Genomic DNA, 95,434 nt, shown 5'->3' with positions numbered 1-95,434 from the left:
ACGTTCAATTTATAAAGATTTAACACTACGTCCGGAAGATATCTACAAGCCTTTAGGTTTGACTAGGGCAACATTTTACAGATATGCTAAAATTCTTGATCATCATACGGACGAAGAAATTAAAAAAATGGGCATTAAAAAGTAAAAAGTTCGCCAATCCAAAGATAGATTTGACCGTAATATGACTGTATGAAACCAATAATCAATTCATCAAAAATAATATTTTATTAGTAGCTTAAATGGCTTTGCGAATATCATATAGTTTGGATTGACGCAATGCGTAAATTTGGAAGTTAGTGGCAAGATTACCGCAGAGTATAAAAAAAACAAGACTTTAACTAAAATTTTAATATGAAAAAAAATACATTATTATTTGTTTTGGTAACATTTTTTCTTTTTTCCTGTAATCATAAGTCAACACCTGAAAAAAATGTACACACGGAAAAAACAAGTGATAAGAATGTTTACACCAAATATAAATATACAAATCCTGACAGTGGGAATATAATTGTAGAAAATAGTCTACCGAAAGGTGGAATGAAATATACTGATGCAAAAGGAGAAATATATAATTATGTAGTATTTTGGACAAGAGTAATCAACGAAACAGACAAAACTCTCGAACTGAATATTAATTTTCCTTTAAACTCTTATGAAGTTCCTTCATTACCTGGTAAATATTATGAAATATTGATTCCTTCCGACACGATGACAATCGAGAAATCACCATTGTACCTTTATGGTCTCAAGAATTTTGAAACCTTTTTAAATAGTAATATTCACAAAGAATCTAATTTAAAAAGAACTATTAACTCTAAAGAATCAACTGGTTTTTATGTCGTAATGCTTTGCTTAAGTGAAGGAGCACACGGAACTATGAGGACAGAGCTAAACCTAAAAGAGGGAAATATTTTTTATAGAGTAAAAGTTGATGGTTCAAATACCAATAACAAATCAAGCGACAAACAAATACGTTGTGGAAATTTAAATATGAAAAATTTAATAATACAGAAGTAAATAAAAAGCCAGCCACTAACATCAGTTTGGCAAAATGGCGGGTTTTGTGCTAAATCCAATAGTTGTTCTTCGGTTCAACTTTTGTGCAAAGTTGAAATCTTGTGCTTCGATTTCCGCCACTTCGCAAGCTGAAAAACGTTCTAGATGAAATATTATCTCAAAAAACGATAAAAAATATTTACTACAATATTAGAATTTCATTTTCTGAATTCTAACCGCATTTAGTATAGCTAATAAAGCAACTCCTACGTCTGCAAAAACGGCTTCCCACATTGTTGCCAATCCACCAGCACCCAAAATCAGAACAATCGCTTTTACAGCAAAAGCAAGAAAAATGTTTTGCCAAACAATCTTCCGGGTTTGTTTTCCGATATTGATCGCCATCGGTATTTTGCTTGGCTTATCGTCTTGAATGACTACATCTGCGGTCTCAATGGTTGCATCACTTCCCAATCCGCCCATTGCAATACCTACGTCGCTCAAGGCAACAACAGGGGCATCATTGACGCCGTCTCCTACAAAGGCAACTGTTTCATTTTGTGATTTGATCTCTTTTACTTTGCTGACCTTATCTTCCGGCAGCAGGTCACCGAAGGCATTATTGATACCTAATTGATCGGCAACAAATTTAACTACAGTGCTCTTATCTCCGCTTAACATCGTGGTTTTTACACCTAAAGCTTTAAGTTTATCAATGCTCAGCTGTGCATCGGCTTTTATACTGTCTGCAATAGTAATGTAGCCTGCAAATTTTCCGTCATATGCGATTGCAATTATTGTATAAACGATCTGCGTAGGGTCAAGATCATATTTGATATTGAACTTATCCATCAATTTAAAATTTCCCACAAGCAGATCTTTTCCGTTGATACTGGCTTTCAATCCGTGCCCAGCGATTTCTTCTGTATTTTCTAATTGTATAGAATGGTCGATTTCGCCGACATATTGATGGATTGCCGTAGCGACCGGATGGGTACTTTTGCTTTCTAAAGCATTTACCATCTTCAGAATTTCATCTTTATTAAATTCAGATTTTAAAGTAACTTCCTGAACTTTAAAGACGCCCTCGGTCATTGTTCCGGTCTTGTCCATTACCACATTTTTAATATTGGCGATAATGTCTAAAAAATTACTTCCTTTAAACAGTATACCGTTCTTTGAAGCTGCGCCAATTCCGCCGAAATAACCTAGAGGAATGCTAATAACCAAAGCACAAGGACAAGAGATAACTAAGAACACTAATGCTCTGTAAAGCCAGTCACGGAAAACATAATTTTCCACGAACAGATATGGTAGTAGGCATATCAGTACTGCGAGTCCTACGACAATGGGTGTATAAATCCTTGCGAATTTTCGGATAAAAAGTTCGGTAGGTGCCTTCTGAGCCGTCGCATTTTGTACCAATTCCAGAATTTTGCTCAACTTACTGTCTTCATAAGCAGTTGTCACTTTTACCTGAGCAATAGTCTGTAGATTGATCATTCCGGCAAGCACGCTCTCACCTTTGTTTTTGGTATCAGGCTTACTCTCACCAGTTAATGCAGCGGTATTGAATGATGCGGATTCACTTACCAACTCTCCGTCCAGAGCCAGCTTCTCTCCTGATTTTAGCTGTACAATATCCCCAATTTTCGCCTGTTTGGCAGGGATGGTCTTTGGTTGGTTACCTTCAAGAATGGTAACTTCATCAGGACGCTGATCCAATAATGCCTTGATATTCTTCTTCGCCCTCGAAACAGCAAGTGTCTGGAAAACCTCTCCTACGCTGTAGAATAACATAACAGCAACCCCTTCCGGATATTCTCCGATTGCAAATGCGCCTACTGTAGCAATGCCCATTAGAAAAAATTCCGAAAAAATGTCACCTTTGGCAATGCTTTCATACGCTTCTTTTAGAACGGGTAGACCCACAGGCAAATAAGCCACCGCATACCATACGATCCGTACCCAGCCTTGAAACCACTCCTGCGGAAAAAAGTTATCCAGTACGATGCCTATCAACAGAATAACCAGAGAAACAATTGCTGGTAAAAACATTTGAAATGTATTTTTCTCACCAGTGCTATGGTCGTGGTCGTGCCCGTCGTCCTCGCTGTGCGCTTCAGCTTTGTTATTCTTGGTAGAACAGCATTTGTCATCCTCAAGTAATTTTTTGGCGCCAGCATCATTGTAGATTTTGCCTTCCTGTGCTGTGCAGCAAAGCTGATTTCCTTCCTTGTCGTAAATATGTTTGTGTTCCATTGTTGTAGATTTTAAAATTAATGTTCGTGTTCCCCGGAATTACTCAGTTTAGCATTGACAAAAAATGCACCTTTAATAACAACTTCCGCATTTGCAGAAATTTCATTAACGGTTGTAATTGCAGTATATCCCATATCGGAAGAACCTTTTACAACTTCTATTTTTTCAAAATTTGTCATTTTTTCTTCTTTCTCAGGTATCTTCTTCTCATTTAAATGTTCACCTTCTTCTTCGTGATGCTCTTCTGCTTTCTTGTTTGTTTTGATGAAAATATAATATTTGCTGTCGGCTTCTACAATGGCTTCGTTGGGAACTGCGGGAGTTGTGCTTTTATCAAGGCTTACGATACCTGTAATGTTCATCCCGTCAATCAATCCTGATTTATTTCCTGTTACCGAACAGTGTACGGAGATGGTTTTGCTGTCGTTTTCAAAGGATGAACCAATGCTGTAGATTTTTGCATCGTACTCGGTTTCAGGATTATTTGTTAATTTAAAATGGACGATTTGCCCTACTCTCATTTTTGGCAGATCCTTTTCAAAAACCTGCAAATCGAGATGCAGGGAACCATTATCTATGATTTCCGCAACGGGCGATGAGATGTCAACGTAACTTCCAATTTGTGCAGAAATAGTACTAATCGTTCCACTGATTGGTGATGTGATCACTAAACCGGACCTTAAATTTCCATTGCTGATATTCGCAGGATTGATTCCCATAATCTGAAGCTGTCTCTGCAAAGAAGATCGTTGTGTTTTCAGGGTTTTCAGTTCAGCATCTGAACTTTGAAGATTTTTCTTTGCGCCGGCGTCATTATCAAATAATTCCTTCTGTCTCCTGTATTCCTGTTCTGCAAATGCAATCCTGCTTTTAACGGTCAGGTATTGCTCTTGCAACTGAATGTATTCCGGATTTGAAATGGAGGCAATCACCTGTCCTTTTCTTACAAAATCCCCGATCTGCACATTCAAAGTTTTAATAATTCCGCCATACATCGACGTGACAGTCGCTTTATTATTATTGGGAACTCTAAGTGCTCCATTGGCTTTGATGGTAGAAGTCAGCTCTTTCATCTCGATTTTGCCCAGAGTGATGCCCACCGCTTTCATTTGCTCTTCAGTCAAGCTAGCGATAGTCTGTGGGGCTTCTTCGCCGTGCTCTTCGGCTTGTTCGGTTTTCACTTCGCCTTCCACTTCAGTTGAAGCATCCTTTTTTCCACAGCCTCCGAGAAAAATCAAGACAAAGGCGATGAAGATGATATGTTGTTTCATATTATTTATTGATTAAAGAGTTAATGTTGATCACAGACTGATTGACCTGCTGAATTGATTCCAGATATTTAAGCTGAATATTGGTTGCGGTCTGCAATGCAAAAAGGTATTCAACGTAGGAGATTTCCCCTGTTTTATAACCGAGCTGACCAGCTTTCACAATTTTTTCAGCATTTGGCAAAGCCTGACCGACATAGTATTCATATTGCAAAATATCCTGTTTGTATTGGTTCAATACGTTTTCAAGTTGGGCGGTTAATTGTTTTTGCTGAAGTTTCGCATTGGATTCTGCCATTTGCTTCTGATAATCCAAGGACTGAATTCTTGCTTTGGTTGCTCCAAACGTCAGCGGTATTGATATACCAATGTTGGCAACATTAAAACGGTTCCCTGCATTGTAATATTTTTCCTGCCCATTCACGGTATGAAAACCAATGATCGATTGATTCGTATAACCCAAACTGAATTCAGGTAAGCCCTGGGATTTTTCTACATTTTTATTTTTCTCGGCAATTTCCATTTCCTGATAGAATGCTTTGACGGTTGGATGATTGGCAATCGTAGTGCTGTCCAATATATATTCAACTTTCAATGGCTGATAATTTTCACTAAGCGGAATCTCGATTTGATCATCTGTATTTAAAAGCGTTTTCAAATTTTTGTAAGCATTATCAAGGTAGATTTTATTCTGATTTAACAATAGATTGATCTCACCTTTCTGCGTTTCTGCTGTACTGATTTCTATCTTCTTGATGTCACCCGCATTAAATCTGACGGTTGCAATCCTGATAAAATCCTGATACAGACTATCGAGTTTCATTAGTTTTTTCTGATTGTAGTGTAAATATTCAATCTGATAAAAATACGTTCTTACCTGTTTTGCAAGCTCATTAACAGTAAGTTCTCTGCTAATCTGTTTCCCTTTGATTTCCTGAGCAATAAGTTCCTTTCTTGCCTTAAACAAAGTCGGGAAAGGAATACTTTGGGAAATGGAAAACGACTGGTCAAACTTCGGACTGTTGTATTGTCCAAGCTGCGCACTGAAATTCATTTTTGGAAGTTCATTGGCTGTGGGTTTCAAAGCTTCAGAAACTTTGATATCCAGATCTTTCGTTTTTACTGAATAATTATTACTCAAAGCCATTTCTGTCGCCTGCTCCACCGATAATGTTTTTATATTTTGAGCATTTAAAGTTTGCCCTACAAGTAAAAATCCTACAACGACAATCGTTGTCAAAGATTTTATTTTAAAATGATTCTTTCTGAATTTTGTATTGAAAATAATGTACAACATTGGCAAAACAAATAACGTCAAGAAAGTCGCAGTGATCAAGCCACCTATAACCACTGTTGCCAACGGTTTCTGAACTTCCGCTCCGGCTCCTGTTGAAATTGCCATTGGAAGAAATCCTAAAGAAGCTACTGCTGCGGTCATCAGAACTGGTCTTAGTCTGGTTTTTGTACCTTCAAAAACCCGCTTTAGAATATCTGTTTCGCCGTCTTTCTGCAGTTGATTGAATGTTCCTATTAAAACAATCCCATTAAGAACGGCAACGCCAAACAAAGCGATAAAACCAATCCCAGCGCTGATACTAAATGGCATATCTCTTATCAATAATGCGAAAATTCCGCCAATTGCACTCATCGGTATCGCAGTAAAAATTAATGCAGCCTGCTTAAATGAGCGGAATGTGAAGTATAACAAGAAAAATATCAGGAGTAAAGAAACCGGAACCGCAATCATCAGTCTTTTGCTTGCGGCCTGGAGATTTTCAAACTGACCGCCATAAGTAAAGTAATACCCTGAAGGTAATTTCACTTGCTTATCCAACTTAGTTTGAATATCTTCCACTACACTTTCCACATCCCGGTCTTTCACATTGAATCCAATAACAATCCTGCGTTTCCCTTCATCTCGGCTGATCTGTGACGGGCCGAGTTTGTAGCTGATATTCGCTACTTGTGAAAGTGGGATCTGATTCCCGGTACCAGTTGAGATCATCAAATTATTGACGTCATCGATATTGGTTCGGTGAAGACTGTCGAGTCTCACGACCAGATCAAAACGTCTTTCGTTTTCAAAAACCTGACCAGCAGATTTTCCTGCAAAAGCTGTACTTAAAGTGTTATTAACATCCTCAATACTCAATCCATAGTTTGCCATTCTTGTGCGGTCGTATTCTACGTTGATCTGTGGCAGCCCGCTGATGCGTTCAATTTGTGGAGCAGTAACCCCATCAACAGATTGAATGACTTTACCGACCTGATCTGCGTAAATTGCAAGGGAATCCAAATTTTCACCAAAGATTTTCACCGCCACATCCTGACGGATTCCAGTCATCAGTTCATTAAAGCGCATTTGTATAGGCTGGTTCTTCTCGAAAAATACACCGGGAATCAATTCTAATTTTTCTGAAATTTCATCTGCCATCTCATCATAAGACTTTTTACTTTTCCACTCATCCTGTGGCTTTAAAACAATGATCAGATCAGTTGCTTCCGGAGGCATTGGGTCAGTTGGAACTTCGGCAGCCCCTGTTTTTCCCACTACCATTTTCACTTCATCAAATTGTTTGATGATTCGGGATGCCTGCATAGACGTTTCAATACTTTGCGACAGTGAACTTCCCTGGGGCAATATGCAGTGAAATGCAAAATCTCCTTCCTGTAATTGCGGGATGAATTCTCCTCCCATCCTGCTAAAAATAATGAGGCTCAATGCGAATAAAGCGATAGTCACTGAAACAATCACTCCTTTAATTTTTACAGCTTTTTGCAATATTGGCTGGTAGATACCTTGCAGTTTATCCATCAGCTTATCAGAAAAACTTGCTTTTGTTGAAATCTTTTTAGATAAGAACAAAGCGCTCATCATAGGAATATAGGTCAACGATAGTATCAAAGCTCCTAAAATTGCAAAGCCAACTGTTTTTGCCATTGGCGTGAACATCTTACCTTCAACACCCACCAAAGTTAGAATAGGAATATAAACGATCAAGATAATAATTTCCCCAAATGCAGCACTGTTTCTGATTTTAGAAGCGGAAAGGAAAACCTCTTCATCCATCTCTGACTGTGTCAGTTTTTGAGTAGATTTTCTAAGTCCCAAATGATGGAGTGTAGCTTCTACGATGATCACAGCACCATCAACGATCAACCCAAAATCTATCGCGCCTAAACTCATCAAATTGGCACTGACTCCAAAAACATTCATCATCCCTAACGCAAAAAGGAGTGATAATGGAATTGCCGAGGCAACGATCAATCCTGCTCTGAAATTCCCTAAGAATACGACCAGTACAAAAATTACGATGAGTGCACCTTCAATAAGATTTTTCTCAACTGTGTTGATGGCCCTTCCAACAAGATCACTCCTGTCTAAAAACGGTTCAATCAGCACATCGTCTGGCAGTGACTTCTGGATTGTCGGAATTTTATCCTTAATTAAATTGACAACCTCGTTACTGTTCGCGCCTTTCAGCATCATTACAATGCCACCAACAGCATCTACCTGACCATTATAGGTCATTGCTCCATAGCGAACTGCACTTCCCAGGCGGACTTCCGCAACATCTTTTACAAAAATGGGAACACTGCCCGCTTTATTATCAATGGCAATATTTCTAATATCCTCAAGAGAAGTTACAACGCCTATTCCACGAATGAAATAAGCATTTGGTTTTTTATCAATATAAGCCCCTCCCGTATTCTGATTGTTTTTTTCCAATGCAGTGAAAAGGTCTGTGATGCTGATTCCCATTGCCCTAAGACGGTTGGGATCAACAGCCACTTCATACTGTTTCAATTCTCCTCCAAAGCTGTTGACTTCTGCAACACCGGGAGTTCCGTTCAGTTGTCTTCTTACGATCCAGTCTTGCATTGTTCGCAGTTCTTTGGAGGAATACTTTTTCTCGCTACCTTTTTTCGGGCGAAGAATATATTGATAAATATCTCCTAAGCCAGTACTAACCGGAGCAAGTTCAGGCGTTCCAACACCTTTCGGGATTTCTTCGGAAGCTTCCTTCAGTTTTTCGCTGATTAGTTGACGTGCAAAATAGACATCAACATTTTCCTTAAACACAACGGTAATAACCGATAGTCCGAATCTTGAAATACTTCGGGTTTCTTCAATATCGGGAATATTGGCAATGCTCTGTTCAATTGGGAACGTTACCAGCTGCTCTACTTCTTGTCCCGCCAATGTCGGGCAAACGGTAATAATCTGAACCTGATTATTGGTAATATCGGGCACCGCATCTATCGGTAATTTCGTTGCACTCCAGACGCCCCAAACGATCAACAACAAGGTCATTATACCAATGACAATCTTGTTCTTGATGCTAAATTTTATGATTTTATCTAACACAGAATTTGATTTAATTTTTTATTGAAATTGCTGTTGAATAATGAGCAGAATGAATCATCATTCAGAATACAGCAAATGCACTATTGTAGACACTGCATCAACTGCAAAGTCTTTCAAAAAATTGATAAAAAATTAAATCTTAGGAGGTTGCCAAATGTGGTCGTAAACCTGATAGGCAATATTATTCTTGTGAAAAAGAATTTTTTTTGAAAAATAGAAGGAAATCTTTGATGGAATTTCTAATAACGGTTTAATCTTAAATGCGATAACCGTAATCTGGCAACAGCTACAAAAACAGAAAGGAGAACAGGTATCATCCCTTTCGCTAGAATGAGTATCCTCAATTTGCATCGAAGTTTTGGCAGAATGATTTGATAAAGACTGTGGATTGATATCACTACACGGCATTACCAATAATGCGATGAAATAGAATGTCAATATGAGTCTTAAAACTTTCACATTACAAAAGTATTAAATATAATTTTATAAAATTCTCGTAACAATGCATTGTTGTCAAGGGATAAATGAGATAGATAAACATTTTAAAAAACGATGTTTTATAATTTTAAATCTTATACTTAGGATCTTGATTATAACGGCGTTTGTATCTAAAATATAGAGTTTGTAGATGAACTGCCTTTACAGCAACATTAGGATTTGAAATCAAAGCTCCTCCGTTGGTAGTCGCTCCTATTACGATGCCCGCAGAAATCAGCACTACATTTTTGATAATATACTGTCCTAATAGTGTGGGCACAAGAAAAACTCCTGACCAGGTTTCGTTTCGGAAAATTATTAAAGGTGTAAGTGTACCGATCATCTGGAGGTATAATARAAAAAGTGTTATTTTCATGAATCTCCCACTTAAAAGACCAATTCCTATCGCGCATTCCCAAATAGCGAGTACCGGCATCGATATGTTTTTATCTATAAAACCGTCAAAACCGTCGGAAAGTGCGAAGATTGTCTTAGATGCGATTGCCTCGGCGAGACTTAAATTTGGAAAAAATTTTACAAATCCAAACCAAAAAAATACMGCTCCGAGAGACACTCGTAAAATGACTATTCCGTTTCTTGCTTTCCAGTCGATGGCTTTGATAATAAATATCTTAAGATAGATAAGCTGATTCATCATTGTGTTTAGTTTTATCTACGACTTGAGTCACTACATAGTTTTAAAAAATCATATAACTTTTTGGAAATGTTTTGAACTAGTAGTATAGTATTTCAAATAAATGCTTTTTAGACAACTGCCCCATCCTGACGAAATATCAACTAACTAAAAATGCATCTATGGTGTTGAGGCAATTTGTTAAGGCTAAATCCTTAGCAAGATGATAGAAGAAATTTTAATATGATTATGAAATCTTGTTTTTTGATACGTGTTTTTCAAAACTCGACCGGGAGAAACAGAATTAATTTGATATAAAGTATAGTAATGCTTTCACTGTATAGAAATTAATTAGCAGAATTAGCTTTTAAATACTTCAAGAATTTTGAAGCGATATAAAGTAGATATTAAACTTTGATCGTCAGATAAAGCTTAATATTACATTTTAAATAGCAGAACTACGCATCTAGATGTATTTCAAAATTGTAGAAAGCAGTATATAAATATTTATTTCAATCTAAAAAATATCATCCATGAAAGTTCGGATAATAAGTTAAGTATTAATTAATAGGCCTTTAACAGTGCGGTAATATGAAGAATTTAGCTTTGGCGAATTAAAAATCTAATCTATTTAATTCGACTTTATGAAAAATTTTTTACTGGTGCTGTGTTGTTTTGTGACACATCTATGTTTTGGGCAGGCTCTGGTTCCGTACTTACAGAATCCTACTCCCAATTCAATAATCGTAAACTGGAAAACTTCGTCAAATAATGAGACAACAGTATATTACGGCACTTCAGCGGCTAATTTGAGCGTGACAGTTACAGGAACTACCAACATTTTTTCTGATACAGGTTATAACAACAACTACTACTACCATACGGCAAAGATTACCAATCTTCAGCCCAATACAAAGTATTATTATAAGGTCAAAACAGGAACGGTCGAGTCTTCGGTATATAATTTCAGAACACTTCCTCTTCCCGGGCAGGCTGTAACTGCAGACGGAAAGATCAGATTTCTGATTATGGGTGATAATCAGATTAAAAATGAGCCGAGATACGATTCTCTTAATCTGCATGCTTACAGAAAAATCAAGCAGCGATTTGGTTTGACGGCAGACCCTTCAGATAATATCGCTCTAACTTTCATGGTCGGAGATCAGGTAGATGTAGGGACGCTTGATCATTACGAAAATGTTCACTTTAAGAAAAACCAGAAACTCTCGCCATACCTTCCGATTCAGACGACGGTAGGAAATCACGAGACGTACGGAAGTTTAGGCATGAATTCTTACTATGCTCATTTTTTTATTGATGAGCTGAGCTACAAAAATATCAGTTCAGGAAACGAAAACTATTACGCGCAGCAGGCCGGCAACGTACTTTTTGTGAGTTTAAGCTCTGAACATACAGGAGCTGCTCAACAGACGTGGCTGCAGCAGGTTCTGACTGCCGCTGCAACAGATAATACCGTACATTGGATTATTTCTTTAAGCCACAGACCTTATCAGGCTGAGCAATATGTAGGAGATATTTCTACCTGGGTAAGAAATACTGCTGTGCCTATGCTGACGGCATCTGATAAATATTTGATGCATATCGGAGCTCACCATCATCTCTATCACAGAGGGCAGCTCAAAAATTCGCCCAACTATCAGATTATTTCCGGTGGTACGGCGTGGGATCAGTATTGGGGAATGTCGAATGAGCAGGATTTTGACGATGTACAGAAAACGCTGACCGACTGGACGTACCAAATCGTTGAGGTGGATGTACTCAATGGCAAAGTAGATATTGAAAGCTACTCAATCGGAAGTATTTATAACCAGAAAAACAGTGTGCTTGTCGACAGTTTCCACAGATATAAAAACCTGGCAAAACCAGCGAAACCTTCGGTCACAAACGTCTTTACAGCACCTGTCACTTTACCTTTAACATTAAACGGAAGTACTTTTGCGACACCAACTTCAGAACTTTTAAATACAACACAGTTTCTGATCAGTAAAACGGCCGACTTTTCGGTGATTGATAAAGAATTTTACAGAGACTTTGAAAACTGGTTCGGAAAAGACGGCACAGGAAATCCGGATGTTACCAAAAATTTAAACGCCGGAATAGATATTACAAAAGCAACAATCGCTGCCAATTCTGTTACTAATGGAGTTTATTATGTAAAAGTACGGTACAGAGACCGAAATCTTGAATGGAGTGACTGGAGTGATGTAAAACAGTTTGAGGTGACAGGAAGTGTGGTTTCTAATCCTGGATTGGTTTTAAACAAAACAGAATACCTACAGAACGAAGCAATTCTGGCAACATACACAGACGGGCCTGGAAATCAGCAGGATTGGGTAGGAATTTATAAAAAAGGACAAAATCCTTCTGCCGTCACTTCTCAGGGATTCAGATATACAAACGGACAGACTTCCGGCACAGCCAATTTCAATACCGGTTTGGCAACGAAAGGGCAATATTTCGCAGGTTTCTTTGCAAATAACGGTTATACAGAAATCACCGCAAGGAAAAATTTCTATGTAGGACCAAAAGTGGTTTTACAGGCAAGTTCAGATACCTATCCGGTGGGAGGAACCGTGGTGATCAATTACACCAACGGACCCAATCTTACCAACGACTGGATCGGAATTTACAAAATGGGACAGGTGCCGGGAGCAGCAAATCCTTCTGCTGCATGGAGTTATGTAACTGCTGCCGCAGGAGCAAAAAGCTTCACGGGATTAGCGAAAGGATATTATTATGCCACGTATCTTTTAGAAGACGGGTACACTCAGATCGGAGGAAAAGTATTCTTTAAAGTAGGAGATATTGTTACCGATCTTTGGATCAACAAGCCTTTTTATACTTTGGGAGAAAACATCACGGCATCATGGACGGATTCTCCGGGAATTATCAAAGACTGGTTGGGAATTTATCCTCAAAGTGTACAGATTCCGAATGATCAGTTTACATCATACACTTATTTTGACGGAGTTTCACAGGGTACAAAGACCATTACTGGAAACGTGAATGGAGTTCCAACAGCAGCGGGTAATTATTACATGGTGATGTTTACCAATGATTCTTACACAGAAGTTTCAAACAGAGTTTCGTTTCAGGTGGTTGGTGCAACGTTGGGTACAGATGAATCTCATAGTAATACCGAGAAAAATGTGATTTTGTATCCGAATCCTGCAAAAACGGGGCAGCCAACTTTCATAAAAAGTGATTATCCGATTGAGAAAATTCAGCTTTTATCGGCTGCAGGACAAATTTTATATGAAACCAAAAATATAAACAACCAGAAATTCTCCTTGGTTAATGAAAATTTACCCAAAGGCATTTACTTCGTAAAAGTACATACCAGAAAATTATTTACTTTAAAACTCATTGTAGAATAATCATAACAAATAGTAAAAAAAAATCCAATCTGTATCGATACAGATTGGATTTTTTATATTCTTGCATACAGGATAATTATTCAAAATTATTTCGCAACCAATCCCGTCAGCCAATGGTAGTGCTATTTAGAAAGTTTAGGATTTGCACGCACGGCTTTGATTTTAACGAATTTTTTCTCAATATCTAAGTATTCATGTTGATAAATGCCGCTCCCCAACTTTGCTGTTTCTAAAGATTCTTCTGAAGATTAACCAGACAACGCTGCCCGATATGCAGCCTACAAAAGCACCGCCAATAATATCGCCGGGATAATGAACGCCGTTGTAAATTCTGCTGTAAGAAACGAGCAAAGCCCAGAACAACAAAATAATCTTCAGCCAGTTATATTTGGCGGGAAGTAAAAAGAAAAGAAATATGACAAGCCCAAATGCATTGGCGCTGTGAGAAGATACAAAACCGTAGTTACCGCCAGCCCCGGCTTTGCTTAAATGAACAAACGGTGCCAGATCGGGTTCGTGAGAAGGTCTGAGTCGTTTCACGAGATTTTTTAAAAGTCCGGAAGCGGTTTGATCGCATAGGGTGATGGTCGCTGTAATAGCAAGTAGAATGAAAATCGTGAATTTTTTATATATACTGATCAAAAAAAACAGCAAAACAGCGTAAAACGGAAACCAAAATAACTTGTCACTGGCCCAGTACATCACAATATCAAAAAACGCATTATGCTGTCTGTTAATCATGAGAAACAGTTCCGTGTCAAATGCTTTTAAATGGTCAAGCGTTGAATTCATTATATTATACGGTAATGTGCTGATTATTGTTTTTGAATTAATCCTTTTCTATTCAGGGCATTTCAGGTTAAATTTTGATAACATGTTTATACAGCTTAAGCACCTTTTTTACTTTACGTTTCAGCAGCATTTTGCGGGAGGCATCAAAGATTTTATTCAGGCAAAAATCAATTGATTGTCCGGATAAGCGGGCGTATTCTTCACCGATGATCGTCATGATTTCTTTATCAATCGTAAATCTTGCAAAATTTTTCAGTCTTTTATTGATCTCAATATGCTCGAAAAAGTTCATCCTGTTTAAGTCTACAATGTAAAAACGGTAGTGGCCTTCTTCTTTTCGGATTAAAAAATTTCCTGCTGCGTTATCAATAAACTGAATGCCATGTTCATGTAAATTATAGATTAGTTGCGTGTATCCTTTAATAATATCGATTCTTTCGGCAAATTCTCTGTCGTAAAGTATTTCTTCCAAAGTGAAAGAATCTTCAAGTTGCTCGCTTACATAATAGCTCGACGTAAGTCCTATAAAATCATGATTCTCAATGTAAGCAATGGGTTTGGGAGTATAGAAGTTGTTCTCAAGCAGCAGATGTGCATACTCAAACGACCTTCTGGCTTTTGATTTCCTGTAGAATTTATAAACGTGTCGGTTTATAATATTGTGCTGCTTAAATGATTTAAAATTGAACAGTCGATCTTTGACTGCAAAAAACTTTATCACATTTCTGCCGCCGCTGCCAATCATAGTTCCGCCTGATCCGAAATTTTTTAGGATACCTAAAATTTCTTCCTTATACTTTGAAAAATCTTCTGTAAAAATAACATTCATCTCAACGCTCTCAATCAATACTGTATTCTCTTAAAGTTTTAGAGATTAAATTCACAATTTCTTCGTTATCAGTTTGCTCTGTATTCACCGAAAAACTTTTATGGTTATAAGGCTGGTAGACACTTTCCTCACTTACAGAAAATAATCCCAGGGTCGGCGTACCAGATGCACTTGCTAAATGCATCACCCCGCTGTCTGCGGCTATAAAAAGCGCAACGTTGGCAATAAATCCTCCCATTTCCCGGATGTCTTTACTGTAAAAATGTGGAATTTTGAAATTGAGTTTTGAAATATTTTCTACAGGTAACATTTCGATGATATTATAATCGTCAAAGTTTTTTTTGAGCGTATCGTAGAATTTTGTCCACCATTCTTCAGAATAACATTTGGCACCTGTGGCATTGGTAAACAGGCAGATTGTTTTTTTATCATTTTGAATGATGGTATTCAACTGCTCTTTTCCTTTTTCTATTTCATCAGGATCCAGTTTGATATCAAGATCTGGAATTCTGGCAGATAAATGCTCAAAACCAAATTGTGATAAATAATCGCGTAAATTATAAATTGAGTTTTTAGCTGAGTGCCTGTAATCCGAAAATTTCTCCTGTAATTCGCTTTTCTGATCAGAAAACAATTTGTAATGGGAGCGGGCAAACTGTGTAGACAACCGGCCAGAAGAAGATCCTGCCGTTGAATTGATGACTAAGTCATATTTTCTTGTTTTTAAAAGAGCCCAGCCTTTCAGATATTTGAATAAATTACTGAACGGCTTTTTTGGAAGTTGAATAATTCTGTCAACTTGAGTGAAGTTTTTGAAAATGGAAGGTGAAACCCCGCCTTTTACAAAAAGATCTATCTTACTGTCCGGAAATAGCGTGAGAACTTCCTGAACGAGTGGTGTAGCAATTAGTAAGTTTCCTAAACGGTGATTGGGTCTTGTGATTAAAATTCTCTTAATCGCAACATTCTTTTTATTACCGGCCGGCGATTGATCTTTTCCTATACCTTTTGTCAAATTATGCATTACTGATCTTCGAAATGCATTGATTTTCTTTGAAATTTTCATAGATTTAAAAGTATTGCGACCGCTTTGTTATTTAAGTTGTTGTTGGCGAAAGATATTTTTTTGATAATTTAATATAAACATCTTATTGTTCAAAGATAAATACAATTTTATTATTTATTAGTACCAGTTAGATGATATTTAAATGAAAGAATTTTTTCAATATAAAATTATTGTATTAATGGTAGACTGTTCCTTTTATCATTATGGTGATTAATAGCAGTGTAATTTACGACAAAGCGAGAGCGTTTAAAAATATAGTTTACAATTAAGTTTACAATTAATAAAAGTAAATTTTCAGAAAATCAGATTATTAGGATTTATCTATTTGATTAAAGAAATCTTAGTTGTATGCGAGCTTTTTTATCGCATTTCCAGTATGGAACACAGTGATTACCGAATTGAACAGGCCCGTTACAGAATTATAAGCAGGATTGAGAATACTAATCGCAGAATTCATTACGCAGATTATTATTGATGGTAACTAAAATATCAGTACGTTTCAAATGAAAATGGAAAGCCAATATTTAGGATTAGTTTAAAATTGCCGGAAGCAGAATATAAAGAAATATCCAATTATATTAAACATCTGTTTAGTTTAAAACTATGGAATAATTTTGATAGATATCCTTTAAAAATGTACGTCGATGAATGAACAGTCTATAAAATGGCAAAACGCTCTTACTAAGATATTAAATCTTAAATATCCTATTGTACAGGCTCCTATGTTTGGGGTAACGACTCCTGAAATGGTCGCCGCAGCATCAAATGTAGGATCATTGGGCTCCTTATCACTTGGTGATCTGCCTGCTGCAAAATGCGTCGAACTGATTCGTGCTACAAAGAGATTTACTGATAACCCATTTGCGGTCAATCTTTTCCTCAATCCGTTACCGGAACAGAATGAATCACTGAGATTACAATATCTACGAACAAAAGAATTTCTTCAACTTCTATCTGATCAACATCAGTTAAACGTAAAGTATCCTGAATATGAAGAGATTAAACTTACAGATTACCATGACCAAATAGAGGCAATTTTAGCTGAAGATTGTAAAATTGTTAGTTTTACTTTTGGTCTTTTGGATGCAGCCAGTATTGATCTACTCAAAATGAATGGAACAGTGCTGATAGGAACAGCAACTTCCATTGAAGAAGCTATAGTTTTAGAGGAAGCCGGAATTAACATAATCTGTGTACAGGGTATTGAGGCAGGTGGTCACAGGGGAAGTTTTATCGGTGAAAAAATACCTGAGATTGGAGGTCTTTCACTTTTGGCACAGGTACATGACAAAGTGAATGTACCATTAATTTATGCTGGTGGGATATATAATGCCAAGACGCTTTTAGCTGTCAGGCTGTTGGGAGCACAAGGATTTCAAATCGGAAGTCTCTTATTAGGGTCTGTTGAAAGTGCTTTGCTGGAGTTTGAGAAATGCAAATTGAGAAATGCCTCTGAAAAAGATATTGTGTTGACAAAAAGTTTTTCAGGACGCAATGCCAGAGGCTTGAAAAATATTTTTACACATCTATTGGACAATAGTGAGCACATTCTTCCGTATCCTTACCAAAATAAAATTACCGGCCCACTACGTGCAGCTGCAAAACTCCAGCAAAATCCTGAATTCTTAAGTATCTGGACCGGACAATCAAAATCAACTTACAGTTCAGATTCAACGGCAGATATAATCTTGCGATTAATTGAAGAAACAGAGAACTATATGATTATGGAGTAGTACTTCGCCAGATTAGTCCACAGGGGATAAGTTTTGAAGCTTAAATTTTAAGAAGAAAACATTAAAAATAGAAATGAAAAAAAGGAGTTTACATTTTAAATTACCTTACTATCCGAAGGCCATTTTACAGCATCCACTCACGAATATAGAAAAGACGGGAATATATTTATAAAGGAAAAATATCTGGAAGGGCTTAAAGATAAACGCTATAAGTATTACAGCAGCCCGTAAAACCTGAAAAAAGAAAAGTATTTTAACGAACGTTTGGTAATACATATTATTTTTATATATTTGCACGATGAGACCACAGAAAATTTTAGATACGGATATGATAGCCGGGCTTACCAAAGTTTTTAGAGATAAAGGCTATGAAGGAGCAAGTTTAAATGAGTTAGCGGAAGTAACCGGATTAAAAAAAGCAAGTCTGTATCATCGGTTTCCCAATGGAAAACAGGAAATGGCAGAATCAGTACTGAACAATATAGATGAGTGGGTTGATGACAATATTTTCTCTCATCTTTTGAACGAAAAAAAAACAGCGAACCTGAGATTAAAAGATGCTCTGAAAAATATTGAAGTTCTTTATGATAGTGGAAAAGAAACTTGTGTTTTAAGGGCTTTTTCAATGCATAGCGGATTATCGTTATTTGAACAGCAGATAAAATCTGGTATGGATAAATGGATTGCCGCTTTTAATGGGTTGGGTATTTCCTTAAAATTAACTTCCACACAGTCTCAACAAAACGCAATTCAGACCTTAATAGAATTACAAGGCAGCCTGATTGTAACAAAAGGGTTAGCTGATACCAGTATTTTTAAAAATACTTTAAAAAATATTGAAAAGCGATATTCCAAAGAATAAAAAATTTTGAAAACTAAATTTAACAAACGTTCGGTAAATTATGACACAATTACATCCGCTACCACCTTTTAACGAAGAAACAGCGATACAAAAAATTCAAATGGCAGAAGATGCATGGAACAGCAAAGACCCAGTTCGAATTTCAAAAGCATATACTCTAGATACAGAATGGCGCAATCGGGATCAATTCATTAACGGAAGAAAAGAAGTACAGGATTTTCTTTCGGACAAATGGAAAAATGAATTGGATTATAAACTTAAAAAACAGCTTTGGACATTTAATGACAATCGAATCGCTGTAAGATTTGAGTACGAATATCGGGATAAAAACGGTCAGTGGTTTAGAGCCTACGGAAACGAAAACTGGGAATTTGATGAAAATGGATTAATGGCAAAAAGGTTTGCCAGCATCAATGACCTAAAAATTGAAGAAACCGAAAGAAGGTTATAAACAATCAGAATATGAAAAGATTTTTTTTATTACAACTAATTATCCTATTCACATTATTTGGATGTGCAAGCCAAACAAGTAATAATACTGACAATAAATCAAAAAATATGACACATAAACATCCCACATTATACAAAACCATCGAAATTGACGGAATAAGCATTGCTTACAGACAAGCAGGAAACCCAAAAAAACCTACGATAGTCCTGCTGCACGGCTTTCCCTCATCATCACATCAATACCGAAAAGTCTTATCACTGCTATCTGATGATTTTCACTTGATCGCACCAGATTATCCCTCATTTGGAAACAGCGATTTTCCTTTGGCAAGTGAATATGAATACACTTTTGATAATATTGCAAAAACTATAGACACCTTTCTAGAAAAGAAGAAAATTGTCTCATATACATTGATGATCCAGGATTATGGAGCACCAATTGGTTTTAGAATAGCAACAGCTCATCCGGAAAGGGTTACGGCAATAATTAATCAAAACGGGAATGCATATGTAGAAGGTTTGGGTGATGCGTGGGCTGGAATCAGAGCACTTTGGAAAGACCGAAACCCTGAAACCGAAAAAGCAATACTGCCATCCTTTTCACTGGACGGCTTAAAGTGGCAATACACACACGGAACAAGAAATATCGAAACCATCAATCCCGACACCTGGCATTTGGATTATTTAAGACTTTCAAGACCTAATGCACATCAGGTCAATTTGGATTTATTTTACGATTACCAAAACAACTTAACGCTATATCCAAAATGGCAACAGTATTTAAGAGACAATCAGCCACCATTACTAATAGTTTGGGGTAAAAATGACGCGTTTTTTCCTGAAATTGGAGCAGCTGCTTTCAAAAAAGATGTTAAGGAAATCGACTATAATATTTATGATACTGGGCATTTTGCATTAGAAGAAGATGGAGATGACATTATAGAGAAAATTAGAAACTTTATGAAGAGAGTTGGAAAGTTATTTCCGGCTGCTAATACCTCCAAGTCCCGAAACGTCAGCTATTGATCAACTAAATCCTTAAAATGGATATACAAAGAGCGAACAGTTTAAACTATTTGTTCTTCGTAATTATTACAGTTATAATGTTATATAGAAGCAAAAATTTCTTTTAAAAATGCTTTTGCCTGATATTGTTTTCTATCAAAAAGATTTTCCAGATCTGTTGGTTCAGCTGAAAATTTTTAATCAGGTCAACAGAATGATCAGTACAGTTATTGGCGAGAATCAGGATTTCAAAAAAATTGACATCCAGCAGATTGCCGTCGAGATCCACCTGATGAGACAGCGATTGCAGAACCTTTTCAATATAATATTCTTCGTCTTTTACCGGAATCACAACACTTGCCTTAATGCCGGGTTTGATTTTAAAATTTGAAAAAATGAGTTGATGAAGGTCTGTCGGATTTTTCATAAATAGAATTACACGGATTCAGAAAGAGGACTTTTATTATTAAATGAAAGAGGTCACTTATTTTTTTATTGGATAGCGATGATGATCAGGCTTTTGCAATAAAGATACCAGCAGGAATGGTGTTGATAAGCACAGTTTTCTTTATAGGTATTACCTTTTTTCTGGCGATGGTTCGTCTCTGTTTTCTGGGTCATATTTTAAATAGTTCCAGTTGTTTACCTTTATGGTGTAGAAGATAAAATTAAGATTATTTTTCAAACTTTTAGAGATCAGATAGAATATCTGATGATTACACAATATAAATTGCAGTCATGTTAAAATTAAAAATAAAGCGTGAAAAGATAAATGCTGTTTTCATGAAGCATCATCTGATCGGTCTTCCTTTCGATACAGTTATACATCTTTCAGTGCAAAAGAGCGGAACGAACACATTCACGCTCACCCTTTTAGTTTTACAACCCACATTCTAAATGGTAGTTATGTAGATAAGATTTATGAGATTTCTGAAGACGGTTCTTTCAAATCTACTGTGCCTCACCGGAAAAAACGGACTTCTCATTTTGTATCTGCGCATACGGTTCATGAAATCTCATTATTAACACTCATACAGGCAAAACCGGGAAATTGATAGGTTTCATACGGAGCTGATTTCGCACCTGAATGATAAAAAATAGCGGCGCCATAATCATCAGGCTGCTTTGTATAAAAACCTGGCTTGGCAAAATTTTTCATTTGTTTTCGAGTAAATGTAACAGCTTTACTAACTTTTTGAATTCCAATGAGTTAAGATTCATTTGTTAGAGACATTCCGTTGTTTTAATATATTGAGTTAAATTTGAAATTATGGTATACAAAAATTTAGATATTATATTCTAAACTGCGATTCTACTGTTTTAAGTGATTGTTTTGTAGATTATATAATGATATTCGTAAAAAATGATTAATTTGGCTGTGAAATTCTATATACAGTCTTCACGTAGGGGATAAACACTTATTAAAACAGTAATTATGAAAAAAATACTTTTCTTATTTACAGTGATTACATTTCAGCTGTTTTTCTCACGTGGACAGATAAATAGATTTCATTTTTCTTCTGACGGTTTGCACTGTACATCATTAGCAAATAACCTACAAAATACAACTGGCGGTTATACTTCTAACCTGACCAATTGGGTCAGTCCACCGGTATTGTCTGGAGATCCTGCAGGAAATCCTTTTATTTAAATCGTTATAATAATTGCAGGTGTTCAATAGGTGGCATAGGATGCAGTTCTTCCAGTGAATGTGTTCCTGATGTTGGAGACACAATTATGCTGATCGGTATATTATCGGTGGCGTAACAAACTTAAATATTCAGTAAAGATGAAGAATTCTATTTTCTACAGTTTAGTATTTTTTGCAGGATTATATTCTGCACAGGTTTCTCAGTTCTACGAAAGAAGCTGGGGAACTTATTTTGGTGGAGTTTATACCAACGGAACTACGGGACCCACCAGTTATAAAGCAACAGAGGTTAATGATGGTAATATTATCATTGACAGACAATACAATAGTAGCTCAAATACCACTTATTACAACCAGTTTATCACTTCAGGCATGCAGGGATTTACTCCCGGAATAGGCAATCGCTTAGAAGGCAAGATCAGTGATAATGGTTCTTTGCTCTATTCAAAATATGCGGTTCCTGGTGCTACATTAAGCACATCCGAAAGCGAGAGAATAATATATCGTGATGAGGATGGAAGTTATTATGTAAACGAATCAAAAAATATACTGAATGCATCCGCAAGTACAGGAGTTTGGCTTACAGGTTCTATAGTAGAGGATATAGAAAACAACAGAACATCACTTTTAGCAAAGTATGACGCTAACGGTATATTTCTATGGAGAACATTCATTCCTGCAGGTATTTCAGATCTAAGCTTTACAACAGACACTGCAGGAAATATATACTTCGCCGGACGTACCAAAAAACAAGACCTGGCAGATACGGGAAGTTACCAGAGCAGTTTTGTATTAGATTACGTAAATGGAAGCCTCAGACAGAATGCTTATCTCGTAAAACTTAATTCTTTGGGACAGAAAATATGGTCGACCTACTATCCTGCCGAAGAAATATCATCACTTGATGAATATAATGGAGATCTGTACTTAGTTACCAGTTCAGATTTCTTAGGGACAAATACACAACTTGCCACCAATGGCACATTTCAGCAAACCAAAGCGCTCAGTGCTATTTCGAGATTTAGTGCCAATACTGGACAAAGAATCTGGGGTACATATTATGGGCCTTCTGATAATTACGGCAGCATCTCGCAAATAAAAGTAACAGAAAGCGGGATTTATACATTAGGTCTGTCTATTGAAATTTATTCAGCGAATAATACCAACTATTTTGCAACTCCGGGAGCATATCAGGCGCAACCGGCGGGAAATGAGGATATTGTGATAAGTAAATTTGATTTTTCCGGACAGCGGGTTTGGAGCACGTATTTTGGAGGTACAGAATCAGACGAATTTTCCAGTCTGGATGTAAAAGGCAGCAAAATATTGATTTCCGGGGGAACACTCAGTCAGAATATTGCCAGTGCAAACGCTTTTGTAAACGTAAAGCCCAACCTGAGTGTACCTGATATTTTTTTTGCAATGTTTAATACATCTGGAGAATTGGTTGTTTCTTCTTACTACGGAGCTACTGATGTCTCTTTAGGAATATTCCTTGGTGGATCTGTAAAATCCTTTTTTTCAAATAATTCAGAGTCATTCTACCTGGCTGGAATTACGGCAAACCACAACGGGTTCTCAGCAGAAGGAGCATTTCAACCCGCAATCCTACCAATAGCAGGGCCAGGCAGTTCAGACTACACTTTTTTTATTGCTAAGTTTGCGTCCAGGAACCTCGCAACATCAGAAAATACAAAAGCTGGTCAAATTAAGCTTTTTAATAACCCGAATAACGGGAATTTCAACATAACAGGAGATGTATTAAGCACCACAAATTGCAAAATCCACATTTTTGATATTTCCGGAAAACTAATCTATAAAGAAGACTTACCAAAAGGTAAAATTCACAGATTCTCGTTAGAAAATCTTTTTGTATCCGGCACTTATATTTTCAACGTATCTTCAGATAATGGGGAAGCATTAAAAACATTTAAACTGGTTGTGAAGAAATAATATTTTCACCAGGCATAATAGATAATAGATAATGTTACTGTAAGTAGGCTTTCTTAGCGCAGGATTTACTGAGAAAGCATTTTAAAATTCTAATCACCTGTATATGAAAATAATTTTATTTTTCTTTTTCGTCCTGTCGTCTTTGTACCCAGCGCAAAGTTTTGATTATCAAAGAACCTACGGCACCTACTACGGTCCTGCAGTCACGGAGCTTGGCGGCCCCGATCATATGGGCTATGTATTTTTTAATCCTTCACTCCCCAATACTATTTATATAAATGGTACAGTTTATTTTGGTCAAACGACTTTAACGGATACTCAGTATAATCAATACATAGTCAACAGCACCAATTATGTAGACAGCAGTACGTCCTACAATACCCTGCATGGAGTTTTCAACAGTACCGGCAACGCACTGCTTAGCGAATATGTATCTCCCAATGACAGCAGTGACGGTTATCAGTGGGCGTTTGACGGAAGCGGTAATGGAATTTATACTAAAAAATACAATGCTGCAGATGTCGCAGGCAGCAATGTGTGGTTTACTTCTAACCCCAATAGTGCCTCTTCTACAGAAACAAAAATGCTGTATAAAAAAGGCAGTAACGGAACTTTACTTTGGAAATCCTTCCTCCCGGACAATGTAGAACGTATTGTGCAGGACGACAGCGGAAATATTTATGTACAGGGGTCAACACAGCTTCAGAATATGGGTACGTCAGGTACTTTTCAGCCTAATTATACTGTAGATATAGATCCTACGACCAATCTACCGTATCACAATGTATTTATTGCAAAACTGTCTTCTGCCGGCCAGTTGCAATGGACTACTTACTTTCACAGCAGACAGAGTGTTGTTGACATTGCTTATTACAACAATCATCTGTACATTATGTCTGACGGTTCGAATTCGCAAATGGCAACTCCCGGTACATGGCAGCCAACACCTACAAATTTTGCGCTCACCAAAATGGATACCGCAGCAGGAAACAGGGTATGGGGAACGTATATTGGCGACCCGTCATCCACAGGGGGAGATGTTCCCACAATTTTGAAAGTAAATGCTACCGGTATTTATTTTTTGGGCATTCAGTTTCTTTTTACAGGTGCTACCGGTTATTTTGCTACTCCGGGAGCTTTTAAAGCGACACCTACAGGAGATACCGATTATTTTTTGGTAAAAATGGATGAAACAGGAAACAGAGTATGGGGAACATATTTTGGAAGTAATGGTTATGACCATGCTTTGGCTCATGGACAGTTGGCACTGACAGAAAATAGCATTTTTATTACCGGAGCCAGCTACGGACAAACCAATAATATAGCAACCCCGGGAGCCTATCAGGAGACCAACCCGGTAAGCACCTCAAACGGAACTGCATTATATTTTGCTAAGTTCGACACCTCGGGAAATCAGCAATGGTGCTCCTACTATGGAGGAAGTAATAGTCCCGCAAATTTAAGTGTTCCGGTGATTTCCGTTTATCCCCGGGGCAATGGGCAGTTTTACTTGGTAGGTGCTACTAATGCTTCTACAGGTATTTCAACAGCCGGAACTTACCAACCACAATTGCCTCTGCAAACCACAAATTTTTATACAGGTTTTATTGCAAGATTTGACGATAGAAGCGAATTGGGAACCAATGAGGTAACCGATAGTAAAGATTTACAGTTATTTGATAATCCCAATAATGGTAATTTTTCTTTGCAGGGAGATCTTTTGGAAAAAGAAAATTGTAAAATGCAGATTTTCGATGCTTCAGGAAGAATGGTTTATCAGCAAAACATTTCAAAACAAAAGAAAATTAATTTTGAGTTAACAGGTTTTTTAATTTCAGCAAGCTATATTTTAAAAGTATCTGATTCCAAAAACGAAATTTTAAAGTCTTTTACAATGATTGTACGTTAAGCCTTTAGAAACATCCTCAAAGGACTTTTTGAGGATATAAATAGGATATAAAAGTGTTTATACATTGTAATAAAGCGTACATTCAAGGTGATGAAATGAGAGATCTTAGATGAACGTTTTGCTATGAATGCCGAAACGTTGGCCCTAAAAATAGATGAAAATCGAGGTTACACGCGTATCACTGTATTGGGGGAAAATGGTATGGATTTTCGACCTTAAGCTCTTTAATAGGTAGTGTCAATAGGTATATTTTTTTATTTACTGTTATGGGAGTTTATTTATAAACTTTCACCCTAGTTACATCTCCTCAAATTGACAATTCACCATTCACTGATTGACCCATTCACAACTCACGCCTCCTGCCTACCGCCTCCTGCCTAAAGCCTATTGCTTACAGCCTACAGCCTACAGCCTACAGCCTACAGCCTACAGCCTGATAAAAAAAGAGCCCACGCCGCTGCATATACCTTTCGGTATTCAGTGAGTGTTTCAAGACCTCACCCTGCGGGTGTACAGGCACCCTCGTTATTTTTTCAGCTATCCAATGATCAATTCGATACCTGCCTTTTCTTCTTTGTATTTTATTTTGGTCTGCAATTCATAATAGCTCCAGTTGCGAAGTACAAACTCCTGTTCTTTGGCAATCCCTATTTTGTCTTCCTGATCTTTAAGAATCAGCGTGCCCGCCTGCTGCCGGATGCAGAAATCGATCAGCTGTCGGCTGTACACATGAAGCCGGTGGCTGACGTAGCGGCTTTCCAGATCTTCTGTTTTTTGCAGTGCCTTCTGTTTGCGTTTGGTTCCGTGTCCTGAACGGGAATAGGGGACTCCAACTCGAATCCTTTTATTGCTGGCTTGTATCGCCAACCTGCGGTATAGGAATTCCTCTTTCGAGCCAATATTCATTCGCACATTATTGGCTTTTACCACAATTGGATGTTCTAATGACAATGATGCTTCAGCAATGATTTCAGGTTTTAAACCGTGGTTTTCCTTTTCAAATTCAAAGACCGCCAGCCAAAAGATTTTTCCGTCTTTCAGTTGAACGTTTGAGTTGCGTAGTTTGATCTCTTCTCTTAGAAGGCGTTCCAGTACCAAATGCTTATCAGAGAAATCTCTCCCTAAGTAGGTTTTAACAGGGATCGCAAACATATTGAAGGTAAATGCTTTCTTGTCTGGATCATACTTCATTTTACTGATGCACTAGACCGGAAGCGGAATGGGAATGTCTTTTTTAAAGTTTCTTAAAGATTGCGTTCCCTGCCAATACTAAGCTTTGTTTTTGGAAAAGGTGGATTGAATTGTATTGTTCAGGCATCCCAGAATGTCGTTGGGGATTTCTCCCTTGAAACGGTCAAATATCAGGCGTGCCGTGGTGTTTGTTTTCGAACGGTCGAAGATTCCCATTTCATCTTTTTTTTCATCAGCCAGTTTGTATTGAATTTTGTCAGTGAGGTAAAAGAAATCCTTGATCATTTCCTGTACGTACAGATGGGAAACAATCAAATTAGCCGCCCGGAAACAGCGGTTTTGATACCGGTAGAGCTTTTCCCACAACTGGTTTTTATCATCAGATGGAATATCGATCACAAGCTGAATTTTTCGGGTCAGGGTTATCGTAGATTTTTCCATATCAAAGGGGTATTTCATATCGGTTTTGATTTTGAAGATGCTGCCAGGCGTACAGAAATTTTCGATGGACTTCTTTTTCAGGCAGTTTGAGTTCTTGTGCAATTATCGCAAACGAAGATTTATGCTCAAACCGTCTTTTGATGATCTCGAGCTGCTGACTGCTGAGTTTTTCTGACTGCTCTTCTTTATTGAAATTTTTTTCTTGTGGCGGCTCAAAAGAAGTGAGTTTAAGGATTTTACGAAGCTCATCTATGGCTTTGCTTATCTCCATGCTAATGCCCGTCACACTACTTCCCATAGCTTCTGCAATGGATTTATACTGAAAGCCATATTCAAGGCAGAGTTCTATTAGGTGTTTTCTTTTGGGATTCAATACGGCTAACACCTTTTTGATTTCATCGAATTTGTTCTGATCGGATTCTAGCTGTGTAAATACTCTTTATCTTTCAAAGGATCGTAACCTGCAAGATATTCCTGATAATTCTCAAAACTATCGAGAGAAGCCATCAGGCGGGTGAATTTATTTCTGGGAGCACTGACATATGCTATACAATCCCTTTTCATAACAAAACGTAAAAAGCCGGTAATATGATCAGGCGTTTCAATGGTGTCTCGGTGTGTCCACAATTTGAGAAAGGTATCTTGAACAATAGTGTCTACTACAAAATCATCCTTCAACACCTGCCATCCAAGCCAGAAGAGAAGTCTTTTATAACGTAGATGAAGATGATTTAGAGCGACAGGATTGCCTTCTTTCAGTAGCTCAAACAACTGAAAATCGGTTAACTTTCGGGGTAGAGTGTTTATTCTTTTCATAAGCAGTCTGTATTAGCAAAATTATTGCTGGAAGGAACTGCTTATATTTAAAGAAGAATTCTACATATTAATCGTATCCTATTTATTTAGTCTTGCGCAAAATAAACGGCGTGGAACTCAACTTACAGCATTAGAGGCACTGGTATACCCGTGTACGATAAGTGAGCCCACGCCGCGGTCGTGGGCAAAGATACTTATCTTCTCGTACACATAAAAATTACCAGTTTTCTAATGCGAGATTCTAAGCAATTGCTTCAATTTTTTAATTGGAATAATTGCATTTTGTTATTTACAAATATAAAAAAATTCTTTATTGTAATCCAAGTGGATTACAATAAAGTTGTAGGTTTTTGCAAAATTGCAAGATGGCCGCACTTACTGAGGAAGATATAATATTAAAAAATAAAATTGCTGATAGGATTAAGTTTCTTAGAGCTGGTACTGGTTTGTCGCAATCTGAGTTTGCAAAAAAGTTCGAAATCGATAGACAAATATTAAATCGTTGGGAAAGTAAAAATAATAAAAGAGGGTTAACTATTTATACAATAGCAAAATTTTCTAATCTCGTTGGAATATCGCTGAGGGATTTTTTTGACTTTGATACATAACACAATAGATAACTTATAAATTAATAAAATACCGACGAGAGTTGGTATTTTTTGTTTTAGAAAAGGTGCTGTATAACTATCTAAAATTAGGTAAAAACACTGAGTTTTTATATTTCCATTTTCTTTATTTTTATTTTTTATAAAAAATAAAGAAATAGCTAAATGTTCATTCTTTTAAAAGAAGCATTTGATTACTGCAAAAAATACAAATTGTAATATAAATTCAGTTTTTTTGCAATTTACGGTATCACGCAATTTGTTAATAATTGGAATAATTATCTTTGATCAATTCATAAAATTAAAAAAACAAAAAAACTATGCAAATCACGAGAATTAAAATTGAAAACTTTCGCTCCATAAAAGCATCCGAATTTATAACAACTGATTTTAACATTTTTGTAGGTCAAAATAATTGTGGTAAAACTAATTTTTTCGAGGCTGTTGAATTTTTTTTTAATGGAGTTGGTCGGGGAACAAACGTAAATGATTTAAAGTTTAAGAGGGTTGCTACAAATGAAATATTGGTGGAGATAGAATTTTCTGGTGCTGTTAACGGTGCAAATAATATGCAGCATGTTGCAAATAAAACTAAAATAGAAACAGCATTAGATGGCTCAGATAAAGTAGTTTTTCAAAGAACTAGCACCAATCCTACAAAAAGAACAATGTTTGTTAACGGAATTATGGTTACACCTGGGACGGGTTTTGATGCTGCACTAAATGATTTTTTACCAAAATTCGAATATATAAGCACAAAACAATATTATGATGCTGTTGCAAAATATTCGAAAACTACACCAATTGGAATAATGTTGTCTGGTGTTTTAAATACAATTTTACAATCTAACCAACAATATCGTCAGTTTCAAGAAAAATTTATAGAATTGTTTGAACATGATGATTCAGAAATAAAAGCAGAATTTGAAACAATTGGCGAAAAGGTGAAACTTCACCTCGAGAAACAGTTCCCAGATACTACAAAAGTAAAGTTTGAAGTTTCTGCTCCCATATTTGACGATTTACTTAAAAGCTTTTCTACATCAATTGACGATGGTGTTGAAACATCAGCAGAAGAGAAGGGTGATGGAATGCAACGTGCACTAATGCTTGCAATAATACAAGCGTATGCAGATTTTAGGAAGGAGAATGATGATTTAGGTAAATCATTTCTTTTCTTTATTGATGAGGCAGAGCTCCATCTACATCCAACAGCACAACGAAATTTAAAAAATGTACTTCATCTTCTTTCACAAGATACTGATCAAGTATTTATAAATACACATTCATCTGTTTTCGTTGCTGATAATTGCGAAAACCAATCAATTCTTAAGGTAGAGAAAACGAGTGGAGAAACTGAAATAATAATTAGTTCTGACTTAGATAAACCTTACGTAATTTTTGAACTTCTAGGCGGAAGCCCTTCTGATCTTTTACTTCCAAAAAATTTCCTAATTGTTGAAGGACAAAGTGAGTTCGAATTATTAACAAGAGTTATAAAACGTTTCTATTCCGATAGACCAGCAATACAGATTGTAAAAGCGAATGGAGATATAGATCAAGCAGAAAGAAGTATAAACGCAATTGAAAAAGTTTACTCTCCTCTTAATACAAGTATTTATCAGAATAAGTTGATTATGATGTTAGATCAGCCAAGCGCACAGACCAGCGGTGGAGTTCAAGCATTCAGACAGACTTATAGACATTTAGATGAAAATTCTCAAATTTTCATCTTGCATCTAAGAGATATTGAACAATGTTATTCTGACCAAGTTTGTGCAACATATACAAATTGGCGAAAAACCCAGGCTGATTTAGATGAGACAAATCTTCGCGGAGAAAAAATTATTACCGGAAGAAAAAAGAGACAGCTAGCAAAACATGTTGGTGAAAACATTACTCAGGAACAATTTGAAAATGATTTAAATGTTTGCTATAGTGCTCTTAATCGATGTTGGTCATTAGCTTTCTAAAATGTTTTAGCTATTGAATTATTTAATGCAAAGACTTAAATCGCTTAAATGTTCTAGTTAAACATTACCTATTTTAAAATAATCTTTTAAGACGTTAATAATACTAGCAAGGTTGAAGATTGTATGTTGGTGATACTAATAGGCGACAATCGAAGTTTTTCTATAATATTTTTTAAGTTTTAAATCAGATTGAGTGATTGGAAAACGCTCCATAAATTATTAACTATTTGAGAATTGTCAGAGATAAAGACTATAAAATAATGAACGATTACAATTTTTTAAATTTATCATCATTTGAATTTGAAAATTTCACCAGAGATATTTTACAAGAGAAGCTTGACGTTTTTTTTGAAAGCTTTACAAGTGGACAAGATGGTGGTATCGATTTAAGAGCAGCATCTAATACCGATGATAACATAATTGTCCAAGCAAAAAGATACTCCAAATATAGTGACCTAATATCAACATTAAAGACAGAATTAATAAATGTAAAAAAGATTAAACCAGATAGATATATAATAGCGACAAGCGTCGGTCTTACTCCTCCCAATAAAAATGAAATAATGAAAATGTTTCATCCTTACATTATATCTACAGAAGATATACTTGGCAAGACTGACTTAAATAATTTATTAGCGTTATATCCAAAAGTTGAAGAACGGTATTATAAACTGTGGCTTTCGAGCACAAATATTTTGCAAAAGCTTATTCATAGCACTGTTTACAATCAATCGAAATTTGAACTAGAAGAAATTAAAGAAACCTTAAAAATTTATGTTCAAAACAATAGCTTTAAAGAAGCTTTAGATATATTACAATTGAATAATTATGTTATAATTTCCGGACTACCTGGAATAGGAAAGACTACATTATCCCGTATGTTAGTTTATCGTCTTTTGGCAAAGGAATATGACGAGTTCATTTATGTTTCCGATAGTATAAATGATGCCTATTCTTATTATGAAGATGGTAAAAAGCAAATTTTCTTTTTTGACGATTTTCTTGGAAGAAATTTTTTAGAAACTGGATTGTCCATGAATGAGGATAGTAAGCTTATAAAATTTATCGCAAAGATTAAACAAGCAAAAAATAAAATTTTTATTCTCGCAACGAGAGAATACATATTAAATCAAGCCAAAAATTCATTTGAGTCTCTAAATAACCCAGCACTTGAACTTGTCAAATGCACATTAGATTTATCTACTTACACAAAAATTATCAAAGCAGAAATTTTATATAATCATCTTTTTTTTGGCAAAGTACCGAAATCTCATTTAAAAAATCTAATTAAAAACAAAAGGTATTTAAAACTGATAGAACATAAAAGTTATAATCCGCGAATAATTGAAACATTTGTTCAAAATCAATTTTGGGAAAATTGTGAGCCAGAAGACTTTTCTAAAACTATTCTTTCATTTTTTGACAATCCAACAAGTGTCTGGCTTCATGCTTTTGAAAACACAATTTCGAAAGGATCTCAAATTACTTTATTAATTTTATCAACGATTGGCACACCTGTCCTTTTAGAAGATCTAAAAATAGCAATTAATTCGTTTGTAACTTCAAATATTAAAAAGTACCCTCTGACAATAGATTCAATAGAGTTCAAAAAAATTATTAAAGAGTTAGAAAGCACTTTTATAAGTACCAAAATGGATTATTATAAAAAAATTGCTGTTGAATTCCAGAATCCCTCTATACAGGATTTCTTAATTAATTATATTAGAGGTAATGGGGAACTAGTAAGCGATTTGATAAATTCATTTTGTTATGTTAGTCAGTTTTTTAGAATTTTTACATTTGATACATCTGACAATGAATTTAATCGTAGAATTCAGTTAGATAAAAAATTGCTGGAAGAGTATATTAATAAAATAATCTCAGATTTCCACCTATTCAAGTCATCATATATTTACAGAGCAAACTTTCAAAATAGCAATAATTTTGCATGGTTTAGAAATGAAGACTTTAAATATTCTTTCTTGATACAAATATTAGAAGAGTTAGAAAAATCTTCCAATAAGAAATTATATGATTTTGTGATTGGAGAGTTTTTACAAACTATTCAACCACAATTTAAAGGATACTCTGAAAGAAAAGCTTATATAAAATTACTAAATAAAATCAACGTCGAAGACATTAATATTTCAAAGGTTGATTTAGTTAACAGTTTTGCGAGTCAAGTCAAGACAATAGACTCATTGAAAGATTTTTTTAAGTTAAAAAAAATATTTTCAATAGAATATGAAGATTTTGAAGCAAATGCAAAATTTGAAAAGATGATTATAGATGTAGTGAAGTATGAAATTACTACCACAGAAGTAAACCAATACGAAAATCTTATTGATGAGCTTAAAGAATTAAAAGATGATTTTGGATTTAATCTTGACAATGACATTGACCAGTTGTCAGAAAAACATGCTGAATTTTTGGACGAAATTGATGAACAAATGGAAAAAGAGGACGATTTTTCACGCGAGGATGTAGAATATGAAGAAGAAATGTTTAAAGAGGAGGAGTATATTGCGAACTTATTTGGGGGATTAGCGGATGAATGAAGACTGTGATAATGGCAAAGGTTTCCGTTAGATTTCATACATATATATATTAAACTCCTAGTGTGGAAGATTTGATGTATACTTACATAAGAGATATATTGGAGCAAATTAATTTTTAAGATGAAATTTCTTACTAACGATTATTAAGCTAAGACATGAACCAAGGAAAAAAAATAGGCTACAGTTCCCCACTAAGATTTTATTGGGATGAGCTTTATAAAAATCAAAAAAAACTTACTCCGGAATTTTCTGATGATATTATTTTCTCATTATTGAGACACAATATTTTGCACTCTCCTCTTTTGCCAGATGAAAGCCTTGAAAAAAGAGACTTATTAATTACTGGCTTAGAATTATGGGCACAAGATTCTAAAAGAGATTTACTGCATATTTTCTTCATCGAAAAATATCTACAGGATTTTCTTGAGAACACCAAGCTATCGGATCTAGATGGGATAAGAAAGTATCTTTATGATAATGGAGACCAGAAACAAATTACGTACACTAAAACAAAAGGAAACGCAAATTGCGTTTATTATTCTTTTGGATTACATATTCCTAATGAAAAACACGGTTATGCTTTTGCCTTGACCCTATTCGAAAATAATACTTTAGAATTATATTTTTCGCATGGCAAAAATAATGGTGTTTTGTCAGACAAGTTTTACACTGACTTAAATAAAAGACAGGATATACAATCTATCACGCTGTCTAAAATGTTCAGACTTGCTATCAACACGATTGCATATATGAAATGTTTTCCTGAATGTGTAAAAGAAGGTGTTCCCAAAATTTCATTTCCAAGGGGTGAAGATAGATCAGATAATAATGTAGTTTTTAAAATGTCTCAAGCTATTTTTGAGGAAAGTAAACCTCAAATTTCAAAAATTCCACATTTTAGAAAAGGGTATTTTAGATTATTGCAGTCTGACTATTTTACACACAAAAAAGGACAATTGATCTACATTACAGAAACTATGGTCAAAGGAAAAGCTCAAACTGTTTCAAAGTCTGAAAATATGGAAAAATTCAAATAGTTGTCGATCTTAAAAGCCCATAAGTTGGAGTTGCTAACTTTGTTATGACACAATTCTTATACTCTTTATCTTTAAGAGTATGAAAAAGATCAGAAAAAATTACAGTTTAGAGTTCAAGATCCAAGCAGTATCTTTAAGTGAGCAGCGAGGCAATGTATCCTCGGTAGCTGAAGAATTGGGGATCTGTAAAGAAAGTCTCGTTAATTGGCGAAAACTTCACAAAGAAGGCAAACTTAGTAAGGAAAAACAAATATCCTCTGATCCGATAAGGGAAGAGTTATTGAGACTACGCAAGGAATTGGAAGAAACAAAGCTTGAACGTGACATCTTAAAAAAGGCGGTAGGCATCTTCTCCAAGAGAGACGGGTAAGATATAAATTTATCAAAGAACACGCTGGAGTGTTTCCTGTCGGGAAGATGTGCGAAGTACTAAAGGTAAGCAGGAGCAGTTTTTATCATTGGAAGAAAAGAAAGCCGAGTAGTCGGTCAGAAAGAAGAGCCATTTTATCAGCAGAAATCTTCAGTATTTATCATTTGAGCCGTGGGAGATATGGAAGCCCTCGTATTGCCCGAGAACTAGAAGCAAAGGGAATGAGAGCCTCACGTCCTTTAGTGGCTAGATTAATGAGAGAACGCAACCTGAGAAGTATTGTAAAGAAAAAATTTAAGAAAACTACCAACTCATCCCATCGATACCCTGTTTCTAAAAATTATTTGAATCAAAACTTTCAGGTTAAAAGCAGTAAAGAGGTTTGGGCGTCTGATATTACATATATCCGCACAGGTGAGGGTTGGTTGTATCTTACTACAGTCATTGATTTGTTTGACAGAAAGGTTATCGGCTGGTCATTAAGTGAGACGATGAAGGCTCAGGACACTAGTATTGCTGCCTTGAAAATGGCAAGACTCCATCGGCCTTTACAGGATCATGATAGCTTGATTTTCCATTCAGATAGAGGGATACAATATGCGTGTACAGAATTTACATCAATAGTCGGAAAAAACATTACTCGAAGTATGAGTGGAAAAGGAAATTGTTATGATAATGCTGTAGCTGAGAGCTTTTTCAAAACTCTGAAAACCGAACTTGTCTATCAAAATAAATATGAAACTAGAGATCATGCTAAAAACTCTGTGTTTGAATATATAGAAACATTTTACAACACTCACAGAAGGCATTCAGCTTTAGGAAATTTAACCATAAAAGAGTATCAAAATTTAATGTCTAATCAATCTAAAAATGTAGCATAAAGAGTATATAAATTTTGTCTCAAAAATAGTTGCAAGTTCAGATTTTTGTTTATAATAAATTTTGGTCGTATATTTGTTATGTATTTATAAAGTAACTATTTAAATACGAAGAGTTTTGTCGTTAATTTGAATTATATTTGTTTAATTAATATATTATTATTGGCTAGTTCATTATAGTTATGAATATAAAAAAGGATTATATTTGACGAACTAAAAACCAATAATGAATTTAAACACAGATCTTTATCAACTAGAAGATGTAGAGGAAGAAACATTAAAATATATTTTCATAAGTCAGGGAAAAGAAGTTATTGTTAAAGCAATTGAATATCAGTACGTTCAACCTTTGCGTAGTTATCAGATATATAATTTAGCTTTTGGAAATTATGATATAGAAAAAGATGAAATTATAGATAATGTTGTTTCAAATAATGATGATGGACGTAAAGTATTCAATACTGTATTAAGTAGTATTCCACGTTTTTTTGGAAATTACTCTGATAGAATATTAATGGTTAGAGGAAGTGATGGAACTAAAGAATTTCTACAAATTTGTCAAGAAGCATGTGATAAATGTGGAGAAGGTAATTGTAGAAAATTTAATCAAAGATTGAGAATTTACACCAATTACATTGATGCAAATTATGATGATTTGATAAAGCAATATAAATTTTATGGTGGTATTGAAGATGAAAATAACAACATAAATTTAGTTGATTATAATAGCACTAAAAAACATTTATATAATATTGTTTATGTTATCAAAAATAAATAAAATGAGAACAAATAAAAAAAGGGAACAAACGGTATTAATTACAGAATCTACATTATTATCATTAATTTCTAGTAAACTAAAAGGTCGTGTTTTATTCCCTAAAAAACTTAGGGAAGCAAAAGAGATTTCCAAAAGGTTAAATGTTAATACTGACATTATTTAAATAGATATTATAACACATAAATAAAGAGGACTAATTAATTTTAGCCCTCTTTTCTTTTAAAGAACTAGTGTAAAGAAATATATAATTACCTAAAATTAATTTAAACTTTAATTCTATATAAATTAAGTCTCAGAAAACGATGAAAAATATAAATATCCCTATTTTATTCTTTGTTTCTATTTTCCTACAAATTATTTCTTGTTATTTATTTTTAGGTGAATCTTTAAATTTAAGTTACTTATTAATTGCTGGACTGTGTACGATCACAGCAACTTGCCTTGCATACTCTCTAGTTTACTATTTTAGTCTTCATTCAGGGGAATCAAAAAATAATTCTGAAATAAGATTAGCATTTACAATAATTTTTCTGTTAGTCATTTCAATATTTGTAATATTTTTAATGGTTCTACTTAAAGTCGAGCGCAGTTACACGACGGTACTAAATCCTATCATACTTACAATATATGGGCTGCAAATTGTAAAAAAAGAAATTAGTAACATAAAATCAAGAAACAATGGATGAAAAATTTATTAATCAAATATCAATAAAGATAGAATCTAAAACTGGTCTCTGAGTAGTAATTCTAAATTTTGATTTTGCAGAAATAAAAAGCTTCCATTTTTACTGTTGAGTAAAATTTACATTCTTATAAAACGATACATAAACTAATTATACCTAATTGTAAATCGACAAACAAACTATGAGCATATTGAAGAGACAAGGAGAGAAAGTAATTCCAGACTTTATTGAAGATGATTTTATTTCCGCTTTTGAAACTGGATTAAATAGAACTTTCTATTATCAAGACAAGTATATTGAAATAAGTAGAATTTCACAATCTGAAGAATACGAATTAGGTTATGACGGGGTATTAACTACTATCGTTCCTTTTTACATTCAATTTAAGCGGTCTGACTTTTATACACCAAATTTTTCAGGAAAGTTGCTTACGGACAGAGCGCATATCAGTTTGCCAGTTGACAAAGGTTTTTTCGCCTTTGACTTATTAAAGAAAAAGGACAATTTTGGACAGCACAATGCTATGTTCAGACTTTCGCAGGTAGCAAAGGCTGTATACGTAGCACCGCTATTTTTTAAAAAAGCTGATTTAACTAAAATGAAAAATTATGCTTATGAATATATACCAGTATATTATAACGACATAGATATTTTTGATAGTCATTTGAGAAGACATCACAATTTCCGTAATGTTTTACTTTTTAAAAATGCTATTACAATACCTCCACACGCTGAAGTTACGGACGATGAGACTAGTCATCATTATTCTTATTGTAGACAATCCAAAGTTGGTTTTCATAGCGAGGCATTGAATTTAGATGATTCTAAATCCGAAACAGTTTACTATTTTATACAAAATATTTTCAAACAAGAAAAGCGTTATAATGAAATAAATTCTCAAGTTGAAAGTATTTTTAATTTACTACCTGGTTTTTTTGAACTTGAAATTCATTCAAAAGAATTTGATAATATATTGGAAGCTTCAATAAATAGGGTATCAATTATCGACAATGACACAAATATTAAGTTACTGAAAGACAAATTAGGTCTACTAGACAAACTATTAGTTATTGAGGATATATTATTTCATTATTTTGGAATAAAACAGTTTATAAAGTTTGAACATTAATAATAACTGATAAAAAATGTATAGTTGGCGATTAGCAAAAAAAACGTAAATCCTATATAAGTGAATCTCAAAAAACGATCAAAATAAATTTCTTATAAGTAATATAAATGGATTTACTGAAAGTTTTGTAAATCAGATTGACACGATGCGTAAACCTATTGTTAGCTACAAGTTTATAAAAATGAGAATACAAGAAATAATAAATAAAAAAACAGGTGAAACATTGATAGTATTTGGAGGTGAGGATTTTGAAAATGTTCACCCCCAACAACATTACTATGAGGCATGCTTGATGAAAGGAATAATGCTTACCTTTCCTGAGGAAGCGACTGGTAGAAAAAAACCGACTGAAGAAGGTAAAAAAGCTTTATTAGCAACTTCTGAGACGTGTAAGGAATATATTTCCAGTTTTGACAATATTATAATTCCAGAAGCATTAAAAGACTTACTACAAACAACTAGAAAAAAAGAACAAATAAAAATTTTAAATGGAATGGTTCTAACTCCGGACATTCTCATGGCATTTTTATTTTTTGCAGGTAATCAAGGATATACACTAAGTCAATACTCTTCTGAATTTCAAACAACATCAATTGAAGGAAAAAAATTACCATTAGCATATATGAAAAATGAAGATGGAAAAATCACAAAACTGGGTGGAACAGAATTGACAGATGGAGAACTTAAAATGGCGCTAGAACAAAGATCTGTGAAAATCGCAAAATTTATTGAAAAGGGAGATGAATGGCACTGCTTTTTTATAACGTATGATAGTATTGGTGGAAAAGAAAATTGGGAAGACGGCCAACCACATTTTCATTATATCTCTAATCTTTTTGGAATTAGTAGAGAAGGTGTAATAAATCAAATAAAATCAAAAAAATATAAGGTAGGGAATCTTCCACATATAAAGCTTCAAGAATACGGAAATCAACCGGATTACTAATGTGCGGATATGAAGGGGCTGGCGAACTGTTGGTTAATTACAAAATTGAAAGTTTGAGCTTTCTGCTTATTTTTACTGTGAGAAATCTGGAAACCCTTATCTATAGGTATTTGCTATGATGAGATTCTGAAAAAAATGGTATAGCATCTTAACGCTATATCATTTTTTTACGCATTTATTCGCATAAACAACCATCAATAATCAATTCCGTCGAAACTGTATATAATCCTACAGTGATGGGTCTCCAATCTTAAAAAATCAAAGTTTTGTAAAATTTTGGTTATTAATAATGTAAGTAGGAATTGTTAGTTTGTGCATCATTTAAGATTTGATATTCAACATATATATTCGCAATTATAACTTACAAATCAGTATCGTATTTGTACCACTTAATTGTAAATATTTGATTTTCAGTATTAGTTATTTTTGAAGAAGAAGTTAATTGATTGCGAAATATGATTCTATTTTTAAATTTTATGTTCAATAATCAGTAGAGGTAATGAGTTTAGTGGGCTATATATTTTTTTCATTTATGTCAATAATCTTTAGCTATTATTATACAATTAGAAGGTGAGTTCTGTTTGCAAAATTTATCAGATAATTACTACTGCAATCCCAGCTGCCTCACAAATTCTTTTGTGTGGTCAGTCATCTCAAACATAAAACATTCTAAACACAAAATATTTTCCAATATATGTTATTCATCAAAATGATCTGCACCGATAACATATCTCACTTCAAAAGGGTTTTGATGAAAATAATTAATTTTTTAGTTGATAACTTTGTTGCTCGTAAACTTAATAGGTGATGCCGAATTGGATAGTGTTTCACAATTGAAATTTCAGCTCTCTTTAGGAAAGAAATCCTCTAAAATTACTTTCGGCTTTCTGTAGAACTTTCTTCAATGCCTAGTGTATTGGCTTTGGCTGTAGATCTGTAAAATTTACCGATAGAAGTTCTGGTTTTTCCGTTTACCATCCAAAAACAAGCGTATACATTTAATAGACCTTACATTTATTTTAGAATTGATTAATACGATACTTATGTACTGAAGCATTTTTTAAATCTGACGATTTTCTCTGCATTATTATTGTTAATAATAAATACCAAAAACAATCATACCGATGATCATAGGATTAGACATAGGAACTTCATCCACAAAAGCTGTGGCTTTTGACCCAACAGGGAATGTTTTGGCAGCACACAGTATATCGTACCCTATACTGAATCCTTTAGAAGGGCATTACGAACAGGATCCCGAAGTCATTTACAGCGCGTGTATCGCTTCCGTGGCGCAGGTGATGACCGAATTAAGGAAAGTTGACAGGACAATACAGCCTCTTTGTATTTCGGTGAGCAGTGCCATGCATGGGTTAATAGCGGTAGACGCAATGGGGAACCCACTCACCAATTGTATCATTTGGGCCGATCGCAGAAGTGAAAGTATTGCGGATGAATTAAAGGACAGCGATAATGGACGACATTTATATCAGCGGACCGGAACACCCATTCACCCCATGTCTGTACTTTGCAAATTAATATGGATGCGGCAGAATGATAAAGAAGTGTTTGATCGGTCCCATAAATTTATTGGTATTAAAGAACTTTTATTTTACCGCCTGTTTGGTGAGTATGTAATTGACCATTCCATTGCATCGGCTACCGGACTGTTCGATATACACAAACTGGAATGGTCTGCCTTAGCACTGAATGTAGCAGGAATCTCTGCTGAGCAGTTATCGAAGCCGGTACCGGTTGATCATATGTTAAAATTGATGGACCCGGACATTGCAGCTTGTATGAACATCCCCGAAGGTTCCTTATTTGTGATTGGCGGCAGCGATGGATGTCTCGCCAATCTGGGAGTGGGCGCTGTGGAACCGGGCGTAGCATCTGTAACCATTGGCACCAGCGGCGCGATACGGGTAACCAGTCCTCGGCCAAACCCAGAGCAGAAGCAACGTTTATTCAGCTATCTCCTGAGACCGGATGAATATATAATCGGAGGCGCGGTAAATAATGGTGGGATTTTGCGGAATTGGTTTCGGGATAACTTTTTATGCGGATCGGGCGACAAATTACAGGATCATGAGGCAACAGCCTTATTAAATGAAATGATAGATTCAGTCAGTCCGGGATCAGAAGGCTTAATTTTTCTGCCTTACTTAACGGGTGAACGGGCGCCGTACTGGAATGCCAGTGCGAAAGGCGTGTATTTTGGCATACAGCTGAATCACACCAAAGCACACTTTGCACGTGCAATGATGGAGGGAATGCTGTTCGCAATTTATAGCGTGGGAATTGCCTTGGAAGAAAACACAGGCCCCATCCACACAATATATGCAAGTGGCGGTCTTGCAAATTCTCAGAACCTGGTTCAGATGCTGGCAGATATTTTTGACAAGCCTGTTATCATTAAAAATACAGTGGAAAGCTCTGCATGGGGAGCGGCACTGATAGGGATGGAAGCATTGGGAATTGACTTGAAGAAGCAAGTCACCGAAAAGCAAGTAACGAATGGAATAGACACTGCTGAACTGGTGTATAGGCCAAGTAGGGAAAATCATGCGGTCTATTTGAGAAATTTTGATAAGTTTCGGAGACTTTATCAGAAGCTAAAAGATGTATTTTAGTGGTAAAAGACAGCGTTAGCTGATATTGATCAAAGAATAAAAGATAGGTATGATCAGTTATTGATTGAAATGAAGGCATTTGAAGTTCTTTGCAAAATAAAAATATTGTAGAATAGGTCCACATAACAAAAAATCCTCCGAAAATTTCGGAGGATTTTTATTTTAAGGCTGTCCGTTTCCGCCGGAGGAGGCGTAGATCTGTCCGGTCGCGAAGCTGGCGTCTTCTGCGGCAAGCTGCACGAAAATGGAGGCGAGTTCTGCCGGTTGTCCGGGTCTTCCGAATACGGTTTTCTCCCCGAATTTTTCGAGTTTCTCCATCGTCTGTCCACCACTGACTTCCAAGGCAGTCCAGACAGGTCCCGGTGCCACACCGTTTACGCGGATTCCCTTAGGGCCAAGCTGTTTTGCCAGAGACTTAACATAGCTGGTGGTTGCTGCTTTTGTCATTGCATAATCGTATAAATCTTCTGAAGGATCATACGCCTGCTCTGAAGAAAGTCCGATAATTGAAGCGCCTGGCTCCAGATGGGGAAGCGCTGCTTTGATCAGCCAGAAAGGCGCGTAAATATTGGTTTTCATTACGCGGTCAAATTCTTCGGTACTGATATCGAGAATCGATTCGTGGGTTTTCTGGTGACCGGCGTTATTGATCAGAATATCAAGTCCACCCAGTTCGGCAACGGCTTTTTCAACAAGTTCTTTGCAGAACGATTCTTCACGCAGATCGCCAGGGATACCTACCGCTTTTCTTCCTGCCTTTTCGATCAGTTCGATCACTTCTTTAGCATCCGGTTCTTCATCCGGCAGATAATTAATGGCCACATCAGCGCCTTCTCTCGCATACGCAATCGCCGCCGCACGTCCAATCCCGGAATCACCTCCCGTAATCAGCGCTTTTCTTCCCATCAGCCTGCCGGAACCTACATAACTTTCCTCGCCGTGATCCGGTACCGGATTCATTTTCGATGCCAGACCCGGAAACGGCTGGTACTGTTTTTCAAATGGCGGTTTCGGATATTTCGATCGCGGATCTGTAGGTTTTGCCTGCGGCCTTTTTCCTTCCTGTGAATTAAACTGTTCGTTCATAATAATAATTTTTTATGGTGTAAAAATTTGGTGTCGGTCTTTAGCAAATTGAACAGATATAATCGCAACTATAATACCAGCGCGACATTTTTTGTGAAATTGAGGTACAATTTGGAGGGCTGATCAATAACTGGATGTTGGAAATAAAAGAAATGTATTCAACAGAAAAGTTTGAATGTATAACGATCATATTGTAAATGATAATAATGAACGCATACTTCAGATCTGATCTGACTAAAATTTAATTGAAAAATTCACAGAATAGATGCTTTATGAATATTTATTTAATACCGTTAAGATACCAAGCATTAATCTGCAAAAGGACCGATTTAAGATGAATATCGAATCAGTTTATTGCCGAAATCGCTTTCTGACAGTGCTCAGAGAGGTGTTAAGTAGAGATGGTGTATAGATAGTGTATAGATAAAGCATAGATACTCCCACTATAGTGTATCAATGTGGTATGTGAAAAGTCCTCAAACGGTCTGTTTTCGAAGGAAAGTTATTCAGTATAGAACTGATAGTATAATCTTGATTTCTTTATGATTTCTGCAATATTTTGATATACTTTAAAAAACCTGAATCATAGATACGAATATCGATTAACGGCTATTATTTTTTTTAAATATATAGATGTTTAGCATAGCCGCTGAAGTAAGTGCACAAAAAAACCTGCACTGAATCGAGCAGGTTTTTATTTGAATATCTATAAAATATTACTTCTGAATGATCAGTTTCAGAGTATGCGTTTCGCCGTTTTCAATTGTAACAGTCAAAACATAATTTCCGGTGGTAAATCCTTCTGTGGAAATTTTTGTATCGCCTTTTATAATTCCTGATGTTACCAGTTTTCCCGACATATCGTACATCATATAACTTCCGGAATCTGACGGCTTTCTCATCTTAATATTCACCACCTCTTTCGCTGGATTCGGGTAAATAGAAAAAGCAGTTTGCGCAGATTCAGCGGTCGCCAGGAAGCTGGTGACACTGAAGAAATTCGGATTAAGCGCATAGTAGATATTACCAACCGATTTCACCATAATTCTTGCGGTGGCAATATTTTCATTGGGTAAATTAACAACAGCAGAACCGTTATTGGGTACACTCGCCGCTAAGACGGTGGTAAATGTTAAACCTGCATCTTTCGATAATAAAATCGTGACATTCTGTGTGTTAATCGTTCCGGTGTTGGTTCCGGCAACATTCCAGGTAACCGTTACAGGATTTGCAGCGCTGTAAGGTACGGTTCCGTTGGGTGCCGTTACGGCAAAAGGTCCGTCATTGGTTACAGTAACCACCATTGCATCATTTGCAGCCTGATTTCCCGTTGCTTTATTGTCATTGACAACCAGAGAAAAATTAAGCGTACGGGCCACCGAAGGTGTGATTTCCCACTGTGTAGTCAGATTATTTGCCACGACAGAAGCAAGTCTTGGGAAATATCTCATGGGTGAACTGGTAGGCGTTCTGGATCGGTACACCGGGCCAACCGTCGCTGTGCTTACAGGCGGCTGCGTATTGCTTTGGCTGTTGTACTGTTCCCAAAGATAGGTAAGCGGGTCGTTATTGGGATCGGTACCGACTCCTGTCAGCACAAAAGCAGTTCCTTTTGGTATAATATAATCGGCTCCTGCATTTGCAGTGGGTACCAGATTATTATTTGCTGTTTTTACGGAGCAGTCTGTGGGTCTGGTAATTACAGTGTACATTTCAGCCACATTAACTGCATGAAAATAAGCATCGCTGTTACTCTGAACATTATTGCTCGAGCCGCAGATTCCCGCGTAAGCCATAATGGTTGAGCCGCTTCCCGGCTCGAAAGCCGTCGCGCTGTTTGCATTTCCCTGACACGAACCGGTATTGGCTCTGAATGTATGGTTTCCTCCAAACTGATGTCCGATTTCATGTGCGACGTAATCGATATCAAAAGGATCACCGATGGGAGCTCCGGAACCTGTAACACCGCCCGCCTTACTTGTGGTGCAGATCGAACCTAAATAGGCGACACCGCCACCGCCTGTACTGAAAACGTGACCGATGTCGTAATTTGCAGAACCTATTACAGAATTTATCGTGTTGATGTTTTCTGTAAGCATAGCACCTCCATCGTCATTGGTATAAGGGTCGGTCGCTGCATTGGTATAGATCAGCTGACTGTTATTCGCGATCAGCATCATAGTCGAAGAGATTGTTTTTTCATAAACACCGTTCACACGGGTCATCGTAACATTCATCGCATTCATCGCACCGTTTACGCCTCCGTGAAAAGTCGTGTATTCACCGGTTGCTGCCAAAGCAAGACGGTACTTTCTTAAAAAACCGTCAGTAACCAGAGCTGCTTTCCCCGATTCATTTTTCGACGCAGCGTCAATCGCGTCTTCAACATGGCATTCAAATAAACGGTCGTTCTTTGGTAAATCTTTTCTCTTGTAAAAAATATAAGTCGAATGATCCTGCGTGTAAGGATCGAGATAACTGATTTCCCAGCCATCAAAATACATAATATTGATACCGGTTTCAGGCGTGATGCTGAATCGGATGCTGTTTTCAGGATGGCTCTTTTGCCAGCCAACATACGAGCGGATATCCGGAAACTGATTTTGCAGCCCTTCCTCCATGATGGGCGCTTCCTGCACAATATATTCTTTAAAAGAACCGTCAGCAGCAGGGAATTTTACCGTCAGACTTTCATTGCCGGAAAGTCTCATCGGCGCATTTTTCAGCTCATTTTTCAGTTTTGAAACATCAAGACTGTAAAGGGCAAACTCATTGGGTTTTGTCCAGCGTGGTTTCAGATTTTCACGGATGTTTTTTGGGGCTGAAGACCATAGATTTTGTTGGGCATAGCCAGACAGTGCCAGCGATAAGGCCAATGCAGAAAATAGCTTTCTTTTCATCTTTTGTAAATTTATGTTAGGAATGATAAGTAGGTACGGTAAAGATACTTTGATTACCGTGTAATATGGGTGTTTTATTTAAATATTTTTTAAATCAGTGACTGTTTTTTAATGAAATTTAAATTTTAAAATTGTCAGAAATTTTGTCTCTGATAACAAGACAGTTATCACTTTTAGTTGAGTTTTAATGAAATTTAATATCAGAACAGTGTAACAGAACCGGCTGTTGCGTTGTCTTATCGGTAACTGAAACTAAACGATCCATGAAAACTCTTCTTATTCCCATCGCACTTTTGACGGGCATCTGCATCTCTGCCCAAACCGTAAAAGACACGGTACCCGCGAAGGAACAGGCCATCGAAGCGGTGAAAATGACTTATAAAAAGGCCACCGTAGAATCTAAAGCTGACCGTACCGTTTTTAATGTGGCCAACAGCGCCATCGTGGCCGGTAATACAACCTGGGATATCCTGCGAATGACACCGCTTTTGAGTATTGATAACAACGACGCGGTACGTGCTGAAGGCGAATCGGTAACGGTGTATATCAACGACCGGAAATCAGTGTTCACAGGTAAAGAGCTGAAAGAATATTTGAAAACCATTCCGGCGGATAATCTTTTGAAAGTGGAGGTGATTACCAGCCCTTCGGCAAGATACGAAGCGTCCGGAGCGGTCGTAAATATCGTGTTGAAGAAGCGCGAAGACGAAGGAATGAAAGGAAGTTTGACGTTAAACAACCGCCAGAACACGAAAAATTCTCAGTATTCCAACATCAATCTCAATTATCATAAGAAAAATTTTACCCAGACTTTCGGAGCGAGTTACGGAGATAATTACAGTGTCAACAGAAATTCAAATATTTATAATTTTTACGAAGATCAGTCGGTTCGCGAAATAAATTCCCGGTCAACATCGCGGTGGAGAAATCCTTCAGTTTCATCAACATCAGAATATGAACTGAACTCAAAAAATACCGTAGGAATTGTGCTGGAATATTTTCAGAGCAAAAGCAGTACAGAATCTGAAGCTGTAGGATCGACAACTGTAAATTCTGTTTTTGATAATGCTTTTACACAGGATCAGAATGCTAACGGGTCGAGCAGAAATCTGGGGGCAAATGTTTTTTATAAATATTACGACAAAGAAAAAAACCGGATTTTAGATGTGAATATCGGTTCCAATTATTTTGGGCAGAAAAATGACGATCTTTTTATCAGACAGAATGTGCTCAAAAACGGAACCACCCCTTTGGATCAAATCGGTGTTGCCAACGACGGAAACAACAGGAATTATTTTCTGAAAATTGATTACACGCAGCCGGTCGGAAAAGCAGGTGACACCTTTGAAGCGGGTGGGAAAATCGACATCAACAACAATGCAGTTGCCAATCAGTTATACGGAAATAAACTTACCGGTTTGAGTCCGTATGATGTTTTTCATTACGAAGATCAGATCAGTGCGCTGTACGCGAATTACAGTAAAAAGTTTTTAGATAAAGTGGATGTGAGACTGGGTTTACGGTATGAATACATTGATTTTACCGTTCGCCAGGATATTTCAGGAAGATCACGCCAGGATGCGTACGGAACATTTTTGCCGAATATTTTGGTTAAATATTCCATTTCAAAAAATTATGATCTGACCGCTACGTACAACAAAAGCCTTTGGCGACCGTATTACGCAGAGTTCAATCCCTTTATGGTGCCGGGCAGCCAGGGTATTTACAACCGCGGAAATCTTTTGCTGGAACCAAACCCGACAGATCGGTTTTCATTAAAACTTGGGCTTTATAAAAAGTATTTTATCTCCGCGCGGTATTTTTACAGCGACCAGGATTACTGGACGGATTATCTGCCCGAAACCATAACAGGATCAGACGGTTTGCCTCAAAAGATCACCGTTTCTCAGGAGTCGAACTTCAGAGGGAAAAGTCACCGCTATTTCGTTTCGGCAAATACCAACCAGACTTTTTTAAACAATCAGTTCACAGTCAATCTGGGGATGACGTACAATTATATAGACAACAGCGATTTCAACCAGAAAAACAACCTTAAAGCGAATAATTATCTTAATTTTTTAAGTGTAAACGCCAATCTTTCGTACACCAATCTTTTTGAAAAAAACATTAATCTGAATGCCTGGGTTGAAGTGGCGAATCAAAACAACGGAAATTCAACAACGAACCGCCCTAACGTTTTCCATACGATTTCAGCAACCAAAATTTTCCCGAAAACGCAGATGGAATTCAGTCTTCAGCTCAGCAATATTTTCCAGCGGCCGAATTATAATGCGACAACGTATACGCAATCCGGTTTTGTACAGAGTATGTCTAAGTGGGACTGGTACGGCTTTTCTCTGTCTTTCGTAAAACGTTTCGGAAACCAGAAAGTAAAAGAAAATACCAAAACCGACGTGGAGAAAAGCGGCGGCGGAGAAAAATAAAGTTTTGTTAAAAAACCGATTCAAATCCCGAATGTACTGCGTTGCATTTGGGATTTCGTTTTTAGTATGATTCAAATCATAGCAGGCAAAATGCGTTCGCGGTACATTTATCTGGTTTAAGTGAAAATATGGAGAGTAAAATGAGAGCAACTTCGGAAGGATTGATTTACATAAAATCGTCTGCTGTGGTTTCTCTGAAGCGGCCAAACGCGCTGGAAGGCGCTAAAGTTCTGGGAAAACCATTGATCATCAACGCTGAACATATTGCGTTTTTGGCGCACAATACAGAAGGAAAAGTCACATTTTTCCTGACCAATGGTTTTGAAATCTGCATTAATATGTTTTACGATGAAGCCGAGACGATATTTTTCGCGGCCAAATCCTGCATTGATAAAGAAATCTGATGCGTTTCTTCTGAATGATTTGCTAATGATCTTAAAACTTCCTCTGCCAGAATTTTTACCTGCAGCGGACGTTTCTTTTCATCAACTTCCAATCGGTTGTAAAGTCCGGTTTTTACAATAACAATCTCCTGCTCCGGAATCATGATGATAAACTGACCGAGAAATCCGTAGAAAAACCGGTATTTATTCAGGCTTTCATCGTCTGCCCAGATGCAGTATCCAAACGCGGAATTTTCCTCGGTTGGCCTCAGCATTTTCTCTACAAAATCTTCACTGATCATCTGCTTTCCGTTCCAGTGTCCTTTCTGAAGAATAAGTTGTCCGATTTTCGCAAAGTCTCTCGCAGTCGCATGAATGCAGCAGAATGCTTTCTCATTTCCTTTTTCGTCAGTGCTCCAGCGCGCCTCTTTTTCCATCTGCAGAGGTTTCCATATTTTCTCTGAAAGATAGTCGGCGAGAGATTTCCCCGTTGCTTTCTGAATGATTAAACCGAGTAACTGCGCAGAAACACTCTGATATTCGTACTTGTGGCCGGGCATTTCTTTCATTTCAGTTTCAAAAACCTGCTTCGCGAGATCTTCTACAAAATACTGTTTGGAGTTTTCGGCAAAAGGATGGCGGTATTCTTCTTCCCATTTAAAACCGCCCTGCATCGTCATTAAATGTTTCAGCGTTAAATGTTTCCCGAATTTATTTTGAGCATAATCAGGAAAAAAATCGGAGACTTTTTGGTTTTCTGAAGTGACAAGTTGGTCATCAATCGCGCAGCCAACGAGTATCGACAGAACTCCTTTCGCCATGGAAAAAGAATTGAGCAGAGAATCTGAACTGTGATTTTTCAGGTATTGTTCGTGCAGAATTTTTCCTTTTTCAAGGATAAGGAAGGATGATGCCCGCGTTTTTATCAGTTCTTCAGATAAAATTCCGGAAAAGCTTACGGAATTGTAAAGTTTGTGTTTTTCAAAAGTTTCCGGATTTTCATTTTTAATAATGTGAAAAGGAAATTTCCTGGAATCGTCGGTAGACGGCGTGAGTCCTCCTTTTTTAAGATTGATTTTCAAAGCTTTAAATAGATAACTGTAACCGGAAAGAACAATGGCTGCAATACCGGCAGCAGAGAATGCGAAAATGGTTTTCCAGATTTTATGTTTCATATCAAGTTTTGATTAAATCTCAGATTAATTTTTTTTAATACCTCATTTTCGTTTTTTAAGAAAATTCGGTACAGAATTAGATTGTAAAATTTTAATTCCGCTAAGGATTTAAACAAGTAACACACCAAAAATATTATATTATGAAAATGTCTATGGAATCTGAGAATATTACTTCTTACTACACAAAAGAGCTCGAGCGTCAGAAAGCATTAAAAGCACTGGAAAAAGCAAAAGCGATTGCAAGAAAAGTCGTTTTTTTACCGAAAGGGGCATCAGGAAATATCAATGTGAGAGATACTTTTTAAAAAGAAAATCTTTACAGAATAAGAAGGCCGGAAATTTAATTTTCCGGCTTTTTTGCTGTTGAAATGAAATCTGTTTTGCTTTAAAATAATCGCTTTTATAATATAGAAGAAGATTGATTTTGTGCCTATGATCGCTATCATAAGAGTGAATTTCATATAATATGATATTTGTTTTACCAGAAAACAAACCATATAAAATCTATAGTATTATGAAAAAGACAGATGCGAAAAATGCGCAGCAGGGAAGAAAAGTGACCGCCACATCTTCCGCCGCCGAAGGCCTGGAAGAATTGTTTATTGATTCTTTGAAAGACATTGTGTATGCAGAAAGAGCATTGGTAAAATCGCTCCCGAAAATGGCTAAAAATGCCAGCGAGCCAAAGCTTATTGAAGCCATCGAAAATCATGTGGTTATTACCGAAGGTCAGGTTGATAGGCTTGAAAAAATCTTTGAGATTTTAGGAGAAAATAACCGTGGAAAAAAATGTGATGCCATCGAAGGTCTTATCAAAGAAGGCGAAAGCATCATGCAGGAAACGGAAGTTGGACCGGTACGCGACGCCGGTATTATCGCCGCTTCGCAGAAAATAGAACATTACGAAATTGCTTCGTACGGAACACTCGCGGCATTTGCCAAAACGTTAGGCGAAGATGAGGTGGCTGCCTTGCTGGAAGAAACTTTGGCGGAGGAAAAAGAAGCCGATTCTCTGCTCACCGACTCTGCCTACAACGCGATTAATTTCGAAGCGGCTGAAGAGGATAATTCGGGTAAATAGTTTTTAGATTTTGTAAAACCTTAGAAAAGCTATTTATGAATCTTAAACTGATAAAAAAATCTCTGCCAATGTTGGGAGCACTGGCGTTTTCTCCTGTCGCGGCTCAGCGCGGAACGCCGCCAAAAGATATCGTTACGATAAAACATACAACCAATTACCCGCAGCATCTTGATTTCCTTCCCGAGATGGTCAATATGCTGAAAGTTCCGGCTGGCTGGTTGGTTTCTGTCGCAGCATCAGGTTTAGGAAAACCTAGAATGCTTTATCATACGCCAGACGGTTTGTATGTGACGAGACGAGATACTGGTGATGTTCTGATGCTGAAAGATACAGACGGCGATTCGAAATTTGAAGAAATCAAAACTGTTGTTGCTGAGTTTAAAGGCGTGCACGGCATTACTGTGAAAGATGGAATGATGTATCTGTGCAATAATAACGAACTGCGCCGGTACAAAATCAATCCAGACGGAACTTTAACCAACAAGGAAATGCTGTTTAATGATATGCCGAGTGCAGGTCAGCATCCGAACCGAACGATGGATTTTGGTCCGGATGGCAAACTGTACATCTCGATTGGAACACTATGCAACGACTGCAAGGAAAGCGACCGCGAGGCAGCGACCATTGTGCAGGTAGATCCGCAAACCTGGAAGAGAAGAATCTATGCCTCCGGGCTTCGAAACACGATAGGGTTTGACTGGCATCCACAGTCGGATGAGCTTTGGGGAATCGATAACGGTGGTGATGCAAAAGGCGACGACTGGCCGCCGGAGGAGCTCAACCAGATCAAAGACGGAAAAAACTACGGCTATCCTTTTGCGTACGCTAAACGCGAGGTAGACAGGAGCAGGGAAGATCCTGCAGGCGACAGCAAAGATAAATGGGTGCAGACCACCGAGCCTTCTGTGATGGAGTTTCAGGCGCACATGGCACCGATTGCTTTTCAGTTTTTCCCGGCCGGAACAGCCTTCAGCGGTGATGCTTTGATCAACTGGCACGGCTCATGGAACCGCAGCAAAGCTGTAGGATTTAAAGTTCAGAAAATACATTTCGAAAATGGTAAACCGGTTGCTTCCGAAGATTTTCTCACCGGCTTTCTGAAAGGAAGTACACGCTTCGGAAGACCTGCCGGAATGGCAATTACCACAGACGGAAAAGTCTACATTTCTGATGATGCCAACGGCGTTTTATATCTCGTTAAACAAAATTGAAACCGATGAAACAGCTAATTTTATGTATCTCTTTGGTTGGATGTGCGGCTGCAGTGCCCGATCAGCCGACGGCAAGAATAGAATTTAATGCACCTGAAGCATATCCTGAAGGTATCGTATATGATGGTTCGCGGGATGTATACTACGTTTCTTCCGCAAGGCTGGGAAGCATAGGAAAAGTTTCCCCTCAGGGAAATTATTCCGAACTCCTAAATGATCCCAGTTTTAAATCAAGTTACGGTATGAAAATTCATCCCGACGGAAAAAGGCTTTTTGCCTGCATCGGGGATGCCAATTACAGCAAATTCACGTCTCCGGAAACACGCAAAAAGATGGCGAGACTTATTGGTATAGATTTAATTACCGGTAAAAAAACCGATGATATTGATCTTTCTAAACTGACTTCCGGATTGCACTTTCCGAATGATCTGACTTTTGATAATCAGCAGAATGCCTACGTTACCGAAAGTTTTTCAAATGTCATTTATAAAATTACACCAAATGGGAACGCCACTGTTTTTGCAGATCATCCTTCATTTAAAACAGAAGGAATTGGCTTAAACGGCATCGTCTTTCATCCTTCAGGTTATCTGCTTACGGTAAGCAGCGGTACAGGAATGATTTATAAAATTGATCTGAAAAACCCGAAAAACGTGACGAAAGTTGCTGCGGAGCAGTTTTTTATGAACGGCGACGGACTTCTTTTGACCTCAAATGATAAACTGGTAGTCGTGCAGAACGGTGGCAGTGATAAGATCTGCGAACTGACTTCTCAGGATAACTGGAATTCTGCGAAACTTTCTGCATCAACGCTGGTCGCAGATCGTTTTACTTATCCCTCAACGGCAACGGCGGCAAAAGACAAAATCTGGGTGATGAATGCGAAATTCTCAGAACTTACCGACAGTACATCTGTGCCTTCAAAGCAGTTTGTGATACAGCACGCGCGGCTGATGCCCCTACCGAAATAAATTTTAAAACATCTTTGAAACAAAAAACTTACTGCAGTTACAGTAAGTTTTTTTGTTTTGGCTAATTAAAAATTGGTTCCGTTGGGCTGATACACATATTTGAAAGTAAAATATCGTGTCGGCATCGTCGAATCAGGATTCGCCGGAGCATCTTTATAATAGCTTAAAATTTCCATTTTAGCATATTTGCCATCGTGTGTTTTTACCACTAATATTTTTCCTGTATTAGGCGTAATGATGTTTGTCGCGCTGTTGTAGGTATACCAGCCGGTTGATCCACTTACATTCGGAATAGCGTAAGAATTGGTGCCGTCCTGTTTGAAAGTTGCTGCCGCGGGAATAGTCGTTACGCTGTTAAATGTTCCCGATGCGATGCTTACGGATGCATTTCCAGTTCTCGCAGGTTCGTCGGTAATACCGATAGTACTGCCGCCGTTCACGATAATTGTCGTTCCACGGAAAGCAATATCCCAGGAATCATTCGTCACCGCTGAGTTTTGTGAGAAGCTGAATTTGGTAAAAGCTCCGCCAATCGGCTGTCCCTGTCCACCGGTTTGTGGCGCATAAAGGTTGGTGGTCATTTTAGTTTCAAGGGTGCTTTGATTTTGCGGCATTTCGTCGTCATTAGAACACGAAACGAAAGTTGCGGCAACCGAAAGTGCCAGTGCTGATTTTAAAAATACTGATTTTGTCATAGTGATTTTATTTGTTTATTTTAATGGTATTATGGTTTAAAACTGATACTGAATTCTTCCGAAAAATTGTCTTCCGGCAAGATTCGGAATGTTGGCTGCATCTTTATAATTAAAAAGATTAAGTGCGCCAGCCTGCGCAGAAATCCCGTACTTGAATTCCTGATTGATGGTAAGATTGGCTGTAAAATATCCTTTCACAAAAACATCGTACCGGTCGAGAATCTGGCTGTTGTTAGAATCGCGGATTCCGTATTTGCTGCGGTAGAAAAGTCTTGCATTAATAGTTGTTCCCAGCGGCTGTATCGTATAATTTAGTTTAAGATTTGCCGTATGCTTGGAGCGGTTTAGCAGACCAAAATAATCCGAAGGCCGCAGCTGAAAAGTTTCCAGCGTGGATGGATTTCTCGCGAAAATTTCACCGTTTTTAATTCTGTCCGTCATTTCCTGATCTTTCGCAATGAGATATTGGTAACCTGCCGAAACGGTAAAATTCCGGTTGAAACGGTACGAACTGTTTAGCTCAGCACCATAGGTAAAAATTTCATCAAGATTCAGATAAGAAAAAACATTCTGGCCGCTCTTCTTGCTGGCAATCACTTTGGTGTCGATCAGATTGGTGATTCTGTTGTAAAAGAGATTATAATCAAACGAGAATTTCTCCTTTTTAAAATAGCCTCCAAAATTAAAGTTGACTGAACTTTCAGGTTTTAAAGCTGATGAAAAATCTACATTTTCTACCGAAGCAATCTGTCCCTGATTTTGAAGCAGAGCCAGTTTTTCTGATGCGACATTATATCCCAAAACCGTATAGCCGACTGCCGAATTGGTAAAATTGAAATACAGCTGGCGCAGATCCGGCGCTTTGTAACCGTACCCGACAGAAGCCTTCAGTGAAAGGTTTTCATTCCATTTATAATTGATTCCAAGTTTTGGACTTAACTGGGATTCATACTGGTGATGATGATCGTATCGGAAGCCTGCCAGAATATTCCATTTCTCTTTCAAAAACCATTCAAACTGACCGAAAATATATTCAGAATTTAAAACGGCTTTGTCTGCAAAATACGTTCGGTCGAGACTTTCATAATTCATCCCCACACCCGCAGAGAGCGTGTTTTTGCCCAATCGGTAATGCGAACGGATTTCTGGCCGGAAAAACCACTGGTCAAAACGGCTTTCCTCAAATAGCTGTCCGCTGTTTTGGTTTAAATATTCATCAGCCTGGTAATGTGTCGCATAAAGATCATATACAATTTTAAGCTTCTCAGTTGCCTGTTGATTGATGAGCAAAGCGTGATTCCATTCCTTAATCAGACTTTCACCGGTCATTTCCTGACTTTCAATTCTCGCTTTATAGTCCTGATTCTGCATGAAAAATCTTGTGCTCGCCGAAAGATTTACTTTTTCGTTAAAATTAATTTTAATTTTTGGCTGAAACGTGACATTCCGGTAAGGCTCGACGGTGTTCAAAAACTCATCTGAGGAAAGACTGTAACCGCCTGAACTGAAAAAATTGGCAAACAGCTCACCACCGATTTTATTTTTACCATACTCAAGATTGGCAGAAGCATCATGCGTATTAAAACCCGCGATTTTATAATTGACATTGCCTTTAAGCTTATCAGAAATCTGCGGCTTTTTGGTAATAATATTAATGACACCGGCGAGTGCTTCACTTCCGTAAAGGCAGGATGAAGCGCCCTTTACAATTTCGATTCTTTCAATATTATTCACCGAAATTCTGCTCAGGTCGAGTGTTCCCGCGCTCCTTCCGAACATGGGTTGTCCGTCCAGCAAAATCATGACATACGCCGCATCCAAACCCTGCATCTGAATGCCTTCACCACCGCCAAAATCAGGAACTGTAATCAATCCGGTTTGCTCCTGAATGATTTCGTTGAGACGGCTCACACCAGATTTTCTGATGCTTTCGCCGGTAATGATCTGCGTGGGTAAGGGCAGTGTGGCAACATTTCTTTCTGTTCTGGTAGCGGTAACGATAACTTCTTCAACAGATGAGGTTTTCAAAGTGTCAGAAATTTCCTGCCCGAAAAAGAATCCGGAAAGTGAAACAAAGAAAAGAGTGGCAATGTTTTTTTTGCAGGTCATTATCTGGCAACGATAAAGCGGTCAATTACTGAATTGATTTCCTGCTGAGAAGCATCTTTCTTTAAAGTTTCAAGATGCATGAATAAGGGTTTGCCATCCACATCATTTTTGAGTTTTAAGTCTTTGTTTTTGGCAAATTCAATGTCCCATTTTGTACGCACTTTTTTCCAGAAATCTTTATTTTCTTTCCACCATTTCTGTGCGGCAACGCATTTTGAGTCATCAACTTTGGTGTACCTGTTAAATCCTTTTTCCTGAGCCAGAAGATAATTGCTGCCGTTTTCACTGCGGATGATTTTATCATTGTCCTGATTGTGGCTCCAGCCGTTTTTCAGAATTTCGACGTCGTTAAAACGTCGCGTGATGTTGTAATCTTTTCTCTGCGTGTATTCTCTTCTCGGAAGCGGTGCATTGGTTGTGTTCTCCCAGAAAGTTCGTCCGTCAGCAGTAATCCAGGTCGCCGAACCTTCGTATCGCGGCTTGTCATCCACTTCATAAACTTTTTGAGTCCACTGTCCTTTCACCTGATCGGCAGGAAGACTGACAAATTTCCAGTCATTGAAACCATTGTAGTCGTACAGTTTTGTGTTTTCAAAAAGCCAGTCCTGTCTCCAGTGCTTTACAATCATATCATTTCCTACAATTAAAAGATGCTGAATTGACAGTTTTCCGGGTTCATCTTCGATCAGTTCAGCCCATTCCAGTGCATTTTCATGTTTTACTTTGGATGGCTTGTAGCTAGCCGCGTCTTTTGGATAACTGAAAGTTTCAGCAAAATTGAAATCAATTTCGTAACATCCACACATTGACTTTATGGCTTTCTGGTCTTCTGTTTTTTGTGCAGATAACAGCGCTGAAGATGCGATAAATAAAGGGATAAATAAGCGTTTCATAGGTTTAATTTAAATTAGACTAATTCTAAACAGTTGCAAATCTAAAATATTATTTAGATTAAATCCAAATAATTAACAGATTATTTAAAATTAATCTAAATAACATAAACCTAAAAGTGATATTCGAAAACCTATTGCCGCAGAACTTTCGCCTTTTTATGATAAACCAGATATTCCCACGGCGCAAGTGCAATAATCGGTGTTGAAGTAATTTTTGTGCGCTTTCCGGTAAAAAGTTCGTTGTACATGCCTTTGTCGAAAGAAGTGTCGAATTGCGTCAGCGCATTTTCTTTGCTTAAATTAATCATAACCAAAACTTTATCGCCGTTTTTTTCGCGGACGAAAGAAATGACCTGATCCATTTTATCGTTCATAATTCTCACCATTTCGCCGCCAGCGGTTCCATTCCACAAAGCCTGGTTTTTATGCTTTAAATGAAAAATCAATGAATAAATCTCCTGCAGTTCTGAAGTTTTCCACTCAATCGGATCGCGCTCAAAAAACGACAGCGAGCGGTCGAGCCCGGCTTCCTGTCCGCCGTAGACCAAAGGCATTCCGTCCATCAGAAAAGTGAATACGGTCGCGGCTTTCAGCGCAGCGCCAAAATTTAAGTACTGATTTCCTTCCCATGAGTTTTTATCGTGATTATCAATAAAATTCATACGGATTCCGTCCTTAGGAAAGATCGAAACATGCTCAGCAATATACGCTTCACTTAAAGTTTTTACGCTGACATTATTGATGGCGATCTGATGCAGAATATTCCACAAAGTCCAGTTGTAAGTTGCATCAAAAGCTTTGCGGTGAAGTTCACGGTCTTCGGCTTCAGCGAGCATAAAAACCGGTTTTATTTCATCTAATTCTGCCCGCACATTTTCCCAGAAATCAAGCGGAACAAAGGCTGCAATGTCACACCTGAAACCGTCAATATCGAATTCCTTCACCCAATATTTCAAGGCAGAAGTCATGTATTTTCTGAGTTCAGGATGTCTGTAATCAAGATCGATGATATCATCGTAATCCCGCCAGGGTGTTGATTGAAATGTTCCCTTTCGTGATTTTTTATACCATTCAGGATGAAGCGTCGCGAGCGGATTGTCCCAGCTCGTGTGATTGGCGACCCAGTCAATGATCACGCGCATACCTTTTCTATGAATCGCATCAACAAGTCTTCTGAAATCTTCTTTTGTGCCAAATTCAGGATTAACGCTCAGGTAATCTTTTACGGCGTAATAACTTCCCAGAGTTCCTTTCCTGTGCAGTTCGCCAATCGGATTTATCGGCATCAGCCAGATAATGTCGATGCCCATTTTTTTCAGTCGCGAAAGTTGCTTTTCTACCGCTTTGAAAGTTCCTTCCTGAGAAAACTGCCGTACGTTGACCTCATATATCGTCGCATTTTTCACCCAGTCCGGATGGGAAATTTCAACATAATTTTCCGGAAGATATCGTTTGTCGGCTTGCATAGGTACGCGATGTTTTGGCTAAAAGTTTTATGAAAATCAATGATATTTTGATTTGCAAGAAATAAATGTACCATTATCTTAAATTCAGCATTTACAAAGCGTTTCTGATAAAATTTAACGGAAATAAAACATATACCATGAAAAATCAATTTGTGGATGTGTAAGTGAAATAAGGTTTGGTTTTTGTATGAAGACCGCTGTATACAAAGACATTTTATCACCATAAAAAATAAATATTTCTACTTATGATTCCTAAAAAAATACACTACTGCTGGTTTGGAGGCGGGAAAAAAGATGAGCTTGCAGAGCATTGTTTGGCTTCATGGAAAAAAAATCATCCGGATTTTGAAATTATTGAATGGAACGAAGAAAATGCACCGTTGGAAGATAACGCCTACGTTCGTGATGCCTTTGAGCAGAAAAAATGGGCATTTGTGTCAGATTACGTTCGGTCTAAAGTAATGTACGAGCACGGCGGAATTTATATGGATACCGATATGGAACTTAAACTGCCACTTGATGAGTTTATGAATGAAACTGCAGTCTGCGGTTTTGAAGTAAAAGGTGTTCCGTATTCTGCTTTTTGGATGGCTGAGCCCAAACATCAGCTTTCAAAAGATTTTGTATCATATTACGAGCGCCAGAAGGGTTTTGAAGAACGTATCAATACTGATATTTTTTCGGAAATGCTGGAAAAAGAATATGGTGCAGACCGCATGAGCGATACCATTCAGAAATTAAAACATGGCGTAACCCTTTATCCTTCGGTTTATTTCTCACAGGATTTACCCAAGAACTATGTGAGTCATCATTTTAACGGTTCGTGGTTTGGCGGAGACGAAGAAAACACGCACAAAATAATGGTCAACACCTACGGACTTTTAGACCGTTTAACCAATCAGAAAAATGCAAAAAAAGCTGTGAAAAGTATTCTCGATGAGCACAAAATTATCAAGGCAAAAGATATTTTAGATTTAATTCCTGAAGAGCATATCAGAGAATATCTCGAAAGTAAAGAGATGTAGCAAAAACAGAAAAACTCCGGAAACATTAAGGTTCCGGAGTTTTTTATATTTAATGGTGAACTATTTGGTCAGATTTTCAATTTTTACCAAAACGTCGTCAATATCAAACGGTTTGCTGATGAAAACATCGGCATCACAGGAATTGATCACATTCTCAGCTTTTGCGTGTGCGCTGATGATCATCACCGGAATAGTCGCTGTTTGAGGATCGTTTTTAATCTCGTTACAGATATCGGTTCCGAGACCGTCCGGAAGTTTTACATCCAGAATAAAAATATCAGGATTTACAGATTTGTCGCGGCTGTTAAACATCTCTACCGAGCTGAATGAGCGCACATCGTAATTCTCAAACGACAGGAGCAACTGCAAAGCGTCGCGGATGCCTGTCTCATCTTCTACAATATAAATACTTTTCATATTTCTTGCTTGGCAATTTCGAAGCCAATCTTTCTGTACGCTTAAAAATTTTCTTTTTACTCAAATAAAATCAGTTTTAAAATAACAGCAAAAGGAATGTGAATACTATTATATGTAAAAAAATCCCAGATTACGGAAAACCGTAAACAATTTAAAAATCTCCGGTTTATCTTTGTAGCGGGAATAAAAAACACAAAAACTTTCAATTCCCAACAAAAAAACACTTTGATGATTGGTCCGGTACATTGCTTAATGTGCCGGATTATTTTTTCGTCCTGATTTCTCAGATCTGCTTGCAGATGACGGTAAATTTTTAAGGAAAGCAGCAAATTTTGAGATCATTGTTGTGACAGAATTTACTTTTTACTATTGGTTTTAAAACTGCACAAATGATAACAGCAAAGTATTAAATTTAAATATTTCATTGCTGAAAATGAATAATAGAAGTGAATTATTGAAAACCACGTTCTGAAAAATCCTGATCCGTATGATTCAAATCATTTTTTAATAAATTGATTATCAATATGTTTTAAAGCTGAAGAAGAAAATTTAATAGGAAAAAACCTGCTGCGTGGCATAGCCTTTGTGAATTATCGTGGTATGACACCAAATCTTACCACACCACAAAATATTTTTGATTCAACTGCAACAGATCCCGACGAAGCCAAAAAATCGTTCGAAGATTTTATTGAAAACGAAATCTTTCCTTGCGTTGCGGCGAAGGCTGCACTGAATAAAGATCATCTGAAAACTTTTGTTGCCGGTCACATTGCGTGCCCAAAAGATGATCTCGAAATTCTTCATTTTATTTACGATTTTGTCGATACATACCGAAATTCAGATGAGCCGTTTCACAGTGCATGTGTCATCTTTCCGGAAGCTGCAGGTTTGAACGAACAGATGTTTGAGCGTTTTCTGTGGATGAGACTTCAGGCACTTTCAGATCTTGACCGTGAGAATTTTCCTTATGATAAAAGAGTAAGCCAGGAGCCGCATTCTGAGAATTTCAGTTTCAGTTTAAAAGAAGAAGCATTTTTTATCATTGGTTTAAGTCCGTTCAGTAGCCGTGATGCAAGACGATTTAAGTATCCGGCGCTGGTTTTCAATCCGCATCACCAGTTTGAGGAAATGCGTACGCTGAAAAGATATGACAAAATGAAAAACATTGTCCGCAAAAGAGATGTTGCGCTTAGCGGATCGATAAATCCGATGCTTAATGATTTTGGAGATTCCAGCGAAGCGTATCAATACAGCGGCATGAAATATGACAACAACTGGGAATGCCCATTTAAATACAAAGCGATATGAACGTAATACCGCCGCGCAGCGGAACTGCTTTTATCCTGAAAAAAGGAGAAAGACTTTTGGTAACCGATATTCAGGGAGAACAGGTTTCAGATTTTATATGTTTCAATCAGCATGATACGCAGGAATATCTGTCCAGCGGACGCACGATAGATTATGCAGAAACTATTTTTCTCACCAAAGGAAATCCGTTTTACTCAAACCGCAGCAATGTGATGTTTACGATTGAAAAAGATACTGTAGGCCGTCACGATTTTTTGCTGACGCCATGCAGTGCTGATACTTTCCGGATCATTTACGGAGACGAAAATCCGCACCGCGGCTGTTTTGGCAATCTTTGTGAAGCGCTGGCACCTTTTGGGATTGCGCCGGATCAGATTCCGATCTGCTTTAATATTTTTATGAATGTAGCGGTTGACGGCGATTCCGGGAAGATTAGTGTTTTGCCGCCAAAAAGCAAAGCCGGAGATCATATTATTATCGAAGCTCAGATGGATCTTATTGTAGGAATGACAGCGTGTTCTGCAGAAATGTCGAATAATTATTCTTTCAAACCGATCGGATATGAAGTTGGTGATTTTTCTTCTTAAATGATTCTAGATCAAAAAAACGTAATTGATTCTTTAATATTTCATCATATTAAGTGAAATTGTCAGTGTTTTCAGGCACGTCAATTGTTTATTTAAAGCAAATACAACTAATGAATACGTTAACAAAAACCTTGATTACCGGCGTTGCTGCGGGATTATTTGCTTCCTGGATTAAATCTATTGCCGAACCGCCACTTCAAAAAATTGGGGAAGAAAAATTTCCGCCTTCTGATAAAGAATTAAAACTCAAAGGTGCCGATGTCACCAATCAGCCCGAAAATATGCCACCCGCAGTTTTGGCTAATTCAGTGGCTGAAAAAATCTCCGGTCACAGACTTTCAAAAGAAGAGACTTTAGCTTCAATGAAGGCGATTCATTACGGTTTGGGGACCGCAATCGGCGTTGGTTATGTTTTGATAAGTGAAAGATATGCAAAGATTTCTAGTTGCGAAGGCATTGCAGCAGGTGGAATTGTGTGGGCAATGACGCACGGTTCGGTTGTTCCGGCGTTTGGGCTGCAGGGGAAAGTCGGCGCAATGCCAAAATCTTGGTGGGTTTGGGAATTTGGTTCGCATCTTATTTTCGGTATCGCACTTGAGCAAAGCAGGAAAGTTTTAAACAAAATATTATAATACAGAGTCCCGGAAATTATTTTCGGGATTTTTTATGTCTAACTGTTTTTACATTCAGTGGATAGCAGAACACCCGAATTTCGTTTTCTTTTATAATTGATTAGCTTAATATTTGTAAAGGGTAACCATAACATATCCACAGATGAAAAATAAAAAAGTACTGATTACCGGAGCAAGTATTGCCGGCCCGACGTTGGCTTTCTGGCTGGAAAGATTTGGTTTTGAGGTAACTGTTCTGGAAAAATCAGCTTCGCTCCGTCTTGGCGGACAAAATATTGATGTTAAAGGTCCGGCCCGGGAGATCGCCCGCAAAATGGGAATAGAAAATCAGATTCGGGACAAAAATACAACCGAGGTGGGATTGCGTTTTGTAGATCAGAATAACCAGACGGTTGCCGAGTTTCCAAAAGACAGTTCACTCAGCATGACGCAGGAGCTCGAAATTCTGCGCGGAGATTTGGTGAAAATCCTTTACGACGCGACAAAAGCAAATGTGCAGTATCTTTTTAATGATCATATCACCGCTATTCAGGATAATGAAAATGAGGTAAAGATTACTTTTGCGAGCGGACACCAAGCTGCGTATGATTTTCTGATTATTGCAGAAGGAATCGGCTCACAAACAAGGAATCTGGTTTTTGAGAATCAATATTCATTCAGATATCTTGGCATTCATACCGCGTATTTTACGGCTAAAAAATCTCCTTCAGACACCCATTGGGCACGCTGGTGCAATGTGCCAAAAGGGATTGTCTATCTCATTCGACCGGATAATTACGGAACGACGCGTGTCTCGGTTAATTTTACGGCAGAAGAAAATCAATATCGTCATCTAAATCTGAATCAGCAAAAAGAAGCTTTAATACAGAAAATCAGAGGCAGCGGATTTGAATCTGAGCGGATGATAGCAGCTATTGATACGGCAGACGATCTATATTTTGACAGAGTAAGCCAGGTAAAAGCGCCGCACTGGAGCAAAGGAAGAATTGCGATGACTGGTGACGCCGCGTATTGTGCGACTCCGATTTCTGGAAAAGGAATTGAAATGGCAATGACTGGCGCTTATATTTTGGCCGGCGAAATGATGCTTGCAGCGGACCATGCACATGCTTTTGAAACATATGGGAAAAAGATGAGGCCTTATGTGGAGAAATGTCAGCAGCTGCCACCGGGAATTCCTAAAATGGTTTATCCAAAGACAAAAACCGGCATCAGGATTCTGAATACGCTGATCTCGTTTGCAGGAAGCAGGTTTGTAAAAAACGTTTTAAAACTTTCCAAAGGAGAAGAGAAGAAGAAGCAAAATGAAATTGATCTGCAGGACTATGATCATCTTTTTAGAAAAAGGGCATAAGCGTATCTTCTTATTTATAAATTTTAATAAAAATATTATTTAAAACTTTATTTTTCACATAAAAGATGATTTATCCTGTTTCCGTTTCGTTTAATTATACGATATTGCAGTTGATTCATATACACATTGATGAGAAAATTAAATCTAAGTAATCATTCTTTTACTAAGGCAAAACTGAAGAGAAGTTTATCAAATATACTTGTTCTGGCGGTATATTTTGTATCAAGTTTTGTCTTCGGGCAGACGAACCGATTTCTGTATGATTTGGTGATTAACAAGAACGGAGAAACGTTAAAAGCGGTGATGGCTTTGGATATTGATCAGAAAGAAGTGAAGTTTTACGATTACGAATTTGTAAGGCAGGATTCTTTACGAAAATCAACCGGCAGAAATCTGCAGTATTTCTCAGAAACAGACCAAATGCTGACAAGAAATGTAAACAGCAGTACAAATATTTCGTATACCTCATTTTATTACGACTACTTTAAAATTACGACGCAGGATGATATGGTTTGGAAGCTGGATAAAGCGATAAAAAAAGTAGAAAATTATACGCTGCAAAAAGCGACGACGGACTTTGGCGGCAGATCCTGGACCGCCTGGTTTACTACAGAAATTCCTTTTCAGGAAGGCCCGTATAAGTTTCGCGGACTATCAGGATTGATATTTGAAGTGTATGATTCAGAAAATATTTTTCATTATAAGCTCACGAGAAGCGAAAAACTTTCCAAAACTTTTGACACTTCAGATTTTCTGGAAACGCACTATGGGAAAGCAGCGATGCCCATCACTATAAAGCAGTATCATAAATTAAAACTTGATTATTACTACAATATTGTGCAGGTTTTAAACGATTTTACAGAGAAAGGCGGTTCGGTTACCTCAGAAAAAGATCTGAATTCTAAAGAAGATATTTTAAAGGAGAAAAAAGATTTACAGCGAAGCATCAGAAATAATTATCTGCCGATTGAGAAAGAGCGCGCCATCCCTTATCCGGCGGATTAATCTTATCCTGATTTATTTGAAAATAATCCTGTACGTTCCGTTCTCGTCTTTTACATCGATGTTTATTCCGGTGAAGGTTATTTTTTTGATCTGAAAACCGGTGCAGCCGCTGTTGAATTCTTTGGCTTCAATGGCAAATTCAAAATTCCTGACCGCTGAGCTAAACGTGTAGTTTCTCGTTCCGTTGAATGCGCCCACATTTTCCAGCAACAGTTTGCCGTCTTCAGTTGGTGTTAAAGTCACGGCTTTTTGGTTTTCATCTTTTACAGCATACGGCATGAGCGTTCCGTTGGTGAGCAGATTTTTATTGTCGGCATCCACAATCTGAAAAACGACCGGCTGAGGTGCATTGTAGCATTCCTCGCCACAGCTGATAGCCGAAAAAATAATGATGAGCAGAAGTAGAAACTTTTTCATGAACGTGCTGATTTGATGAAAGTAAAGATAGGATTTTTTCCTGATGATGAATGATGAATGATGAATGATGAATGACGAATTGCTTTTTTAAACTGAGTTATTTGGTTTTGAGTTCGAAGTAGAATGTTGAGCCTTTGGTTTCGGTACGTTCAACGCCGATTTTGCCGTAGTGACTGGCAATTATTTCTGAACACAAGTAAAGTCCGATCCCAAAACCGGCAATATCGCTGCTTTCTTTTACGCGGTAATATCGGTCGAAAAGTTTTGCGGTATTCTCAGGTTTAATGCCTATTCCCTCATCTTTCACAGAAATCCGCACATGATCAGCAATCACTTCTGCGGAGATGGTAATCTGCGTTCCGCTTTCAGAATATTTTACCGCGTTTCCAACCAGATTATTCAGAACCTGTGCGATTTTTCCGAAATCAGCATTGATTTTTACTGAAGGAATTTCACCATATTGAATCTGATGCGAAGTATACTGTAAAGAATAATCGAGTTTGGCCTCTTTTATCAAATCCTGAATATCAAAATCTGACTTTTCCAGGATCATCTTCCCGGATTCCAGCCTTGAAACATCCAGAAAACCGTTAATCATCGCAGTCATGTGTTTTACCTGTTTCAAAGACTGCTCAGAGGCTTTCTGCAAAAAAAGGTCATCACTTTTCTGAGCTTTTGTGTGAAGCATCTGCAGATAAAGGTTAATCGATGTGAGCGGCGTTTTCATCTCGTGGGAGACCATTCCTATGAAATCATTTTTGCGCTGTTCTTCTTTTTTCAGCCACTGGATATCGGTCGTAGAACCGATCCAGCTTACGACTTTCCGTTTCTCGTCCAAAATAGGAGAGGCATTATTTAAATGCCAGATATATTTTCCTTCGCTGTTTTTAAAACGGATTTCAGATACAAAAGATTCTCCTTTTCTTGCAGATTCTAGCAATCCGGTTTTGAAGTTTTCCCTGTCGGCGGGATGTATCATTTCGAAATATCCTAAATCCTGAAGCTCTTCAAAACTTCTCCCCGAAAACTCAAGCCAACGCCGGTTGAAAAATGTCGCTTTACCGGAAGGCAGTGCGTTTGATATTTTAGCCGGAACAAGATCTGCGAGCATTTTATAATAGGCTTCACTTTTTTCGACCTGTTTGCGTGCGTAGACCTGCTCAGAAACATCTGTGGCAACGACGAGTATGTCGGCCACATCTACAGAAGAACTGCGCACCGGCTGATAAACAACATTGAAAAACAGTTCTTTCAGCCCCTCTTTATGTTCGAGAAATGCCTGAATCTCATTGGCTTTAAAAGGAATTCCCGTCTCCAGCACATTTTGTAGCAGCCCGAGAAAAGGCTGGTCTTTGATCTCAGGAAGTGCGTCGGCAAGTTTCATCCCGATGATATTTTCATCCTTACCCCAAACCTCCAGAATCCGGCTGTTTGCCGATTCCAGAATAAAATCTCTGCCGCGAAGTAATCCGATGGCAACTGGAGCTTCCTGAAAAACATACTTAAAACGCGACTCACTTTTAGATAAAGCATCATTCAGATTGGTCTGCAGATCGTATGCTGCAGCAAGTTCCTGTGCATATTTTTCAAGCTGTTTTCTCGCCAGTACACGGTCGGTAATCTCAAAAGACATCACGAGAACGCCGTTTCGGTTTCCATGAATGTCGGAAAGCGGCTGATAAGTATAATCCACAAAAGTCTCACGAATACTGCCGTTGGCTTCAGTAAAAAGCACCGGACTTTCTTTGATGTCGATCATCTCACCGGTTTTGATGACGTGCCGAAGCTGCGATGCAAAAGGCTGATCGGCAAGGTCTGGCAGAATCTCCAGAAAAGGTAAACCGATCACTTCTTCACGTGTTTTTTTCCAGTAATTAAGATTGGCATCATTGATCATTTCTACGATCAGATCGTTGGTGCGAATTACGACAACAGACGCCGGAAGCATGTTGATAATCTGATTAATATTGTTGTCGGCTTCTCTGCGGTTCCAGCTTAAAAATGAATCTTTTCCGCAGTTGGCAATATCTTCAGTTTCTGTTGAGCGTACAATCAGATATTCGGGATTGCCATTATTATCATTGACGGAAGTGTAGTTTAAATGAATGCAACAATCCTTTGCATTTGGTTTTATTTTAAAGGTTTGATTTTTCAGCTGAGAATGCATTTGATCCACAACCGAAATCAGATGCTGCTTAATGAGACTGGTATTTTGAAGATCCTGTAAGGATTTATTTTTCAAATAATCTGTAGAACTTACGAGCAACTTTGCAAAACTTTCATTGATCTGCACCATCATCATCCCGTCAATTTTTAAAATACAGAGACCCTCACAATCAGTATTAATCAGTGCTTCGACCAGCGCGTTTTCAGGTTGTTTCATCAAAATGTTTTATCTGCTAAAATACGTAGCAGAATACTGTTTTTTTATGACTGAGATTCTAAAAGAGTTTGATGATTTAAGCGGGGAGCACGAGGATATTTAAAGCCTGTTTAAATGAAAATTCATGGCGGTGTGATCAGCCTCATGTACATTAAAACAATTATTCTGCTAAGTTTGAACCGGGACCGAATGACTGTTTTGAAGGCAATTTGTTTAAATAAAGAGATTTAGAACAATTGATTTCAAATAATTATTTCAGTGCCCGGCAAATTTGAAGTTAGAATATGAAAGGAGTAATGCTGCAGTTTTTTCACTGGTACCATCCGGGCAACCTATGGAATGAGTTTTCGGAGAAGATTAATTCTTTACAGAAGCTGGGTTTCACATCAGTCTGGCTGCCTCCTGCTGCCAAATGTCATCTCGGTACTGACGGTCGTGGCTACGATGTGTATGATCTGTATGATCTCGGAGAATTTGATCAGAAAGGCGGAATTCCAACAAGATATGGAACGAAAGAAGAATATATTCAAGCGATTGATAAAGCACGTCAGGCAGGAATTTCAGTGTATGCTGATGTGGTTTTAAATTACCGGATGGGCGATGATGAATATGAAACCGTAAAACTGCATCAGGTGGAAGAGGAGGACAGGAACGAAACCCTATCTAAAATTTTTGAAGCTGCTGTTCCGACGAAGTTTACGTTTCCGGCAAGAAAAGGAAAGTATTCAGATTTCGTCTGGGATTATAAGTGTTTCAGCGGAGTTGATAACCTGACTCAAAACGGAAAGATACAGACCGGAATTTTTAAAATTCATAATGATGCCGGCGAAGAATGGACAGACGCTGTAAGTCATCAGTTTGGCAATTACGATTATCTGATGGGCGCCGATGTCGAATACCGAAATCCGGCTGTGGTGCAGGAAATGAAAAACTGGATCAAGTGGTTTTTGGGTACGACGAAGGCCAGCGGAATGCGTCTTGACGCGCTGAAGCATATTAATTCGGATTTTCTTAAAGACTTCGTCAGGTTTGTGAAAACTGAAGTCAACCCTGACTGTTTTATTTTGGGCGAATACTGGATCGACGAGATAAAGCAGATCTGCGATTTCGCAGACGAAACCGATCACCTGATTTCCTGTTTCGATGTGCCGCTGCATTACCGGTTTTTTCAGGCTTCCGAAGAGGGAAGAGATTTTAATCTCCCTACTGTCTTTGAGGGAAGCTTTTTGACCGAACGGCCGGAACTGGCCATTACCTTTGTGGAAAACCACGACACGCAGCGCCTTCAGGCTTTAGAATCAGCAGTTGAAGATTGGTTTAAACCGTTAGCGTATGCTTTAATTCTGCTTTCAGAAAAAGGATATCCGTGCGTTTTTTATCCTGATCTTTACGGAGCAGAATATTCAGATGAGGTGGAAGGAGAGAAAATTCACGTAGTGATGCCAAAAGTCGAACTGTTGCCCAAACTGCTTGAAGCCCGGAAGTTATTTGGAAACGGAAAACAGATAAATCATTTCGATGATCCGAACTGTATTGCGATGGTGCGGGAAGGCGATGATGAAAATCAAGGCTGTGTTGTTATCATATCCAATGATGAATCGGCACAAAAGGAGATTTCTCTGGGAAAGAAGTTTGCCAACTGCAGGCTTAAAGATTTTTTACAAAACCGGAAAGAGATTATCAAAACCGATGACGTTGGAAAAGCTGTTTATACCGTAAATGGCCGGTCTGTGAGTGTGTGGGTGATGGTTTGAGAGTTTCTTTTTCCTGAAAAAGAATTTGCCTGAAGACAATTTAATTATCAAATGTAAATGCCTGAAGAATCGGTTTTGAATATAGAAATACCTGTATATGATTCAAGTCATACACTTGTTCAAAATGGAATCGCTAATATTGAGTTTCCGTTCAGGCGGAATTTTTTTTCATCATTTGTGTTTTTAGCCTTCTTTTTGAAGGCTTTTTTATGTCGGTATTTTCATTTTAAATTCAGTAATACATTTTCCGGCCTTCTGTTTTCAGCATATTTTCCTGTTCCATTTTTTTGAGGATCCTGATGGTGGTTTCCAGAGTGAGACCACTCATTGAGGCGAGTTGCTGGCGTGTATAGGTGATTTCCATCGAGAATTTCTCTGTGTTGTCTTTCGTTTCTTTCATCAGATTTAAAATCTCTTTCAACCGTGCCGCTGCAGTGCCACTTGTTACCGTGTGCATCATGGTTTGCTTTTCAAAAACAGAGTCTGCGAGAGACGTATAGATGTTTTTCAGAATAAGAGGATGCAGCTCCAGAAGATCAAAGAACTTCTGCGCCGTCATTTTAATAATTCTGCATGGTGTAATCGTTACGGCATTTACCGGATACGGTTTTTTTAAAATCAGCATCGCTTCACCGATCCCTGAATTTTTACTCAGTATACTGTGGATAAACTCTTTGCCGTCTTCTGCATACGAATTCAGTTTCACTTCGCCTTCCGCAATCTGATAGTAAAACTGCGGCAGCGAATCCTGACGAAAAATATATTCACCAGAACCGTAATGCTGTACTACAGCGTCCATCGAATGCAAAAGTTCTTCACTGATATTCATAAATGAATTTTGAAAAAGCTTGATTCCATACCCGGAAAGAAAGATGTTTTTAGTGATAATTGCTGAACTTAGTGCATCTTATCAGATCAATATTGTGTTTAAAGCCATTACAAATGTAGCAGTAACGATCTTTCTATTTTATGATGCAGATCATATTTTAAATTTATGGTATATTTAATATGTGGAAAGTATTTTAATTTGGCTTAGTTTTGCCAGTCGTTTCGACTGATTATGATCATAATACGGATGAATGTACAACGCGTATATTTGTTCGGTTATCAACGGATCATTGTTATACAGACAGCTTAAACAATGTATACAAAATCGGATGATGAAGATTTATGTCAATAAGCAAAGATTTACTTATCACCTATGGGGCTGAGATGATCTCATTAAAACCTAATGAGTATCTATTTGCTGAAAATGATGCCCCTTTATACTATTTTCAAATACTTACCGGAAAGATTAAACTAGCCAATATTAAAGGAAATGATGGAGAATTTATCCAGAGTTTTCATCATGAAGGTGAAAGTGTGGGTGAGGTTTTTCTTTTCTGTAAACATCACCGGTATCCTGCAAGTGCTGTTGCCATGGAAGAATGTACCGTTCTGCGTCTCGGGCGGTACCAATTTGTACAGCTTTTAGAGTCAGATTTTCAGATTCAGCTGGGCTTTTTACGGAACTGTGCCGAGCGGACGTATTACAGTTATCTATTTCTAAACAGTCTCACGTCAGAAGATGCTGCCCACCAACTGCTCACTGTGATGACGCATCTGAAGGAGAATCAGGATCTTTCTGAGAAGTATGCCTTTAAAATTCCCTATACCAGACGGGAACTCGCCAGTATGACGGGTTTACGTATAGAAACAGTCATCAGGATTCTTAAGAAACTTGAGTCTGAGCATGTAGTGAAGATTACCAGAGGGCGCGTCTATTTTTAATTCTTTTTGCAAATCTAATTTAACTGCAGCCATCCGTTGCTTTTATAAAACCTTCATCATGAACCGTATCCGACTTAAGAAAGAGAAAATGAATGCCGTATTTGTGAAGCATCATCTTTTGGGACTTCCGTTTGATGCGGTTCTGCATCATTTCAGCAGGCTCGACGAGCACGAGCATATTCATGATCATCCTTTCGGTTTTACCAGCCACGTCTTGAAAGGAAGCTACGTAGAAAGGATTTACGAAATCCACGAAGACGGCACATATACTTCGTCTGTTCATCACCGCAAAGAAGGCACTGTACATTTTGTTCCCGCATCTACTATTCACGAACTTATTGAACTTCCGGAAGGTGAATGTTTTACCATGATTCTACCTTTACCGAGAGAAAGAGAAACGTATTTCTACCGGTTTGAGGACGGAAAAGCATTTAAAAGAAGGTTTAATCAAAGGAAATTCCGGCCGGTTTAGTTGGTTATTAGCATGATTAATAGGTCATTTTCTCTGAAATGATGATTCTATCAACAGCTGATTCTACATAATTTCCTTCAAAAAACCAAACAAAAAAAGGTCTCAGAATTTCTGAGACCTTTACTTTAATATGCTGGTATGATTACTTCTTGATAAACTTCAGGCTTTCACTGATATTTTTATCGCTGATGGTAATTACATACGTTCCTCTTACCAGTTCAGAAACTCTTACCTGTCCGCCGGTAATATTACCGCCTTTCACAAGCTGACCGGCAGCATTGTGAATTCTGAAAGAAGCCTTATCTGAAACTTTAGTTACATTTAAAACATCTGTTGCAGGATTTGGATAGATGCGAACTCCGTTATCTGCTGCTGCAGTGCTTTCGTTTGTAGAAAGGAAGCTGTTTACGATCACATTATAATCTTCAACTTCTCCATAAACATAAGCTGTACATGCATCTGTAGGTATTGTGTTATATCGCATTGCCACTCTCATTTTCAGCGTTTTGTTCAATACCGCAGTAGAAGGTACATTGAATGTAGATGTTACCGTTGCAGTTGTGTTTGAAGGTGTAGAAAGCACCAATTCTGAAGCTTCGAATGTACCGCTTCTGTCGAAATCGATCCAAACTTTTACCCCTTCAGGATATGTTGTACTCGTCCATGCTTTTGTTACTGATAATGCATTGTTTTGAGAATTCGCATTAAGATAAACGATTTTTGAAGCATCTGTTCCGTAATCGGTATAGGTACTTGCTCCTGAAGTATTGTTCACATTCGCCAGCGTTACATTACTGATGAATTCATCTGCTGAGTTAGATGATGAAAGCGGACAGTATGTTACTGCAGATAAAGTTACAAATTGTGTAGTTGCGCTATATGTACCGGTTACACCAGAACAAACAGCAGCTACCTGAACATCATACGCTGTACCCTCTTCGAGAGCTGGGATTATTGCATTGGTAGTAGTCGATGTTACCTGAGACCAGGCTGTGGCAGCCGATTTTTTATAACGGACAATAAATGTAGCATTTGTAATCGCATTCCAGTTTACAGAAGCTGTAGTGGCAGTTACGTTGGTTACGGTGATTCCTGTTGGAGCGGCACCGGTACAGTTTGCTGCAGTAGTCACCAAGATTTGTTTTACTGCATAAAATATATTGTTGATCGCAGAAATTCTCAGTTTAATATTCTGTCCGATTAGCGAAGCAGGCAAAGTGAAAGATTCTGTACCGTCATTTGGAGTTGATGCGGACAGCACAGTCCAGGTTGTTCCGTTATTGGTAGTATAATCAACTTTTACATTCGTTACGTTAAATGGCGCCGCTGCAGTTCCTACTACATCCCATGTAACAGGAGAAGAAGCAACATTCTGATAAATCTGCGTTGTGTTGATTTTAAAAGGACCTGCAGATGCTACAGTCACTTTTACTTCGTCAAAATCTGACTGCTGTGAAGTAGATACTGCGTTGTTGTCACGTACCGTCAAAGCAAAATACATATCTCTTGCTACATTCGGAACGGTTTCCCAGTCAGCAGGTACTGTCAGATTCCCATTTAATACCGAAGATAATTTAGGGAAATACCTCGTAGGTGAGGTACTAGGGAGAAGGGATCTGAAAAATGCACCAGTTGTATTAGTACCCGTAACGGTAGTTACCGGATTGTCTGCAGAATCTGACTGCTCCCAGCAATACGTCATCGGGTCGTTTTCAGGATCCACTGCAGAACCTGTCAGAACAAAAGCAGTTCCTTTTGGGATTGTTACGTCGGCAGGCATCGTTATAACCGGTGGATTGTTGGCAAGCGTGGTTTCTACATCACATGTCTTTGCGATAAGATTTTGTTCCACCTGATAAATACTTGCTACATGAAAGTATGCATCAGAACTCAACTGCACATTGGCATTTGTAATTCCTGCATATCCCATAATAGTCGAACCGGAACCCGGTTCCATATTTACTCCTGTGCCTTCAATATTGTGTGAGAAGGTATGATTTGCGCCCAACTGATGACCCAATTCGTGCGCTACATAATCAATATCAAATGAATCGCCTTGTGGACTGTTATTGGCAGGAGAGGTATACCCTGAACCTTTTCCGTTGGGAGCGGCTGCTGTAGGATTAATACATACACATCCGATACATCCTGCGTTTCCGCCGCCACCGGATGCACCAAATAGATGGCCGATATCATAGTTGGCATTACCAACAAAAGTAGTTAAGGTAGTTTGTAATTCCTGAGTCCATGCACCTCCTGCGCCTGTTGATCCGGGAGAGTAAGGATCAGTTGCAGCATTTGTGTAAATCACTGCAGGAAAATTCTGCACGTTTAAATGAAGGGCGAAATCTTTTTCAAAAACACCGTTTACGCGCGTCATTGTTGCGTTGATTCCGGCAAGTGCTCCTGCTACAGTACCACCGTGGAAAGCCGTATATTCGCCTGTTACCGACATAGCCAATCGCATCGTACGGTATTTCTTATCAGACATCTTACCCAAAAGTGAAGATGAACCGCCAGCCAGTTTGCCTTGCTTATACAGTTCGCTCATTTCAAGCTTAGACTTTACGCTTTCGTTCATACTGCATAAAAAACCTCTGTCACCGGTATTTTTAGTTTTCGCATGTACGCTGTATACCGTTTTATCAGCATTTTGAGGATCAATGAACTGGTACACACCATCTTTCAGCATCATAGACTGGAAATCATTTGGCGCCAGAGAGAAGCGTACACTTTTCTCAGGATCATCGATTCCTACACCGATATACGATCCCAGCTGATACTGATCGGCCAGTTCTTTCACCAATACCGGAAAGCTGTAAACAGCAAACCTTTCAATTTTTCCGTCAAGAGTAGGAAGCAGTATTTCTACCGGTTTTCCGTTTGTTCCTCTCTCAGGCGCGTTAGCAAGTTGAGATCTGATCTTCGTCAAATCTAATTTATATGACATTCTGGCCTCATTAGCTTTACCAGAACTAGCGGCGGATGCGGCCGGGCTCCATTGAGCCATGGCTGACGTGCCAATCATACCCAACAGCAAGGATGTAATTAATTTTTTCATTTAGATTATGATAATTTTAATGAAACAAAGATATTCAATTAAAGAATATCGTGTTAATAAATTAAAAGTATTTTTTTTTATATAAATGAGCAGATAATTTATAACTGAAAGAAACCTCAGAAAAATCAGTAATATTCATTTTCATAAAAATACTCCGTCGGAGAAGCGACTACCGATGAACTTTTAAAAAAGGTTTTATTGCCCTGCGCGTCGTACCTGTATGTCGGAACGTTTTCGGTGGTGATGCCGCTTTTGATATTCGGACCCAAATGGGAGCGCTGCTTTTTCAGGTCACCCATTTCGCTGTATTCAAAAGTCTGAATGCGGTAGAGATTTTCACCGGTAAATTCCACCGTTTTGATCTTCTGGTTTTGCGCGTTATAGCTGTGAAAAACCGTTCTGTCTGCATACCGTTCTTTGATCAGATTCAGATTTTCAGAATAGGTAAATTCACGGAAACCGATGGCGGTACCGTTTTTCTGTTCTTCGATTCGGACTTTAGAATGGTCATACATAATCACCGTACGGTACGGAAAATCAACCGCCAAAGAATCTTTAAAACTGACCGGTCTTCCCGAACTGTCGTACTGTATCTTCGTGGTACCGTATGAGATCAGCTGACTGTTTTTATTAAAACGGTACCGGTGATGATACACTGTATCGGCTCTCACCACACGGATTTTATCTGAAAGACGACCCAGTTTATCATATTTAAAATATGTGCTTACATAACCGAATTCATTGGTCTGGTACTTTTTACCTTCCCGGTCGAAGAAGTCTTCGGAGTGGTACTTTTTAGTATCCTGATCACCGGATTTTGTATACGCTGTAATTTTCTTCAGGGTTTTGCTGCCTTTCTGCGGACTGAAATTATAAGGCTGAGGCATGAATATATCCACCATGTTTTCCAGATTGACGGTGGGACTGACAAATTTAAAGTCTGCAGTTTTGTATTCTTTGATGTCACCGAACTTCTGCTTTTCAACATCGAAATATGCCGTATCGCCTGACTGCTCACTTTGCGCAAAAGCAACAGTGGTGAAAAAGATAAGGAAGGTATTTAGAAAAGCGTTCATCAGAAGTTTAGCGTTTGTTCGGTGCAATGTAAGATAATTTACATTCGCTCCAAATCTTTCGGTTTTTAAAACATACCACATTCACGCTCTATCCATACACTATCTATGCTTTATCTATGCTTTATCTATGCTTTATCTACGGAGTATCGGTAAGACTCATTTTTTACTGTATTTTGAAGACTTTTGATTCAGATGACGCCGAGATCTTTGCAGAAGGCGATCAGCTGCTCATTGGTTTTCACGCCCAGCTCCTCTTTCAGCTGATTCAGCCTTTTTTCTATCGTGCTCAGGCTGTTGGGTTCGATGTTTTCCTTTTTCAGATGATCCGGAATGTCTTTCTGAAACACGCCGCTGGCCAGCAGCGAAATCACTTTCATATTAAACGTCGAGATTTCATAGCGGTTGAGTTTCTTCATTTCCAAACCGGTTTCCGGCGCCAAAAATTTCTCCCCAGAATCTACGGTACGGATCGCTTTAATCAGCTGCTTAGAATCCTGACGGCCTTTACGCACAAAGCCGTCAATGCCGTATTCTGTAAACAGTTCATCAATCACGCCCGGTTTATGTTCGGCAGAAAAGACAATAACCTTTAATGAAGGCATCAGCTTCCTGATTTCGCAAATCATCCCGCGGCCGCTTTTAATCTTCTGTTCGTAGTGGTCGCTGTCATAGTGCAGATCGGTAATCAGCAGATCATAAGGTGCCCCTTCGCGGAGGCTTTTCTTCGCTTTTTCCAATGCATCATCACAGTAGAAGACATGGTCCACCACAGGGATATTCAGTTCCTGCACCGTGCGCTGTACCGAGAAATTGAGCACTTCATGATCTTCGGCAATCAATACTTTTTTAAACATTTCAGACGTATTTTAATATAGCGGAATTGTGATGCTGACCTGCAGCCCTTTTTCCGGATTTTTTTCAAAAGTAATGCGTCCGTTTATTTTTTCCATACGGTTAACCATATTCCGGGTGCCGTTTTTAAAAACAGGGTCAGTTCCGATACCGATGCCGTTGTCGGCATAGTGTACCTTCAGGTTTTCTGCTGAGGTTTCAAAGTGCAGGGTAACGCGGCTGGCATGGCTGTGCTTTTTCATGTTGATGAGCAGCTCGCGCAGAACCTGATACACCTCAGCTTTATGCCCAGACGAAATATTCTGCCACGTCTCAGCATCATTCCCCACAAGAATGGTGGCCACGTCCCGGCTGTTGAAATATCCTGCCAGCTTCCGGATCTTTTCTTTAAAAGCAGTGCTGTCTACCTGCGTTTCTTCCTGGGTGTAGCTGATGTTCCGCGACTGGTGATAGATAGCTTCCAGATCATCGAGGGTTTCGCTGCGGCTTATTTCCAGATGGTTTTCCAGTTTCGTCATGACCTGATAAATGCCGTTTGCCACCACGTCGTGCACGCGTTTCGAATACTTAAGTTCGGTATTCTGCACTTCCATCAGGCGGTCGCGGAGCATTTTTCTCCGTCTTAATGTAAAAAAAATCACGACAAAAATAACAGTGGCTACAGAAATGGCCATAAGAATATTGCGTACCAGCAGGCGGTTTTCATTGCGCAGCGTCAGCGCTTCGAGTTCGGCATTGCGGAGGGCTGTTTTCCGGATATTTGATTTGACAAGGGCGAACTGATTCCTGGCCCTGGCACGGGCAGGCGTCACACTGTCGTAGACTTTCTGAAAGCTTTCAAAATGAGTCCTGTAATGCTCCTGATCCAGCAGAATGATTTTCTGTAATGCCTGAAGCAGGTCGTCCGGACTTTTAATTTCCTCTGCGGTCGCTTTCATTCGGTAGGCATACGCCAGTGAAGAATCGCGGTTTACCGTCTTATAGTAATCTGCCAGCGTTGCATAGCTGGAGTTCATGCCCACAGGATCCTGCTGCGCTTCCCGTATTGTTAAGGCTCTGTAGTAATCAGGAAGAGGGTTTTTACCGTTCAGCAGAAATTCTGTGTACGCCCTGTTGTTTAAGGCCCGCGCGTAAGCTGCCTGATCTTCGGTTTCCACCGCCCGATTAAGATAATGCAGCGCGGTGCGGTAGTCCTTCAGGCGCGTGAGCTGTTCGCCGATGTTGTTGTAATATATTTTTTTATATTCCGGATTGTCGGTCAGGGCGATGCCTTTTTTATAAAACCGCATTGCATCGTCATAATTGCTGAGGAATGAGGAGGCAATGGCCATATTGTTGTAATTCCTGGCGAGGTTAATTCTCGTAAGGCTGTCGCGGGTGTTTTTCAGATATTTTTCTGCTTCGACCGAGGTTTCGATGCCTCCGAAACAGTCGTTTTTATTCGTCTGAATAATCGCCATATTGATCAGCGACTGCGCCGTTCCCACCGAGTCTCTGTGGGTCAGGTATTCGTTTTTCGCGAGGTTGTAATAGTAAAATGCGGAATCTGACTTTCCGGCATCGCGCAGTTTCCGCGCCCTGGCGTAGGGGAGATTGTCTTTTCCCAGTTCGGTATTTTGAGGAATTTCTTTCCGGCAGCCAGAAAGGAGAAGGAGGAGAACGGTGAGCGTGGCGTATTTCAAGCAGTCAGTTTGTCTGCAAAGTAACAAAAAAGGACAGAGAAAAATCCTGTGCCCTTGATTTATGGTATTTTTAGTCTTATATAATGTAGCTAGAAGTAAAGCATGCTATCATCGTAATTTACTGAACTTCGTCCGAATTTATACCCTTATCCATCAATGCAACAATTTTTTCTATTATGATAGGGTCGTCTTTCATCTTATTTAGATATTCTTTTAGTTTTGGTGACGCGTTGCTAATTTTAGATCCTATAATATGTTGGATTTGTGAAGCTTGTTCAGTTTGTGTAATAGTTGGTTTAAATTTGGTTCTAATATGTAATTCGTCTTTTTGCGACATAAAAGGCTCATAAAGCTTATTAAATGCACGACCTATAACACCCTCAAAGGCAAATAGATTAGGTCTATGGGTTCCGTTTTTTAATATCTGATCATTTGATATTCCAGGATAGACATCTATGTAAAAAATATTTTTAACCCCTAATTGATAAGCTTTTTTTGCGCAAAGCTCGCAAGTACTGGCGGTTGTAAATAGATTTCCACCTTGTAAAGGCTGTCCACCATATTTTGAAATCTGTAACATCGCATTTTCTTCAGCATGTAATGATCTTGTATGTACTTGATTATCCTTTGCTTCGTAGCTATTATGGTGTGATTTAAAACAGAATGAACAAGTACGGCCTTTCAAATTGTCATCAAGATCAATGTTTATTTTCTCAATGTCTTCAATCATTTTCTCTCGAAAGCTCTTTCCATCTTTATATTTATGATCTGTTTCTCCGAGTTCAAATTTAGTGTAACCATTATTATCAGCTACAGAGGACTTTTCGTAATCTCGAATATCTCTACTTGAACATGGAATTTGACCATTTCCAACTTCATTCCAGCCAATACCTTTAACTGAGAAATTTTTGTCTGTGACCACAGCGCCCACTTGCCGAGATATACAACCTGAATTAAGTTTAGCATTGTATGCTATTTGCATAATTCTTTCAGGATAGGTAGGTGTTATTAATCCTGGAAGTTTTATTAAAGCTGTTAATTTTAATATCTGAATTAATAATGGTTGATAAACATAATATTCGCTCATACCCTCTATTACATCTTTATCAAATTTTAATATTTTATCTTCTTTCTCAAATTTATCATAAAAGTTTATATCACTGTATTTTTCGTCATACCAGATGTGATAATCAGCTTTTTGCACACAGTTTTCAATATCAAAACTTTCAAATTCACCTTTTTTAAATTCGGATACGAGATATTCAGTTTGGTCTAGTTCCTTAATTCTTTTAAAATTTTCATCTGTATCTGTCTTAGCGTTACGAATTTCACTAATTTTTTCTCTAATTGAATCATATCTGCAATTATCTTCTCTGTTAAGTGAGACCATATAAAATCCTGAATATTTCTCTCGAAAAAAAAGCATTTCATATGAATTTTTCAAGCGATCAATTATAATATGAGCTTTTCCTGTGTTTTTTCTGTGAGCCTTAATTATTGAATTAATTACTTCAGCAATTTTATAAATTTCACTTAACTTTTCGATATCACCTTCTTCACTGCCTGTCTTTAAATTTCCAAATAATCTGAGGCGATAAGAAGCCACATGAATTAACATGTGTCTTAAGTAAATACTAAACGAGTCAAGTTTATAAAAAAAAGCCCTCGCAAATGTTTGGTATTCATCTGAGAAATATAGGTTATCAGTTTTCAAAGCATCTGCAAGATCACCTTTAGTAAACGCTGAAATGTCTGTTACTGTAAGTTTTTCTAATTCGTGATTTAAATGAGCGGTGAATTCCTCTTGTATAAATTCTTTACTTCCTTGAGCAATTCCTTTTGTTGAACCAAACCTTTCTCTTTCATTATTTTTAAAAGTCCCCAATTCAATTATAAGATTCGCAATATTTCGAGAAAAGGCAGTTAAATCAGTACTGTAGCAAGCATGCAAAATAAATAGTAGGATCACATCTTTGTATTCAATTATTTTAAATTGCTTCCAGTTACCATCATATTTGTAGAATTCACCAACTTTCTTATATTTCAAAGACTCAGTATTGCTTATCAACTTATATTTATTCGGAAACTCTTGTAAGAAGTTTTTATGTGTTTCTGAAATTTTTTCAGCCTTTAATATTTCAACTACTTTATCAGCACCTGCTTGCATTTTTCCTGTTAATCCAAGAATAATAAAGTCTTCTCTTAAGCCATAAAATTTTTCTAAGCTCATAAATTTGTGTTTTAGTAATAAATGGTAATTTTTAAATCTGTTATATCTTTGAAGTTATTATTTTTACTGTTAATAATGTTTGAAAAGAATATTAAAATCTTCGCATTAAATTAGAATAATCAAAGAAAAACACACCTCAACTATTCTCCACCACCGCAATTTCTTCTTCCGTCAAACCATATAGCGCATACACCATCTGGTCAATTTCTTTGTCTGTGCCTGCAATGGTAGACTGAAGATCTACAGCTTTGGTTTTTTCCCGATCAAAATATTCTTCGAGGTCTGCCTTTTGGGAAAGACTGAGTTCTACTTTTTGTTTTTTAAGCTCGGCAAGAAATTCTGAAAACGATAATTTATACCAGCCTTCCAGTTTTTTGCTGAGTTTATTGATCTTGTATTCTTCTTTAAAAATTCTCAGGAACTTCGCGTTTACTTCCTGCAGTTCTTTATTGAGGGAAAGCATCTGATCAGCTTTGATGATGAAAGGTTTTTGGGATTCTGATGGGATTTCTTTTATTGGAATTTTTTTGACATCTCCCACTAGGATTTTTGGAAATAATCCTTTATTTGCCTTTGGAGATGTTTTGTATGTGAACCAACCAATTAATTTTGAATTTATTAATGGTAAAGCAAATTTTAAATCGAGTAAATCTTTTTTATTAATTATATTTATAATTGACGGTGTATTATAGAATTCTTCTTCTGTCCACGTGCAGAATAAGTTTCCTGATAGTATTTCTCTTATCAATAGTCTGGCATTTGTGAAATACTCTTTTTTTCTTGGAGCAGCAAGCCAGTCGCCATAACTTATCCATAATTCTTCGTTCCAATGAATACCATAACGCCAAACATCACCTCCTTTTAATTCTTTTTGAAAAGTGTCATCTTTTTTATAATTCGCGTGCCAAATTCTATTTTTTATTGTTTCTTCATCGTGTCCCCTATATTTATCATAAGGTATTAATCCCTGTGATACTTCAAGAAAATTTGCTAAAATTTGATTTTCGCTTAATTTACTTATTATAAGTTTTTCTATTTTATTCTGACTAAACAAGCTTAAAACATTTTCAACTTCTTTTAAAATATCACTCTTTTCATAACAAACTAGTTCGATAAACTGTTTATTTTGAATTTTTTTAAGATAAGTTTTATAATCTTTTGAAGAATTTGTAAAAGAAAAAATACAAGTTCTTACAGCGGCGTCAGCAAATGTATTATCTTGAGAAAGATCAACTATTTCATACACTTGTACGTTTTTAAAAATCATTTCTCTATATTTCTTCCCAAAAACTGTGGCCAAAAAAGTGTTAGGAAAGATATATGATAAAACACCATTTGTTCGTAATACTTTTTTGTATAGTGAAATGAAGTAAATATATATTTCAAAATCTGGAACGAAATCATCAAAATTAGATAAAAATTTCTTTTCGTTTTCATTAAAATTAACTCCATACGGCGGATTCCCAATCACCACGTCAAAACCGCCTTTCGAAAAAACCTGCGGGAATTCCTGCTCCCAGTTAAAGGCTTTGTCACCGGCAATTTCAGGATCGTCGATGAGCGAGTTTCCGCATTTAATGTTGCTGTTTAGGCTATTCAGTTTTCTATTCTTTTCCGCAGTCCGCAGCCAGAGTGAAAGCTTGGCAATCTCCACCGATTCTTCGTTGAGGTCGACACCGAAAAGATTGTTCTCAAGAATACTTTCAGAATGATACGTGAACGCAATAGACGAACCCGTGAGTTTGGCTTCCAGTTCATCGATATACTGGTGTTCAGTAATCAAAAAATTCAAAGCCTCGTTCAGAAATGCGCCACTTCCGCAGGCAGGATCTATGATGGTAATTTGGTGTAACCAGTCTCTGTAATCATACAGTTTTTGCAGAAGCGCGGCTTTTGTTTTCTGCTGTCTTTTTCTGTCGGTAAAATATTCTTCTTCTACAATCGTAAATTCTGCTTTTTTTTCTTCGCACAGCTTCCCGACGGTGTTTTCTACAATATATTTGGTGATGTATTTCGGGGTGTAAAAGACGCCGTCTTTCTTGCGTTTGGTCTTCGATTTATCGATGACTTCACCGGCAAGCTGGGCTTTGATTTCATCAATTTCGTTCAGCGAGTTCTCGAAAATATGACCTAAAATATTTACGTCTACCTCGCTTTGAAAATCATACTCTGCCAAACGCATAGTATGCGTGTACAGCAGCTGGTCATCGATCTGTATCGTATCCAGAATTTCATCGGGTTTAAACAGTCCGCCGTTGTAGGCAAATACATCAAACTGTTTTCCTTTAAAGCCGGTATTCAGATAGGTAAAATATTTCCTGAATCTGTCGTATAGCGGAACGTACTCATCGAGATCCCGCAGTTTGTCCCACTGCTCAAGGATCATGCGCACCGAGTTGGGCGGAAGCAAACCGCTGTCTTCCCCAAAAAACAGAAAAAGAAAACGGTCGAGCAGTTTCTGGGATTTTTTAAAGAGTTCGAGCTGGTCGATCTCAGGATTCAGCACCAGCAGATTCTGAAAAAGTTCACGCTTGAAAAGTGAATAGTCTTTGTAAAGCTTTTTGGTAATTACATCTTCCTGACTGAGAGATTCATCTTTAATCTTCCCCGGAATGCCTGCAGCAATGTTTTCAAAAGCAAGACAGAGATAGAGCAGCTGAAACTCCTCAAATTTGAGTTCAAATAAATTGAATTCAAGATGCTCGATGGCATTGTCTATGTAAAATCTTAATTTCTCAAAATTTGAAGTGATGATGTATTTGCAGTCGGGTTGGTTGTTTTTATATCCAAAAGCCTGTTCCTCAATTTTCGAGAGATCGGTTGTTTTGGTTCCTTTCAGTTCGATAATGGCTTTTACAGAACCAGTGATAACAATAGCCCCATCGGCTTTTTTGCTGTCTTTTACATTTTTATATTCTGTAGTAAGATTATAAGCAGGAGTTGGGTTTTTCGTATAGCCAAAAATGTTCACGAACAAATCAATCAGAAACTCACCCTGATACTGCTCTTCTTTAGACTGTCTGATGTTTTCCTGAATCTCAGGATGATGGAAATGGGCAGTGAAGAGATTCCATTTTGATGAAATGAGATCTGTATTTTGAGATTTAAGATATTTATTAACGATTGTTTTCTGAAACATTTCTATGGCAGTTGAGTTTTATAAAAACATGTAAAATATTTTATCATTTTTACATGTACTGTTTGGCTTATTAGATCTTGAAATTTACAGATATTATCATTTGAATTATAAAAATGCTGTAAATCTCAAATCTACCAAAAAATTCCTGATTCCGCATTACGGAAAACCTTTACAGAGTGATATATGGCACAAAAAAAATCTCCACCCTTTTGGAGGATGGAGATTCGTGCTTACAGCACGGTGACCGTGCCGAGGTAGGAGGAATTGCAGGCCAGGGTTTCGGCCTCGTTCCTGAAGTAGACGTAGGCTTCCACATCGAGTCCGGCGCAGTAGGTCGGCAGGGTGACGGTGGCCGTGAGGTCATCGCGTTCGCCGATGTTTTCGTAGATCTCAAACAGTCCGGATTCCGGAACGAAAATCACCGCATTGGCGACATCTTTGGCATTGGCATTGCCCTGTGCCGAGTTGTCTTCCCATGTGAACTTCACTTTCTGCGCGGCTTCCGCCGTGGCTAGTCCGTTCTGGAAACCTGCCAGATCGCCTTTGGTGATGAGCACCTTGCTGAAGATCAGAACGGCTTCATCATTCATGATTTCCACCGCCTCGCCAATGGTGTACGATACCGCAAGGTTGATGCGCGATTTTGATCCGCTGCCGCTGCCAAAATACCTGGTCTGGATGTTTTTAAGCGGCTGAAGGAAGGTGATCACGAGTTTAAACTTCATCTGCTGCGCCAGCTGTTTGTCGCTGGCGGGTCTTGAACTGGGTTTTGGGATGCTGCGGATAATGTCCTGTCCGCGCCATACGGCACCTACTACGGTTCCTACTTTTCCTGAGAATCCACCGAGGATTCCTTTGCTGATTCTTGCCATGATTAAATGATTTTATTTGTTATTTGTCAGACGAAGGTAAAACAGAAAAGCACACAAAAGTCATTTTGACAATTTTGTGAACGCTTTTGAACGCGAATGGCGCCAATTGAACGCGAATGACCGCTTTTGAACGGTATGCATAACCAGCTACTCACTCAGGCTCAGACCTTTCAACCGAAATGCTTGGTGTGGGACTTTTCAAAAGCAGCTGAAAGACTTCTTAAAATTTCCAGCCAAAATCTTCCAATAGCCCTCAAAAATCCCACCTGAATTTTGGCGCGTTACTTCGGGTGTTGTTCGGGGTTTCTTCGGAAGCGCTTCGGAAAAATGATTCTTTTTCCGAAGGAGTGTCGAAGGAGAGTCGAAGCGGAGTCGAAGAATGTGGTATTTATTTGTTCTTTTGGCTTGATCCAAAAGAACCAAAAGATTTATTTCTTGTTCATTTTGCCTTGATGCAAAACGAACCAAAAGATCAAGACCTGGAAACTTTTATGCTACAAATTGAAGCCCTTCAAAAAGTTTAAAACTTGCGCCGAAAGACATTTTGTACAGCAAAACAAACTTCTGTCCGGCGCTTCAGACACTAAACTTTTTTCTTTGTCCCTACTTTTCAATTTGCTTAACGCTAAAAGTTTGATGGTCGTTGACCTCAATTCTCATTTTTTTTTGAAGCCTGCTAACTAATTGCTGTGTGCGTTACGTCACTTCGAGTAGCTTTTGCAAAATGTGTATCGAGAATTTTTTATTTCGTGTTCTTTTGGCTTGATTCAAAAGATCAAGACTTGGATTTCTTGTATAAAATTCTAATTTAATATTTTATTGTTCATTTTGCCTTGATGCAAAACGAACCAAAAAATCAAGACTTGGATTTATTGGCTAAAAAAGTAAAAATATTCTTAAACTTTTCTAAACTGACTCCTTACAGTCGTCGAACTAAAGTTTCGCTTCGCTCAAACAAGAATAAGTTTAATTGAACCTTGTTCAATTACAGAATATTATTTCTTTTTCTTCACGCCAATACCTCCTAAGTCGTTTTCGGTATGCCTTTTCACGCGTCGTCACTTCGGGTACGGAACAAAGTGGAGTGTATCGGGAAGTTTTTGAAGTGAAAAGTCATTTGTTTTTATGAAGTTTTCGATACATTTTCCTTCGCTTTGCTGCGGAAAACACTCAAACTGACGGAGCGCCGGACGCTCTGGATCGACTGACAAAGGAATGTAAAATATTTCACTGCATGGTTTGATTAATTCACAAGGATATATCACACGGTGATATTAAAAATGTATACCTGACAAATTTCTGACGGTCTACCAGCTTAACTTACTCAATCACTCTCAAACTCTCAAACCCTCAAACTCTCTGCCTCTCACACTCACCAACCCAAAACCTCAAATCTGGGCATGAAAAAAGCCTTTAGACTTTAAAGGCTGTTTGAAAAAAGGGTTTCGGGTAATAGTACTTTTTGCCAATCCTGATGCACGGGAGCTGCCCGCTTTTCCTCATGCGCCGCAGCGTAGAGTCGCTGATGTGAAGGAGATTCCTGACATCCGTCCCATCCATAAAATCGCTGAGGGCGACGTTTTCTAAACTGTAACAGCCACCAGTAATCCTGGCGTCGTCTTCCGAATGATCTGTTAAGACATCATCACCATTCGGGGCTTTTTTCTGTGTCTTCATGTAATTGTAATTTGTTAAGTTGCCATGGTTATCAGCAGCAGGTAAATGTATACAATAAAATGATTACCTACTTCAATTATTTTCATTTATTTTTGATCTTGCCTGCAATTATGTGCATTTGAAGTTTAAAAGTCAATAAGTTAAGTATTATAAATGCTTTAGTAATAAGGTTTTTACCACTGTATCAGGAGATATATTAAACCGGTAACAGAGACGGATAAAATGGAATTTTACGCATGATTAGATGATTTTAAAAAAGTGTTGAATGTATGGTTTTAATACCCGATGATAATGGAAAATGTAATTTTTAAGACTATAAATTGGTAATTTAAATTGCCGTCAATTCGAGTGCTTTTTGCAGTGGAGCGGAGAAAAATGTATCGAAAAGTTTTTTCCTGTTCATTTTAATTCTGTTTTTTATATTTAATTTTTGAATCATTGAATCTCTTCTAGATGTGCCTTGATGCAAAACGAACCAAAAGATCAAGACCTGAATTTATTGGCTAAAAAAGAAAAAATATTCTAAAACTTTTCTAAATTGACTCCTTACAGTCGTCGAACCACTGCGTTAGGTTTGACTCCTTATAGTCGTCGAACCACTGCGTTAGGTTTGACTTCTTACAGTCGTCGAACCACTGCGTTAGGTTTGACTCCTTACAGTCGTCGAACTAAAGTTTCGCTTCGCTCAAACAAGAATAAGTTTAATTGAACCTTGTTCAATTACAGAATATTTTTTCTTTTTCTTCACGCCAATAATTCCGAATTCGTTTTTGGTCTGCCTTTTCAAAATTGTCATTTTTCGATACGATTCTGCAAACCTACCCGATGTGGCGGAGTCGAATTTTGAATGAAGAATTTGGATGATGAATTATTTTTTGGAGACTGAGTACTCTTTTATAAAACTGTAACTGTTAAAGTTAAGATTGTGATTCGTTACATCATAATTTTTTAAATTGTAGAGCAGCAATATATTATTAAAGTCTGAAAAACAGTCTGATTAATTTTATATTAGCAGGGCAATGGGTTCGCCATAAATTGTGTTACAATTATTATTACAAATAATTTTGCATAACAATGGTAAGCATTAATAAAATACTTTAAAAATTATGATACTTGATATAATTGAAATGTCGAAAAACCTGAAAACATTTGTTGGATTAAATTTCTATGGTTCTGACAATGGTTTTTATTGTGGATATGTTATAGACTACAATGAGGAATTTGTTGTCTTGCAGCACTTTTCAAAATATGGTATGTCTGACGGTCTGCTAACCCATAAACTTGCTGATATAAAATATTTTGAGACAGATACGGATTATATAAAAGGAATTGAACATTTAGCAAAAAGCCCGAATGCAGTTTTTGAACAGACGTATCAACCTAAGAGCGGCGGAAATGATTTTACTGAGGGTTTCCCGAGTCTGTTGGAAAATTTTATTGGAAACAAAGTCTACATTATAAAATTTGAATTAAACGATGATGAAGTTTATTACGGACTCATTGACTGGTGTGATGAAAATTATTTTACCATAACAAATATTGATCCTGATGGTCTCATCACCGGAAAAGCTACATTTAAATTTGAAGATTTAAAACTGTACTGGGTTGACGATTTGGACTGCAGAAAAAGAAAAATACTGTATGACGTAAAGTATCCCGGCCGCTGATACGTTATTTCTGAAAACAGCACCGTCATGATGGCTTTGGGTATTTTGCACAACTTTTAAGAACGCAGGTAAAATCTCAATGTCTTAAAAAATAATGAAGTGTAAACAGAAAACAAAGAATGAAGTTAATTCTGACAGGCGCAACGGGAATGATGGGAGAGGGGATGTTACTGACCTGTCTCGATGATCCCGCTTTTACTGAAATTTTGATGGTCAACAGAAGGCCGTCGCCGGTAAAAAACCCAAAACTTTCTGAGCTTATGGTGAAAGATTTTACTGATCTGGAAGCTTACAGAAAAAAATTAACAGGTTATGACTGCTGTATGTACTGTGCCGGAATCAGTTCTTTTGGAATGAATGAGCAGGACTATGGTTATGTGACTTTTCAAACCACGATGATCTTCGCCGGGCAGCTTGCGGCTTTAAATCCTCAGATGGTTTTCTTTTATTTGTCAGGCGTTTACGCTGACAGCTCTGCAAAGGGAAGCATCATGTGGGCCAGAATCAAAGGAAAAACGGAAAACGCGTTGGCTGAGCTTCCTTTTAGAAATGTTTACAGCTTTCGGCCGGGTTTTATCATTCCGCTACAAGCGCAAAAAAATGTGAAGTTTATTTTTAAAATGCTCAATCTTATATACCCTTATCTGTTTCCAAAACAGACGCTGACGTATAAAGAAATCGTTACAGCACTGAGCCGTATACTGTCAACGGAATACGGGAATACAATTTTGGAAATCAAAGATTTAAAGTCAATAGCGCACCAAAAACAACCGGTAGAGATCTAAAATGTTCAGAACTTCTTTTTAAAAAAAGCTTTCAGATCTTACTGTTTATCCAGTTCATTTTGAAATGCGTTGAAATACTTTGCCAGATCAATGCCGTCGGCCAGTCCGTGATGTGCTTCGATAGAAACAGGCATCACCTTTTTTCCGTCGCGGATGCTGAATTTTCCGAAGGCTATTTTGGGAATACTTTCTTTGGGATCAAAATCTGTCGGATGCAGAATCGACGTGAAAGAATGCCACGGAATCGTCGTATGCCTGATGTGATTTGGCGGTAGCGTTTCATTTTTTATGCCCAAACCTTTCGAGTTCTGAACTGTGGAAATCTGCTCCTGCAACCGCTCATTAAAGACAGAAAAATCCTCAGCATATTCAAAATAAGAAAAACCAAATGTGCCGTCTGATCTGCCAATGGTGCTCCCAACGTGTACCGTATCAAACAACGCAATTTTATCGTCCACAATTCTGAGTTTCAGTGCATCTACTGTATTGATTGCCACCATCGATTTGTGAATATAATACGCGAAAAAAGAATGTCTGTTTCTTTTAGCATGTTCATACGCCAGGGTGCAGTCGACTTCTGTGGTAAAGCCAAAATAGGCGCTTTTCAGGGAAGAGAAAAATTCGAAATGTTCTTTCCGGTTCCAGTTTTCAAGATCAATAAACTGCATGCTTCTGTTTCTGCAAAGTTCCGTAAGATCAATTAATACTGAAATTACGGACGGTTAAAATTGAGTATTATATAAGCGCCTGTTTAAATTTTTATCAGATAAATAATTCAGGTTCAAAAACTCTTCGGTGAGCTCAGAGTGACACCATTACATTGAGCGTTTAGTCTACAATTTGTCAGTCTGAGCCTGTCGAAGACTCAGTCAATCAAACCACTAAAACTCAATATCATCAAACTGTTTTAATAATTTTTAAACAGGCTTTAAAATTAAGAATTTTAAAAGCGTGTAAATTCGGAAATCTGAAAAACTGAATTTTAAAAAGATAGTTTCTAGAAACCTTGTTTCATTAAAAGAAAATCATTCTGTTATGATGGCTTCTCCGCTTTTTTGAAATATTTTATCTGAAGATTTTTTATATTCTGAATACTGACGTCGGAAAACCGGAAAGGTTTGCTTTTATCTTTTCGGGATGCTTTGTCGTAGACCAGGAAAAAAGCAAAGGGATCATCCAGAGATTTCAAAAGCTCACTTTTCAGACCATTTTTTTCGATGTAATGCGCCATATAAGTCCCGGGAACATGACCACCTGTATAGGGCGTTCCTTTGAAAAAATCTCTGACTTTAAGATCTTTCCAGGTTAACGGATCTTTCTGGAAAAGCGCATCCAAGGCCGGAAGTATTTTCTTTCCCTCATCAAAAAATTCCTGGAAATAACGCTGTGAAGGCAGAAGCTTCGTTGCAGTCTCAGTCATGTATTTTTTATCGACCATATCTGCAGAACCTTCGTTTAAAACCCGGTACATGGCAAGTACGACACTTTCGTCTTCCGGCAGCGGCGTAAAATCGGGCTGGGGACGCAGCATGTGATGCAGCTCATGTCCGCCCAAAGCGCCCATTTTATTCTGATCGTTTTTATAAGCGCACAGAAGGGTGTAGATAATCATGTCTTTCTGTGCATGCGCGTCATTATGAATCGGAATGATGGCTACTTTCAGATCGGGAAGTTTTTTGTGCGCACTTTTTGGCAAGGCAGAATAGGCAAACTGATAGGAGATATCGAAGTATGATTTTGGATCTTTATCGATGTTTTTTAAATATTCCTTCATACCGTCTTCATTGATTTTGTACTGATTGATCATGTACGTCAGCCAGTATTTTTCAGGATCTTTCAGCCGTTTTTGAAGAATCGAATCATTCTTGGGCATATAGACGACCTCCATACTTTTCCGGTACGATTCGAAGTACTGTTCACCCACACCCTGATCATCCATATAATCTTTGATCGCTTTGTCTGAAAGAAAGAGCTTCCAGTCAGCTTTACGGAGACTGTCGCCTTTTTTCAGATTCGCAGTTATTTCAAAATATTTATAGCAGGTGTTATCCACAAAAGTCTGGGCGGTAACAGTATAAGAAATTAGTAAAAAAACTGCGGACAAGAGAAAGTTCTTGGTTTTCACGGGGAAGGTATTGGTTTTAAATTGCCGGTAAATATAAAAAATATTAGGGTACGCTATATTTTTATTTGAGGTTTTTCAAACAGAATGAGATTTTATCATCTTTAAATAAAAAGCAAGCTGAATTGCAAATAGTTTCCTGTTTTAAATGTATTTTCAGCTTCAATACATCAAATTTAAATAACAAGTAAAATCGTATGACCGGTGATTTTTTAGAAAGTGCAAAAAAACAGTTTGAATATTACAAAATGTTGGGAGAAAAAACCTTTTCTCAGGTTTCTGACGAACAGTTATTTATTCAGCTGAACGAAGAAAGCAACAATATTGCCGCTATTGTGAAACATTTGTGGGGCAATATGCTTTCCCGCTGGACTGATTTTTTAACCACAGACGGAGAAAAAGAATGGCGGAAGCGGGACGCCGAATTTGAGAATGATATTGCAGACAGAACCGAACTTTTAGAAAAATGGAATGAAGGCTGGGCGTGTTTATTCAGCGCAATTACGCCACTGACGGAAGAGGATCTGGCAAAAGAAATATTCATCAGAAATCAGGGACATACAGTAACAGAAGCCATCAACCGGCAGCTGGCGCACTATCCTTATCACATCGGGCAGATCGTTTTTATCGGTAAAATATTCTGCAATGAAAACTGGAATTAACTTTCTATTCCCAGGGGAAATTCCAAAGCATATAACAGCGACAAATTTGCGCAACCCAGGCAGAAGAAACACTTTACAGACGAATATATAAAGAGAACAGACCGTCTTTCATAATAAAAGCACGGCAGAACAGCGTTTAAATGTTCGTTTGCTGATCGTTATTGAAATGCAGGTTTTGACTTTTACACAATCAATACAGTCTTATTGACCATGCTTTTCCTGCAAAAACAGTATAAGTAAGATTAATTAAACGACTGCCGGAACTCCAGCGGTGTGATCTGCGTTTTTGTCTTAAACAGTTTGCTGAAAGACTGCGGATGTTCAAAACCCAGTTCGTACGCGATCTCGCTGATGCTCTGTTCTGATGTGGTAAGCTTTTCTTTTGCTTTTTCAATGATTTTTTCGTGAATGTACTGCTGCGCGTTTTTACCGATCAGTGCACGAAGCATGTCGCTGAGGTAACCTGATGAAATATTCAGATGCTGTGACAGATAATGCACGGTGGGAAGTCCCAGCTTCAGTGTTTCCTGACTGTTCAGGTATTCATCCAAAATAGTTTCTGTTTTCTGCAGAATATCATTGCTGACTTTTTTACGCGTAATAAACTGGCGTTTATAAAACCGGTTGACGTAGCTCAGCATCAGTTCGATCTGGGCAATCACCACTTCCTGACTGAATTCATCGACCCCGCTGTTCAGTTCCTTTTCCATGATTTCATACACAGACAGTATTACCGCTCTTTCCTTTTCTGAAAGATGCAGTGCCTCGTTTGATGCGTAAGAAAAATAGCTGTACTGTCTGATCTTTTTCGCCAGCGGATGACCCAGCAGTAAATCGGGATGAATAAGTAAAATGTAGCAATAGGTTTTGCTGTTGTAATCGGTACTTCCTACCAGGTGGTTTGGCGCTAAAAACAGCATGCTGCCCTCATCAAAATCGTAATAATCCTGTCCGTATTTCAGTCTGCCGCTGTTTTTTGTAATAAAGGTTATTTTGTAAAAATCAACGACATCGTAGATCGGTGCCATTTCTGTATTGAAAGGATTTGCTTCATTAAAATGAATGAGGCTGACCAGCGGATGCTGCGGTGCCGGAAGCCCAAATGCTTTATGGCTTTCAGATATTGAGATGAAGCGTATTAATTTTTCGCCTTTACTTTTCATGAGATAAATGTATAAAAAACCTGTGATACGGTCACAGGTTTTGATTGAAGCCGAGGGTTTACCAGGGAAGTATATGGTTTTCGCCACTGTCTTTTTCCGGTCCGGTAAAACTTCCTGTTGGGAGATCTTCGGAAAGGGCAACGCGGATCGGTTCCAGCGAGCCTTCTTCTACGCTGTCAGTTCCCTGAAAATTGTTCAGTGCCGTGGCGGTAAAGCCTGGACTTACCAGATGAACTTTAATGTTGGAAGCTTCGAGATCGATAGCCAGTGAGAGAAAAATTCCGTTCAGCGCCGTTTTAGAAGCTCCATAGGCAGCATCAAAAGCGCTGCGGTACGGATTTTCCGGATTCGAATTAATGGTTAAAGAACCCAGTGAACTGGATAAGGTCACAATCCTTGCATACTGAGCTTTTTTTAATAAAGGAAGAAATGCCTGTGTGACAGCCAGCGTTCCGAAGACATTTGTTTCCCAAACCGCTTTCAGTTCGTTGATCGGAACAACACTTGCGCGCTGGGCACCGAGCATTTCTTCCATGGATCTTCCGGGCTGACCGACCGTGGAAATCGCGGCATTGTTAACCAGAAGCGAAAGGTAACCGTGTTCGGTTTCTATCTTTTCTACGGCTGCACTTACCGAATCGGAATCGGTAATATCGAGCTGGATGGCTCTTGCATCACCGGCGATTTTGGAAACTGCCACAGTTCCTTTTTCCGGATTACGGGAACCGCAATACACTGTATACCCTTTTTCGGCCAAGGCTTTGGCAATCTGAAATCCTACACCGGTATTGGCTCCTGAAACCAGTGCTACTTTCTGTTGATCGTTTTGCATAACTCTAATGATTTTATTATGCAGCAAAGTTCAGAATTGTCCGGTGCCGGTGTGTATCCGTACTGAGGATTGTTTTAGCCAAAACGGGGATCAGAGTCAGATTTTTATGAAATGAAGAATGGCTTTATCTCATTTGAATACTTATCTTTTTAAGATGTCTGGTTCCCGTACAGCTGTAAAAATAGATGAGGATCAGATACATCCAGAATGAATACCCCGTTGAAAAACGCTGAATGGTTTAAATGAGTTTTCTGAAGGGTTTTATTTTTTGATGATCTTTATGGTTTTCACCTGATCATTGGTTTTTACCTGAAGCAGATACATTCCGTTTGGCARAGMWGATACATTGACTGTCCGTTCGTTATTCATCTTCGTTCTTTCCAAAACTTTACGTCCWTCTGCGGTRTAGATGGCAATGCCTGTTATTTTTTCTGTTCCTGAAATGGTCAGCATCTCCCGAACCGGATTCGGATAGACCTGCATTTCAGCCGATATCCCTGACATATCTGTTGTTCCCAGTGTTACATTAAAAGCCAATACAGCCAGTGAAGCGGTCGATTCACAACCGTTTACGGTCTGTGTTGCGTAGTAAGTGGTATTGTTTACAATCAACGATGTTGTTATCGGATTGACATGCAAAGCGGCATCTACAGCGGTCATGTACCATTTGATATTCTGTCCTGTTGCTACCAGAGTGGTTACCGAAGCGCCAGTCGTGAACGTCTGTGTCGCCGCTCCCGTAGGTGCCGAAACCGGCGCTGCCTGCGTAATGGTGATGTTTCTGACAATACTGCACAGGTTGGCATCTGTTACCGTTACCGAATAATTGCCTGCTGTAAGACCTGTAATTACCGCTGCGTAATGGTGATGTTTCTGACAATACTGCACAGGTTGGCATCTGTTACCGTTACCGAATAATTGCCTGCTGTAAGACCTGTAATTACCGAACCATTCGCTCCAGACGGTGACCAGGCATACGTGTATGGTGACGTGCCGCCTGTAGCCGTTACGGTGGCTGTCCCTGTATTTCCACCGTTGCATGCTACATTGGTTTGGGATACCGTTGCATTCAAAAGTGAAGGTTGTGCTACTGTTGCATTGACGGTTGCTGTACAGCCGTTTGAATCAGTAATGGTTACAGTATAAGTTCCGGCCGGAAGGTTGGTGCGGTCTTCCGTGGTAATTCCTGATCCCCAGTTAAAGGTATACGGTGCCGTTCCGCCTGTTGGTACCAGGTTGATTGCTCCGTTGATGCCTCCGNTTGGTGCGGTCTTCCGTGGTAATTCCTGATCCCCAGTTAAAGGTATACGGTGCCGTTCCGCCTGTTGGTACCAGGTTGATTGCTCCGTTGATGCCTCCGTTGCAGGTCACGTTGGTTATTACAGTAGTTCCTGAAACTGCTGTTGCCGGCTGAAGGATGGTAAATGAAGCGGTAGCTGTACATCCAGTATTATCTGTCACGGTAACTGCGTAGGTTCCTGCCGCAAGATTTGTACGGTCTTCGGTCGTTACACCGCTGCCCCAGTTGAAGGTATACGGCGCGGTTCCTCCGCCGGGTGTGAGGTTGATGGCTCCTGTTGCTGATCCGTTGCACAGCACATCGGTTTTTACGCCGGTTGCTGTAACGGTGGAGTCGATGTTGTAGAGCCTGCTGCACTTGTTACCACACATCGGTACTGCGTGTTGTTTAATGCAGATGTGATTCCTGACACCGTTAGGGTGGCCGTTGCCGTTCCTGAAAAAACAGCGGTATTGGTGAGTGCCACAAACCCCGAAGCGGTATTCTGAAACCACTGATACGAACCGGCACCTGTTGCCGTTACGGTAAATGTTGTGGATGATCCTGAACATACTGTTTTGTTGACTGGATTCAAGGTAATTACGGGCGTTGCTGCGAGGAAACTGCATCCTGAAAACAGTCCTATCGGTGAAACACTTAAAGACCAGTTCGCCACATTCATGACCGCCGTGCGTACACCTGACGCCGTGGATGAAGGCACTCCCGTACAGTTGAATTTACCGGATGCGGGAGCTGTGGTACCTGTTACCGCACCGGTATAAAATGCGCTGGTACCGCCGGTTAATCCCGGAGGCATAAGGGATGCATTCGGACTTACCGGCGCATCGGTGTTCCATCCTGCTGTGGTCGTTCCTGCAGTATAAAAGTAATTGATTCCCGCGATATTGGTCGCTCCCGCTGCGGAAACACTACCGCCACCACCCTGAAAGGCGATGATCTGATCCCCGACATTTGAAAGGGATAAACCGTTGGTTGAGGTTCCTTCTGTTAAAGTTACCGTTCCGTTTGCTGTAGATGTTGAAGTAACCGGATTGTATGTTGAGGCAGCAAGTCCGACAATGTACACTTCGGTTCCTGCCGGCAA

At 38.1% G+C, this 95,434-nt stretch carries 78 protein-coding genes and 1 pseudogene; 37 read left to right on the top strand and 42 right to left on the bottom strand.

The features are described 5' to 3' along the window. Positions 1-351 precede the first annotated feature (351 nt). Positions 352-1,017, top strand: a complete 666-nt coding sequence (locus tag ASG01_RS15495) for a hypothetical protein (RefSeq protein WP_055865792.1) — start codon at positions 352-354, stop codon at positions 1,015-1,017. Between the two features lie 189 nt (positions 1,018-1,206). On the opposite strand, the gene ASG01_RS15490 is transcribed toward ASG01_RS15495, so the two are convergent. The 5 genes from ASG01_RS15490 to ASG01_RS15475 form a co-directional block, all read right to left on the bottom strand. After that, positions 1,207-3,258, bottom strand: coding sequence for a heavy metal translocating P-type ATPase (locus ASG01_RS15490; protein WP_055865790.1), 2,052 nt, complete (start codon positions 3,256-3,258; stop codon positions 1,207-1,209). 17 nt (positions 3,259-3,275) lie between these two features. Continuing rightward, the gene (locus ASG01_RS15485) at positions 3,276-4,529 is read right to left on the bottom strand and encodes an efflux RND transporter periplasmic adaptor subunit (RefSeq protein WP_055865789.1); all 1,254 of its coding nucleotides are present in this window, start codon (positions 4,527-4,529) and stop codon (positions 3,276-3,278) included. Position 4,530: 1 nt separating this feature from the next. Next, on the bottom strand, positions 4,531-8,895 hold the full coding sequence (locus ASG01_RS15480) for a CusA/CzcA family heavy metal efflux RND transporter (protein ID WP_082498407.1): 4,365 nt from the start codon (positions 8,893-8,895) through the stop codon (positions 4,531-4,533). A 132-nt stretch (positions 8,896-9,027) separates the two neighbouring features. Continuing rightward, positions 9,028-9,354, bottom strand: a complete 327-nt coding sequence (locus ASG01_RS16350; RefSeq protein WP_082498406.1) for a DUF6660 family protein — start codon at positions 9,352-9,354, stop codon at positions 9,028-9,030. Positions 9,355-9,460: 106 nt separating this feature from the next. After that, positions 9,461-10,030: a hypothetical protein gene (locus tag ASG01_RS15475; RefSeq protein ID WP_202966988.1), complete on the bottom strand. Its 570-nt coding sequence runs from the start codon at positions 10,028-10,030 to the stop codon at positions 9,461-9,463. 620 nt (positions 10,031-10,650) lie between these two features. On the opposite strand from ASG01_RS15475, the gene ASG01_RS15470 reads away from it, so the two are divergent. After that, a complete protein-coding gene (locus ASG01_RS15470; protein ID WP_055865783.1) occupies positions 10,651-13,404 on the top strand; it encodes a fibronectin type III domain-containing protein in 2,754 nt (917 codons plus the stop codon). 192 nt (positions 13,405-13,596) lie between these two features. Here the strand turns inward: ASG01_RS15470 and ASG01_RS15465 are convergent, their stop codons facing one another. The 3 genes from ASG01_RS15465 to ASG01_RS15455 all read right to left on the bottom strand — a co-directional run bounded on the left by ASG01_RS15465 (position 13,597) and on the right by ASG01_RS15455 (position 16,049). Then, positions 13,597-14,196 (bottom strand): phosphatase PAP2 family protein, encoded by a 600-nt coding sequence (locus ASG01_RS15465; protein ID WP_055865781.1) that lies wholly within the window; start codon positions 14,194-14,196, stop codon positions 13,597-13,599. Between the two features lie 67 nt (positions 14,197-14,263). Further along, positions 14,264-15,025, bottom strand: coding sequence for a lipopolysaccharide kinase InaA family protein (locus tag ASG01_RS15460; protein WP_055865802.1), 762 nt, complete (start codon positions 15,023-15,025; stop codon positions 14,264-14,266). 10 nt (positions 15,026-15,035) lie between these two features. After that, positions 15,036-16,049 (bottom strand): glycosyltransferase family 9 protein, encoded by a 1,014-nt coding sequence (locus tag ASG01_RS15455; protein WP_238584567.1) that lies wholly within the window; start codon positions 16,047-16,049, stop codon positions 15,036-15,038. A gap of 686 nt (positions 16,050-16,735) precedes the next feature. On the opposite strand from ASG01_RS15455, the gene ASG01_RS15450 reads away from it, so the two are divergent. The 4 genes from ASG01_RS15450 to ASG01_RS15435 all read left to right on the top strand — a co-directional run bounded on the left by ASG01_RS15450 (position 16,736) and on the right by ASG01_RS15435 (position 20,162). Further along, positions 16,736-17,824 (top strand): NAD(P)H-dependent flavin oxidoreductase, encoded by a 1,089-nt coding sequence (locus ASG01_RS15450; protein ID WP_055865775.1) that lies wholly within the window; start codon positions 16,736-16,738, stop codon positions 17,822-17,824. Positions 17,825-18,122: 298 nt separating this feature from the next. Then, positions 18,123-18,686, top strand: coding sequence for a TetR/AcrR family transcriptional regulator (locus ASG01_RS15445; RefSeq protein ID WP_055865772.1), 564 nt, complete (start codon positions 18,123-18,125; stop codon positions 18,684-18,686). A gap of 40 nt (positions 18,687-18,726) precedes the next feature. Continuing rightward, on the top strand, positions 18,727-19,137 hold the full coding sequence (locus ASG01_RS15440) for a nuclear transport factor 2 family protein (RefSeq protein WP_055865771.1): 411 nt from the start codon (positions 18,727-18,729) through the stop codon (positions 19,135-19,137). Positions 19,138-19,148: 11 nt separating this feature from the next. Continuing rightward, positions 19,149-20,162 (top strand): alpha/beta fold hydrolase, encoded by a 1,014-nt coding sequence (locus ASG01_RS15435; protein WP_055865768.1) that lies wholly within the window; start codon positions 19,149-19,151, stop codon positions 20,160-20,162. A 103-nt stretch (positions 20,163-20,265) separates the two neighbouring features. Here ASG01_RS15435 and ASG01_RS15430 read toward each other — a convergent pair whose 3' ends face one another. Continuing rightward, positions 20,266-20,568, bottom strand: coding sequence for a glycosyltransferase (locus ASG01_RS15430; protein ID WP_055865764.1), 303 nt, complete (start codon positions 20,566-20,568; stop codon positions 20,266-20,268). Between the two features lie 579 nt (positions 20,569-21,147). After that, positions 21,148-21,300, bottom strand: coding sequence for a hypothetical protein (locus ASG01_RS16070; protein WP_157844214.1), 153 nt, complete (start codon positions 21,298-21,300; stop codon positions 21,148-21,150). Between the two features lie 276 nt (positions 21,301-21,576). Between ASG01_RS16070 and ASG01_RS15915 the strand changes: the two genes are divergently transcribed. The 3 genes from ASG01_RS15915 to ASG01_RS15420 all read left to right on the top strand — a co-directional run bounded on the left by ASG01_RS15915 (position 21,577) and on the right by ASG01_RS15420 (position 25,654). Continuing rightward, on the top strand, positions 21,577-21,792 hold the full coding sequence (locus ASG01_RS15915) for a hypothetical protein (protein ID WP_131725396.1): 216 nt from the start codon (positions 21,577-21,579) through the stop codon (positions 21,790-21,792). Between the two features lie 138 nt (positions 21,793-21,930). Next, positions 21,931-23,745, top strand: coding sequence for a T9SS type A sorting domain-containing protein (locus tag ASG01_RS15425; protein ID WP_055865763.1), 1,815 nt, complete (start codon positions 21,931-21,933; stop codon positions 23,743-23,745). Between the two features lie 103 nt (positions 23,746-23,848). Beyond that, a complete protein-coding gene (locus tag ASG01_RS15420) occupies positions 23,849-25,654 on the top strand; it encodes a T9SS type A sorting domain-containing protein (protein WP_055865760.1) in 1,806 nt (601 codons plus the stop codon). A gap of 537 nt (positions 25,655-26,191) precedes the next feature. On the opposite strand, the gene ASG01_RS16345 is transcribed toward ASG01_RS15420, so the two are convergent. From ASG01_RS16345 to ASG01_RS15405, 4 genes are all read right to left on the bottom strand, one after another. After that, on the bottom strand, positions 26,192-26,845 hold the full coding sequence (locus ASG01_RS16345; protein ID WP_317038776.1) for a hypothetical protein: 654 nt from the start codon (positions 26,843-26,845) through the stop codon (positions 26,192-26,194). Positions 26,846-26,923: 78 nt separating this feature from the next. Continuing rightward, entirely contained in the window at positions 26,924-27,304 is a 381-nt protein-coding gene (locus ASG01_RS16340) for a hypothetical protein (RefSeq protein WP_317038775.1), read from the bottom strand. Continuing rightward, positions 27,288-27,659 (bottom strand): hypothetical protein, encoded by a 372-nt coding sequence (locus ASG01_RS15410; RefSeq protein ID WP_157844213.1) that lies wholly within the window; start codon positions 27,657-27,659, stop codon positions 27,288-27,290. Before ASG01_RS15410 ends, ASG01_RS16340 begins: the two co-directional genes overlap by 17 nt. A 47-nt stretch (positions 27,660-27,706) precedes the next feature. Then, positions 27,707-28,102 carry an RNA polymerase sigma factor gene (locus ASG01_RS15405; RefSeq protein ID WP_055865755.1) on the bottom strand — a complete coding sequence of 132 codons (396 nt, stop codon included), beginning with the start codon at positions 28,100-28,102 and terminating at the stop codon, positions 27,707-27,709. A gap of 365 nt (positions 28,103-28,467) precedes the next feature. On the opposite strand from ASG01_RS15405, the gene ASG01_RS15400 reads away from it, so the two are divergent. From ASG01_RS15400 to ASG01_RS15350, 10 genes are all read left to right on the top strand, one after another. Further along, complete coding sequence (locus tag ASG01_RS15400) at positions 28,468-28,710, top strand: helix-turn-helix transcriptional regulator (RefSeq protein WP_055865752.1); 243 nt, start codon at positions 28,468-28,470, stop codon at positions 28,708-28,710. Between the two features lie 317 nt (positions 28,711-29,027). Then, on the top strand, positions 29,028-30,680 hold the full coding sequence (locus ASG01_RS15395) for an ATP-dependent nuclease (protein WP_055865749.1): 1,653 nt from the start codon (positions 29,028-29,030) through the stop codon (positions 30,678-30,680). A 260-nt stretch (positions 30,681-30,940) separates the two neighbouring features. Continuing rightward, on the top strand, positions 30,941-33,238 hold the full coding sequence (locus ASG01_RS15390) for a restriction endonuclease (RefSeq protein ID WP_055865748.1): 2,298 nt from the start codon (positions 30,941-30,943) through the stop codon (positions 33,236-33,238). Between the two features lie 155 nt (positions 33,239-33,393). Beyond that, a complete protein-coding gene (locus tag ASG01_RS15385) occupies positions 33,394-34,275 on the top strand; it encodes a hypothetical protein (protein ID WP_055865745.1) in 882 nt (293 codons plus the stop codon). Between the two features lie 79 nt (positions 34,276-34,354). After that, positions 34,355-35,526 (top strand): IS3 family transposase gene (locus ASG01_RS15375; protein WP_117613476.1). Its coding sequence is split into 2 segments (ribosomal slippage): positions 34,355-34,601 and positions 34,601-35,526, totalling 1,173 coding nucleotides; the frame shifts between segments, so codons are not numbered across the junction. A 223-nt stretch (positions 35,527-35,749) separates the two neighbouring features. Further along, complete coding sequence (locus ASG01_RS15370) at positions 35,750-36,301, top strand: DUF6934 family protein (RefSeq protein WP_055865739.1); 552 nt, start codon at positions 35,750-35,752, stop codon at positions 36,299-36,301. 1 nt (position 36,302) lies between these two features. Then, positions 36,303-36,464, top strand: coding sequence for a hypothetical protein (locus ASG01_RS16065; protein ID WP_157844212.1), 162 nt, complete (start codon positions 36,303-36,305; stop codon positions 36,462-36,464). 710 nt (positions 36,465-37,174) lie between these two features. Continuing rightward, positions 37,175-38,113: a hypothetical protein gene (locus tag ASG01_RS15360; protein WP_157844211.1), complete on the top strand. Its 939-nt coding sequence runs from the start codon at positions 37,175-37,177 to the stop codon at positions 38,111-38,113. 181 nt (positions 38,114-38,294) lie between these two features. Next, positions 38,295-39,059, top strand: coding sequence for a hypothetical protein (locus ASG01_RS15355; protein ID WP_131725395.1), 765 nt, complete (start codon positions 38,295-38,297; stop codon positions 39,057-39,059). A gap of 1,124 nt (positions 39,060-40,183) precedes the next feature. Continuing rightward, positions 40,184-41,692: a gluconokinase gene (locus tag ASG01_RS15350; RefSeq protein WP_055865732.1), complete on the top strand. Its 1,509-nt coding sequence runs from the start codon at positions 40,184-40,186 to the stop codon at positions 41,690-41,692. Between the two features lie 162 nt (positions 41,693-41,854). Here ASG01_RS15350 and ASG01_RS15345 read toward each other — a convergent pair whose 3' ends face one another. Both ASG01_RS15345 and ASG01_RS15340 read right to left on the bottom strand, forming a co-directional pair. Continuing rightward, positions 41,855-42,778, bottom strand: a complete 924-nt coding sequence (locus ASG01_RS15345) for an SDR family oxidoreductase (protein ID WP_055865729.1) — start codon at positions 42,776-42,778, stop codon at positions 41,855-41,857. 716 nt (positions 42,779-43,494) lie between these two features. After that, positions 43,495-45,678 (bottom strand): reprolysin-like metallopeptidase, encoded by a 2,184-nt coding sequence (locus ASG01_RS15340; protein WP_055865726.1) that lies wholly within the window; start codon positions 45,676-45,678, stop codon positions 43,495-43,497. A 263-nt stretch (positions 45,679-45,941) separates the two neighbouring features. On the opposite strand from ASG01_RS15340, the gene ASG01_RS15335 reads away from it, so the two are divergent. Next, complete coding sequence (locus tag ASG01_RS15335) at positions 45,942-48,122, top strand: outer membrane beta-barrel family protein (protein ID WP_055865724.1); 2,181 nt, start codon at positions 45,942-45,944, stop codon at positions 48,120-48,122. Between the two features lie 128 nt (positions 48,123-48,250). Continuing rightward, positions 48,251-48,526, top strand: coding sequence for a hypothetical protein (locus tag ASG01_RS15330; protein WP_055865722.1), 276 nt, complete (start codon positions 48,251-48,253; stop codon positions 48,524-48,526). Here the strand turns inward: ASG01_RS15330 and ASG01_RS15325 are convergent. After that, a complete protein-coding gene (locus tag ASG01_RS15325; protein ID WP_055865719.1) occupies positions 48,466-49,680 on the bottom strand; it encodes a serine hydrolase domain-containing protein in 1,215 nt (404 codons plus the stop codon). The genes ASG01_RS15330 and ASG01_RS15325 overlap by 61 nt on opposite strands. A gap of 140 nt (positions 49,681-49,820) precedes the next feature. Here ASG01_RS15325 and ASG01_RS16060 point away from each other — a divergent pair, with 140 nt between their 5' ends. From ASG01_RS16060 to ASG01_RS15305, 4 genes are all read left to right on the top strand, one after another. Further along, the gene (locus ASG01_RS16060; protein WP_157844210.1) at positions 49,821-49,985 is read left to right on the top strand and encodes a hypothetical protein; all 165 of its coding nucleotides are present in this window, start codon (positions 49,821-49,823) and stop codon (positions 49,983-49,985) included. Positions 49,986-50,194: 209 nt separating this feature from the next. Further along, positions 50,195-50,761: a ferritin-like domain-containing protein gene (locus ASG01_RS15315; RefSeq protein WP_055865714.1), complete on the top strand. Its 567-nt coding sequence runs from the start codon at positions 50,195-50,197 to the stop codon at positions 50,759-50,761. A gap of 35 nt (positions 50,762-50,796) precedes the next feature. Further along, a complete protein-coding gene (locus ASG01_RS15310) occupies positions 50,797-51,972 on the top strand; it encodes a PQQ-dependent sugar dehydrogenase (RefSeq protein ID WP_055865711.1) in 1,176 nt (391 codons plus the stop codon). Between the two features lie 5 nt (positions 51,973-51,977). Beyond that, positions 51,978-52,943, top strand: a complete 966-nt coding sequence (locus ASG01_RS15305) for a hypothetical protein (protein WP_055865799.1) — start codon at positions 51,978-51,980, stop codon at positions 52,941-52,943. 65 nt (positions 52,944-53,008) lie between these two features. On the opposite strand, the gene ASG01_RS15300 is transcribed toward ASG01_RS15305, so the two are convergent. From ASG01_RS15300 to ASG01_RS15285, 4 genes are all read right to left on the bottom strand, one after another. Beyond that, on the bottom strand, positions 53,009-53,638 hold the full coding sequence (locus ASG01_RS15300) for an HmuY family protein (RefSeq protein ID WP_055865709.1): 630 nt from the start codon (positions 53,636-53,638) through the stop codon (positions 53,009-53,011). Between the two features lie 36 nt (positions 53,639-53,674). After that, on the bottom strand, positions 53,675-55,747 hold the full coding sequence (locus ASG01_RS15295) for a TonB-dependent receptor plug domain-containing protein (RefSeq protein ID WP_055865706.1): 2,073 nt from the start codon (positions 55,745-55,747) through the stop codon (positions 53,675-53,677). Next, positions 55,747-56,640 (bottom strand): DUF6607 family protein, encoded by an 894-nt coding sequence (locus ASG01_RS15290; protein WP_055865704.1) that lies wholly within the window; start codon positions 56,638-56,640, stop codon positions 55,747-55,749. The genes ASG01_RS15295 and ASG01_RS15290 overlap by 1 nt, the downstream gene beginning before the upstream one ends. A gap of 131 nt (positions 56,641-56,771) precedes the next feature. Next, entirely contained in the window at positions 56,772-58,106 is a 1,335-nt protein-coding gene (locus ASG01_RS15285) for an alpha-amylase family glycosyl hydrolase (protein ID WP_055865700.1), read from the bottom strand. Between the two features lie 245 nt (positions 58,107-58,351). Here ASG01_RS15285 and ASG01_RS15280 point away from each other — a divergent pair, with 245 nt between their 5' ends. Beyond that, positions 58,352-59,131 carry a glycosyltransferase family 32 protein gene (locus tag ASG01_RS15280; RefSeq protein ID WP_055865698.1) on the top strand — a complete coding sequence of 260 codons (780 nt, stop codon included), beginning with the start codon at positions 58,352-58,354 and terminating at the stop codon, positions 59,129-59,131. Between the two features lie 60 nt (positions 59,132-59,191). On the opposite strand, the gene ASG01_RS15275 is transcribed toward ASG01_RS15280, so the two are convergent. Next, positions 59,192-59,548, bottom strand: a complete 357-nt coding sequence (locus tag ASG01_RS15275) for a response regulator (RefSeq protein WP_055865694.1) — start codon at positions 59,546-59,548, stop codon at positions 59,192-59,194. Between the two features lie 600 nt (positions 59,549-60,148). Between ASG01_RS15275 and gntA the strand changes: the two genes are divergently transcribed. The 5 genes from gntA (at position 60,149) to ASG01_RS15245 (ending at position 64,434) form a co-directional block, all read left to right on the top strand. Continuing rightward, entirely contained in the window at positions 60,149-60,856 is a 708-nt protein-coding gene (gene gntA / locus ASG01_RS15265; protein WP_082498405.1) for a guanitoxin biosynthesis heme-dependent pre-guanitoxin N-hydroxylase GntA, read from the top strand. Next, positions 60,853-61,443: a DUF1989 domain-containing protein gene (locus tag ASG01_RS15260; RefSeq protein WP_055865687.1), complete on the top strand. Its 591-nt coding sequence runs from the start codon at positions 60,853-60,855 to the stop codon at positions 61,441-61,443. The genes gntA and ASG01_RS15260 overlap by 4 nt, the downstream gene beginning before the upstream one ends. A 110-nt stretch (positions 61,444-61,553) precedes the next feature. Further along, entirely contained in the window at positions 61,554-62,075 is a 522-nt protein-coding gene (locus tag ASG01_RS15255; RefSeq protein ID WP_055865686.1) for a DUF1440 domain-containing protein, read from the top strand. A 142-nt stretch (positions 62,076-62,217) separates the two neighbouring features. Beyond that, the gene (locus tag ASG01_RS15250) at positions 62,218-63,429 is read left to right on the top strand and encodes an FAD-dependent monooxygenase (RefSeq protein ID WP_055865683.1); all 1,212 of its coding nucleotides are present in this window, start codon (positions 62,218-62,220) and stop codon (positions 63,427-63,429) included. Between the two features lie 129 nt (positions 63,430-63,558). Further along, positions 63,559-64,434: a GLPGLI family protein gene (locus tag ASG01_RS15245; protein ID WP_055865681.1), complete on the top strand. Its 876-nt coding sequence runs from the start codon at positions 63,559-63,561 to the stop codon at positions 64,432-64,434. Positions 64,435-64,446: 12 nt separating this feature from the next. Here the strand turns inward: ASG01_RS15245 and ASG01_RS15240 are convergent, their stop codons facing one another. Together ASG01_RS15240 and ASG01_RS15235 are read right to left on the bottom strand one after the other, a co-directional pair. Next, positions 64,447-64,851, bottom strand: a complete 405-nt coding sequence (locus ASG01_RS15240; protein ID WP_055865679.1) for a hypothetical protein — start codon at positions 64,849-64,851, stop codon at positions 64,447-64,449. Between the two features lie 97 nt (positions 64,852-64,948). Beyond that, positions 64,949-67,234, bottom strand: coding sequence for a PAS domain-containing protein (locus ASG01_RS15235; RefSeq protein WP_055865677.1), 2,286 nt, complete (start codon positions 67,232-67,234; stop codon positions 64,949-64,951). A 284-nt stretch (positions 67,235-67,518) separates the two neighbouring features. On the opposite strand from ASG01_RS15235, the gene amyA reads away from it, so the two are divergent. Next, complete coding sequence (amyA, locus tag ASG01_RS15230) at positions 67,519-68,988, top strand: alpha-amylase (RefSeq protein ID WP_055865674.1); 1,470 nt, start codon at positions 67,519-67,521, stop codon at positions 68,986-68,988. 232 nt (positions 68,989-69,220) lie between these two features. Here amyA and ASG01_RS15225 read toward each other — a convergent pair whose 3' ends face one another. After that, positions 69,221-69,817, bottom strand: coding sequence for a Crp/Fnr family transcriptional regulator (locus tag ASG01_RS15225; protein ID WP_055865672.1), 597 nt, complete (start codon positions 69,815-69,817; stop codon positions 69,221-69,223). 341 nt (positions 69,818-70,158) lie between these two features. Here ASG01_RS15225 and ASG01_RS15220 point away from each other — a divergent pair, with 341 nt between their 5' ends. Together ASG01_RS15220 and ASG01_RS15215 are read left to right on the top strand one after the other, a co-directional pair. Beyond that, entirely contained in the window at positions 70,159-70,758 is a 600-nt protein-coding gene (locus ASG01_RS15220) for a Crp/Fnr family transcriptional regulator (RefSeq protein ID WP_082498404.1), read from the top strand. A gap of 58 nt (positions 70,759-70,816) precedes the next feature. Further along, positions 70,817-71,230 (top strand): hypothetical protein, encoded by a 414-nt coding sequence (locus tag ASG01_RS15215; protein WP_055865665.1) that lies wholly within the window; start codon positions 70,817-70,819, stop codon positions 71,228-71,230. Between the two features lie 142 nt (positions 71,231-71,372). Here the strand turns inward: ASG01_RS15215 and ASG01_RS15210 are convergent, their stop codons facing one another. The 9 genes from ASG01_RS15210 to ASG01_RS15170 form a co-directional block, all read right to left on the bottom strand. Next, a complete protein-coding gene (locus tag ASG01_RS15210; protein WP_055865662.1) occupies positions 71,373-74,291 on the bottom strand; it encodes a reprolysin-like metallopeptidase in 2,919 nt (972 codons plus the stop codon). 125 nt (positions 74,292-74,416) lie between these two features. Next, positions 74,417-75,367: a hypothetical protein gene (locus ASG01_RS15205; protein WP_131725394.1), complete on the bottom strand. Its 951-nt coding sequence runs from the start codon at positions 75,365-75,367 to the stop codon at positions 74,417-74,419. 188 nt (positions 75,368-75,555) lie between these two features. After that, positions 75,556-76,221: a response regulator gene (locus ASG01_RS15200; RefSeq protein WP_055865656.1), complete on the bottom strand. Its 666-nt coding sequence runs from the start codon at positions 76,219-76,221 to the stop codon at positions 75,556-75,558. A 12-nt stretch (positions 76,222-76,233) separates the two neighbouring features. Then, positions 76,234-77,901: an ATP-binding protein gene (locus ASG01_RS15195; RefSeq protein WP_055865653.1), complete on the bottom strand. Its 1,668-nt coding sequence runs from the start codon at positions 77,899-77,901 to the stop codon at positions 76,234-76,236. A 118-nt stretch (positions 77,902-78,019) separates the two neighbouring features. Then, on the bottom strand, positions 78,020-80,131 hold the full coding sequence (locus ASG01_RS16275; RefSeq protein ID WP_055865648.1) for a hypothetical protein: 2,112 nt from the start codon (positions 80,129-80,131) through the stop codon (positions 78,020-78,022). A 136-nt stretch (positions 80,132-80,267) separates the two neighbouring features. Continuing rightward, entirely contained in the window at positions 80,268-83,270 is a 3,003-nt protein-coding gene (locus tag ASG01_RS15185; RefSeq protein WP_238584566.1) for an Eco57I restriction-modification methylase domain-containing protein, read from the bottom strand. A 230-nt stretch (positions 83,271-83,500) separates the two neighbouring features. Continuing rightward, positions 83,501-84,142, bottom strand: coding sequence for a DUF6266 family protein (locus ASG01_RS15180; RefSeq protein ID WP_055865641.1), 642 nt, complete (start codon positions 84,140-84,142; stop codon positions 83,501-83,503). Between the two features lie 1,058 nt (positions 84,143-85,200). After that, positions 85,201-85,353, bottom strand: coding sequence for a hypothetical protein (locus ASG01_RS16055; RefSeq protein WP_157844209.1), 153 nt, complete (start codon positions 85,351-85,353; stop codon positions 85,201-85,203). Between the two features lie 202 nt (positions 85,354-85,555). Continuing rightward, positions 85,556-85,819 carry a helix-turn-helix domain-containing protein gene (locus tag ASG01_RS15170; RefSeq protein WP_055865634.1) on the bottom strand — a complete coding sequence of 88 codons (264 nt, stop codon included), beginning with the start codon at positions 85,817-85,819 and terminating at the stop codon, positions 85,556-85,558. A gap of 1,106 nt (positions 85,820-86,925) precedes the next feature. On the opposite strand from ASG01_RS15170, the gene ASG01_RS15165 reads away from it, so the two are divergent. Both ASG01_RS15165 and ASG01_RS15160 read left to right on the top strand, forming a co-directional pair. Further along, positions 86,926-87,486: a hypothetical protein gene (locus ASG01_RS15165; RefSeq protein WP_131725393.1), complete on the top strand. Its 561-nt coding sequence runs from the start codon at positions 86,926-86,928 to the stop codon at positions 87,484-87,486. A gap of 119 nt (positions 87,487-87,605) precedes the next feature. After that, positions 87,606-88,271 (top strand): NAD-dependent epimerase/dehydratase family protein, encoded by a 666-nt coding sequence (locus ASG01_RS15160; protein ID WP_055865629.1) that lies wholly within the window; start codon positions 87,606-87,608, stop codon positions 88,269-88,271. Between the two features lie 38 nt (positions 88,272-88,309). Here ASG01_RS15160 and ASG01_RS15155 read toward each other — a convergent pair whose 3' ends face one another. After that, positions 88,310-88,939 carry a CatA-like O-acetyltransferase gene (locus ASG01_RS15155; RefSeq protein WP_055865626.1) on the bottom strand — a complete coding sequence of 210 codons (630 nt, stop codon included), beginning with the start codon at positions 88,937-88,939 and terminating at the stop codon, positions 88,310-88,312. Positions 88,940-89,304: 365 nt separating this feature from the next. Further along, the gene (locus ASG01_RS15150) at positions 89,305-90,375 is read right to left on the bottom strand and encodes a DUF5700 domain-containing putative Zn-dependent protease (RefSeq protein WP_131725392.1); all 1,071 of its coding nucleotides are present in this window, start codon (positions 90,373-90,375) and stop codon (positions 89,305-89,307) included. A 215-nt stretch (positions 90,376-90,590) separates the two neighbouring features. Here ASG01_RS15150 and ASG01_RS15145 point away from each other — a divergent pair. Beyond that, a pseudogene (locus ASG01_RS15145) lies at positions 90,591-91,169 on the top strand (DUF1572 family protein). Positions 91,170-91,297: 128 nt separating this feature from the next. On the opposite strand, the gene ASG01_RS15140 reads toward ASG01_RS15145, so the two are convergent. The 6 genes from ASG01_RS15140 to ASG01_RS16110 form a co-directional block, all read right to left on the bottom strand. Then, a complete protein-coding gene (locus ASG01_RS15140; protein WP_055865621.1) occupies positions 91,298-92,218 on the bottom strand; it encodes a helix-turn-helix domain-containing protein in 921 nt (306 codons plus the stop codon). Between the two features lie 58 nt (positions 92,219-92,276). Beyond that, entirely contained in the window at positions 92,277-93,050 is a 774-nt protein-coding gene (locus ASG01_RS15135; RefSeq protein ID WP_055865618.1) for an SDR family NAD(P)-dependent oxidoreductase, read from the bottom strand. 261 nt (positions 93,051-93,311) lie between these two features. Beyond that, positions 93,312-93,938 (bottom strand): T9SS type A sorting domain-containing protein, encoded by a 627-nt coding sequence (locus ASG01_RS15130; RefSeq protein ID WP_055865616.1) that lies wholly within the window; start codon positions 93,936-93,938, stop codon positions 93,312-93,314. After that, entirely contained in the window at positions 93,899-94,303 is a 405-nt protein-coding gene (locus ASG01_RS16445; protein ID WP_117613480.1) for a hypothetical protein, read from the bottom strand. Before ASG01_RS16445 ends, ASG01_RS15130 begins: the two co-directional genes overlap by 40 nt. Positions 94,304-94,311: 8 nt before the next feature. After that, on the bottom strand, positions 94,312-94,721 hold a 410-nt coding region (locus tag ASG01_RS16440; RefSeq protein WP_410492827.1), incomplete at its 3' end, for a SprB repeat-containing protein. Beyond that, positions 94,658-95,434: immunoglobulin domain-containing protein (locus ASG01_RS16110; protein ID WP_238584565.1), on the bottom strand; the 777-nt coding region annotated here is incomplete at its 5' end. The genes ASG01_RS16440 and ASG01_RS16110, both read right to left, overlap by 64 nt.

Source organism: Chryseobacterium sp. Leaf180 (genome assembly GCF_001424585.1).
GTDB lineage: Bacteria > Bacteroidota > Bacteroidia > Flavobacteriales > Weeksellaceae > Chryseobacterium.
The sequence above is the reverse complement of the archived record's forward strand: the minus strand, read 5'-3'. Positions and strand labels throughout refer to the sequence as shown.

Excerpts from the sequence above, each read along its gene's own strand:
- ASG01_RS15225 (WP_055865672.1), bottom strand. The coding sequence starts at position 69,817 with ATGAATATCAGTGAAGAACTTTTGCATTCGATGGACGCTGTAGTACAG.
- ASG01_RS15485 (WP_055865789.1), bottom strand. The coding sequence starts at position 4,529 with ATGAAACAACATATCATCTTCATCGCCTTTGTCTTGATTTTTCTCGGA.
- ASG01_RS15155 (WP_055865626.1), bottom strand. The coding sequence starts at position 88,939 with ATGCAGTTTATTGATCTTGAAAACTGGAACCGGAAAGAACATTTCGAA.
- ASG01_RS15165 (WP_131725393.1), top strand. The coding sequence starts at position 86,926 with ATGATACTTGATATAATTGAAATGTCGAAAAACCTGAAAACATTTGTT.
- ASG01_RS15140 (WP_055865621.1), bottom strand. The coding sequence starts at position 92,218 with ATGAAAAGTAAAGGCGAAAAATTAATACGCTTCATCTCAATATCTGAA.
- ASG01_RS15390 (WP_055865748.1), top strand. The coding sequence starts at position 30,941 with ATGAACGATTACAATTTTTTAAATTTATCATCATTTGAATTTGAAAAT.
- ASG01_RS15490 (WP_055865790.1), bottom strand. The coding sequence starts at position 3,258 with ATGGAACACAAACATATTTACGACAAGGAAGGAAATCAGCTTTGCTGC.
- ASG01_RS15335 (WP_055865724.1), top strand. The coding sequence starts at position 45,942 with ATGAAAACTCTTCTTATTCCCATCGCACTTTTGACGGGCATCTGCATC.
- ASG01_RS15350 (WP_055865732.1), top strand. The coding sequence starts at position 40,184 with ATGATCATAGGATTAGACATAGGAACTTCATCCACAAAAGCTGTGGCT.
- ASG01_RS15250 (WP_055865683.1), top strand. The coding sequence starts at position 62,218 with ATGAAAAATAAAAAAGTACTGATTACCGGAGCAAGTATTGCCGGCCCG.
- ASG01_RS15450 (WP_055865775.1), top strand. The coding sequence starts at position 16,736 with ATGAATGAACAGTCTATAAAATGGCAAAACGCTCTTACTAAGATATTA.
- ASG01_RS15405 (WP_055865755.1), bottom strand. The coding sequence starts at position 28,102 with ATGAAAAGAATAAACACTCTACCCCGAAAGTTAACCGATTTTCAGTTG.
- ASG01_RS15280 (WP_055865698.1), top strand. The coding sequence starts at position 58,352 with ATGATTCCTAAAAAAATACACTACTGCTGGTTTGGAGGCGGGAAAAAA.
- ASG01_RS15400 (WP_055865752.1), top strand. The coding sequence starts at position 28,468 with ATGGCCGCACTTACTGAGGAAGATATAATATTAAAAAATAAAATTGCT.
- ASG01_RS15240 (WP_055865679.1), bottom strand. The coding sequence starts at position 64,851 with ATGAAAAAGTTTCTACTTCTGCTCATCATTATTTTTTCGGCTATCAGC.
- ASG01_RS16345 (WP_317038776.1), bottom strand. The coding sequence starts at position 26,845 with ATGAAGTATGATCCAGACAAGAAAGCATTTACCTTCAATATGTTTGCG.
- ASG01_RS15385 (WP_055865745.1), top strand. The coding sequence starts at position 33,394 with ATGAACCAAGGAAAAAAAATAGGCTACAGTTCCCCACTAAGATTTTAT.
- ASG01_RS15200 (WP_055865656.1), bottom strand. The coding sequence starts at position 76,221 with ATGTTTAAAAAAGTATTGATTGCCGAAGATCATGAAGTGCTCAATTTC.
- ASG01_RS16065 (WP_157844212.1), top strand. The coding sequence starts at position 36,303 with ATGAGAACAAATAAAAAAAGGGAACAAACGGTATTAATTACAGAATCT.
- ASG01_RS15455 (WP_238584567.1), bottom strand. The coding sequence starts at position 16,049 with ATGCATAATTTGACAAAAGGTATAGGAAAAGATCAATCGCCGGCCGGT.
- ASG01_RS15465 (WP_055865781.1), bottom strand. The coding sequence starts at position 14,196 with ATGAATTCAACGCTTGACCATTTAAAAGCATTTGACACGGAACTGTTT.
- ASG01_RS15310 (WP_055865711.1), top strand. The coding sequence starts at position 50,797 with ATGAATCTTAAACTGATAAAAAAATCTCTGCCAATGTTGGGAGCACTG.
- ASG01_RS15355 (WP_131725395.1), top strand. The coding sequence starts at position 38,295 with ATGAGAATACAAGAAATAATAAATAAAAAAACAGGTGAAACATTGATA.
- ASG01_RS15460 (WP_055865802.1), bottom strand. The coding sequence starts at position 15,025 with ATGAATGTTATTTTTACAGAAGATTTTTCAAAGTATAAGGAAGAAATT.
- ASG01_RS15300 (WP_055865709.1), bottom strand. The coding sequence starts at position 53,638 with ATGACAAAATCAGTATTTTTAAAATCAGCACTGGCACTTTCGGTTGCC.
- ASG01_RS15260 (WP_055865687.1), top strand. The coding sequence starts at position 60,853 with ATGAACGTAATACCGCCGCGCAGCGGAACTGCTTTTATCCTGAAAAAA.
- ASG01_RS15215 (WP_055865665.1), top strand. The coding sequence starts at position 70,817 with ATGAACCGTATCCGACTTAAGAAAGAGAAAATGAATGCCGTATTTGTG.
- ASG01_RS15285 (WP_055865700.1), bottom strand. The coding sequence starts at position 58,106 with ATGCAAGCCGACAAACGATATCTTCCGGAAAATTATGTTGAAATTTCC.
- ASG01_RS15430 (WP_055865764.1), bottom strand. The coding sequence starts at position 20,568 with ATGAAAAATCCGACAGACCTTCATCAACTCATTTTTTCAAATTTTAAA.
- ASG01_RS15275 (WP_055865694.1), bottom strand. The coding sequence starts at position 59,548 with ATGAAAAGTATTTATATTGTAGAAGATGAGACAGGCATCCGCGACGCT.
- ASG01_RS15470 (WP_055865783.1), top strand. The coding sequence starts at position 10,651 with ATGAAAAATTTTTTACTGGTGCTGTGTTGTTTTGTGACACATCTATGT.
- ASG01_RS15170 (WP_055865634.1), bottom strand. The coding sequence starts at position 85,819 with ATGAAGACACAGAAAAAAGCCCCGAATGGTGATGATGTCTTAACAGAT.
- ASG01_RS15245 (WP_055865681.1), top strand. The coding sequence starts at position 63,559 with ATGAGAAAATTAAATCTAAGTAATCATTCTTTTACTAAGGCAAAACTG.
- ASG01_RS15345 (WP_055865729.1), bottom strand. The coding sequence starts at position 42,778 with ATGAACGAACAGTTTAATTCACAGGAAGGAAAAAGGCCGCAGGCAAAA.
- ASG01_RS15160 (WP_055865629.1), top strand. The coding sequence starts at position 87,606 with ATGAAGTTAATTCTGACAGGCGCAACGGGAATGATGGGAGAGGGGATG.
- ASG01_RS15305 (WP_055865799.1), top strand. The coding sequence starts at position 51,978 with ATGAAACAGCTAATTTTATGTATCTCTTTGGTTGGATGTGCGGCTGCA.
- ASG01_RS15915 (WP_131725396.1), top strand. The coding sequence starts at position 21,577 with ATGAAAAAAATACTTTTCTTATTTACAGTGATTACATTTCAGCTGTTT.
- ASG01_RS15235 (WP_055865677.1), bottom strand. The coding sequence starts at position 67,234 with ATGAAACAACCTGAAAACGCGCTGGTCGAAGCACTGATTAATACTGAT.
- ASG01_RS15445 (WP_055865772.1), top strand. The coding sequence starts at position 18,123 with ATGAGACCACAGAAAATTTTAGATACGGATATGATAGCCGGGCTTACC.
- amyA (WP_055865674.1), top strand. The coding sequence starts at position 67,519 with ATGAAAGGAGTAATGCTGCAGTTTTTTCACTGGTACCATCCGGGCAAC.
- ASG01_RS15395 (WP_055865749.1), top strand. The coding sequence starts at position 29,028 with ATGCAAATCACGAGAATTAAAATTGAAAACTTTCGCTCCATAAAAGCA.
- ASG01_RS15135 (WP_055865618.1), bottom strand. The coding sequence starts at position 93,050 with ATGCAAAACGATCAACAGAAAGTAGCACTGGTTTCAGGAGCCAATACC.
- ASG01_RS15290 (WP_055865704.1), bottom strand. The coding sequence starts at position 56,640 with ATGAAACGCTTATTTATCCCTTTATTTATCGCATCTTCAGCGCTGTTA.
- ASG01_RS15315 (WP_055865714.1), top strand. The coding sequence starts at position 50,195 with ATGAAAAAGACAGATGCGAAAAATGCGCAGCAGGGAAGAAAAGTGACC.
- ASG01_RS15495 (WP_055865792.1), top strand. The coding sequence starts at position 352 with ATGAAAAAAAATACATTATTATTTGTTTTGGTAACATTTTTTCTTTTT.
- ASG01_RS15370 (WP_055865739.1), top strand. The coding sequence starts at position 35,750 with ATGAATTTAAACACAGATCTTTATCAACTAGAAGATGTAGAGGAAGAA.
- ASG01_RS15255 (WP_055865686.1), top strand. The coding sequence starts at position 61,554 with ATGAATACGTTAACAAAAACCTTGATTACCGGCGTTGCTGCGGGATTA.
- ASG01_RS15180 (WP_055865641.1), bottom strand. The coding sequence starts at position 84,142 with ATGGCAAGAATCAGCAAAGGAATCCTCGGTGGATTCTCAGGAAAAGTA.
- ASG01_RS15425 (WP_055865763.1), top strand. The coding sequence starts at position 21,931 with ATGAAGAATTCTATTTTCTACAGTTTAGTATTTTTTGCAGGATTATAT.
- ASG01_RS15440 (WP_055865771.1), top strand. The coding sequence starts at position 18,727 with ATGACACAATTACATCCGCTACCACCTTTTAACGAAGAAACAGCGATA.
- ASG01_RS15435 (WP_055865768.1), top strand. The coding sequence starts at position 19,149 with ATGAAAAGATTTTTTTTATTACAACTAATTATCCTATTCACATTATTT.
- ASG01_RS15205 (WP_131725394.1), bottom strand. The coding sequence starts at position 75,367 with ATGAACGCTTTTCTAAATACCTTCCTTATCTTTTTCACCACTGTTGCT.
- gntA (WP_082498405.1), top strand. The coding sequence starts at position 60,149 with ATGACACCAAATCTTACCACACCACAAAATATTTTTGATTCAACTGCA.
- ASG01_RS15340 (WP_055865726.1), bottom strand. The coding sequence starts at position 45,678 with ATGAAAAGAAAGCTATTTTCTGCATTGGCCTTATCGCTGGCACTGTCT.
- ASG01_RS15330 (WP_055865722.1), top strand. The coding sequence starts at position 48,251 with ATGGAGAGTAAAATGAGAGCAACTTCGGAAGGATTGATTTACATAAAA.
- ASG01_RS15220 (WP_082498404.1), top strand. The coding sequence starts at position 70,159 with ATGTCAATAAGCAAAGATTTACTTATCACCTATGGGGCTGAGATGATC.
- ASG01_RS16340 (WP_317038775.1), bottom strand. The coding sequence starts at position 27,304 with ATGAAATACCCCTTTGATATGGAAAAATCTACGATAACCCTGACCCGA.
- ASG01_RS15420 (WP_055865760.1), top strand. The coding sequence starts at position 23,849 with ATGAAAATAATTTTATTTTTCTTTTTCGTCCTGTCGTCTTTGTACCCA.
- ASG01_RS15185 (WP_238584566.1), bottom strand. The coding sequence starts at position 83,270 with ATGTTTCAGAAAACAATCGTTAATAAATATCTTAAATCTCAAAATACA.
- ASG01_RS15295 (WP_055865706.1), bottom strand. The coding sequence starts at position 55,747 with ATGACCTGCAAAAAAAACATTGCCACTCTTTTCTTTGTTTCACTTTCC.
- ASG01_RS15210 (WP_055865662.1), bottom strand. The coding sequence starts at position 74,291 with ATGAAAAAATTAATTACATCCTTGCTGTTGGGTATGATTGGCACGTCA.
- ASG01_RS16070 (WP_157844214.1), bottom strand. The coding sequence starts at position 21,300 with ATGAAAAATTTTGCCAAGCCAGGTTTTTATACAAAGCAGCCTGATGAT.
- ASG01_RS15325 (WP_055865719.1), bottom strand. The coding sequence starts at position 49,680 with ATGAAACATAAAATCTGGAAAACCATTTTCGCATTCTCTGCTGCCGGT.
- ASG01_RS16275 (WP_055865648.1), bottom strand. The coding sequence starts at position 80,131 with ATGAGCTTAGAAAAATTTTATGGCTTAAGAGAAGACTTTATTATTCTT.
- ASG01_RS16060 (WP_157844210.1), top strand. The coding sequence starts at position 49,821 with ATGAAAATGTCTATGGAATCTGAGAATATTACTTCTTACTACACAAAA.